At 62.7% G+C, this 114,129-nt stretch carries 106 protein-coding genes, 1 pseudogene and 1 riboswitch (1 of these 108 only partly in view); of the genes and pseudogenes, 44 read left to right on the top strand and 63 right to left on the bottom strand.

Annotated elements, in window-relative coordinates:
* The 3 genes from AC1DVN_RS03480 to AC1DVN_RS03470 form a co-directional block, all read right to left on the bottom strand.
* Positions 1-239, bottom strand: the 5' portion of a protein-coding gene (locus AC1DVN_RS03480; RefSeq protein WP_046378288.1) for a DEAD/DEAH box helicase. 1,540 nt of this gene lie to the left of the window's left edge; the window shows 239 of its 1,779 coding nt (coding positions 1-239); it begins with the start codon at positions 237-239; the stop codon falls past the left edge of the window.
* Positions 240-408: 169 nt separating this feature from the next.
* Positions 409-1,545, bottom strand: a complete 1,137-nt coding sequence (gene metX / locus AC1DVN_RS03475) for a homoserine O-acetyltransferase MetX (protein WP_021343641.1) — start codon at positions 1,543-1,545, stop codon at positions 409-411.
* Entirely contained in the window at positions 1,542-2,867 is a 1,326-nt protein-coding gene (locus tag AC1DVN_RS03470) for a bifunctional o-acetylhomoserine/o-acetylserine sulfhydrylase (protein WP_477993442.1), read from the bottom strand. Before AC1DVN_RS03470 ends, metX begins: the two co-directional genes overlap by 4 nt.
* A 143-nt stretch (positions 2,868-3,010) precedes the next feature.
* Positions 3,011-3,151: riboswitch (SAM riboswitch) on the bottom strand.
* A 305-nt stretch (positions 3,152-3,456) separates the two neighbouring features.
* Between AC1DVN_RS03470 and AC1DVN_RS03465 the strand changes: the two genes are divergently transcribed.
* The 7 genes from AC1DVN_RS03465 to yhjD all read left to right on the top strand — a co-directional run bounded on the left by AC1DVN_RS03465 (position 3,457) and on the right by yhjD (position 10,101).
* The gene (locus tag AC1DVN_RS03465; protein ID WP_019747659.1) at positions 3,457-4,680 is read left to right on the top strand and encodes an NADP-dependent isocitrate dehydrogenase; all 1,224 of its coding nucleotides are present in this window, start codon (positions 3,457-3,459) and stop codon (positions 4,678-4,680) included.
* Positions 4,681-4,809: 129 nt separating this feature from the next.
* Entirely contained in the window at positions 4,810-6,018 is a 1,209-nt protein-coding gene (locus AC1DVN_RS03460; protein WP_021332495.1) for an MFS transporter, read from the top strand.
* A 36-nt stretch (positions 6,019-6,054) separates the two neighbouring features.
* Positions 6,055-6,900 carry an exodeoxyribonuclease III gene (locus tag AC1DVN_RS03455; protein WP_020969128.1) on the top strand — a complete coding sequence of 282 codons (846 nt, stop codon included), beginning with the start codon at positions 6,055-6,057 and terminating at the stop codon, positions 6,898-6,900.
* 26 nt (positions 6,901-6,926) lie between these two features.
* Positions 6,927-7,460: a guanyl-specific ribonuclease gene (locus AC1DVN_RS03450; protein ID WP_477993512.1), complete on the top strand. Its 534-nt coding sequence runs from the start codon at positions 6,927-6,929 to the stop codon at positions 7,458-7,460.
* Complete coding sequence (locus AC1DVN_RS03445; protein WP_020969130.1) at positions 7,460-7,954, top strand: barstar family protein; 495 nt, start codon at positions 7,460-7,462, stop codon at positions 7,952-7,954. The genes AC1DVN_RS03450 and AC1DVN_RS03445 overlap by 1 nt, the downstream gene beginning before the upstream one ends.
* A gap of 26 nt (positions 7,955-7,980) precedes the next feature.
* On the top strand, positions 7,981-9,015 hold the full coding sequence (trpS, locus tag AC1DVN_RS03440; protein WP_003941025.1) for a tryptophan--tRNA ligase: 1,035 nt from the start codon (positions 7,981-7,983) through the stop codon (positions 9,013-9,015).
* Positions 9,016-9,066: 51 nt separating this feature from the next.
* Positions 9,067-10,101, top strand: coding sequence for an inner membrane protein YhjD (gene yhjD / locus AC1DVN_RS03435; protein ID WP_020969131.1), 1,035 nt, complete (start codon positions 9,067-9,069; stop codon positions 10,099-10,101).
* Here the strand turns inward: yhjD and AC1DVN_RS03430 are convergent.
* Positions 10,098-11,411: a D-alanyl-D-alanine carboxypeptidase family protein gene (locus tag AC1DVN_RS03430; RefSeq protein WP_029254980.1), complete on the bottom strand. Its 1,314-nt coding sequence runs from the start codon at positions 11,409-11,411 to the stop codon at positions 10,098-10,100. The genes yhjD and AC1DVN_RS03430 overlap by 4 nt on opposite strands.
* A gap of 198 nt (positions 11,412-11,609) precedes the next feature.
* On the opposite strand from AC1DVN_RS03430, the gene AC1DVN_RS03425 reads away from it, so the two are divergent.
* On the top strand, positions 11,610-12,182 hold the full coding sequence (locus AC1DVN_RS03425; protein WP_477993439.1) for a dihydrofolate reductase family protein: 573 nt from the start codon (positions 11,610-11,612) through the stop codon (positions 12,180-12,182).
* A 62-nt stretch (positions 12,183-12,244) separates the two neighbouring features.
* On the opposite strand, the gene AC1DVN_RS03420 is transcribed toward AC1DVN_RS03425, so the two are convergent.
* Genes AC1DVN_RS03420 through iolC form a run of 8 tightly spaced genes read right to left on the bottom strand, consistent with a single transcriptional unit; the run spans position 12,245 to position 21,447 of the window.
* Positions 12,245-13,750 (bottom strand): CoA-acylating methylmalonate-semialdehyde dehydrogenase, encoded by a 1,506-nt coding sequence (locus AC1DVN_RS03420; protein WP_338480437.1) that lies wholly within the window; start codon positions 13,748-13,750, stop codon positions 12,245-12,247.
* A 24-nt stretch (positions 13,751-13,774) separates the two neighbouring features.
* Positions 13,775-14,659, bottom strand: a complete 885-nt coding sequence (locus AC1DVN_RS03415) for a sugar phosphate isomerase/epimerase family protein (RefSeq protein ID WP_070796145.1) — start codon at positions 14,657-14,659, stop codon at positions 13,775-13,777.
* 2 nt (positions 14,660-14,661) lie between these two features.
* Positions 14,662-15,702 carry a Gfo/Idh/MocA family protein gene (locus AC1DVN_RS03410; RefSeq protein WP_019747669.1) on the bottom strand — a complete coding sequence of 347 codons (1,041 nt, stop codon included), beginning with the start codon at positions 15,700-15,702 and terminating at the stop codon, positions 14,662-14,664.
* 26 nt (positions 15,703-15,728) lie between these two features.
* Positions 15,729-16,634 carry a sugar phosphate isomerase/epimerase family protein gene (locus AC1DVN_RS03405; RefSeq protein ID WP_283384841.1) on the bottom strand — a complete coding sequence of 302 codons (906 nt, stop codon included), beginning with the start codon at positions 16,632-16,634 and terminating at the stop codon, positions 15,729-15,731.
* A gap of 52 nt (positions 16,635-16,686) precedes the next feature.
* The gene (gene iolD / locus AC1DVN_RS03400) at positions 16,687-18,642 is read right to left on the bottom strand and encodes a 3D-(3,5/4)-trihydroxycyclohexane-1,2-dione acylhydrolase (decyclizing) (RefSeq protein ID WP_408989315.1); all 1,956 of its coding nucleotides are present in this window, start codon (positions 18,640-18,642) and stop codon (positions 16,687-16,689) included.
* A gap of 14 nt (positions 18,643-18,656) precedes the next feature.
* Entirely contained in the window at positions 18,657-19,529 is an 873-nt protein-coding gene (iolB, locus tag AC1DVN_RS03395) for a 5-deoxy-glucuronate isomerase (RefSeq protein ID WP_134998745.1), read from the bottom strand.
* 21 nt (positions 19,530-19,550) lie between these two features.
* On the bottom strand, positions 19,551-20,450 hold the full coding sequence (locus AC1DVN_RS03390) for a Cgl0159 family (beta/alpha)8-fold protein (protein ID WP_133728409.1): 900 nt from the start codon (positions 20,448-20,450) through the stop codon (positions 19,551-19,553).
* The gene (gene iolC / locus AC1DVN_RS03385; RefSeq protein WP_020969140.1) at positions 20,443-21,447 is read right to left on the bottom strand and encodes a 5-dehydro-2-deoxygluconokinase; all 1,005 of its coding nucleotides are present in this window, start codon (positions 21,445-21,447) and stop codon (positions 20,443-20,445) included. The genes AC1DVN_RS03390 and iolC overlap by 8 nt, the downstream gene beginning before the upstream one ends.
* A gap of 199 nt (positions 21,448-21,646) precedes the next feature.
* Between iolC and AC1DVN_RS03380 the strand changes: the two genes are divergently transcribed.
* From AC1DVN_RS03380 to iri, 4 genes are all read left to right on the top strand, one after another.
* On the top strand, positions 21,647-22,384 hold the full coding sequence (locus tag AC1DVN_RS03380; RefSeq protein ID WP_003941006.1) for a GntR family transcriptional regulator: 738 nt from the start codon (positions 21,647-21,649) through the stop codon (positions 22,382-22,384).
* A 106-nt stretch (positions 22,385-22,490) separates the two neighbouring features.
* The gene (locus AC1DVN_RS03375; protein ID WP_134998746.1) at positions 22,491-23,639 is read left to right on the top strand and encodes a Gfo/Idh/MocA family protein; all 1,149 of its coding nucleotides are present in this window, start codon (positions 22,491-22,493) and stop codon (positions 23,637-23,639) included.
* 30 nt (positions 23,640-23,669) lie between these two features.
* Entirely contained in the window at positions 23,670-25,055 is a 1,386-nt protein-coding gene (locus AC1DVN_RS03370; protein WP_134998747.1) for an MFS transporter, read from the top strand.
* 121 nt (positions 25,056-25,176) lie between these two features.
* Complete coding sequence (gene iri / locus AC1DVN_RS03365) at positions 25,177-26,604, top strand: rifampin monooxygenase Iri (protein ID WP_172933432.1); 1,428 nt, start codon at positions 25,177-25,179, stop codon at positions 26,602-26,604.
* A 35-nt stretch (positions 26,605-26,639) separates the two neighbouring features.
* Here iri and AC1DVN_RS03360 read toward each other — a convergent pair whose 3' ends face one another.
* From AC1DVN_RS03360 to AC1DVN_RS03345, 4 genes are all read right to left on the bottom strand, one after another.
* Positions 26,640-27,119, bottom strand: a complete 480-nt coding sequence (locus AC1DVN_RS03360; RefSeq protein WP_235867779.1) for a peptide deformylase — start codon at positions 27,117-27,119, stop codon at positions 26,640-26,642.
* Between the two features lie 229 nt (positions 27,120-27,348).
* Positions 27,349-27,666 (bottom strand): hypothetical protein, encoded by a 318-nt coding sequence (locus AC1DVN_RS03355; protein ID WP_037119347.1) that lies wholly within the window; start codon positions 27,664-27,666, stop codon positions 27,349-27,351.
* A gap of 61 nt (positions 27,667-27,727) precedes the next feature.
* A complete protein-coding gene (locus tag AC1DVN_RS03350; RefSeq protein WP_477993432.1) occupies positions 27,728-28,912 on the bottom strand; it encodes a phytanoyl-CoA dioxygenase family protein in 1,185 nt (394 codons plus the stop codon).
* Positions 28,913-29,007: 95 nt separating this feature from the next.
* On the bottom strand, positions 29,008-30,003 hold the full coding sequence (locus AC1DVN_RS03345; protein ID WP_134998749.1) for a Gfo/Idh/MocA family oxidoreductase: 996 nt from the start codon (positions 30,001-30,003) through the stop codon (positions 29,008-29,010).
* Positions 30,004-30,083: 80 nt separating this feature from the next.
* On the opposite strand from AC1DVN_RS03345, the gene AC1DVN_RS03340 reads away from it, so the two are divergent.
* Positions 30,084-31,124 (top strand): Gfo/Idh/MocA family protein, encoded by a 1,041-nt coding sequence (locus AC1DVN_RS03340; protein ID WP_134998750.1) that lies wholly within the window; start codon positions 30,084-30,086, stop codon positions 31,122-31,124.
* On the opposite strand, the gene AC1DVN_RS03335 is transcribed toward AC1DVN_RS03340, so the two are convergent.
* Entirely contained in the window at positions 31,121-31,897 is a 777-nt protein-coding gene (locus AC1DVN_RS03335) for a TIM barrel protein (protein WP_081098366.1), read from the bottom strand. The genes AC1DVN_RS03340 and AC1DVN_RS03335 overlap by 4 nt on opposite strands.
* Complete coding sequence (locus AC1DVN_RS03330) at positions 31,894-32,919, bottom strand: Gfo/Idh/MocA family oxidoreductase (protein WP_019747685.1); 1,026 nt, start codon at positions 32,917-32,919, stop codon at positions 31,894-31,896. The genes AC1DVN_RS03335 and AC1DVN_RS03330 overlap by 4 nt, the downstream gene beginning before the upstream one ends.
* A gap of 116 nt (positions 32,920-33,035) precedes the next feature.
* On the opposite strand from AC1DVN_RS03330, the gene AC1DVN_RS03325 reads away from it, so the two are divergent.
* The 4 genes from AC1DVN_RS03325 to AC1DVN_RS03310 all read left to right on the top strand — a co-directional run bounded on the left by AC1DVN_RS03325 (position 33,036) and on the right by AC1DVN_RS03310 (position 37,137).
* Complete coding sequence (locus AC1DVN_RS03325) at positions 33,036-34,037, top strand: LacI family DNA-binding transcriptional regulator (RefSeq protein ID WP_182262722.1); 1,002 nt, start codon at positions 33,036-33,038, stop codon at positions 34,035-34,037.
* 160 nt (positions 34,038-34,197) lie between these two features.
* Entirely contained in the window at positions 34,198-35,199 is a 1,002-nt protein-coding gene (locus AC1DVN_RS03320; RefSeq protein WP_007727338.1) for a substrate-binding domain-containing protein, read from the top strand.
* A 63-nt stretch (positions 35,200-35,262) separates the two neighbouring features.
* On the top strand, positions 35,263-36,321 hold the full coding sequence (locus AC1DVN_RS03315) for an ABC transporter permease (protein WP_003940759.1): 1,059 nt from the start codon (positions 35,263-35,265) through the stop codon (positions 36,319-36,321).
* Positions 36,322-36,324: 3 nt separating this feature from the next.
* Complete coding sequence (locus tag AC1DVN_RS03310; protein WP_007727336.1) at positions 36,325-37,137, top strand: ATP-binding cassette domain-containing protein; 813 nt, start codon at positions 36,325-36,327, stop codon at positions 37,135-37,137.
* Between the two features lie 58 nt (positions 37,138-37,195).
* Here AC1DVN_RS03310 and AC1DVN_RS03305 read toward each other — a convergent pair whose 3' ends face one another.
* Genes AC1DVN_RS03305 through AC1DVN_RS03290 form a run of 4 tightly spaced genes read right to left on the bottom strand, consistent with a single transcriptional unit; the run spans position 37,196 to position 40,888 of the window.
* A complete protein-coding gene (locus AC1DVN_RS03305) occupies positions 37,196-38,197 on the bottom strand; it encodes a Gfo/Idh/MocA family protein (RefSeq protein ID WP_134998752.1) in 1,002 nt (333 codons plus the stop codon).
* Complete coding sequence (locus tag AC1DVN_RS03300) at positions 38,194-39,060, bottom strand: TIM barrel protein (protein ID WP_020969151.1); 867 nt, start codon at positions 39,058-39,060, stop codon at positions 38,194-38,196. Before AC1DVN_RS03300 ends, AC1DVN_RS03305 begins: the two co-directional genes overlap by 4 nt.
* A complete protein-coding gene (locus AC1DVN_RS03295; RefSeq protein WP_182262353.1) occupies positions 39,057-40,097 on the bottom strand; it encodes a Gfo/Idh/MocA family protein in 1,041 nt (346 codons plus the stop codon). The genes AC1DVN_RS03300 and AC1DVN_RS03295 overlap by 4 nt, the downstream gene beginning before the upstream one ends.
* A complete protein-coding gene (locus AC1DVN_RS03290) occupies positions 40,097-40,888 on the bottom strand; it encodes an SDR family oxidoreductase (RefSeq protein WP_047890271.1) in 792 nt (263 codons plus the stop codon). The genes AC1DVN_RS03295 and AC1DVN_RS03290 overlap by 1 nt, the downstream gene beginning before the upstream one ends.
* Positions 40,889-40,963: 75 nt before the next feature.
* On the opposite strand from AC1DVN_RS03290, the gene AC1DVN_RS03285 reads away from it, so the two are divergent.
* Complete coding sequence (locus AC1DVN_RS03285; protein ID WP_134998848.1) at positions 40,964-41,986, top strand: LacI family DNA-binding transcriptional regulator; 1,023 nt, start codon at positions 40,964-40,966, stop codon at positions 41,984-41,986.
* 58 nt (positions 41,987-42,044) lie between these two features.
* Here the strand turns inward: AC1DVN_RS03285 and AC1DVN_RS03280 are convergent, their stop codons facing one another.
* The 4 genes from AC1DVN_RS03280 to sdhC are packed head-to-tail and all read right to left on the bottom strand — an operon-like array spanning position 42,045 to position 45,440.
* On the bottom strand, positions 42,045-42,812 hold the full coding sequence (locus AC1DVN_RS03280) for a succinate dehydrogenase iron-sulfur subunit (protein ID WP_003940925.1): 768 nt from the start codon (positions 42,810-42,812) through the stop codon (positions 42,045-42,047).
* Positions 42,812-44,563: a succinate dehydrogenase flavoprotein subunit gene (sdhA, locus tag AC1DVN_RS03275; RefSeq protein ID WP_019747692.1), complete on the bottom strand. Its 1,752-nt coding sequence runs from the start codon at positions 44,561-44,563 to the stop codon at positions 42,812-42,814. Before sdhA ends, AC1DVN_RS03280 begins: the two co-directional genes overlap by 1 nt.
* Before the next feature lie 15 nt (positions 44,564-44,578).
* The gene (locus AC1DVN_RS03270) at positions 44,579-45,034 is read right to left on the bottom strand and encodes a succinate dehydrogenase hydrophobic membrane anchor subunit (RefSeq protein ID WP_003940699.1); all 456 of its coding nucleotides are present in this window, start codon (positions 45,032-45,034) and stop codon (positions 44,579-44,581) included.
* A 1-nt stretch (position 45,035) separates the two neighbouring features.
* Positions 45,036-45,440 (bottom strand): succinate dehydrogenase, cytochrome b556 subunit, encoded by a 405-nt coding sequence (sdhC, locus tag AC1DVN_RS03265; protein ID WP_020969155.1) that lies wholly within the window; start codon positions 45,438-45,440, stop codon positions 45,036-45,038.
* 253 nt (positions 45,441-45,693) lie between these two features.
* On the opposite strand from sdhC, the gene AC1DVN_RS03260 reads away from it, so the two are divergent.
* The 3 genes from AC1DVN_RS03260 to AC1DVN_RS03250 are packed head-to-tail and all read left to right on the top strand — an operon-like array spanning position 45,694 to position 48,481.
* Positions 45,694-46,098: a cytidine deaminase gene (locus AC1DVN_RS03260; RefSeq protein WP_019747693.1), complete on the top strand. Its 405-nt coding sequence runs from the start codon at positions 45,694-45,696 to the stop codon at positions 46,096-46,098.
* Positions 46,091-47,386 carry a thymidine phosphorylase gene (locus AC1DVN_RS03255; protein ID WP_019747694.1) on the top strand — a complete coding sequence of 432 codons (1,296 nt, stop codon included), beginning with the start codon at positions 46,091-46,093 and terminating at the stop codon, positions 47,384-47,386. Before AC1DVN_RS03260 ends, AC1DVN_RS03255 begins: the two co-directional genes overlap by 8 nt.
* Before the next feature lie 9 nt (positions 47,387-47,395).
* Positions 47,396-48,481 (top strand): adenosine deaminase, encoded by a 1,086-nt coding sequence (locus tag AC1DVN_RS03250; protein WP_133728418.1) that lies wholly within the window; start codon positions 47,396-47,398, stop codon positions 48,479-48,481.
* Between the two features lie 15 nt (positions 48,482-48,496).
* Here AC1DVN_RS03250 and AC1DVN_RS03245 read toward each other — a convergent pair whose 3' ends face one another.
* From AC1DVN_RS03245 to AC1DVN_RS03225, 5 genes are read right to left on the bottom strand one after another with little or no spacing between them, the layout of a single operon-like run.
* Positions 48,497-49,735 (bottom strand): hypothetical protein, encoded by a 1,239-nt coding sequence (locus AC1DVN_RS03245; RefSeq protein ID WP_020969158.1) that lies wholly within the window; start codon positions 49,733-49,735, stop codon positions 48,497-48,499.
* A gap of 47 nt (positions 49,736-49,782) precedes the next feature.
* Complete coding sequence (locus AC1DVN_RS03240) at positions 49,783-50,082, bottom strand: YbaB/EbfC family nucleoid-associated protein (RefSeq protein WP_020969159.1); 300 nt, start codon at positions 50,080-50,082, stop codon at positions 49,783-49,785.
* Positions 50,079-50,420, bottom strand: a complete 342-nt coding sequence (locus AC1DVN_RS03235; RefSeq protein WP_024487457.1) for a hypothetical protein — start codon at positions 50,418-50,420, stop codon at positions 50,079-50,081. The genes AC1DVN_RS03240 and AC1DVN_RS03235 overlap by 4 nt, the downstream gene beginning before the upstream one ends.
* Positions 50,421-50,428: 8 nt before the next feature.
* Positions 50,429-51,421 carry a C40 family peptidase gene (locus AC1DVN_RS03230; protein WP_477993426.1) on the bottom strand — a complete coding sequence of 331 codons (993 nt, stop codon included), beginning with the start codon at positions 51,419-51,421 and terminating at the stop codon, positions 50,429-50,431.
* Entirely contained in the window at positions 51,418-51,732 is a 315-nt protein-coding gene (locus AC1DVN_RS03225) for a type VII secretion target (protein WP_029255007.1), read from the bottom strand. The genes AC1DVN_RS03230 and AC1DVN_RS03225 overlap by 4 nt, the downstream gene beginning before the upstream one ends.
* A gap of 81 nt (positions 51,733-51,813) precedes the next feature.
* Here AC1DVN_RS03225 and upp point away from each other — a divergent pair, with 81 nt between their 5' ends.
* Positions 51,814-52,437 (top strand): uracil phosphoribosyltransferase, encoded by a 624-nt coding sequence (gene upp / locus AC1DVN_RS03220; RefSeq protein WP_007727319.1) that lies wholly within the window; start codon positions 51,814-51,816, stop codon positions 52,435-52,437.
* On the opposite strand, the gene AC1DVN_RS03215 is transcribed toward upp, so the two are convergent.
* Both AC1DVN_RS03215 and AC1DVN_RS03210 read right to left on the bottom strand, forming a co-directional pair.
* Positions 52,434-54,026, bottom strand: a complete 1,593-nt coding sequence (locus AC1DVN_RS03215; RefSeq protein ID WP_472796142.1) for a phospho-sugar mutase — start codon at positions 54,024-54,026, stop codon at positions 52,434-52,436. The genes upp and AC1DVN_RS03215 overlap by 4 nt on opposite strands.
* A complete protein-coding gene (locus AC1DVN_RS03210) occupies positions 54,023-54,820 on the bottom strand; it encodes a purine-nucleoside phosphorylase (RefSeq protein WP_134998756.1) in 798 nt (265 codons plus the stop codon). Before AC1DVN_RS03210 ends, AC1DVN_RS03215 begins: the two co-directional genes overlap by 4 nt.
* Positions 54,821-54,887: 67 nt before the next feature.
* On the opposite strand from AC1DVN_RS03210, the gene AC1DVN_RS03205 reads away from it, so the two are divergent.
* The 4 genes from AC1DVN_RS03205 to AC1DVN_RS03190 are packed head-to-tail and all read left to right on the top strand — an operon-like array spanning position 54,888 to position 59,036.
* Entirely contained in the window at positions 54,888-55,586 is a 699-nt protein-coding gene (locus tag AC1DVN_RS03205; RefSeq protein ID WP_019747702.1) for an enoyl-CoA hydratase-related protein, read from the top strand.
* A gap of 12 nt (positions 55,587-55,598) precedes the next feature.
* Entirely contained in the window at positions 55,599-56,759 is a 1,161-nt protein-coding gene (locus tag AC1DVN_RS03200) for a M20 family metallopeptidase (protein WP_020969164.1), read from the top strand.
* Positions 56,756-57,904 (top strand): M20 family metallopeptidase, encoded by a 1,149-nt coding sequence (locus AC1DVN_RS03195; RefSeq protein WP_003940741.1) that lies wholly within the window; start codon positions 56,756-56,758, stop codon positions 57,902-57,904. Before AC1DVN_RS03200 ends, AC1DVN_RS03195 begins: the two co-directional genes overlap by 4 nt.
* 55 nt (positions 57,905-57,959) lie before the next feature.
* Positions 57,960-59,036, top strand: coding sequence for a hypothetical protein (locus AC1DVN_RS03190; protein WP_019747704.1), 1,077 nt, complete (start codon positions 57,960-57,962; stop codon positions 59,034-59,036).
* Between the two features lie 13 nt (positions 59,037-59,049).
* Here the strand turns inward: AC1DVN_RS03190 and AC1DVN_RS03185 are convergent, their stop codons facing one another.
* Positions 59,050-59,520, bottom strand: coding sequence for a gamma-glutamylcyclotransferase family protein (locus AC1DVN_RS03185; protein ID WP_003940753.1), 471 nt, complete (start codon positions 59,518-59,520; stop codon positions 59,050-59,052).
* Between the two features lie 154 nt (positions 59,521-59,674).
* Between AC1DVN_RS03185 and AC1DVN_RS03180 the strand changes: the two genes are divergently transcribed.
* Both AC1DVN_RS03180 and AC1DVN_RS03175 read left to right on the top strand, forming a co-directional pair.
* Positions 59,675-61,078, top strand: a complete 1,404-nt coding sequence (locus AC1DVN_RS03180; protein ID WP_020969166.1) for an NAD(P)H-quinone dehydrogenase — start codon at positions 59,675-59,677, stop codon at positions 61,076-61,078.
* Positions 61,079-61,258: 180 nt separating this feature from the next.
* Complete coding sequence (locus AC1DVN_RS03175; protein ID WP_019747706.1) at positions 61,259-62,440, top strand: aminotransferase-like domain-containing protein; 1,182 nt, start codon at positions 61,259-61,261, stop codon at positions 62,438-62,440.
* On the opposite strand, the gene AC1DVN_RS03170 is transcribed toward AC1DVN_RS03175, so the two are convergent.
* Positions 62,421-63,206 (bottom strand): CoA-transferase subunit beta, encoded by a 786-nt coding sequence (locus AC1DVN_RS03170; protein ID WP_211917052.1) that lies wholly within the window; start codon positions 63,204-63,206, stop codon positions 62,421-62,423. The genes AC1DVN_RS03175 and AC1DVN_RS03170 overlap by 20 nt on opposite strands.
* The gene (locus AC1DVN_RS03165; protein ID WP_019747708.1) at positions 63,203-64,117 is read right to left on the bottom strand and encodes a CoA transferase subunit A; all 915 of its coding nucleotides are present in this window, start codon (positions 64,115-64,117) and stop codon (positions 63,203-63,205) included. Before AC1DVN_RS03165 ends, AC1DVN_RS03170 begins: the two co-directional genes overlap by 4 nt.
* 84 nt (positions 64,118-64,201) lie before the next feature.
* Between AC1DVN_RS03165 and AC1DVN_RS03160 the strand changes: the two genes are divergently transcribed.
* Positions 64,202-65,098 carry a LysR substrate-binding domain-containing protein gene (locus tag AC1DVN_RS03160; RefSeq protein ID WP_020907047.1) on the top strand — a complete coding sequence of 299 codons (897 nt, stop codon included), beginning with the start codon at positions 64,202-64,204 and terminating at the stop codon, positions 65,096-65,098.
* Here AC1DVN_RS03160 and AC1DVN_RS03155 read toward each other — a convergent pair.
* Together AC1DVN_RS03155 and glpK are read right to left on the bottom strand one after the other, a co-directional pair.
* The gene (locus AC1DVN_RS03155; protein ID WP_019747710.1) at positions 65,095-66,510 is read right to left on the bottom strand and encodes an MFS transporter; all 1,416 of its coding nucleotides are present in this window, start codon (positions 66,508-66,510) and stop codon (positions 65,095-65,097) included. The genes AC1DVN_RS03160 and AC1DVN_RS03155 overlap by 4 nt on opposite strands.
* Positions 66,511-66,681: 171 nt before the next feature.
* Positions 66,682-68,172: a glycerol kinase GlpK gene (gene glpK / locus AC1DVN_RS03150; RefSeq protein ID WP_019747711.1), complete on the bottom strand. Its 1,491-nt coding sequence runs from the start codon at positions 68,170-68,172 to the stop codon at positions 66,682-66,684.
* Positions 68,173-68,280: 108 nt separating this feature from the next.
* Here glpK and AC1DVN_RS03145 point away from each other — a divergent pair, with 108 nt between their 5' ends.
* The 3 genes from AC1DVN_RS03145 (at position 68,281) to AC1DVN_RS03135 (ending at position 71,432) form a co-directional block, all read left to right on the top strand.
* A complete protein-coding gene (locus tag AC1DVN_RS03145) occupies positions 68,281-70,023 on the top strand; it encodes a glycerol-3-phosphate dehydrogenase/oxidase (RefSeq protein ID WP_047890264.1) in 1,743 nt (580 codons plus the stop codon).
* Positions 70,024-70,122: 99 nt separating this feature from the next.
* On the top strand, positions 70,123-70,665 hold the full coding sequence (locus tag AC1DVN_RS03140) for a hypothetical protein (protein WP_019747713.1): 543 nt from the start codon (positions 70,123-70,125) through the stop codon (positions 70,663-70,665).
* A gap of 50 nt (positions 70,666-70,715) precedes the next feature.
* Positions 70,716-71,432, top strand: a complete 717-nt coding sequence (locus AC1DVN_RS03135) for a GAF and ANTAR domain-containing protein (RefSeq protein ID WP_019747714.1) — start codon at positions 70,716-70,718, stop codon at positions 71,430-71,432.
* Here AC1DVN_RS03135 and AC1DVN_RS03130 read toward each other — a convergent pair.
* Entirely contained in the window at positions 71,401-72,348 is a 948-nt protein-coding gene (locus AC1DVN_RS03130) for a LysR family transcriptional regulator (protein WP_477993421.1), read from the bottom strand. The two genes, AC1DVN_RS03135 and AC1DVN_RS03130, sit on opposite strands and share 32 nt — an antisense overlap.
* 153 nt (positions 72,349-72,501) lie before the next feature.
* On the opposite strand from AC1DVN_RS03130, the gene AC1DVN_RS03125 reads away from it, so the two are divergent.
* Both AC1DVN_RS03125 and AC1DVN_RS03120 read left to right on the top strand, forming a co-directional pair.
* Positions 72,502-73,878 carry an MFS transporter gene (locus AC1DVN_RS03125; protein ID WP_020969173.1) on the top strand — a complete coding sequence of 459 codons (1,377 nt, stop codon included), beginning with the start codon at positions 72,502-72,504 and terminating at the stop codon, positions 73,876-73,878.
* Positions 73,875-74,618: a 3-hydroxybutyrate dehydrogenase gene (locus AC1DVN_RS03120; protein WP_060938853.1), complete on the top strand. Its 744-nt coding sequence runs from the start codon at positions 73,875-73,877 to the stop codon at positions 74,616-74,618. The genes AC1DVN_RS03125 and AC1DVN_RS03120 overlap by 4 nt, the downstream gene beginning before the upstream one ends.
* A gap of 22 nt (positions 74,619-74,640) precedes the next feature.
* On the opposite strand, the gene AC1DVN_RS03115 is transcribed toward AC1DVN_RS03120, so the two are convergent.
* From AC1DVN_RS03115 to AC1DVN_RS03105, 3 genes are all read right to left on the bottom strand, one after another.
* A complete protein-coding gene (locus AC1DVN_RS03115) occupies positions 74,641-75,525 on the bottom strand; it encodes an aldo/keto reductase (RefSeq protein ID WP_099697419.1) in 885 nt (294 codons plus the stop codon).
* 100 nt (positions 75,526-75,625) lie between these two features.
* Positions 75,626-76,162 (bottom strand): hypothetical protein, encoded by a 537-nt coding sequence (locus tag AC1DVN_RS03110; protein ID WP_019747719.1) that lies wholly within the window; start codon positions 76,160-76,162, stop codon positions 75,626-75,628.
* 17 nt (positions 76,163-76,179) lie between these two features.
* Positions 76,180-77,121, bottom strand: coding sequence for an oxygenase MpaB family protein (locus AC1DVN_RS03105; RefSeq protein ID WP_113683025.1), 942 nt, complete (start codon positions 77,119-77,121; stop codon positions 76,180-76,182).
* 87 nt (positions 77,122-77,208) lie between these two features.
* Here AC1DVN_RS03105 and AC1DVN_RS03100 point away from each other — a divergent pair, with 87 nt between their 5' ends.
* Positions 77,209-77,778, top strand: a complete 570-nt coding sequence (locus AC1DVN_RS03100) for a TetR/AcrR family transcriptional regulator (protein WP_019747721.1) — start codon at positions 77,209-77,211, stop codon at positions 77,776-77,778.
* Here AC1DVN_RS03100 and AC1DVN_RS03095 read toward each other — a convergent pair.
* Both AC1DVN_RS03095 and AC1DVN_RS03090 read right to left on the bottom strand, forming a co-directional pair.
* Positions 77,765-78,556 (bottom strand): DNA-formamidopyrimidine glycosylase family protein, encoded by a 792-nt coding sequence (locus AC1DVN_RS03095; RefSeq protein ID WP_047890262.1) that lies wholly within the window; start codon positions 78,554-78,556, stop codon positions 77,765-77,767. The two genes, AC1DVN_RS03100 and AC1DVN_RS03095, sit on opposite strands and share 14 nt — an antisense overlap.
* Positions 78,557-78,604: 48 nt before the next feature.
* On the bottom strand, positions 78,605-83,152 hold the full coding sequence (locus tag AC1DVN_RS03090) for an ATP-dependent helicase (protein ID WP_047890287.1): 4,548 nt from the start codon (positions 83,150-83,152) through the stop codon (positions 78,605-78,607).
* A 106-nt stretch (positions 83,153-83,258) separates the two neighbouring features.
* On the opposite strand from AC1DVN_RS03090, the gene AC1DVN_RS03085 reads away from it, so the two are divergent.
* A complete protein-coding gene (locus AC1DVN_RS03085; protein ID WP_477993417.1) occupies positions 83,259-84,590 on the top strand; it encodes an anaerobic C4-dicarboxylate transporter family protein in 1,332 nt (443 codons plus the stop codon).
* Positions 84,591-84,627: 37 nt separating this feature from the next.
* Here AC1DVN_RS03085 and AC1DVN_RS03080 read toward each other — a convergent pair whose 3' ends face one another.
* The 3 genes from AC1DVN_RS03080 to AC1DVN_RS03070 are packed head-to-tail and all read right to left on the bottom strand — an operon-like array spanning position 84,628 to position 87,379.
* Positions 84,628-85,719 carry an N-formylglutamate amidohydrolase gene (locus AC1DVN_RS03080; RefSeq protein ID WP_477993415.1) on the bottom strand — a complete coding sequence of 364 codons (1,092 nt, stop codon included), beginning with the start codon at positions 85,717-85,719 and terminating at the stop codon, positions 84,628-84,630.
* A gap of 34 nt (positions 85,720-85,753) precedes the next feature.
* Positions 85,754-86,758: an acyl-CoA dehydrogenase family protein gene (locus AC1DVN_RS03075; RefSeq protein ID WP_477993413.1), complete on the bottom strand. Its 1,005-nt coding sequence runs from the start codon at positions 86,756-86,758 to the stop codon at positions 85,754-85,756.
* A gap of 57 nt (positions 86,759-86,815) precedes the next feature.
* Positions 86,816-87,379: a helix-turn-helix domain-containing protein gene (locus AC1DVN_RS03070; protein WP_003940980.1), complete on the bottom strand. Its 564-nt coding sequence runs from the start codon at positions 87,377-87,379 to the stop codon at positions 86,816-86,818.
* 134 nt (positions 87,380-87,513) lie between these two features.
* Here AC1DVN_RS03070 and AC1DVN_RS03065 point away from each other — a divergent pair, with 134 nt between their 5' ends.
* From AC1DVN_RS03065 to AC1DVN_RS03055, 3 genes are read left to right on the top strand one after another with little or no spacing between them, the layout of a single operon-like run.
* Entirely contained in the window at positions 87,514-88,905 is a 1,392-nt protein-coding gene (locus AC1DVN_RS03065; protein WP_477993411.1) for a uracil-xanthine permease family protein, read from the top strand.
* Positions 88,886-89,950: an isopenicillin N synthase family dioxygenase gene (locus AC1DVN_RS03060; RefSeq protein ID WP_269577718.1), complete on the top strand. Its 1,065-nt coding sequence runs from the start codon at positions 88,886-88,888 to the stop codon at positions 89,948-89,950. Before AC1DVN_RS03065 ends, AC1DVN_RS03060 begins: the two co-directional genes overlap by 20 nt.
* The gene (locus AC1DVN_RS03055; RefSeq protein WP_211917041.1) at positions 89,947-90,732 is read left to right on the top strand and encodes an alpha/beta fold hydrolase; all 786 of its coding nucleotides are present in this window, start codon (positions 89,947-89,949) and stop codon (positions 90,730-90,732) included. Before AC1DVN_RS03060 ends, AC1DVN_RS03055 begins: the two co-directional genes overlap by 4 nt.
* Here the strand turns inward: AC1DVN_RS03055 and amaB are convergent.
* Positions 90,683-93,517, bottom strand: coding sequence for an L-piperidine-6-carboxylate dehydrogenase (amaB, locus tag AC1DVN_RS03050; protein ID WP_477993408.1), 2,835 nt, complete (start codon positions 93,515-93,517; stop codon positions 90,683-90,685). The two genes, AC1DVN_RS03055 and amaB, sit on opposite strands and share 50 nt — an antisense overlap.
* A 30-nt stretch (positions 93,518-93,547) precedes the next feature.
* Here amaB and AC1DVN_RS03045 point away from each other — a divergent pair, with 30 nt between their 5' ends.
* Positions 93,548-94,012, top strand: a complete 465-nt coding sequence (locus AC1DVN_RS03045) for an Lrp/AsnC family transcriptional regulator (protein WP_019747732.1) — start codon at positions 93,548-93,550, stop codon at positions 94,010-94,012.
* Between the two features lie 66 nt (positions 94,013-94,078).
* On the top strand, positions 94,079-95,407 hold the full coding sequence (gene lat, locus AC1DVN_RS03040) for an L-lysine 6-transaminase (protein WP_029255024.1): 1,329 nt from the start codon (positions 94,079-94,081) through the stop codon (positions 95,405-95,407).
* Here lat and AC1DVN_RS03035 read toward each other — a convergent pair.
* From AC1DVN_RS03035 to uraD, 6 genes are all read right to left on the bottom strand, one after another.
* A complete protein-coding gene (locus AC1DVN_RS03035; protein ID WP_269577720.1) occupies positions 95,404-98,115 on the bottom strand; it encodes a molybdopterin-dependent oxidoreductase in 2,712 nt (903 codons plus the stop codon). The genes lat and AC1DVN_RS03035 overlap by 4 nt on opposite strands.
* The gene (locus AC1DVN_RS03030; protein ID WP_477993405.1) at positions 98,112-98,921 is read right to left on the bottom strand and encodes an FAD binding domain-containing protein; all 810 of its coding nucleotides are present in this window, start codon (positions 98,919-98,921) and stop codon (positions 98,112-98,114) included. The genes AC1DVN_RS03035 and AC1DVN_RS03030 overlap by 4 nt, the downstream gene beginning before the upstream one ends.
* Positions 98,922-98,928: 7 nt before the next feature.
* The gene (locus AC1DVN_RS03025; protein WP_230544079.1) at positions 98,929-100,242 is read right to left on the bottom strand and encodes an 8-oxoguanine deaminase; all 1,314 of its coding nucleotides are present in this window, start codon (positions 100,240-100,242) and stop codon (positions 98,929-98,931) included.
* A 53-nt stretch (positions 100,243-100,295) separates the two neighbouring features.
* A complete protein-coding gene (gene pucL / locus AC1DVN_RS03020; RefSeq protein ID WP_041815792.1) occupies positions 100,296-101,213 on the bottom strand; it encodes a factor-independent urate hydroxylase in 918 nt (305 codons plus the stop codon).
* A gap of 64 nt (positions 101,214-101,277) precedes the next feature.
* Positions 101,278-101,607, bottom strand: coding sequence for a hydroxyisourate hydrolase (gene uraH, locus AC1DVN_RS03015; RefSeq protein WP_020907070.1), 330 nt, complete (start codon positions 101,605-101,607; stop codon positions 101,278-101,280).
* Positions 101,604-102,122 (bottom strand): 2-oxo-4-hydroxy-4-carboxy-5-ureidoimidazoline decarboxylase, encoded by a 519-nt coding sequence (uraD, locus tag AC1DVN_RS03010; RefSeq protein WP_113683016.1) that lies wholly within the window; start codon positions 102,120-102,122, stop codon positions 101,604-101,606. The genes uraH and uraD overlap by 4 nt, the downstream gene beginning before the upstream one ends.
* Before the next feature lie 116 nt (positions 102,123-102,238).
* On the opposite strand from uraD, the gene AC1DVN_RS03005 reads away from it, so the two are divergent.
* A complete protein-coding gene (locus AC1DVN_RS03005; protein WP_477993402.1) occupies positions 102,239-103,039 on the top strand; it encodes a tyrosine-protein phosphatase in 801 nt (266 codons plus the stop codon).
* On the opposite strand, the gene AC1DVN_RS03000 is transcribed toward AC1DVN_RS03005, so the two are convergent.
* The 9 genes from AC1DVN_RS03000 to AC1DVN_RS02960 form a co-directional block, all read right to left on the bottom strand.
* Positions 103,040-103,402 carry a VanZ family protein gene (locus AC1DVN_RS03000; protein ID WP_020969195.1) on the bottom strand — a complete coding sequence of 121 codons (363 nt, stop codon included), beginning with the start codon at positions 103,400-103,402 and terminating at the stop codon, positions 103,040-103,042.
* Entirely contained in the window at positions 103,399-103,749 is a 351-nt protein-coding gene (locus tag AC1DVN_RS02995) for a hypothetical protein (RefSeq protein ID WP_003940792.1), read from the bottom strand. Before AC1DVN_RS02995 ends, AC1DVN_RS03000 begins: the two co-directional genes overlap by 4 nt.
* A complete protein-coding gene (locus tag AC1DVN_RS02990) occupies positions 103,749-104,174 on the bottom strand; it encodes a DUF1707 SHOCT-like domain-containing protein (protein ID WP_029255031.1) in 426 nt (141 codons plus the stop codon). Before AC1DVN_RS02990 ends, AC1DVN_RS02995 begins: the two co-directional genes overlap by 1 nt.
* Positions 104,175-104,250: 76 nt before the next feature.
* Complete coding sequence (locus AC1DVN_RS02985; RefSeq protein WP_019747743.1) at positions 104,251-106,047, bottom strand: acetyl/propionyl/methylcrotonyl-CoA carboxylase subunit alpha; 1,797 nt, start codon at positions 106,045-106,047, stop codon at positions 104,251-104,253.
* Between the two features lie 138 nt (positions 106,048-106,185).
* Positions 106,186-107,586 carry a condensation domain-containing protein gene (locus AC1DVN_RS02980; RefSeq protein ID WP_020969197.1) on the bottom strand — a complete coding sequence of 467 codons (1,401 nt, stop codon included), beginning with the start codon at positions 107,584-107,586 and terminating at the stop codon, positions 106,186-106,188.
* A gap of 4 nt (positions 107,587-107,590) precedes the next feature.
* On the bottom strand, positions 107,591-108,007 hold the full coding sequence (locus AC1DVN_RS02975) for a SufE family protein (protein WP_019747745.1): 417 nt from the start codon (positions 108,005-108,007) through the stop codon (positions 107,591-107,593).
* Entirely contained in the window at positions 108,004-108,909 is a 906-nt protein-coding gene (locus AC1DVN_RS02970; RefSeq protein WP_019747746.1) for a sulfurtransferase, read from the bottom strand. The genes AC1DVN_RS02975 and AC1DVN_RS02970 overlap by 4 nt, the downstream gene beginning before the upstream one ends.
* A 118-nt stretch (positions 108,910-109,027) precedes the next feature.
* Positions 109,028-110,491 carry a condensation domain-containing protein gene (locus tag AC1DVN_RS02965; protein ID WP_020907076.1) on the bottom strand — a complete coding sequence of 488 codons (1,464 nt, stop codon included), beginning with the start codon at positions 110,489-110,491 and terminating at the stop codon, positions 109,028-109,030.
* Positions 110,491-111,984 carry a condensation domain-containing protein gene (locus tag AC1DVN_RS02960; RefSeq protein WP_477993399.1) on the bottom strand — a complete coding sequence of 498 codons (1,494 nt, stop codon included), beginning with the start codon at positions 111,982-111,984 and terminating at the stop codon, positions 110,491-110,493. The genes AC1DVN_RS02965 and AC1DVN_RS02960 overlap by 1 nt, the downstream gene beginning before the upstream one ends.
* A 150-nt stretch (positions 111,985-112,134) precedes the next feature.
* Here AC1DVN_RS02960 and AC1DVN_RS02955 point away from each other — a divergent pair, with 150 nt between their 5' ends.
* Entirely contained in the window at positions 112,135-113,832 is a 1,698-nt protein-coding gene (locus AC1DVN_RS02955) for an MFS transporter (protein ID WP_387404142.1), read from the top strand.
* 63 nt (positions 113,833-113,895) lie between these two features.
* Positions 113,896-114,129, top strand: a pseudogene (locus AC1DVN_RS02950) (HNH endonuclease); the annotation flags it as partial.

Genomic DNA, 114,129 nt, shown 5'->3' with positions numbered 1-114,129 from the left:
GTGTCGATGACGCGCTTCCATGCGAGCAACGACGGTCCGAGGTCGTCGCGACGTGCATCGAGGGTGTGCAAGGCGTCGATCGCGGTGGCGAGGTCGAGCAGTTGCGCTGCGACGTCGGTCGCTGTGATCGACTCGTCGACCGGGATCGCCAGCCGGCAGGTGCCAGGCGACCCGGTCGGCATCCCCAGCACCGACAGTCGCGCTGCCGGGTCTGTATCACCCCAGAACGCAAAGGACATGTGCTCGGGAATGTACGTAGCCTGCAGGCGCGTCGAGCATGGCTGATTCACGTTCGCCGATGCTAGCCGCGCCGGCTCAGGGACGCCAATGAAAATGTCGAGAAAACCTGCAGATCAGCTGTGGTTTTCCCGACATTGACGGATCCTGAAATTGTGCCTCTGTGCGGGATCAGCGGGCCGTGCGTGCGAACTCCATCGTTCGGCGAAGCAGTCCGGCGACAGCGTCCGCCTCCGTCAGGAAGCCGTCATGGCCGTCTCTGGACTTGAGAATCTCGAGGCCCGTGCACGTCGAAATGCCGTCCGCGATCTCCTCCTGCAAACGAAGGGGATACAGCCGATCCGAGTCCACGCCGCCCACGACGACCGGCGCCGTGATCGATGCCAACGCCGCTGCAACGCCGCCGCGTCCACGACCGATGTCGTGCCGGTTCATGGCCTCGGTCAGGAGGACGTACGTGCTCGGGTCGAAGCGGTCGACCAGCTTGTCTGCCTGATGTTCCAGGTAACTCTGGACGGCGTATCGTCCACCGTTCCAAGGATTTTCGTCGTTCTGGGCGGAGTTCTCGAAGCGCGCATCGAGTTCGGACTCGGTGCGGTACGTCAGGTGCGCGATGCGACGGGCGATCCCGAGTCCGGCGCGAGGTGCCCGCCCCGTTCCGTGGTAGTCACCGCCCTGCCAATCCGGATCGGAGACGATGGCAGCGATCTGCGTCGTCTGGGTGCCGATCTGATCTGCAGTGGCCCGTGAACCGGTTGCGAGAACCAACGCGGAGCGAATGCTGTCCGGGTAGGAAACTGCCCATTCAAGGGTGCGCATCCCGCCCATGGATCCGCCGACTACCGAGGCCAACTGGTCGATCCCGAGGAGATCGACGAGCTTCTTCTCCGCCGCGATCTGATCCCGGATGGAGATCTCCGGGAACCTGCTGCCCCACGGCTTGCCGTCGTCGGCCAGCGAACTAGGACCGGTCGTGCCGCGACAACCACCGAGGACATTTGTTGCGATGACGCACCATTCGCCGGTGTCGATCGGTTCGCCCGGCCCAACCATCCCGTTCCACCAGCCGGGGGAGGGCTGATTTGCGGAGATCGGTCCGGTGACGTGTGAGTCTCCGGTCAGTGCGTGCTCGACGAGTACGACGTTGTCGCGGTTCGGGGACAGCTCACCCCACCGCTGAACGGCGAGCGAAACCGAGGGGAGTACCGCGCCGCTCTCGAGTTCCAGGGCGCCGATGTCGACGAACCCCACCTGGCCGTCGGGCGGGGGAAGGAGGTCGATCCTGGGCTCCAATTCGTTCACGGTCACGAGTTTGCCACCGCAGCCAGGCCGACGGTGATATCGGCGAGGATGTCGTCGATTCCTTCGATACCGACCGCGAGGCGGACGAGTCCGGGCGTGACACCGGAGGCGAACTGCTCTTCGGGGGTGAGCTGCGAGTGTGTCGTCGAGGCGGGGTGGATGACGAGTGAGCGAACGTCACCGATGTTGGCGACGTGGCTGTGCAGCGTCAGGGCGTTGACGAACGTCTTGCCCGCATCGATACCTCCGGGCAGCTCGAAGGTGACGATGGCGCCGGTTCCCTTGGGTGTCAGCTGCTTTCCGCGTTCGAACCATGGCGAGGTGGGGAGTCCCGCGTAGGAAACGGAGGCCACCTCGCCGTGGCCGTCGAGGAATTCGGCGACCTTCTGGGCATTGGACACGTGGCGCTCGATGCGCAGGCTCAAGGTTTCGATGCCCTGCGCGATGAGGAACGCGTTGAACGGCGCCACGGCGGAGCCGAGATCGCGCAGCAGTTGGACGCGCGCCTTGAGTGCAAATGCCGGCGCGCCGAGGTCTGCGAAGGTGACGCCGTGATAGCTGGGATCAGGCGTCGTGAAGTTCGTGTGGCGACCCTGCGTCCAGTCGAAGGTGCCGCCGTCGACGATCACGCCGGCGATCGCGGTGCCGTGTCCGCCAAGGTATTTGGTGGCGGAGTGAACGACGATGTCGGCGCCGTGTTCGAGTGGGCGGAGCAGGTACGGCGTCGCGACTGTGTTGTCCACGATCAACGGAAGACCGTTCTCGTGGGCCAGCGACGAGATGCCGGGGAGGTCGAGGATGTGGTTCTTGGGATTAGCGATCGTCTCGCCGTAGAACGCCTTCGTGTTCGGGCGAATGGCTTCGCGCCACTGCTCGAGATCGTCGGGATCCTCGACGAAGGTGACTTCGATGCCCAGCTTGCGAAGGGTGTAATGCAAGAGGTTGTACGTGCCGCCGTACAGGTACGGGCTCGAGACGATGTGGTCGCCGGCTTCGGCAATGTTGAGGATCGCGATGGTTTCGGCAGCCTGACCCGAGGAGAGGAGGAGTGCGGCGACTCCGCCTTCGAGGGCGGCGATGCGCTGCTCGACGGCGTCCTGTGTGGGATTCATGATCCGCGTGTAGATGTTGCCAGGCTCGGCGAGGCCGAACAGTGCCGCAGCGTGATCGGTGCTGTCGAAAACGTAGCTGGTGGTCTGGTAGATCGGCAGAGCGCGCGCATTGGTGGCGGTGTCCGCTGTCTGCCCGGCGTGCACCTGCTTGGTCTCGAACGACCAGTTCGCGGTCGGATCAGAAGTTGCTGCGCCGTCGGCTGTGTTGTCGGTCATGATTTGTTCACTCCAGTGGTCTGACGGATAGATGTCGGACGGGGGCGAAGGATCGCCGCCCCGTGCTGGGGTCTATCTACAAGTGCGACACATACTGAGTTACCTCCGTGGGGCTCGGCCCGGTCTGGGGTCCGTCCCTGTCGGACCCGCGCTTGTCACCCGAATTGCGGTGGAACTGCGTGAGCAGATCCACGTCGGGAAACCTGGTCATCACCCGGGGCACCCCACCGCGGTTGGAGGGTTGCCGTCCAGCGAGCCGGGGCTTGACGCTGGCACTCATGACCAAGTCGGATTCTACCGGGAAGTGAGCGCAGTCCTGACGCGGGGCGAATTGTGAGCCGCAACCGCACGCGAGACAGAGCGACGCAGCCCACTAGCAGGCAAAAGTTACTCGCGAGTAGAGACCGATGGGTGGACCTGCCGGTTGCGGCCTCACGGGTTAGCAGTACGCTTGTCTTGTTTGGGACTCATCTCCCGAGATCAGTCCACACCGTCTAGGTTTGATAATCGAACCGTTCGCGGACCCACTCACAAAGTGTGACCGCAACCGTGTAACCAGGGAAACTTCCTAGGAGGACGCGAAGCACCCATGTCCAAAATCAAGGTTGAGGGCACCGTCGTCGAACTCGACGGCGATGAGATGACGCGCATTATCTGGCAGTTCATCAAAGACAAGTTGATCCATCCGTATCTCGATGTGAACCTCGAGTACTACGACCTCGGTATCGAGTACCGCGACGAGACCGACGACCAGGTCACCATCGACGCAGCGCACGCGATCCAGAAGCACGGCGTCGGCGTCAAATGCGCCACGATCACGCCGGACGAGGCACGTGTCGAGGAATTCGGTCTCAAGAAGATGTGGCGTTCCCCGAACGGAACGATCCGCAACATTCTCGGCGGCACGATCTTCCGCGCACCGATCATCATCTCCAACGTTCCGCGACTCGTTCCGGGCTGGACCAAGCCGATCATCATCGGCCGTCACGCATTCGGCGACCAGTACCGCGCCACAGACTTCAAGGTCCCCGGCCCCGGCAAGGTGATGATCACCTACACGCCTGAGGACGGCAGCGCACCGATCGAGCACGAACTGGTCAACTTCCCCGAAGAGGGCGGCGTCGTCCAGGGGCAGTACAACTTCACCACGTCCATCCGTGACTTCGCTCGCGCGTCGCTCACCTACGGACTGCAGCAGAACTACCCGGTGTACCTGTCCACCAAGAACACCATTCTCAAGGCGTACGACGGTGCCTTCAAGGACATCTTCCAGCACGTCTACGAGACCGAGTTCAAGGCTGAGTTCGATGCCGCAGGTCTGACCTACGAGCACCGCCTCATCGACGACATGGTCGCTTCCGCACTCAAGTGGGAGGGTGGATACGTCTGGGCATGCAAGAACTACGACGGCGACGTCCAGTCCGACACCGTGGCCCAGGGCTTCGGCTCGCTCGGCCTCATGACGTCGGTTCTGCTGACACCGGACGGAAGGACCTGTGAGGCAGAGGCTGCTCACGGCACCGTGACGCGTCACTACCGTCAGCACCAGCAGGGCAAGCCCACCTCGACCAACCCGATCGCGTCCATCTTCGCGTGGACCCGCGGACTCGAGCATCGTGGCAAGCTCGACAGCACCCCTGAGGTCATCGGCTTCGCGCAGGCGCTCGAAGACGTTGTCATCAAGACCGTCGAAAGCGGCCAGATGACCAAGGACCTCTCGATGCTGGTCGGCGGCGATCAGGGCTACCTGACCACCGAGGAGTTCCTCGGTGCACTCGACGTGAACCTGCAGAAGGCCATGGCCGCGAAGTAGATTCACTGTTTCACCTTCTGATGGGACGTCCGGGAAACCGGGCGTCCCATTTGTGTTCGCGGTCTCACGTGAGTGAACTCACCCGCTCTCACTTGGAAGTTCAACCAGGTGTGAGACCACAATTGATCAGTGACTTCGTCTACCCTCTCCCGTTCTGACACCTCGACACCCGGGGTTCGTTCCGCCAGAGGTCCGGCGATGCTCGCTCTTGCCCTCGGCGGTTTCGGTATCGGCACAACCGAGTTCGTCGCCATGGGATTGCTCCCGGAAATGGCATCCGGGCTCGGCGTCTCGGAACCCATCGCGGGTCACGTGATCTCGGCGTACGCGCTCGGGGTTGTCGTCGGTGCTCCGCTGATCGCTGCTCTCACCGCACGGGTACCGCGCCGCACCCTGTTGATCGCACTCATGGTCGCATTCACCGTCGGCAATGCCGCTTCGGTCTTTGCGCCCTCGTACACGACGCTGATGATGGCTCGATTCGTCGCTGGATTGCCGCACGGCGCGTACTTCGGAGTCGCCGCACTGGTCGCCGCTCATTTGGCCGAACCAGGCAAACGCGCGAAGGCCGTGGCGATGGTGATGATGGGTCTGTCCGTGGCCAATGTGATCGGGGTGCCGGTCGCGGCCTGGATCGGCCAGGCACTCGGCTGGCGCAGCGCCTTCGCCTTGGTGGCTGTGATCGGGGTGGCAACGGTTGCTTCGCTGTTCGTCTGGATTCCGCGGTTGGACGGTATGCCGGTGACGAATCCGATCACCGAACTCGGGGCACTGGGCCGCGTTCAGGTGTGGATGACCCTGATCGTGGGAATGGTCGGATTCGGCGGGATGTTCGCCGTCTACACCTACATCAGTACGACGCTCACCGACGTGTCCGGTCTCGGTGCTTCGTTCATTCCTCTGGCGCTCATGCTGTACGGACTGGGCATGGTGGCCGGCAACTTCGTCGGTGGATACCTCGCGGATCGCGCACTGATGAAGGGTTTGTTCCTGTCGATGGGATCCCTCGTGGTGATCCTCGCGGTCTTCGTGATCGCCGTGCGCAATCCGTACACGGCGCTTGTCTTCGTCTTCCTCATCGGGCTTGCCGGGTCCTCGATGGTTCCTGGCCTTCAAACACGGTTGATGGATGTCGCCGAGGATGCTCAGACCTTGGCGGCGTCTCTCAATCACGCCGCGCTGAACATCGCCAATGCCTTCGGAGCGTGGATCGGCGGCGTCGTCATCGCTGCCGGTTACGGGTATACCGCACCGGCAGCGGTTGGGTCGTTGCTTGCCGTCGCGGGTCTCGTCGTGCTGGCGGTTGCGGTGATTCTGCAGCGTAGGGCCGTGCGCTGACCTGGGCGCCCATCCGCGTCGGTGGAATCGGCTACGGTGCTTGCCGTGCCACAAACTGCTGACTCCCACATTCTTGCGCCCCACACCATCACGTCCGTGAACGTTAACGGCGTTCGAGCAGCTGCCCGCAAGGGCATGCTCGACTGGCTGGAGAAGACGTCGGCGGATTTCATCTGCCTTCAGGAAACGCGTGCGTCGGACGATCAGCTTCGCGAGACTCTCGAACCAGCGCTCGGCAACGGATGGTTCCTCGTCTCCGCCGAGCCGTCCGCGAAGGGACGCAACGGAGTCGCTGTGCTTTCACGCACGGAACCTGACGCGGTGCGGATCGGTCACGGCGACGACGAGTTTCTCGACGCCGGTCGATACATCGAAGCCGACTTCGCGGATCTGACCGTCGCGAGCCTGTACCTGCCCTCCGGTGAGGCGCTCACGCCGAAGCAGGAGGAGAAGGAGCGGTTCATGGCGTCCTTCGCAGTTCACCTCGCCTCCACCGCTGCGGCGGCCGAGGCTGCCGATCGTCACGTGGTGGTCAGCGGCGATTGGAACATCGCGCACACCGAACTCGACCTCAAGAACTGGAAGACCAACAAGAAGTCTTCGGGATTCCTCCCCGAGGAGCGCGCCTGGATGGATCTGCTGTTCGCCGAAGATTCCGCGTGGGTCGATGTCTTCCGCACCCTCCATCCGGGTGTCGACGGTCCGTACTCGTGGTGGTCGTACCGCGGCAAGGCATTCGACAACGATTCGGGTTGGCGTATCGACTACCAGGTTGCCACCCGCGGATACGCCGAGCGGGCCAAGGTTGCGCTCGTGGAACGCGCTGAGTCCTACGACCTCCGTTGGTCGGATCACGCACCTGTCACTGTCTCGTACCGGTAGGAGCGCTCGTGTCTGAAGGTCTGAAAATGCCGAGCGCAAAGACGCGCAACGCCATCATCACCGTCGTGGTGGCTGTGGTGGCGCTCGTACTGGCGGTAACCCTTTCTTCACGTGACTCCGACAGTTCGGCGTCGTCGGTTACGAAGTCCTCGAGTTCCCAGTCCTCGACTGTTCAAGCCAAGCCGGGTGCTACCACCAAGGCCGCGCCGTCGAGTTCCGTGCCCTCGAGCTCCGCGCCCTCCAGCTCCGCCGTCAAGACAACGCAGCAGACGAACAGCGATGCGCCGGCGCGCGTTCTCGCCACGCTCGTGGAGATCGACGCCGGGCGGTGGCCGGATTCCGCCAATGCGCCGGGCACCAAGGGCGGCATCACCTTCCGCAACAGCGAAGGGCGTCTGCCCGCTGTCGGTGCCGGTGGCGGACGTGTCGTCTATCAGGAATGGGACGTCAACGCGAAGAAAAACGGCCAAGGTCGTGATGCCGAGCGAATCGTCACCGGTAACGACGGTTCGGCGTGGTACACCCTCGATCACTACGACACGTTTGTGAGGATTCGCTGATGTCGGACTCGTCTACGGTCAGCGTGGCGCAGTGGCTGGATCCGTCTTCCGATGTGGCTTCGGTGGCCCTGCAGGGCGACCCGGCCGTTGCGGATGATCTTGCACGTGAACTCCGTGGCGAGAATTTTGTCGTTCGGGTGGTTCGCGGAGAGAACATGCGAACAACGGCGCAGGTCTTCGACGAGTTCGCGGCAGCCTTCCAGTTTCCGTCCCACTTCGGGCGCAACAAAGACGCTTTCGACGATGTCATGCGCGATCTCGACGGCGTACTCGGACTTGGCGCCGGATATGTAGTTGTGATCCGAGGTGCGGGTTCTCTACTGTCCGAGCAACAGGATCAGTTGGAGTGGTTCCGCGAAACGATGGACTTCTACACCGAAGAATGGGAACCCGTCGTTTTCCGGACCGTCTACCAGTTCGGTGCGGAGGACCTCACCGCCCACGGTGAAGACCTCGTCGAACTCGACTACCCGGGCACCACGCCACTGCACTGATTTCCACTCGTGAAAAGATCGGAACCATGTCGACCCCTGCAGAACAGAAGCCCACCGCAAAGCCTCGCGTGCTTTCCGGAATCCAGCCGACGTCGGATTCTTTCCACCTCGGCAACTACCTGGGTGCGCTGCAGCAGTGGGTTCCGTTGCAGGACGATTTCGACGCTTTCTACTTCATTCCGGATCTTCATGCCATCACGGTGACGCAGGACCCGAAGGAATTGCGTCGTCGCACCAAGGTTGCGGTGGCTCAGCTCCTTGCGGTGGGTATCGATCCGGATCGGGCGACGCTGTTCGTACAGAGTCAGGTTCCCGAGCACGCACAGTTGGCGTGGGTCCTGAACTGCATCACCGGTTTCGGTGAAGCCAGCCGTATGACGCAGTTCAAGGACAAGTCCGCCAAGCAAGGCAGCGACAACGCCAGTGTCGGTTTGTTCACGTATCCGGTTCTGATGGCCGCGGACATCCTTCTGTACCGCCCGCAGCGAGTTCCGGTGGGTGAGGATCAGCGTCAGCACCTCGAACTCGCACGCGATCTGGCCGGCCGGTTCAACACCCGCTACGGCAAGGCGTTCGTCGTTCCCGAGCCGCAGATCATCAAGGGCACGGCAAAGATCTACGACCTGCAGGATCCGACCGCGAAGATGAGCAAGTCCGCCGCCAGTGCGGCCGGACTGATCAATCTGCTCGACGATCCGAAGGTGTCGGCAAAGAAGATCAAGTCGGCCGTCACCGACAACGAGCGCGAGATTCGTTTCGACCCGCAGGCCAAGCCGGGCGTCAGCAACCTGCTCACCATTCAGTCGGCTCTCTCGGGAGTACCGATCGAGACTCTGGTGGCCGGTTACGAGGGCAAGGGGTACGGCGACCTCAAGACCGATACCGCTGATGTGCTGACCGAGTTCGTCACCCCACTCAAGGCGAAGGTCGACGGTTACCTTGCCGACGAGGCAGAGCTGGATCGCATCATCGCGGCTGGAGCGCACCGCGCCCGTGAGGTGTCTTCACGCACTCTCGCCGCTGTCTATGACAAGGTCGGATTCCTGGCACCGAAGGGCTGACTTACGCGAATTCGGACTCACGACGCCTGACCGAACATGAGGGGGACGGCAATGGCTGACACGGACGACGACGCACCGAGCTTTCTCGAGAAGCAACGAGCAGCGCGACCCTGGCTCGATCATCTGGTTCGCGCCGCAGGACGTTTCCAAGAGCAAAAGGGCGATTACTACGCTGCGGGAATCACGTACTTCAGTGTTCTCGCATTGATTCCGATCATGATGGTCGCGTTTGCAGTGGCCGGTTTCGTATTGGCCGGGCATCCCGAGTACCTGGAGTCGATTCAGGAGCAGATCACCAAGAGCATTCCGGGCAGCTTGGGTGACACCATCAACACGCTGATCGATTCGGCTATCGACTCGCGCGCGAGCGTCGGAATCTTCGGTCTCCTGGGTGCCGCGTACGCGGGTCTCGGTTGGATGGCAAATGTTCGCGACGCGCTGACGGCGATGTGGGAGAGCAAGCGCGAGCCGAAGGGTTTCGTTCGTACCAAACTCGGTGACGCAGGGGCCCTCATCGGTCTGGCTCTCGCCATGGTCGTCTCACTGGGAATGTCGGCGCTGAGCAGCGGGCCGGTTGCGACTCAGATCGTGAAATGGCTCAACCTCGAGAACATCACCGGTGTCGGCGTGGGGCTCAGAGTCGTTTCACTGTTGCTCTCACTCCTGGCGACGTGGGCGGTGTTCCTGTGGGTGATTGCCCGGCTACCGCGCGAGCCTGTCACGCTGCGCAGCGCCGCGCAGGCAGCGCTTATCGCCGCGGTCGTGTTCGAAATCTTCAAGCAGGTAGGTGCGATCTACCTCGCGGCCGTCACCAGTGGCCCGGCGGGCGTGGCATTCGGCCCGATCATCGGTTTGCTCGTGTTCGTGTTCACTGCGTCGAGGATGCTGCTGTTCTGCACGGCGTGGGCGGCGACGACAAAGGAAAGTATGGCTCTCGCCTTCGTTCCGCCGCCGGATCCGGCCGTGATCTCGCCGCGAATCGTTGTCAGTGACGGAGCTTCACCGTCTCGCGTGGCTGCGTTGATCGCCACGGGTGCGGTTGCCGGCCTGGGTCTTTCGGGCTTCATGCGCCGTCGGCCGCGCTAGCGCCTTCGACGGTTCAGGGCAACGGCTCCCGCCACCAGCGCGATCACCACAACTCCGCCGACAGCACCGATGAGGATGCGGTCAGTGGTGTCCGACTCGGTGTCGGTAGCGGTGGGTGCTGCCGAAATCGAGCCTGGTGCAGCGGCAGACGGTGTGCGAGTGACATCGGGCGTGGCATCGTCGGTCGATCGGTCCGTCAACGAGCCGACGGTTGTGCTCGCGGGGAGTGCATATCCGTAGTCGAGTAGACGGGCAGCCTGCTCCCACGGACGGATCGGCTTGGCTTCGCCGCCCATCAATGTCACCAGTAGTTTCCGGCCGTTGCGCTCCGCAGCACCGACGTACGTGTGGCGGGCGTCGTCGGTGAAGCCGGTCTTGCCGCCCAATGCGCCGTCGTAGTTGTAGAGCAACTGATTGTCGTTCGCGAGAGTGAATCCGGGGCGGTCCTGATCGTCAGGAATCGTCGGATCTTTGGGGAAGCCGGGAAACTCGACGGTTTCGGTATGGATCAGTCCGGCAAACGTCGGATTCTGGAGGGCTGTATGGAAGATTACGGCCAGGTCGTACGGTGAGCTGCTCATCCCTGGGCCGTCGAGTCCGGATGGAGTTGCCGTGCGGGTGTCGAGGGCGCCGAGTTCGGCCGCGAGTGCGTTCATTTTCGACACGGCTGCGGCGTCACCGCCGAGTTGGCGGGCAAGAGCGTGCGCRGCATCGTTTCCCGATGCCATGACCAGACCCTGCATCAGTTGCCGGTTGGTGTACTTGCCGCCCTTGCCGATGCCGACAGCGCTACCTTCAGCGTCCGCGTCTTCGGCAGTTGCGGTGATTTCGGTGTCGAGATCGAGTTCGTCGAGCGCGACGAGAGCCAACAGCATCTTGATGGTGCTGGCCGGTCGGTAGCGACCGTGCGGATCTTTCGCGGCGAGGACCTCACCGGTTTCGGCGTCCGCGAGTACCCATCCGGATGCCGCGATGTCGGCCGGGAGCGGGGGAGCGCCGTCAGGAAGTACGACGCCACACTCGCCGAGCTTGTCTCCACCGACGGGGCTTTCCGGAATCGGGACGGCAGTCGGGGCCGTGGATCCGGGCGCGGGTGCTTCGGAGAGATCGATCGCCGGCGCCGGGCTACTCGTGAACGGGCAGCTGTCGGTGTTGGGTGTTGTGAACGGTGCCTCGGTGGTGGTGGTGGGCGGCGGCGGGGCCGGTTGGGCGCCGGCCACTCCCGAGGTCCCTACGACACCGGTAAACGCAATGCTCCCTGAGAGCACTGTTCCGGCCACTGCCACTGCACACTTTCGACGCCACATCATCGATATACGAGGGTATGCGAACCTGAGGGAACGTCCGAATCGCCACGCAAGCAGAGGGATCGAAAACAGGCGATTCGGTTTGTACATCGGTCATAGTGGACGATCGCCGCTGATGAGTTCCACCACCACGCAGAATCTGTAACAGTGGGGTAGTCGACTACTCGAATGGCGCACACGCACTGACGACAGGGGATCGGTATGGGCAAGATCGTGGTGACAGAATTCGTGTCTTTGGACATGGTCATGGAAGCGCCCGGTGGCGAACCGGGTTATGCGCACACTGGATGGGTCTTTCCGTACCAGGAGGGCGATCAGATGAAGTTCAAACTCGATGAAACCCTCGCCGCGGACGTGCTTCTACTCGGTCGACGGACCTACGAGAGCTTCGCCGGTGCCTGGCCTGAGCGCGAGGACGACCAAGGCTTTGCGGACAAGATGAACGAGATGCCCAAGTACGTCGTCACGAGTTCGACGGAGCCGCTCGAATGGAACAACTCGACGGCGCTCGACGGTCCCATCGAGGAATCCGTTCCGAAGCTTAAGGAACAGATCGACGGCGAAATCCTGGTCGCGGGAAGTCGGACGCTCGTCCACGCGTTGTTGCTGGCCGGTCTGGTCGACGAGCTACGACTGATGGTCTTCCCGGTCATTCTCGGGTCCGGCGGGAGAGTGTTCCCCGAATCGGCCGACAAGATCGACCTCGAGTTGAAGGACGATCGCCGGTACGAATCCGGAGTTCAGGTGCTGACGCACCACCCCACGGTCGCGTAGACCTCTCGAAAACATCTGTGGCCGAGCCTCTTCGAGAGTCTCGGTCACAGATGTTTTGCCGGCTAACTGTTCTCGGGGAAGCCGAGGTTGATGCCGCCGTGGCTGGGGTCGAGCCAGCGACTGGTGACGGCTTTACCTCGCGTGAAGAAATGAACACCTTCTGTCCCGTGAGCGTGGGTGTCACCGAAGAGGCTGTTCTTCCAGCCGCCGAAGCTGTAGTAGGCCATGGGAACCGGGATGGGGACGTTGATGCCGATCATGCCGACCTCCACCTCGTTCTGGAAGCGTCGGGCAGCGCCGCCGTCGTTGGTGAAGATGGCGGTGCCGTTTCCGTACGGGCTGTTGTTGATCAGTTCGAGGGCTTGGTCGTAGGTATCGACGCGCACGACGGAGAGAACAGGCCCGAAGATTTCGTCGGTGTAGATCGACATGTCGGTGGTGACGTGGTCGATGAGGGTGGGTCCAAGCCAGAAGCCGTCCGGTCCACCATCGGCCTGGACTGTACGTCCGTCGACCACGATGGTGGCGCCGTCCTTCTCGCCTGCATCGACGTATGAGGCGACCTTGTCGCGGTGGGCCTTGGTGACGAGCGGACCCATGTCGGAGTTCTTGGTGCCGTCACCGGTGACGAGGGGAGTGGTGCGCTCGACGATCTTGGCGACCAGTTCGTCGGCGATGTCGCCGACTGCGACCAGGGCGGAGATCGCCATGCATCGTTCGCCCGCGGAGCCGAATCCCGCGTTGACCATTGCGTCGGCGGCGAGGTCGAGGTCGGCGTCCGGCAGAACGATGGCGTGGTTCTTGGCGCCGCCGAGTGCTTGCACGCGTTTGCCGTTGGCGGTGCCGGTGGCATAGACGTACTGGGCGATGGGGGTGGATCCGACAAACGAAATCGCTTTGACTGCTTTGTTTTCCAGAAGTTCATCGACGGCGAGCTTGTCACCTTGGAGGACGTTGAAGACGCCGGGGGGCAGACCGGCTTCGGCCCAGAGTTCGGCGAGCCAGATCGCCGCGGTGGGGTCCTTCTCCGAGGGTTTGAGAATCACGGTGTTCCCGGCGGCGATGGCGACCGGGAAGAACCACATCGGGACCATCGCGGGAAAGTTGAAGGGGGAGATGATGCCTACGGGGCCGAGGGGTTGGCGGATGGAGTAGACGTCGACCTTGGTCGATGCATTCTCGGTGTATCCGCCCTTGAGGAGATGCGGTATTCCGCAGGCGAATTCGACTACTTCTTGTCCGCGGCTGATTTCGCCGAGGGCGTCGGAGAGAACCTTGCCGTGCTCGGCTGTGATGATCTCGGCGAGTTCACCTTTGCGAGCGTTGAGGAGTTCGCGGAAGCTGAACAGTATCTGTGTGCGCCGGGCCAGGGAGGTGTCACGCCAGGCGGGGAAGGCCGCCGCAGCAGCGTCGATGACGGTGCGGGCATCCTCGAGGTTCGCCAGGGCTAGTCGGCCGGTGATCTGTCCGGTGGCGGGGTTGGTGACGGGGGCGGTGTTCTCGGATGTTCCGGCGAACGACTTGCCGTCCAACCAGTGTGCGATGACACGAGTATCAGTGCTGGTCATGGTATTTCCTAGTGGTCTGGTGGCTCAGGAGTTCGGGGAGGTGTACTTGGCGACATAGTCGTTCATCGTCTCGCGCTGGTACCGGGAAACCTCGTGTGCGTTTTCGTTCTCGGCGAAGACGCTCGACACCATCACGGTGTTGTCACGATCGTAGAAGCCGAGTTTGCCGAGGCCGCCGAAGAATTCGTCCCAGTTGACGTCTCCGTCCCCGATTTTGAGGTGTTGATGCACTCGAACGGCATTGCCTGGCGGATTGGTGATGTAGCGAAGTCCGTGGGAACGGTGATGATCCATGGTGTCTGCCACATGTACGAGACGGACCATGTCGCCGGCGGCCTCCATGATGGCGGGAAGGTCCCCACCCATGTGGAATTGGTGGCACGCCACGATCACCATGCCGAGGTTCTTGGAGTTCACGCCACGGATCGTGCGGATCGCGGCAAGTCCGTCTTCGACAAAATCGTCCGGGTGCGGGTCGATCAGGACGTCGATCCCCTCGCGTTCGATGATCGGAAGCAGTTCCTCCATCGAACGATAGAACGCACGCTCGGACTCTTCGGCTTTCTCGGGGCGGCCGGAGAATTCGGTGTTCATGACGTTGACACCGAGATCGACCGTGATCTGGATGGCCCGCTTCCAGTAACGCACTGCTGCTTCGCGAGCGTCCTCGTCCGGGCCGGACCACCGAAGGACCGGGAGCACCGACGCGATGCCGACTCCCGCACTCGCGCAGGCCTTCCGGAACTCGGTGACGAGCGCGTCGTCGGCTTTCGGGTGATTGAAGAACGGGATCATGTCGACGTGCGGTGTGAGCTGCAGGTACTCGTACCCGAGATCGGCAACAACTCGGGGAAGCTCCAGCAGCGAGTAATCGTGATGGAACGGTGTGGGATCGAGAGCGACCTTCATCGCTACGCTCCGGCCACAGAGTCGCGCGCAACCATGTCCACGACGACGCGTTGACCCGTCTCCAGAGACTTCACGCCAGCGGCGCAGACAGCGGCCGCGGCGTACCCGTCCCAGGCACCAGGTCCGTCGATGTAGTTGCCGGTGCCGGCGCCCGTCTTCACTGCCTTGATCCACCGGGCGAACTCGGTGTCGTATGCCTGCCCGAAGCGTTCGCGGAATCCTGGGGTGATCTGCCCACCCCAGTTTCCGGGCTTGGTCTTTCGGATCAGTCCCACGTCGAGTCCGATCATCGCGCTTCCGAGTTCGCCGACAACTTCGGTGCGCACCTCGTAGGCAACTCCGGTGGTGACAAACACCTCGGCGTCGACGTGTCTACCGGACTCGGTCTCGAATATCGCGATCTGTGGGTCTTGAATGCCCTCGGGAGCAAGCGAATTCGCAGACGGCCGAATTATCTGCACCGAGGTGATCTCTTCGTCGAGCAGGAATCGCGTCACGTCGACCTCGTGGACGAGCGAGTCCTTGACGATCATCGCGCTGTCGAAGCCGTTCGGAACCGCAGGATTGCGGTGCGCGCAGTGCACAACGAGAGGGCGACCGAGATCGCCGCTGTCGATCAAATCCTTGAGCTGGGTGTATTCGTGGTCGAACCGGCGCATGAAACCGACCTGGATCAGTTTCTTTCCCAGCGCTGCTTCGGCTTTGACGATCGCCAGCGAACTGTCCGCGTCGGTGGTCAGCGGCTTCTCGCAGAGAACCGGCTTGCCTGCTTCGAGGCAGGCAAGTACCTGCTTCTCATGGGTCGGGCCCGGGGTTGCGAGCACAACGGCGTCGACGTCCTCGGCTGCGATGGCATCGAACGGATCGACGACGACGCGTGACCCCGGCGTCAATGCTGCGATTTCCTCGGCGCGGGCAAGAGAGTAGTCGTTGACGACGGTGACTCGGGCACCGCCGATTTTGTTGGTGATGCGGTCGACGTGATCGGCCCCCATGATGCCGACGCCGAGCACTGCGATCCGAAGATCCTGGTTGTCAGACATGCGGTGGTACTCCTCGATTGTGTTGCTCAGCTGAAACGGACGGCGGGGACGCCACAGGTGGACAGGTATTTCTGAGTGCGCTGTGCGATGGGCATCGGTGTGTCGGGATGGCAGGGATACATGTCCTGCTCGACGATCGCGAACACGTCGATGCCGAGCGTCTCGATGGCCTCCAGAAGCGGCGGCATGTCCGGGATTCCACGCGGTGGTTCGATCATCGCGCCGAGTTTGACGGCTTCGCCGAACGGCAGGTCCTCCGCCTCCACCTTGGCGACGATCGCCGGATCCACCTGCTTGAGGTGCAGGTACCCGATGCGCTCCGGATGCTTGTTGATGATGGCCAGGTTGTCGCCGCCGCAGTAGCTGATGTGGCCGGTATCGAGGCACAGGTTCACGAAACGCTCGTCTGTACCTTCGAGGAACTTGTAGACGTTGTCCTCGATGTCGACATGGCTGTCGGCATGAGGGTGGTACTGCGCCATGACGCCGTACTCCTCGAGCATCGCCTTGCCGAGAGCGTTCATGCCGTCGGTTTTCTTGCGCCACTGCTCGGGAGTCAGATTTCGATCTTCGAGTACTTCTCCGGTGGAAGGATCGCGCCACATCTCGGGGATGACGACTACGTGCTTGCCGCCGACGGCTGCGGTCAACTTGGCGACGTCCTTGATCTGATTCCAGACGGCATCCCAGGAATCGTCCTGGTGCAGGTGTTCGAAAACGGTACCGGCCGAAAGCTTGAGGCCGCGTGCTCCGAGTTCGTCAGTCAGCTTGGCTGGATCGGTCGGAAGGTATCCGAACGGACCGAGTTCGATCCATTCATATCCCGACGCGGACACCTCGTCGAGGAATCGCGTGTACGGGGTCTGCTGAGGGTCGTCCGGAAACCACACACCCCAGGAGTCGGGGGCTGATCCGACGCGAATCGCGCTCATGTCTAGATTCCTTTCGAGGGCAAGCTTCTTGGGGCGTGGTTGTGCGGAATTTTCATTCGGATGGACGGAGATACGGTCGCTGGATCTTCTTCCAGGACTCGTAGGTTGTCCGGGCGTTCTTGGTCGATTCCAGTTCGGAAGTAGCTGATACCGGTACGTCCCACCAGGATTCGCTGTCCGGGGCGCCGATCAGCGGATCGGTTTCGACGTGGATGACCGTGCTGGTGTCGCTTGCTTTGGCGACTTTGATCGCGTCGGCGAACTCGGCGGCGGTGTTGGCGCGGATGACGTCGACACCGAGGCTGGCGGCGTTCGCGGCCAGATCGACCGGGAGAACACCTCCGTCGAGACGCCCGTCATTCGAGCGGTAGCGGTACTGCGTGCCGAAGCGCTGGGAACCCAGCGACTCGGACAGCGAACCGATGGAAGCAAATCCGTGATTCTGCACCAGGACGACGATGACCTTGAGGCGTTCCTGTACGGCGGTGACCAATTCGGTGGCCATCATCAGATAGGAACCGTCGCCGACCATCACGAACACGTCGCGATCGGGGCACGCCATGCGGACGCCTAGACCGCCGGCAACTTCGTATCCCATGCACGAGTACCCGTATTCGACGTGATACCCCTTTGCATCACGGGTTCGCCACAGCTTGTGGAGGTCACCCGGCATGGACCCGGCAGCGCACACCACGACGTCACGTGCATCGGACAACGTGTTGACCAGGCCGATGACCTGATTCTGATTCAGTGAGCCGTCAGCCGCGGGTTCGGCTGGGTTGTAGACGGATTCGACGATCGCATCCCAATTGCGGGCGAGTTCACCGATCCTGGACGCGTATTCGTCGTCCACCCGGTAGTCGTTCAGTGCAAGTGCCAGCGCGTCGAGTGCCTCACGTGCGTCGGCGACAACACTGACTCCGCCCTGCTTCACGGAGTCCAGTGAAGCGACGTTGATGTTGACGAAGCGAACGTCGGGATTGGTGAATGCGGTGCGGGACGCGCTCGTGAAATCGCTGTACCGCGTGCCGATTCCGATGACGACGTCCGCCTCGGTGGCCAGTGCGTTTGCAGCCGTAGTGCCGGTGGACCCCACCGCCCCGACGGATTGTGGATGGTCGTAGACCAATGAACCCTTGCCGGCCTGGCTCTGCCCCACGGGGATTCCGGTCTGCGCGCAGAACGCTGCCAGAGAGTCGGTGGCCTGGCTGTAGATCACGCCGCCGCCGGCGACGATCAGTGGCTTGCGAGCCGAGCGGATGATCGCGGCGGCGCGTTCGATCACCGATCGCTCGGGGAGCGGGCGGGCCACGTGCCACACCCGTTCGGCGAAGAAAGACTCGGGCCAGTCGAATGCCTCGGCCTGCACGTCCTGCGGGATGGCGATGGTGACTGCGCCGGTCTCGACGGGATCAGTGAGAACGCGCATCCCGGCGAGCAGAGCGCTCGGCAACTGCTCCGGGCGCCATACCCGATCGAAGTATCGTGAGACCGGCTTGAAAGCGTCGTTGACTGTGACGTCGCCGCTCGACGGGAGTTCGAGTTCCTGCAAGACGGGGGCACTGGCGCGGGTCGCGAAAGTGTCTGCGGGAAGGAGTAATACAGGTAGACGGTTGATGGTGGCCAGCGCCGCGCCGGTGATCATATTGGTGGCACCGGGGCCGACGCTGGACGAGACTGCCCACGTCTGCAGGCGGTCCTTCATGCGGGCGTGCGCGACAGCCGAGTGCACCATCGCCTGTTCATTGCGGCCGAGCACGTAGGGGAGTGTCGGCTCACGGCCGGCGTCGAGATCCTGGATCTCGGCCTGCAAGAGTGCCTGCCCCAGTCCGGCGACGTTGCCGTGCCCGAAGATTCCGAAGCAGCCGGCGAACAGCTTGGTGCGCTGGCCATCGCGTTCGGTGTACTGGTTGGCGAGGAAGCGGACGACAGCTTGAGAAACGGTGAGGTGTACGGTCGGCTCGTCGCGAGGTAGACGATTGCCGGTTGCGTTGTTGGTGGGTGCCACAGCTTTCACTTCCGTCAGTTGTGGGACTGCAACGGCAGTCGAGGGTCGATGTCCTGGTGATCCCAGCTTCCACGTAGCCAGGTGTGTTGCGGATCGTCACAGATGTTCCACGCCCGGATCTCGCCCGAACCTGCCATGACATTGAGGTAGTACATGTGGTGGCCCGGCGCTGCGATGGACGGGCCGTGATAGCCGTGCGGCACGAGGACGACGTCGCCCGAGCGGACTTCCTCGAGCACCTCGATAGGTCTCTCGGCGGTTCCGTACACGCGGTGGTAGCCGAACCCTTCGGTCCCGGTGGGGCTGCGGTCGATCTCGAAGTAGTAGATCTCTTCCAGGGCCGATTCGACGTCGCTGTTCTCGTCGTGCTTGTGGCTGGGATACGACGACCAGTTCCCGCCGGGGGTGATGACCTCACACGCGATGATGGAGTCTGCCTCGAAAGTGTCTGCGGTGGCGAAGTTGTGAACCTGTCGGCTGCAGTTACCGGCACCGCGGAGTTCGACGGCAACTCCCGACACCGGGCCGTAGCGATGGGGGAGCTTTGCGCCGGCGCGCGCTCCGCACAGGGCGAAGCGGCCTCCGCCTGCGCTGGCCACTGTGTAGTCGGAATCCTTTCCTACGTAGGCGAAGTCGCTCGGTCCGTCGAAGACCGACGCGCGGCCGGTCAGGGCGATCTCCGTCCCCTCGGCAACGATCACGGCCGAACCCGACAGTGGAACGACGACTATCTCGTTCTCGCCGGACTGCAGGTGGACGTTAGCGCCGGGGGCGAGTTCGAGTGTCCACAAGCTGGATTCGGCCCACCCGGCGGACTCCGGCGTGACCACTGTCGTGAAATCACCGTCGGCGGACGATCCGGCGGGGACGTAGTACTTGCTGAACATCTTGCTCCTGCCAGGTCGGTTCTAGTGGACGAGCTTGACTGCGGTGTCGACGGCCGCGGTCACGTCGCCGTCCGGTGGGTAGAGCAGCGCGCGCCCGACGATCAGTCCGCGCACGGACGGCAGCTGAAGGGCAGCGCCCCACTTCGCGTACGTTTCTTCCGGCGCGATCTGCGGATCGCCGCCCAGGAGCAGCGTCGGGAGGGTGGTCGCATCCATGACGCGTTCCATCTCGTCGACGACCGGCAGTTTCATCCACGTATACGCCGAGGTGGAGCCGAGACCTTGGGAGATGTGGATGGACTTGATGACGGCGTCGGGGCTGAGATCGTTGACCACCTTGCCGTTGACGCGACTGGAGAGGAACGGCTCGAGCATCGCGATCAGTCCGGCCGCGGCCAGTTCGTCAACGGCCTCGGCACATGCCGTCATGGTGGGCAGGGTGCCCGCGTCGTCGAGGGCGATGCGCAGCAGCATCTTTCCGCCGTTCATTCCGAACTTCGCGGTGCCCGCCGCGGTATATCCGGTCATGCGGTCGTCGAGTTCGAAGCTCGCGCCCGCCAGGCCGCCGCGGTTCATCGACGAGAAGACGACCTTGTCCTCGAGGGCCCCGAGGAGGAGCAGATCGTCGAGAATGTCCGCGGTACCGAGAACGCCGTCGACTCCGGGATTGTCGAGCGCCGTGCGTAATCTGTCGAGCAGATCGGTACGACTGTTCATCGCTGTCGGCTTGCCGCCGACAGACAATGCCCCACGCGCTGGATGATCGGCAGCGACGATCATCAGTCGTCCGTTGCCTCGAACGGTGGCGCGAGGAGTTCTTGCTGCCCAGGACTTTTCGATGATCTGCGGATCGCTCGCACGCAGTTCCGTCACGTCGGCGTAGGTGGTGGCGAGGGGGCGGGCGGCGAGCTTGTCAGACATTGACTGCCTCCGTGGCTGTGGCTTCGGCGAGATCGTGGACTTCTTCAGCGGTTGGCATCGCAGTGGAGCATTCGAGCCGAGATGCGACTATCGCACCGGCCGCGTTGGCATAGCGCAGTACCTTCTCCAGTGGCCACCCGGCCAACAGTCCGTGGCACAGTGATCCGCCGAAGCTGTCGCCAGCACCCAGCCCGTTGACCACGTCGACGGCATTGGGCGGCACGGTGATCGATTGCTTTCGTGTTTTGCCGAGAACACCCTTCGGGCCCTGCTTCACGATCGCCAGTTCGACTCCGAGGTCGAGAAGCGCGTCAGCGGCCTTGTTCGGGTTGGTCTCACCGACCGCGATCTCGCACTCTTCGCGGTTTCCGACGGCTACCGTCACGTGCGCGAGAGCGCGCTGCACCTGAGTGGTCGCTTCTTGGGGTGTCGACCAGAACATCGGGCGGTAGTCCAGATCGAGGACCGTCAGCGGGCGTCGTTCGCGGGCTTCCCAAGCAGCGAAGTGTGCACTGCGACTCGGTTCTTCGGACAGTCCCGTCACAGTCGACCAGTAGAGGGACGCTCCTCGAACGGCGTCGAGGTCGATATCTTCCGGGGTGATCCGAAGATCGGGCGCATGCGGCTTGCGGTAGAAGTACAGCGGGAAGTCGTCAGGGGGGAAGATCTCGCAGAACGTCACCGGTGTCGGGTACTCGGAATTGGTGACGACAAACCTGTTGTCGACGCCCAGACGTGCCAACTCGCGTGTGACGAACTTTCCGAAGGGATCGCTGCCTACGCCGGAGATCAGTGCTGCTCGCCGGCCGAGGCGTGCAGCCGCCACCGAGACGTTTGCCGCGCTGCCGCCGAGAAACTTGCCGAAGGTCTCGACGTCTTCGAGTCCGACACCGGTTTGAAGTGGGTAGATGTCCACCCCCGATCGGCCGATGGCAAGCACGTCGAATGGTGCGTCAGGGATGTGTGACCCGCTCTGGTGAGTGTTGATGCTTGTCAAGACTGACTCCCGAGAGTTCGTGGTGGGCTGCCCGCGCAGGGCACCGTTGTATGACTGAAACTGTGCGCCGCGACACAGCAATTGTCAATAGTTTGTCTGGACATTATGACTTGCGGTCAAGTGAATGTTAGTGTTCGCATACACTGCCGAGAGAAGTAGCGTCGATACGGCGCCTTCCCAAGACAGATCGGAGTTGACCGTGGTCGCAGCACTCGCCGTCGAGTTGGACCGCTCGAGCCCGGTGCCGCTGTATTTTCAGCTGGCCCAGGCAATCGAGGGCGCTATTCTCGGTGGCGAACTTGCCCCAGGTGATCGCTTCGAGAACGAACTGGCGTTGGCCAAACGGCTCAATCTCTCACGTCCGACAACTCGACGTGCGATCCAGGAACTGGTGGACAAGGGCCTACTTGTTCGTAAGCGGGGAGTCGGAACTCAGGTGGTGCAAAGTCCGGTGCACCGCCCGGTCGAGCTCACCAGCCTGTTCGACGACCTTGCGAGGGCCGGCCAGGCGCCCACGACCAAGCTGCTCGAGTTCACGGTGGGAGTTCCCGCCGAGGACGTTGCCGCGGAACTCAACCTCGAACCTGACGCCGAAGTGGCCACCATCAGGCGTCTGCGAAGCACCAACGGCGAACCGCTGGCAGTGATGACCAACTACATTCCGGTGGACATCGCACCCGATCCCGAGGAGTTGGAGACGCAAGGGCTGTACCAAACCTTGCGAACTCGCGGCGTTCACATCCGTGTGGCGCGGCAGCGAATCGGCGCTCGGGCGGCGACTCGCGAAGAAGCAGGATTGCTCGACGAGAAAGTGGGTGCTGCCCTCTTGACCATGAGCCGCACTGCATTTGACGATTCAGGTAGTGCCGTCGAGTACGGCAGCCACTGCTACCGAGCGTCGCGTTACTACTTCGACACCACCGTGGTCGACCGCTAGATCTCGATCCCGGTGACACGAGTACCCGCCTGACCGAGTCAGTGGGGGTGATTTGTGATCCCAGCATTTCTGCGATCCTTCGATCATTTGACCCGAACGGAGCCTCATGACAGGCATTTCAGTAGCAGTTGCCGGATTCGGATGGATGGGCCGCGTACACACGCAGGCGTATCTGCGTCTGCGGCAGCACTATCCCCAGCTTCCCGTGATCCGCCTGGCCGCCGTCGCCGACGAGGTGCCGGGCCGAGGGGAGGAAGCGGCGGACCAATTCGGTTTCGAAGCTTTCACCCAGGACTGGCGCGATATCGCAGCCGATCCGGCCATCGACGCGGTGAGCATCACGGCCCCGAACTTCTTGCACCGTGAAATCGGCGTCGCAATGGCAGAGGCCGGCAAACACATCTGGATCGAGAAGCCCGTCGGGTTGTCCACGGAAGACGCCAAAGCTGTTGCCGCAGCAGTCTCGAAGGCCGGTGTGCAGTCGACCGTCGGCTTCAACTACCGAAACGCGCCGGCTGTGGCCCTGGCAAAAAGCCTGATCGACTCAGGGGAGTTGGGCACGATCACGCACTCGCGTTTTCGTTTCCTCAGCGACTATGCGGCCCACCCTGAAGGCGCTTTGAGTTGGCGATACGAGCGTGAGCGCGGCGGCGCCGGCGTCCTGGGCGACTTGGCTTCGCACGGCATCGATCTGATTCGTCATCTTCTCGGTGACGTCGACGCTCTCGTTGCTGATACTGCGATCTTCATCCCGGAGCGTGCGCGTCCGTCCGCCGCTACCAGTGGACATGCCCGAGCCAGCGGCGGGGAGATGGGAGCTGTCGAGAACGAAGACTTCGTCAGCGCACTGCTGCGGCTCGGCTCGGGCGGCCGCTGCACCCTCGAAGCGTGCCGAGTCGCCGTGGGAGAGCAGAACAACTACGGATTCGAGATTCACGGTACGAAGGGTGCCGTGTTCTGGGATTACCGCCGGATGGGTGAACTGGGCACCAGCCTCGGCTCGAAGTACCAGGACCAATCCGTCACGACGGTTTTGGTCGGCCCCGAGTCAGGTGAGTTCGGACGCTTCCAACCCGGCGCGGCCAACGCCATGGGTTATGACGACCTGAAGGTCATCGAGGCTCGCAATTTCGTCTCTTCGATCTTGGACGGAGCGCCGCAGGGCGCGACCATCGCTGATGCTGTCGCGTCGGCGCAGGCTCTGGACGCGATGGTTGCCTCGGTCTCCTCCGGTGGCTGGATTTCTCTCGGCTGATCGAGAATCGCTCCGAAAGGCTCTGGTGCAGTGACATTTCCCCGCGGACTGGCGTTGCTCGTGGCAGCAGCACTGTTCATGGAGATGCTCGACGCGACGATTCTCGCAACCGCACTGCCGTCGATCGCCCAATCCTTCGGAGTTGACGCCGTCGACGTCAATGTCGCCGTTTCTTCGTACCTCCTGGTGTTGGCCGTCCTGATCCCGGCGAGCGGATGGATGGCCGACAGGTTCGGAACGCGACGTGTCTTCATCTCTGCCATAGCCGTTTTCACGGCGGCGTCGGTGGGATGTGCACTGAGCACCTCCCTCCCGATGCTGGTGGGGATGCGCGCACTACAAGGGGTAGGCGGCGCCATGATGGTGCCGGTAGGGCGGCTCGCAGTATTGCGGGTGACGTCGAAGGCGGAACTCGTACGGGCTATCGCTTACTTGACGTGGCCGGCGCTCACAGCGCCGGTTCTTGCGCCCGCTGTGGGTGGAGCCATCGTGTCGATCGCTTCGTGGCGCTGGATCTTTCTGATCAACGTTCCGATCGGGATCGTCGGGTTTCTGCTGGCATTGCGCATGGTGCCCGACATTCGGCAAACACAGAAACGGAGCCTCGACTGGCTGGGATTGGTGGTGATCGGAGCAGGCGTGGCAGTGCTTGTCGTGGCGCTCGACAGCGTGCACAGTGCCGGAACCGACTGGCTACGAGTGGGCCTCGGGATCATTGCGGCTCTGATCTTGTTGAGCTTGGCCGTCATTCACCTCATCCGGTCGGATCACCCGCTCATCGCGCTCCGCGTCCTCCGACTTCGATCGTTTCGGCTCGTCGCGTCGAGCGGCTCGCTGTACCGGCTCGTGATCATGGGCGTGCCGTTTGTGCTGCCGTTGTTGTTCCAAGTGGGATTCGGAATGTCGGCGTTCAAGGCCGGTCTGCTGGTGATGGCTCTGTTCGCGGGGAATATCGCGATCAAACCGCTCACCACTCCGCTCATGCGCAGATTCGGGATCAGACGAGTTCTGGTGGGAAACGGAGTTCTGTCCGTGGTGTGCTTCGGTGCGCTGGTACTGATCTCGTCGACGACACCGGACGTCGTTATCGCTGTCGCACTGTTTGTCAGTGGCGCGTTGCGATCCATCGGGTTCACCGCGTACAACAGCTTGGCGTTCGCCGACGTCGACTCGGGTGAGCTGACCGATGCAAATACTCTGCATGCAACGCTGCAAGAGTTGGCATCCGGTCTGGGTATTGCACTGTCCGCGTTGGTGATCACGCTCTGCACACCGTTGGCGGAGTCGGAGGATCTGAGCGGCGGAGTGCCGTTTTCTCTGACGCTGGGTGTTCTCGGGGCCATGCTGGTGCCGACGGTGATCGAGAGTTGGCGGCTCCCACGCGATACGGGTGCTGTGGTGTTGGTGCGCCGATAATGAAGCGTCTTCCGCCACCTTCATCATAACGCGGGACCCGGGGCTTGCGGCAAGGCCCCGGTGATGGTGCACACTCGTCTGCTGCGAGCAAGCAAAAGCCTTGCCCGAAGGAGGGGATCGCATGAGTGACGTCATCATTGTCGGTGCTGGACCAACTGGATTGATGCTGGCAGGTGAGCTCCGGCTACAGGGCGTCGATGTCGTCGTCGTGGACAAGGACGAGGAGCCGACTCAGTTCGTCCGTGCCCTCGGCATCCATGTGCGCAGCATCGAAATCATGGAGCAGCGCGGGTTGCTGGACAAGTTCCTCGCGCACGGCCGCAAGTATCCGCTCGGTGGATTCTTCGCGGGGATCAGCAAACCGGCACCCGCGCACCTCGATACTGCGCACGGGTACGTACTGGGAATACCTCAGCCCGAGATCGACAGGATTCTTGCCGAACATGCCACCGAAGTCGGCGCGGACATTCAGCGAGGGAAGCGCGTCGTCGCGATCCGTCAAGATACCGACAACGTCACAGCGGAATTGTCCGACGGCACAACACTTCACGCGCGTTACCTCGTGGGCTGCGACGGCGGCCGCAGCACTGTTCGGAAGCTGATCGACGTCGGGTTTCCCGGCGAGCCGTCGAGCGCCGACACGTTGATCGGCGAAATGGACGTGACCATGCCCGCTGATGAACTGGCCGCCGTTGTCGCCGAAATCCGGGAAACGCACAAACGATTCGGAGTCGGTCCCGCCGGCAATGGTGCTTTTCGTGTCGTGGTTCCTGCGGCAGAAGTTGCCGACGGCCGCGCAACACCGACCACCCTCGACGACATCAAACAACAGCTACTGGCCATTGCCGGTACTGACTTCGGTGTGCACTCGCCGCGGTGGCTCTCGCGCTTCGGCGACGCCACTCGTCTGGCGGAGCACTACCGGCGCGACCGGGTGTTTCTCGCCGGCGACGCCGCACACATCCACCCACCGATGGGCGGTCAAGGTCTCAATCTCGGTGTGCAGGACGCCTTCAACCTCGGCTGGAAGCTCGCCGCCGAGATCAACGGCTGGGCACCGGAGGGCCTGCTCGACACGTACGAATCGGAACGGCGTCCGGTGGCTGCCGACGTGCTGGACAACACGCGCGCCCAGGCCGAGTTGATCTCCACCGCTGCCGGACCACAAGCGGTGCGGCGCTTGATCTCCGAGCTGATGGAATTCGAAGACGTCAAGCGCTATCTGACCGAGAAGATCACTGCGATCTCGATTCGCTACGATTTCGGCGAAGGCGACGACCTACTCGGTCGGCGGCTGCGGAACATCGCGTTGACGCGCGGCAACCTGTACGACCTGATGCGATCCGGCCGCGGACTTCTGCTCGACCAGGGTGGCCAACTGTCCGTCGACGGTTGGAGCGATCGCGCCGACCATATCGTCGACACAAGCACTGAATTGGAAGCTCCGGCCGTCCTGCTTCGGCCAGACGGTCATGTGGCATGGGTCGGGGATACACAGGCGGAGTTGGATACTCAGCTGTCTAAGTGGTTTGGTCGGCCAACGGCGTAGGGCTATCTGGTTCCACCTCTAAGCCGACTGGCCGCTTAACACGCCGGCCAATGGGCTGTGTATTGATCCGATACTTCGTCGTGGTCGCGATAGAGCTGTTTGCGTTTGCGCGTTGGAAGTCGGTCGCCGAAGACAATGCCGTTGATGTGGTCGGTCTCGTGTTGGAAGCAGCGCCCGAGGGTGCCACCTGCAGTGATTTCGATCGGGTTGCCGTATTGATCGTTTCCGCGACAGGTGGAGAAGTCGGGTCGCGCGAGGTCTGTGTAGGCACCGGGTAGGGACAGACAGCCTTCGCAGTAGTCGACTAGCTGCCGGTCGACTCCTTCAGGAAGGTCAACGACCGGATTGCAGACGACGCCGGTGCGTTGCGTCCCTACCTCGTCGGTGCAGTCGTAGATGAACACTGCGAGGTCGACGCCGATCTGTTGAGCAGCGAGTCCTGCGCCGTGTGCGGCGGTGTTGGTAGCGAACATGTCTGCCAGCAGATCTTGGAGATCGCTGCCGAATTCAGTCACTGGCCGAGCTGGCGCATGAAGGACAGGGGTGCCCCAGCGAATTATCGGTTGCGCGGTACCTAGGCGGAGAAGTTCGGAGACAGGCATGAGGTTCATGTTCCGCTCTGCTCCTGCCCAACGCAACGAGAGTGTTCGCGTTCGCCCGCTACGCTCCTCACCGCCGTGCAGCGCCGGTTTACTCTCCCTCGTCGCGCGGACCGCTGTCTGAACATTGGATCTGGTGCAACTTTCAGTCAGCGTGCTTGGCGGTCCCTTCGCCTCCACGCTGTCGAGCCCTACCGGGATTGATGTGGAGCCGAACACCCTCATAGGTGACTGTGTACGGCACATCGTCATCGTTGTCCGGGTCGCCGGAGTCCGCAGGATCCGGCAGTTCCGCGATCTGTTCGATGACCGTCTGTGCTCGCGCCGCACCAGGATCGAACATTTCCTGAAACGGCCCCACGAACGAGCCACCGAGTCCGCGGCGCTTCGCCCGAACAGCCGCCCACCCGAACGTCGCCAACGGGCCGATCATGGCGAACAGCACTAACAAGTCCCACCCCATACTTCGAGCGTACCGACCGATCGGCATTAAGCGGCCCAAGTCTCTTCAGTGCTGCCGTCCCTCAGCTCATTCGTCTCTCGGACTGTGCCTTCAGTAGATCGGCCAGTCGACCAGGTGAGATCCGCTCGCGAACCGCCTCCGTCACGAGTTCGGCCTGCGTCTGAGGCGCGAGGCCGTCGATCGGTTGGTCTCGGTCCAGATTGGTCGGGAAGGCGTAGCCCTCGGCCGAGGCGGCGACGGCACACCGAACTGCCTCGTCGGACCCCGCCTCGCTGAGAGCGAGCAGTGCCGGATAGATCGCGTTGACGAGTGCCTCCCGGTCGATGGTTCCGAGGGCTCGACCGAAGGCCGACGACACCTGTAGGAGATTTGCCATACGCAGGACGTCGGCGGACTTGTTGTGGCCTGCCGCGTGGAACAGGGCTGGGTTGAAGAAGACGGCATCTCCCTTCTTCAAAGGTAATTGGACGTAGTTGGCTTCGAAGAACTCCTTGAACTCGGGACGCTCGAACGCGAGGTATCCGGATTCGAATTGCTGCGAGTACGGCAGATACTTGGTCGGGCCCGTCTCGGCCGGCATATCCACGTGGGCGACTGCACCTTGCAAGGTGAGGGCAGGGGTCAAGTGGTGAACATGCGCCCGAAACTTCGCGGCTACGTCGCTCGACATGAAACCGAGGTGGTAGTCGCGATGTGGATTCTGTGCGGCGCCACCGGGATTGACGACGTTGACGTCCGACGTCACCTGATACATGGGGCCGAGCCACGCTTCCGAAGCCAAAGCGACAATGCTGTTTGCGAAGTAGTCGACGTAAGCCTTGGGATCTTCGAGCGCCAACTTCAGTTGTGCGCCCCAGATTCGGTCATTGGCACCAGGTTTGGCGAAGTGATCTCCGGACGCTGCACCGGATTCGTGTTGGCGTGCAATGAGTTCACGGAAGACCGCGCTGGCGCGATCCAGTATCTCCGCGTCGAACGCGCCTTGAAAGACTGTGATGCCGGGGCCGGTGAGTAACGCCCGGGCGATCTCGTCTTGGATCTCGGCCCGGGTTTCAGGATTCGACGATTGCTCTACCAATGCTTCGGAGCGGTACAGAAGAACCCCGTCGGCCACTGAATCGGCGTACGGGTAATCGGCAAGGTCGGTGTCGTGCGCGACCAAAGCGGCGAAGTCGTCGATGTTGCAGTCTTCTCGGTGCAACCTACCTGCGGACGGCACGGTGTGGTTGGTCAGTGATGGAGTCATTCGGGGCCTTTCCTGCGGTGTTCAAGATGCGCTGTACCTCAAAGACTGCCAAGGAGAACCCATCGAAACTACCCCTGAAATCCATCAAAAAGACCTCAGAAACTTTCCCCCACGGGCTCGACCGAGACAGTTGTCCCCGCGGAGTGCATCGACTTGATCACGGCAGCTGCCACGAGATTTGCCCGCAGGCCGTCCGCGGCTGTGGCCAAGGTCGACGGTCTTCCGGTGCTCAATGCGTCGATCCACTCTTGAAATTGGCGCCGATACGACTCGGCAAAACGCGGAATCCAATCCGCCGCATAGCCGTACGAGTGGGATCGATCCGCGTCGGTGTGGATGACCACCGGTTCGGCGAGACGAGCGGCGCCGATTTCGCCCACGACCTCGCACCGAGTGTCGTAGCCGTACCGCGCGTTGAGAAAGACCTCGACCGTGGTGAGAACGCCGTCGGCGGTGCGCAGCATGATTATCTGCGGATCCTGGCGATCGTTCACCAGCGAACTCGAGCGCCCGCAGTGCCAGCTGGCTGCGACGACGGGGGAGTTCAAGATCCACGGCACGATGTCGAGTTCGTGAATCGCGGAGTTGGTCACCGTGGATTCCGAGCTGCCACCCGGGTAGGCGCTGACAGTGCGACTCGAGCAGTGCACGATCAGTGGGTCACCGATACGGCCGGAATGTGTTTCGGCCTTCAGCGCCACGTATCCCGGATCGAAGCGGCGCATGAATCCGACGCTCACAAGGGGGCTTTCGGGGTTCTCGGCCGCAGCGACGAGTCGGCAGTCCTCTGCTGTCACTGCGAGGGGCTTTTCACACAGAACCGGTTTTCCGGCTTCGACAGCAGCAAGCGTGAGGTCGGCATGCGTTGAATCATGGGAAGCGATGACTACGGCGTCCACACCGGCGTCGTTGATCAGTTTCAACGGATCGGTCACCCACCGTGCGCCGACTGCTGATGCTACGGACTTTGCTCGCTCTTGATCGAGGTCTGCAACCACAGAGACCCTTGCCCCGGAGACCGTGGAGTGGAGATTGCGGACGTGGTCGGCGCCCATGACGCCGGTTCCGATCACACCGACACGAATCGACATGAGGTTCCTACTTCCAGAGGATTGAAATGGACAACCTAATGTCCTTACATAATTCGAGGTTCGACTCTACAGTTCGAGGCATGACATCTTCTACAGTTCTGGAACTCCCTCGCACCCGGGTCCCTGATCCGGTCGACGCTCCGACTTTGCGCTGGGGGATCCTCGGGCCTGGCTGGATCGCACAGCGCTTCGTGGAGTCACTCCAGAGAAATACAGCGCAGGAAGTCACGGCCGTCGCTTCGCGCGGACTCACCCGCGCTCAGGCCTTCGCGGACAATTGGGGGATCCGACGCGCTCACGGTAGCTACGACGCTTTGCTTGCCTCCGAGGATGTGGACGTCGTCTATGTCGCAACACCGCACACTGCTCATTTCGATTGCGCGATGGCGGCATTGGATCACGGCAAGCATGTCGTGATCGAAAAGCCGCTGGCTTTGAACGGAGCGCAGGGACGGGCGATTCAGGAGCGGGCGGCTGCGCTCGGACTGTTTTGCATGGAGGCGATGTGGACGTCGTTCCTGCCCAAGTTCGACGTGATCGACCAGATCCTCGAGGCTGGACTGCTGGGAACCATACGCACGGTTCTGGCCGATCACGGCGAACGGTTCGAGACCGATCATCGTATCTACGATCCAGCGCTTGCGGGTGGTCCACTTCTCGACCTCGGGACCTATCCGGTCAGTCTCGCGTATCGGGTATTGGGTGTTCCTACTGCGGTTGCTGCCCTGGGCGAGCCGGCGAATGACATGGTGAACGGCCAGATCTCAGCGGTTCTGTCCTGGGCAGGCATTGCTCAGGCCAGTCTGAACACCACGATCCTTGCTGACACGCCCAACACGGCCTCGATCTGCGGCGACAAGGGGATGATCGTTCTGGACTCGACGTTCTACCGGCCCGGGGCCTTCACTGTTCGGCTAGGTGACGGAAGATCTGCGCGCTACGACGATCCGGTCGACGGATACGTCGGAGGTCTCGCATTCGAGGCGGCCGAGGCGGCGCGGCGGATCACCGCCGGGGATATCGAGTCGCCGGTCCATCCGCTCGACGCGGCCATTGCGACGCTCGACATCCTCGACGAGATCCGCCGTCACGTGGGGATCACGTTCCCGGGTGAGGGCTAGAGCGTAAAGGCCTTCCGGAAAGCAGTGAGTGCGGTGTCACTGTCTCCGGATGCCCAGCCCTCCAAACCGATCGTGCCGGTGTAACCCTGGTCGGCGAGCACGCGTGCGATGGCGGGGTAGTTGATCTCGCCGGTTCCGGGTTCGCATCGGCCGGGTACGTCGGCCACCTGAATCTCGCCGATGTTGTCACCACAACGCCGCACGAGTTCGATGAGGTTTCCTTCGCCGATCTGTGCGTGGTAGAGGTCGAGCATCATCTTGAGGTTGGGGTGTGAGACGGATTCCACCAGTGCCAGAGTGTCTTTGGCGCGGGCCATCGGTACGCCGGGGTGATCGACGATCGTATTGAGATTCTCGAGGCAGAAGACGACTCCGGCTTCTTCGCCCAGTCTCGCGATCTTCTCGAGAGCGCGTTGGGCGGTCAGCCACATCGCTCCCGTAGTTCGATACTGCGGGCGCGCAGCCTGTCCGTCGATCAGCTCGCCGGTATGGAAGTTCAGCCGGGGAACGCCGAGTTTCGCTGCCGGAGCGAGGCATAGCGCCGCTGTGCGTACCAGTTCGGCGCTGCCGGCTTCGTCGAACAAATCGCCGTGGAGATAGCCGGTCATCGAGGAGAACCGAGCTCCGGTGGCGACCAGAGCATCGAGGTCCTTGTCTTGCCAACTCCAGATCTCAGCTGCGAACCCCGCCTCCGAGATCCGCCGAACACGCTCGACGACAGGGAGTTCGGTGAACGTCATCTCGGCAGAGACCGCCAAATCGAAGGGGCTCACTGCGGCACCGCCAGCAATGATACGGGCAGTCCGGTTTCCACGGATTCCTTTGCGGCCAATGCAATTTCCAGCGCATTGCGGGCATCCAGACCGTCGACCGACGGCGCGCTGCCGGAGCGGATGCAGTCTGCGAAGTGCGCCAACTGGGCGACATAGGCGTCGTGAAACAGTTCGATGTTCACCCGAGGTGTGTCGGCCAGAACGCCCGGTGAGCTGTAATGACGCATCGCGGTCCGCGTGACCTCGCCTGCACTCACCATTCCACCGGAACCGAAAACTTCGCCGCGAACGTCGTAACCGTAGGTGGCTTGGAAGTTGGCCTCGGCCGACGCGAGGGCGCCGTTGTCGAAGCGCAACTGAACCATCGACGTGTCGAGGTACCCCTGCTCCTTGTACTGCGGATGGATGAGAGCATCGGCCTGCGCGAACACCTCGACGACGCGTGCCCCGGGGTTGAGCCAGAGCAGAGCGTCGAAGTCGTGAATCAGTGTCTCGTTGAAGATCGTCCACGGCTTGACTCGGGAGGCGACGTCGGCGGTGATTCCTGGGTCGCGGGTCAGAGAACGAAGTAGCTGTGGGGTTCCGATCCCGCCGGCGGTGATCACGTCGTGGGCCGCGGTGAAGTCGGCGGCGAAGCGCCGGTTGAAACCGACTTGCAGCGCAACGTTGTTCGCGGCACACGCGCCGATCGCGCGATCGGCGTCCTCGAGTGTCAAGGCCATCGGCTTTTCGCAAAAGACATGTTTGCCGGCCTCCGCTGCGGCCACCACGAGATCGGTGTGAGTTGATGCGGGCGTACTGATGAGCACCGCTTCGACGGTCGGATCGGCAATCAGCTCAAGGGCGTCGGTGTACGCGCGGGCGTCGGGACTGACACGTTCGATCAACGACGCCGCAGCGCCGGGCGCAGGATCGGCGACGGCGACGAGACGGGTGCCGGGGATACGCAGCGCGACGGACTCGCCGTGGAAGCGGCCGATCCATCCGGCGCCAATGAGACCGACTGCAACAGAGGCAGACATGGGGGCTCCGTTCGGAGTGAGAATGAGGAACTAGATCGTTCTAGTCCATGCCAGTAAAGCGCCGGATGCGGCGCGCGTCAATGCTTCGGTGCTTATTCGCTGGAACGATCTAGTCTGTGGAGGTGAACAGTCGACGCCCCACCTTGCAAGACGTAGCAGACCTGGCCGGTGTGTCACGCGCTCTGGTGTCCATCGTCATTCGTGATGTCCCAGGTGCCAGCGATGCGACGCGGGTACGGGTCAAGGCGGCCGCGGACGAACTCGGCTATCGACCCGACAACGCGGCGCGACTGCTGCGCCAACATCGCAGCCGCCTGATCGGTGTCAGTTACGTTGCGGCGCAAACATTTCACGCGGAGCTGCTAGACGAAATCTATGTGGCCGCCGAACGGTCGCGCTACGACGTCGTCCTCAGTGCGGTCTCGGAGCGACGGCCGGATTCTCGTGCAACGCGGACCCTGCTCGACGACCGGTGTGAGGCGATCTTGCTGTTGGGTTCACAGGCGCCGGAAGCAGAGATCGTCGACCTGGCCGACAAGGTTCCCGTTGTCGTAATCGCGCGGAAGATGTCGTCAGTGCACGTGGATGTTGTCCGAACAGATGACGAGGCGGGCGCGGTGATGGCCGTGAATCACCTTGTCGAACTCGGGCACCGCTCGATCGCCCACGTCGACGGCGGGCGAGGCCCGGGCGCCCAGGAACGGTGTCAGGGCTACCGCAAGGCCATGCGAGCGGCAGGTCTGGAGCCGAGAATTCTTCCTGGCGGTCTCACGGAGGAGTTCGGCGCAGCTGCCGCCAGGTCGATGGTCGAGGGTGGGTTACCCGGGGCGGTCTTCGCTTTCAACGATCGCTGCGCGCTCGGAGTTCTCGACGTCTTCCTGCGTGCCGGGATCTCAGTGCCTGGCGACGTTTCCGTGATCGGATTCGACAACAGTGCATTGGCAGGTTTGGCGCACATCGATCTGACCAGTGTCGGGCAGGACACGGCGTTTCTGGGCGGCGCCGCGGTGGAGCGGATCTCCGAACGCCTCGACGGCGGAAGTGGGCCATTGGGCAAGGACATTGTCGCGCAGCCACAACTGGTGGTTCGAGGTTCAGCTGGACCCGCAGGGCATTGACCTGCAGTTTCGACTTCAACCAGTTTGTTCGGTCTTTGATAAGCAGTCCTAATGTCAGAACAAACTATTGACATTCGACTGTGACGGGTATTACATCTTTCACATACAACCGAGCACCATCCGTTCGCGGGCCGTTGGTTGATGTCGAGAGGGAGTTCACATGTCGTTTCTCACGGGACGCAAGAGCGTTGCCGTACTGGCCGGAGCCTCAGTCGTGGTCTTGGGTCTGGCCGCCTGTTCAAGCACCGGCGGAAAGCCGGATTCTTCCGGATCCGGAATGGGCGCGGGTACGGCGGACACGCCCCGCGCCACCATTGCGATGATCACTCACGAAGTTCCCGGTGACACGTTCTGGGATCTGGTGCGCAAGGGAGCCGAAACCGCAGCGGCCAAGGACAACATCGAGCTTCGGTACTCCGCCGATCCCGAGGCGCCGAATCAGGCCAACTTGGTTCAGAGTGCGATCGACAGCAAGGTCGACGGGATTGCCGTGACCCTCGCGAAGCCCGACGCCATGGTTGCCGCGGTCCAAAGTGCCACCGCTGCGGGCATTCCGGTGGTCGCCCTCAACTCGGGCCTCGAAACCTGGAAGGACATGGGTGTCAAGGAGTACTTCGGTCAGGACGAGTCGATTGCCGGTGAAGCTGCCGGCGAGCGACTCAACACCGAAGGTGCCACCAAGGTGTTGTGCGTCATTCAGGAGCAGGGCAACGTGAGCCTCGAATCACGTTGTGCCGGAGTGAAGAAGTCGTTCAAGGGAACGACGGAGATTCTCAACGTCAACGGCAAGGACATGCCGTCGGTGGAATCGACCATCACCGCGAAACTTCAACAGGACCCGGCAATCGATCGAGTTCTCGCACTCGGTGCTCCATTTGCTTTGACGTCCGTGACGTCGGTCGGCAATGCGGGCAGCAAGGCGAAGGTCGTCACTTTCGACACCAACGCGGCGCTCGTCGACGCCATCAAATCCGGTGACGTGCAGTGGGCAGTGGACCAGCAACCCTTCCTGCAGGGCTACCTCGCTATCGATTCGCTGTGGCTCTACCTCAACAACGGCAACGTGATCGGTGGCGGCTTGCCGACCCTGACCGGACCCGCGTTCATCGACAACACCAACATCGACTCGGTCGCCGAGTACGCCAAGAACGGAACTCGCTGATCCAGGCGCACGGAGGGCTGAGAGTCCGCCCTCCGTGCGCCTGTCCAGCACGGAAGGGAAATCATGTCCACTCAGGCAGATCTCGACCTTGCCGCCCACAAAGTCGTGACCGATGAACGGGTGAAGGAGCAAAAGCGCATTCAGCGCCTACTGCTCCGCCCGGAGATGGGTTCACTTGTCGGCGCCATCGCCATCTTCATCTTCTTCTGTATCGTCGCGGCACCGTTCCGTACGCCGGAAGCGCTTGCGACAGTGCTCTACTCCAGCTCCACGATCGGCATCATGGCTTGTGCGGTCGCCCTGCTCATGATCGGCGGCGAATTCGACCTTTCCGCCGGCGTCGCAGTCACCACGTCCTCGCTCGCCGCGTCGATGATCGCCTACAACCTGCACCTCAATCTGTGGGTGGGTGCGATTCTGGCGCTGGTCGTTTCGCTCGCGGTCGGATTCTTCAACGGCTACCTCGTCATGAAGACGAAGATTCCCAGCTTCCTCATCACCCTGAGCTCGTTCCTGATGTTGACCGGAATCAACCTGGCCGTCACCAAGCTCGTGAGTGGTCAGGTTGCCACACCCAGCGTCTCCGACATGGCCGGATTCGATTCCGCGAAAAAGGTATTCGCGTCGTCGTTCTCGGTCTTCGGGGTGTCCGTCAAGATCACGGTCGTGTGGTGGCTGCTGTTCACCGCGATTGCAACATTTGTTTTGTTCAAGACCAAGATCGGCAACTGGATCTTCGCGGTCGGCGGCAATCAGGACAGTGCCCGCGCGATCGGTGTGCCGGTGACCGCAGTCAAGATCGGTTTGTTCATGACCGTCGGCTTTGCTGCCTGGTTCGTGGGCATGCATCTGCTGTTCTCGTTCAATACCGTTCAGTCCGGTCAGGGTGTCGGTAACGAGTTCCTGTACATCATCGCCGCAGTCATCGGCGGTTGTTTGCTCACCGGTGGTTACGGAACCGCGATCGGCGCTGCGATCGGCGCATTCATCTTCGGTATGACCAACCAGGGCATCGTCTACGCAGGCTGGAACCCGGACTGGTTCAAGTTCTTCCTCGGCGCCATGCTGCTGTTCGCGGTCATCGCCAACAACGCATTCCGCAACTACGCTGCGAAAAGGTGACACATGAGTACCACAGCTGAAGTTCCCGCTCTCTCGAACTCGGGCGGCAACGTGCCACTGATCGAGCTCAAGGACGTCGGTAAGCAATACGGAAACATCATCGCGCTCAAGGGAATCAACCTGCGCGTCGGTGCGGGTGAAGTGACCGGTGTGCTCGGTGACAACGGTGCAGGCAAGTCCACGCTGATCAAGATCATCGCCGGTCTGCACCAGCAGAGCGAAGGTGAACTACTCGTCGACGGCGAACCGACAACGTTCCACTCGCCTAAAGAAGCGCTTGGCAAAGGCATCGCCACGGTCTATCAGGACCTCGCCGTTGTTGCGTTGATGCCGGTGTGGCGCAACTTCTTCCTCGGGCAGGAACTGCGCAAGGGTGGTCTGATCAAGTCGCTCGACGCCAACGCCATGCGCGCGACGACTCTTTCGGAACTGTCGAAGATGGGCATCGAACTGCCTGACGTCGACGCACCGATTGGTAGTCTCTCCGGCGGTCAGCGTCAGTGTGTTGCCATCGCCCGCGCCATCTTCTTCGGTGCCCGCGTGCTGATTCTCGACGAGCCGACAGCAGCGCTCGGCGTCAAGCAGTCGGGAATGGTGTTGCGCTACATCACCGCTGCCAAGGAACAGGGATTCGGCGTCATCTTCATCACGCACAATCCGCACCACGCGTACATGGTCGGCGATCACTTCGTGCTCCTCAACCGAGGCAGGCAGAAGCTCGACGCCAAGTACGACGACATCTCACTCGAAGAACTGACCAAGGAGATGGCGGGCGGTGACGAGCTCGAGACACTGACCCACGAGCTTCGCCGTTAGATCAAAACCTCGCGACTACAGCCTCGGTTCGAATCGAACCGAGGCTGTAGTCGTTTCGTCAGAGGATGGTCGTCGGCCGAACCCCGAGGCCGGAATGCATGTACGCCTCGTCGATCATCGTCATGTTGGCTACCGCGTCGCCCGGTCCGATCGGCAGCGCCGAGACCCCGGACAGATGATCGGCGAACGCTTCGAGTTGCCAGGTGTACGACGACTTCGTGCCCAGATGCTCGATACTCGTGCGCCCATCGACAGTGACGGAGACACGGTCGTCGACGTCCGGCTGGAGGAAGTTGTGCACCAGGACGTCTCCGTTGGTTCCGAAGACCCGGAAGGTGAAGTGGTACTGCTCGTCCAACATCGTTGTCACAACGGATGCCCGCGCTCCGCCGGGATACTCGAGTTCGATGTCGAACCACGAATCGACCCCCGGAGCGTATTCCTCGTGGCGGGTCTCGGTCACCACCGGCGCACCACCACAGACGTCACTCAGCATCCGGGAAGCATGTAACCCGTAGCAGCCCAGGTCCATCAGTGACCCGCCTGCCAAGGCGAGCTCCCACCGCGGGTCGTTCTCGGATGGTTTGGGCATCCGCAGTACGGTTTCCACTCGAGTGACCGCGCCGACTGTGCCGCTCCGAACCACATCCAGCAGGCGCCGGTTCACCGGATGAAAGAGGTAGTGGAACCCCTCGAGAAGCGTCACTCCGCTCACGCGTGCTGCTTCGGCTACAGCACGCGCTTCCACCGCGTTGCTCGAAAACGGTTTCTCCGTCAGCACGTGCTTGCCGGCCTGAACGGCGGCGAGATTCCACGGTCCGTGCAGGCTGTTGGGCAGCGCGTTGTAGACGACGTCCACCTCCGGATCCGAGATCAGCTCGGCGTACGAACCGACCACCCGTTCGATCCCATGCTGGGCTGCATAGGCTCTGGCCCGCTCGGGGCTGCGTGCGGCAACGGCCACCAGGCGGTGCCCGGTGGCCGTTGCAGGTTTGATCATCGCGTTCTCGGCGATGCGTGAGGCTCCCAGAATGCCTATCCGCAGCGGGGCAGGTGTCACAGAACCGACCGCAGATACTCGACGCTCGCTCGCACATCGCGCACCGGTCCCTCGTCGGACGGAGCCTCGGCCAGAATGGTGTCCTGCTCGAGCACGTACCACCCGTCGAAACCGTGGCGCTGCAATATGGCTGTGACACCGGCGATGTCGACGTCGCCGCCACCGAGCGGACGGTACATTCCCGCCTTCACGCCGTCGGTGTAGGTGAGCTCACCACTGCGAACGCGTGATGCGAGGGCATCGTCGACGTCCTTGAGATGCACGTGGGTGATGCGCTCGGGAGCTTGACGCGCCAGGTCGACCGGATCGGTGCCGCCGATCAACAGGTGGCCGGTGTCCAGGCACAGTGGGATGGCCGAGCCGTCGAGCACTCGCAGGACCTCGTCGCGCTGCTCGATCATCGTTCCGACGTGAGGGTGGACAACTGCCCTGATTCCACGCTCGGCCGCGGCGTCAGTGAGGCGATCGAGATTGTGTAGCAGGGTTTTCCAACTCTGCTCGTCCAGTTCTGGGCGTGAATCGTAGCCGTCGGAACCCGTCGCGGCGGCCAGAACCAAAACCTCGGCACCTGAGGCGACAAAACCGTCGAGGATGGGGGAGATGCCGGGCACCGGATCATGATCGTCATCGTGCAGCAGTACTGGTGCAAACCCGCCGACTGCGCTCAGGTCGTGATCCGCGAGCACCTTGGCCATCTCGGCAGGTGCTGTCGGCAGAAAGCCCTCCGGTCCGATTTCCGTTGCCGCCAGACCGACTTCGCGCATTTCCCGGAGGACTTGCGCAGGGTCGAGTTGGTAGCCCCAGCCCGGGACTTCGCACACGCCCCAGGAGATCGGTGCGCCGGCGATGCGAGGAGTGCTCATGTGTGTGCCTCATTCTTGTCGTGAAGGAACAGATCTTTGACTTCGGTGATCGTGACGGGCCGACCCTCGCGCAGAGAGTGCGTTGCAGCTTCGGAGATCCAGGCCGACTCGACCGCATCTGTGGGCGTACACGGTGATTCCCGACGCCCGGCGACAACGCCGAGGAATGCTTCGAGTTCCGCACGGTAGGCGGACGTGAAGCGGTCCATGAAGAACGTGTACGGCTCCTGCGAGGGGAACGATGTTCCGGGGTCGAGCGAGCGGAGTGGCAAGCGGTCGTCCAGCCCGGCAACGACGGAGTCCGCCGAGCCGAGTACCTCGAGTCGGCAGTCGTAGCCGCGGCCGTTGTAGCGGGTATTTGACACGACCGCGATGGTTCCGCCTTCGAAAGTGAGAACCGTTGCGGCGGTGTCGACGTCACCGGCATCGGCGATCCCGCGATCACCCTGATTCGAGCCGGTGGCAAAAACCGTGGTGACTTCGCGGCCGCTGACCCACCTGACGATGTCGAAATCGTGGATCGAGCAGTCGCGGAAGATGCCGCCGGAGTGTTCGATGTACGAGATCGGCGGGGGAGCGGGGTCGAGGGTGGTCGATCGGAGAGTGTGTATCCAACCGAGTTCTCCAGATCGAACTGCGTTGTACGCCGCCACAAATGACGGGTCGAATCGGCGCTGAAATCCGATCTGGACTGGTACCGACGTCTGCTCGGCAGTCGCGAGGACACGAACCGAGGATTCGATCGAGTCGGCTACCGGCTTTTCGCAGAACGTCGGGATGTCTCGGCGGACAGCGGCTTCGATCAGGTCGGCGTGCGAACTCGACGACGCGGCGATCAGAACGCCGTCGATGCCTGACGCTAAAAGCGCGTCGGGATCGGCAGCGGACTCCACGTCGAGTTCGCTTGCCACGTCCGAGGTTCGACGTGCGTCGACGTCGGTGACAACCAGTGCGTCGACGCCGTCCGTCGTCAGCAGGTTTCGGGCGTGGTGGCTGCCGATTCGTCCGAGGCCGATGACTCCGATACGAGCGCCCATCAGTCCAGCCCTCCGAAGACGTTCTGGTCCCAGTCGATGATCGAACCTGTCACGACTCCGCTGCGATCGGAGAGCAGGAAGACGACGAAGTCGGCGATTTCGTCGACCTGTCCGAGCTTGCCCATGGGGAGGGTGCTGCCCGCACGTTCCTGCCAATCGTCACCAGCGTCGTGAAAAGCTCTCTGCGTGAGGTCTTCTCCCTCGGTCTGTGTCCACCCGATGTCGAGACCGTTGATCCGGATACGATCCCAGCGATGCGCATGGGCGGCGTTGCGGGTCAGCCCCGCCAGCCCGGCCTTCGCTGCCACGTACGGCGCGAGATACGGTTGCCCGCCGAGTTCGGACGTGGAGATGATGTTGACGATGGACCCGGGGACCGCACGCTCGCGCATGTCCTTGACCGCTGCCTGCATCGTGAAGAACGGACCGCGAAGGTTCACCGCGATGTGCTGGTCGAAGAGTTCCTCGGTGGTGTCGAGCAGCGTGCCGCGCGAGGTGAGTCCGGCAGAATTGACGAGGGCATCCACGCGGCCGAAATGTGAGATCGTCTCGGCCACGCTGGCGAGCGCGGAATCGGTCTGCGCCACATCGGCTTCGATGAAGTGGGTTCCCGGAAGTTCTGCCTCGAGAGCTTTTCCGACGTCCGGGCGTCTGCCGGTGAAAGCCACCTGAGCGCCCTCACGGACTGCGGCGCGAACGACGCCGGCGCCGACGCCTTGCGAGCCGCCACTGACCAGTACGACGGTGTCTGCTAGGAGTGCGGGCCTGGTTACGCCCGGCGGAGAAGTCATGGGTTTAGTCTGGCTGTGACGAAGACCTCGAGCAACAGCGAAAAACCATCAAATATCCATCATCGTGAGGTAGTTGTGGCGCATCGATTCAAAGTACGGGAGATCGCTCAGCAGTCGGGCCTGAGTGAGGCCACCGTCGACCGGGTGCTCAACGACCGTCCTGGAGTTCGTGAGGGCACACGATCGGAGGTTCGCCAGGCGATCACGGACCTGGAACGTCAACGCTCGCAACTGAAACTGGTCGGGCGTACGTTCATCGTCGACGTCGTGTTGCAAACCCCCGCAAGGTTTTCCGACGCCGTCCGTGACGCGCTCGAGGCTGAACTGCCGACCCTTGCGCCTGCTGTCGTTCGTTCCCGGTTCCACTTTCGTGAAACCGGTTCGGTCGAAGCGATGACGTCGACGCTCGACAAGATTCGCCGACGCGGATCCCACGGAGTCATCGTCAAGGCTCCCGACACTCCGGAAGTCGTGGCGGCGATCGACCGGTTGGTGGCGGCCAAGATTCCGGTCGTCACGTTGGTGACCGATGTTCCCGGTAGCAGGCGAGCCGCCTACATCGGCATCGACAACCGAGCCGCCGGAGCCACCGCCGCGTACTTGATAGATCAGTGGCTGGGGGATCGGGACGGCAACGTGCTGGTCAGCATGAGTAGCGGCTTCTTCCGTGGGGAGGAAGAACGGGAGATGGGATTTCGCTCCGCTATGCGCGTCTCGGCTCCGCATCGCCGTTTGATCGACATTCCGAACAGTGACGGTCTGGATCAGACGAGTAGGAAATTGGTGCGAGCGGCACTCGAATCCGATCCGCAGATCCGTGCCGTGTATTCGATCGGTGGTGGCAACCTGGCCACTGTCGACGCGTTCGAAGAACTGAACCGGGAGTGCAGTGTCTTCATCGCTCACGATCTCGACGGTGACAATCGAAAGTTGCTAGGGGAGAGGCGAATATCAGCGGTGCTCCACCACGATCTGCGGGCGGATGTTCGCACTGCCTGTCAGGTGGTCATGAAAGAACACGGCGCCATGGGCGCTCACTTCGGCTTTACGACGTCACCGGTTCAAGTCGTGACACCGCCCAACATGCCCCCGACATAGCTGTGCGCGGTTAAGGAGTCCGGAGACTCCCTAACCGCGCACAGGGCCGAAGGCCTGACTATCGAGCGAAGAGCAGAGCTCGCTTGACTTCCTGAATAGCCTTTGTCACCTGGATGCCGCGGGGGCATGCGTCGGTGCAGTTGAACGTGGTGCGGCAACGCCACACGCCGTCCTTGTCGTTCAGGATGTCGAGACGCTCGGAAGCGGCCTCGTCACGGCTGTCGAAGATGAACCGGTGTGCGTTGACGATGGCAGCGGGACCGAAGTAGCTGCCGTCGCTCCAGTACACGGGGCACGACGTGGTGCAGCATGCGCACAGGATGCACTTGGTGGTGTCGTCGAAACGAGCACGGTCGTGCTGGCTCTGGATGCGCTCACGAGTGGGCTCGTTGCCACTGGTGATGAGGAACGGCTTCACGGCGCGGAATGCGTCGAAGAAGGGTTCCATGTCGACAACCAGGTCCTTCTCGACGGGCAGGCCCTTGATGGGCTCGACCGTGATGGTGACCGGCTTGCCGTCCTTGGGCAGCATGTCCTTCATCAGCAGCTTGCAGGCCAGACGGTTCACACCGTTGATCCGCATGGCGTCCGATCCACAGACACCGTGTGCGCAGCTGCGACGGAACGTGAGGGTGCCGTCGAGGTAACCCTTCACGTACAGCAGCAGGTTGAGCAGACGGTCGGTGGGCAGTGCCGGGACCTGGAAACTGTCCCAGTGCTGGCCCTCGCCCGATTCGGGGTTCATCCGCGCGATCTTGAGAGTGACCATGACGGCCCCCTCGGGAACAGCGGGGAGTTTGGGTGCATCTACAGCAGGCGCAGACATCAGTACTTACGCTCCATCGGCTCGTAGCGGGTCTGGATCACCGGCTTGTAGTCCAGACGGATGTCGGAGAGCAGGCCGTCACCCTCCTTGTACGCCATCGTGTGCTTCATGTACTCGGCGTCGTTGCGATCCGGGAAGTCCTCACGAGCGTGGCCGCCGCGCGATTCCTTGCGGTTGAGGGCGCCGACGACGGTGACCTCTGCCATTTCGAGGAGGAAGCCCAGCTCGATGGCCTCGAGCAGGTCGCTGTTGTAGCGCTTGCCCTTGTCCTGGACCGTGATGTGGTTGTAGCGCTCCTTGAGAGCACGCACATCCTTGAGTGCCTGGGTGAGGCGCTCTTCGGTGCGGAAGACGGAGGCGTTGTTGTCCATCGACTGCTGCAGCTCGGTGCGGATGTCCGCAACGCGCTCGTGGCCGTGATCGGACAGGATGACGCCGACCCAGTCTTCGACCATCGCAGCCGGGGTTTCCGGCAGGTCGACGAACTCGGTGGAGTTCGCGTACTCGGCGGCAGCGATGCCGGCGCGGCGGCCGAACACGTTGATGTCGAGGAGCGAGTTGGTGCCGAGGCGGTTTGCACCGTGCACGGAAACGCAGGCACATTCGCCGGCGGCGTACAGGCCCTTGACGACCTCGTCGTTGTTGCGCAGAACCTCACCGTTGATCTTGGTGGGGATACCGCCCATGACGTAGTGGCACGTCGGGTAGACGGGCACGGGCTCCTTGACGGGGTCCACGCCAAGGTAGGTGCGCGAGAACTCCATGATGTCGGGGAGCTTCTCGTCGAGAACTTCCTCGGGGATGTGCGTCACGTCGATGTAGACGTAGTCCTTGTTCGGGCCGGCGCCGCGGCCTTCCAGAACCTCGAGGACCATCGAACGGGCCACGATGTCACGCGGAGCGAGGTCCTTGATGGTGGGGGCGTAGCGCTCCATGAAGCGCTCGCCGTCGGCATTACGGAGAATGCCACCTTCACCACGGACGGCTTCCGAGATCAGGATGCCGAGACCGGCGAGTCCTGTCGGGTGGAACTGGTGGAACTCCATGTCCTCGAGGGGCAGGCCCTTGCGGAAGATGATGCCCATGCCGTCACCGGTGAGGGTGTGCGCGTTGGACGTCGTCTTGTACATACGTCCCGAGCCGCCGGTCGCGAAGATGATCGACTTGGCGTGGAAGATGTGCAGCTCGCCGGTCGAGAGCTCATAGCAGATGACACCGGTGGCAACCGGGCCGTCCTCGGTCTCGGTGATGGCGATGTCGAGCGCGTAGAACTCGTTGAAGAACTCGACGTCGTGCTTGACGCAGTTCTGGTACAGCGTCTGCAGGATCATGTGACCGGTGCGGTCGGCTGCGTAACACGCACGGCGGACGGGTGCCTTGCCGTGGTCACGCGTGTGGCCACCGAATCGACGCTGGTCGATCTTGCCTTCGGGCGTGCGGTTGAACGGCAGACCCATCTTCTCGAGGTCGAGCACCGCGTCGATGGCCTCTTTGGCCATGATCTCGACGGCGTCCTGGTCGGCGAGGTAGTCGCCGCCCTTGACGGTGTCGAAGGTGTGCCACTCCCAGTTGTCTTCCTCCACGTTCGCCAGTGCGGCGCACATGCCGCCCTGGGCCGCGCCGGTGTGGCTGCGGGTGGGGTAGAGCTTGGTCAGTACGGCCGTGCGGGCACGGGGGCCAGCTTCGATTGCCGCACGCATGCCTGCGCCGCCGGCGCCGACGATGACCACGTCATAACGATGTTCCTGCATGAAGTCTGTGCTCCCCTAGCTCGCCGAGATATTGGGGTCGAAGGTGAAGATGACGTACGTGCCCAGGCCCATGATCAGGATCATCGAGAGAACGAGGATCGTGGTCAGCCAGAAGCGCGTGGAGTCCTTGCGGGAGTAGTCCGCGATGACCGTGCGCAGGCCGTTACCGCCGTGCAGCTGTGCCAGCCACAACATCGTCAGATCCCAGAACTGCCAGAACGGGCTGGACCAGCGACCTGCGACGAATGCGAAGTTCAGACGGTGAACGCCACCGTCGAGCATCAGCATGATGAACATGTGGCCCAGGACCAGAACGATCAGGGCGACGCCGGAGAAGCGCATGAACAGCCATGCGTACAACTCGAAGTTGTTCCGAGCCTTCGCGCGCGGGGACCGCGGGTTGTCCAGGCTTGCGGGACGGTCGTATGAGGTGCCCAGGCTCTTGGCTTCGGGTCCGTGAGTAGTCGCCATGTCAGTGCTCCGCAAACATGTTGATGAGGATGCGTCCGGCGCCTGGGATCATCACCAGGAACCAGATCGTCAGAATGGTCCAGAGCATGACGCGCTGGTACTTCGGGCCCTTCGACCAGAAGTCCACCAACATCACGCGCACGCCGTTGAGGGCGTGGTAGAGGACTACGCCGACGAGGCCGATCTCCATGAGGCCGACGAGGGGGTTCTTGTACGTGTCGATGACGGCGTCGTACGTATCGGGATTGACCCGAACGAGTGCCGTATCGAGAACGTGTACGAATAGGAAGAAGAAAGTAGCGACGCCTGTGATCCGGTGTAGAACCCAGGACCACATTCCGGGGTCGCCCCGGTAAAGCGACCTCGTGCGCTCCTTCTGAGGAGCGGCTTCAGTCGTAGTACTCATCGAGTGCTGTGCCTCCAACGTCATTGGTGGACGCGTCGAGCCTGCAGAGAGCTTCGATGTACCTCAGCCCGGGCTCGACGGGATCCTGAACCGACTTGACTCAGACTCTAAACCTATGTGAAACCGGGAACTAATCAGATGCGGGATTCGTACGCGTACCAAACTCTTTGTAAGGTTTGCCTTTCCAATCTCACCTAGCCGGTTTCGGCGTGGTTTCTGCATCCATTCAGTCGGCGTGATTGGATAACGAACCATGGGTGACATCGACTGGAAGTTGTTGCGGCACAACGCGCAAGTGGTCATGCGGCAGGCTTATGCACCGTACTCGGGCTATGCAGTGGGTGCAGCTGCCCTGGTAGACGATGGTCGGATCGTCTCAGGATGCAATGTGGAAAATGTCTCATACGGTTTGAGCCTGTGTGCCGAATGTGGACTCGTCGGTAACTTAGCCGCCACCGGGGGCGGGCGGCTGGTTGCCTTCACGTGCTGCGACGCGAAGGGCTCGATTCTGATGCCATGCGGCAGGTGCAGACAGCTTCTTCTCGAGCATGGCGGGGGTGAGATGCTTGTCGACACGAGCAGTGGGTTCAAGCCGCTGAGCGAGCTGTTGCCTGATGCTTTCGGGCCGGAACAAGCAGAGGGGCTCCGCCATGTTTGACGCAGTTTCCATCATCGGCGCCAAGCGTGACGGCCGCGAGTTGTCGGGAACCGAGATCGACTGGATAGTTCAGGCGTTCACTGAGGGGGTCGTCGGCGACGAGCAGATGTCGGCGCTCGCGATGGCGATCTATTTCCGAGGAATGTCACGAGCAGAGACCGGCCGATGGACCGAGGCAATGATCGAATCCGGCGGGAGGATGGACTTTTCGGACTTGCCGCTGCCCACCGTCGACAAGCATTCGACCGGTGGTGTTGGGGACAAGATCACCCTTCCGCTCGCGCCCCTCGTCGCGGCATGTGGTCTTGCAGTCCCGCAGTTGTCGGGACGCGGACTCGGCCACACCGGCGGAACTCTCGACAAGCTCGAGGCCATTCCAGGTTGGCGAGCCGAGCTCACGGCGACGGAGATGGTCGACATTCTCGCGGACCCGAAAATCGGCGCGGTGATCTGCGCTGCCGGAGCGAACCTGGCCCCCGCCGACAAGAAGCTCTACGCGCTGCGCGACGTGACCGGAACGGTGGAATCCATTCCGCTGATCGCAAGTTCGATCATGAGCAAGAAGATTGCCGAGGGAACCGGCGCCCTGGTGCTCGACGTCAAAGTCGGTTCCGGAGCGTTCATGAAGGACCTCGGCGACGCGCGAGAGTTGGCACGCACGATGGTCGAGTTGGGCAACGACGCCGGCGTGCGTACAAGTGCTCTCATCACCGGGATGGACACCCCGCTGGGATTGACGGCTGGCAACGCTCTCGAGGTGCGTGAATCCGTCGAGGTGCTGGCAGGCGGCGGGCCGTCCGACGTCGTCGAGCTGACCCTGGTCCTGGCTCGGGAGATGCTGTCCGCGGCTGGGATCGACGGTATCGACCCCGCAGACAGACTGGCCGACGGCACGGCCATGGACCGGTGGCGCGCGATGATCGCCGCACAAGGTGGGGACCCACACGCGACGCTGCCGGTGGCCCGGCACAGCGACGTCGTCACCGCGGACCGAGACGGCGTGCTGACCCGACTCGACGCCATGGCGGTGGGCATCGCGGCCTGGAAGCTCGGAGCCGGACGCGAACGACAGGGCGAAGCCGTTCAGGCCGGTGCCGGCATCGAGATGCACGCGAAGCCCGGCGACGTGGTCCGCGCCGGACAGAAGCTGATGACACTGCACACCGACACTCCCGAGAGATTTGATGCTGCGCGGCGGAGCCTCGGCGGAGGCTGGTCGATCGGGGCCGATTCCGACACCGTTTCGCGACCGTTGCTCATCGAGCGAATTGTGGGTGATTCGCGTTAGCGTTGGCGAATGAACGCACCGGAGTTGACCACGATCCGCAGCGCACCCAAAGTTCTTCTCCACGATCATCTCGACGGAGGACTCAGACCCGAGACTGTCCTCGAACTGGCCGAGCAGTGTGGCTACGACGAGCTGCCGGCGAATACGGCATCCGAACTCGCGCAATGGTTCCGAACTGCCGCTGACAGTGGATCGCTCGAGCTCTACCTCGAAACGTTCGCGCACACGGTCGCGGTGATGCAGACCCCGGAAGGGCTTGCACGGGTAGCGCGTGAATGCGCCGAGGATCTGGCCGACGACAACGTCGTCTATGCCGAAATCCGTTTTGCGCCCGAGCAGCACCTGGAACAAGGCCTGAGTTTGGACGAGGTCGTCGAGCACGTTCTCGAAGGTTTCCGGGCCGGCGAATCCGCTGCCAGGGTCGCGGGACGGGAGATCCGAATCGGGTGTCTTCTCACGGCGATGAGGCATGCCGCCCGGTCACGGGAGATCGCCGAACTCGCTGTGCGATTCCGGGACCGCGGCGTCGTCGGTTTCGACATCGCCGGTGCCGAGGCCGGTAACCCGCCGAGCCGGCACCTCGACGCCTTCGAATACATGCGTGATGCGAACGCCCACTTCACGATTCACGCGGGTGAGGCGTTCGGGTTGCCGTCGATCCACGAAGCCATCGCCTTCTGCGGAGCGGATCGGTTGGGTCACGGCGTGCGGATCGTGGACGACATCGACGTAGCCGGCCAAGGTGGGGCAGAGCTGGGTCGACTCGCGAACTACGTCCGTGACATGCGCATTCCCCTGGAACTGTGCCCGAGTTCGAACGTGCAGACCGGAGCCGTAGCGGCCCTGTCGGACCATCCGTTCGGACTGTTGGCGGACTTGCGCTTCCGCGTGACCGTCAACACTGACAACAGGCTGATGAGCGACACGAGCATGAGCCGGGAAATGGCCGCGTTGGTCGAGACCTTCGGTTACGGCTGGACCGATCTGGAACGCTTCACCATCAACGCGATGAAGTCGGCCTTCATCCCGTTCGACGAGCGCCTCGCGTTGATCGACGACGTCATCAAGCCGGGTTACGCCGTGCTCATCGGCTAGCTGACGTGCACCCGACTACTCAGATCGCAGCCGGGCCTCGAACTCACGCTCGAGTTCGCGCCAGGCCTCGGATTCCTTGGTGAACGGCGCACTCGGAGCCATCCGCGACGGATCGGGGTTGAGGAGGTACGAGACGTACCAACCCAGCTCGTTCGACGCGGACAGAGCCTCCTCGGTGGAGTCGTCGTCGGCGAAATCCGCTGCATCGGTGAACAATTCGACGGCAAGTTCCAGTTGCTCGGCGTCGACGACGTCCGGGCCCTGGGCGAGGTCGTCGGCGATGCCGGGCAGAACGTAGACGTTCTCGTCCGTGACCTCGATTTCGAGTGAACCGTCGACGGCAGCATTCTGAATTTCGCCGTACGTGCTGACCTGCGAGAGATCGTGTTCGTGGTTGTCGGCGAGGTAGCGAGCGAGTGCGCGCTCGCTACGGAAAACGGTGATCAGTCCGTCCTTGCCGAGGAAGATCGCCTGATCGCCCATGTAGCAGCGCAGAGTGTAGAACGTCTCGGCTGAGGTGATGATGCGGATCGGGTCGACACCGACCTCGCCCCAGAAGGTCTCGACTTCGTCTTCCTCCTCGTCGAGGTCGTCTTCGTCGAATTCCTCGTCCTCGCCCTCCTCAGCGACATCGTCGGCGTCGACGGTGTTCTCGGCGGCAGCGAGCAGTTCAGCTTCGGCGACCGCGACGGCAGCTGCATCGACCTTCGGGGAGGTGACCACCTTGTCGATGGCGTCGAGAACGGCGTCCCAGTCCTTGACGATCGCAGCGCCGACCTGGTCCCACAGCTCCAGGCCTTCGCGACCTTCGAAGGTGCCGGCGCCGGTCGCAAGCGCGCCGAGAACCGGATGGCCGCTGAAGAAGCGGATGACCGCGTCCAGTTCGCACACCTCGCCGATGTTGCGAGCCATGTTCAAGGTGTCTTCGAGTTCCGAGACCGCCAGTGCCTCAGGATCACCTGCGGCCAGTTCCGGCACGCCGACGAAGTCGAAGGTGAAGTTCTCTTCCGGTTCGAGCTCGGCTGCCGACAGTCCGGAGACGACGGCCCACGCCGGATGCTCGACCAGGTCGTTGTCGGAGTCCGTTCGGATGAAGGCCGCGAGTTCTGCGACGGAGGAGAACCCGTACAGGTCTTCCTCATGGCCGAGGAACGCTTCCCACTCGTCGTCGCCCTCGCGCCAGCGGGGTGCCCACAAAGTGACGAGGTCTCCGTCGGTGAGTCCGATTTCGATAGGGACGATGTCTCCAGCCATGGGCGGAAGCCTATCCACCGCAGAGCGAAAGGCATAGCGGGGGTTCGTCACGTTTGTTTCAGTGCCACTCGGAGCTCACTGACCAGTCGCTCTCGTTCGTCGTTGGACTGTCGAACTGCCTGGTGAATTGTTGCGACAGTCAATGCAGCCACAGAGCGAGAATTCATCGCGGTGATTGAGTCGGTAATCCGTAGGTCGACCAGAGCGCCCAGCCCGTCGACAGTCGCCGTGACTATCCCACCCTCGCTCGAGACGACTGCCCGCAGAGCGCCGACCCCGTCGACGGCGTCCTGCAAGAGTCCGGTCCGGTGTTTCGCCAGCTCCATGATTCGATCAATCTCGCTCATATCGAACGCATCCAGCTCGACGGAAGGTTCTGGCCCTCGGCGGCGTCGACATCGGCCAGTTCGTCTCGGGTCGCGAGACCGAGCCGATCGAGGATCGCTGCCGGGACTCCGGTCTCTTCGAGCTCCACACGATGGCGGGCGCCGGCCTCGATTGCTGCTTTCGAGCACAGCGTGAGTATCTGTTGCGCCAACCGTTCCCCGCCGTACCGCAGTTCCTCCTGGCTGATCCGCAGGTCCACGGGAATGGCGTGTTCCGTGGCGCGGACCGCGATGGTTTCGGCGCGGTTGACGGCGACGGCTGTGATGATCGGCGGTGATTCCCGCATGTTCTCGTTCATGTTTCCTGTCATTCCGTCGGACGGTAGAAACCGTGAAAGCCCATGCCGCTGTTCGTGGTTCGGATGGCGCTGATTTCGACTGGGTCGCCGGCTTCGATCATCTGGCCGCCGCCAATCACCATCGCGACGTGGCCGTCCCAGACCGCGAGGTCGCCCGGCATCAGATTGTTCTGATCGACCTGGTTCCCGATTCCCTGTTCCTGAGCCAACCTCGGAATATCGACTCCGGCCTGGCCGTACGCCCATTGCGTCAGACCACTGCAGTCCAGACCGACTCCGGGTGTCGTGCCTCCCCAGGCGTACGGGACACCCTGTTGAGTAAGCGCGTTGCGTACGGCAGCAGCGGCCTCGGCGTTCGGTGCGGTGGCAATCGAGCCGTCGGGAAGTTCGACCTCTACTCCACCGACGGAACCAGAACCACCGACGGAACCGGAACCGCCGACGGAACCGGAACCACCCGCCGAACCGGATACTCCAGGTGCGGGATCGGGTATCGGGACGGACGGGACGAGTGCGGACATCTTGTCGGTCGACCCCGCCAGCTCACCGCGTACCCGCTCGATAACCGATACCGCGCGTCCGAGGTGCTCCAACGCGGCCGACAACAACATCAATTGGCCCGTCGGTGTCATCAGCGTCGGCCCGGCCTTGATCGCGAGTGTCAGAAACGACTGGAGAATCTCACCGAGTTCGGTCATTCCCGCGTACACGGACGTTGTTGCTTCGTCCACGACGCCGGCGATGTCGGTCCCACGATCGGCGAGGTTTCGCGTCGACGTCTGCGTCTGCTCGGTTTTGGTCACCGCAGCGGTGAGTGCCGTGGACGAGCTCTGAGAGGACGCCAGTTCGCTCAGAGCAGCGCTTCCCAATTGGTATGCGATCTCGAGGGCGTCCGTAGCGATTCGGATGCCGACGTCGGGTCCACTTGCGCTGGTGACGCCAGTCCCGACAATGTCGACCAGATCGATGATCGGTCGTGCGAGTGCGTCGACGTCGATCATGAGCGTGCGGCTTCAGCGAGAGTCGTTCGTACCGATTCCTCGGAGTCGAGATAGACGGCGTGAGCGTCGCGGGTGGCTGACTGGACGCTGGAGATCACAGCGGACAGTCGATCGATGTCGTCGATGTGCGCTTGCTGTGCTCGGCTCGCGACATCGACGAAGTCGCCGCCGATCAGCCCCAGCACAGCGGACAGAGCCAAGTGATCGCCACCCGCCGCGTCCTGTCGAGCTTGGGCGACGTTGTCGGCAACAGTGCCCAACCGCGTGGCGAACTCCGCGATGCTTTCAGTGTCCAGATCCAGATTTGTCAACTTGTCTTCCCCCCGTTGCGCTTACTCCTTCTTGGACGCCGCGCGGGGTGCTCCGGTTCCCGAGGAACTATTCTGATGGTCATGCAAACGCACGTAGTCGACCATCCGCTCGCGGCGGCCCTCTTGACGACAATGCGTGATGCACGCAGTGAGAACGCAACTTTTCGTTCCGCACTTCGCAGGCTCACGCACATGCTGGTCTACGAGGCCATGCGTGACGCGGAGGTCGAGGAGTTTCCGGTCGACACCCCGGTAGCAGCGACGACGGGCATCCGGCTCGCGAAGCCGCCGTTGTTGGTACCCGTGCTGCGGGCCGGTCTGGGCATGGTCGAACAGGCGAGTGCGCTGATTCCGTCGGCCGGCGTCGGCTTTGTCGGAATGGCACGTGACGAAGAGACTCATCAGCCGGTTCCGTACCTCGAATCCCTGCCTGCGGATCTGTCCGGTATCCCGGTGTTCGTGCTCGATCCGATGCTCGCCACCGGTGGCTCGATGGTGCACACCATCGACTTGCTGGTCGCGCGTGGCGCGACGGATGTCACGGCAGTGTGCGTCGTGGCCGCTCCGGCCGGCGTCGACGCGCTGGCAGCGTCCGGCCACCCGGTTCGTCTGGTCATCGCGAGCATTGATGACGGACTCGACGAGAACGCTTTCATCGTCCCCGGTCTCGGTGACGCCGGCGATCGGCAGTTCGGGCCCCGCTAAAGCGAAAGGGCGAAGGTTCGGAGTTCGGCCAGCCGGGCCTTCGCCTGCTCTAGTGCCTTCGCGAGGTCGTCGCGGTTCGCCACCGGGACGACAACTTCGAGATAGCACTTGAGCTTGGGCTCGGTTCCGGACGGTCGGACAACCACGCGGATCGACGGCCCGTCGAATATCACTGCGTCGGTGCGCATACCGCCGCGAACCAGGGACAAGTCCTCGGTCGTGACCGGCTCACCCGCGAGTTGGCCAGGAGGATCGGCGCGTAGTCGTTTCATCATTTCGGCGATGTCGCTCAAATCCTCGACGCGGCGGGATACTTGGTCCCCACGATGCAGTCCGAATTCGACGGCATAGTCGCCTAGAACGTCCAACAGGGTTCTGTTGCTGCCCGCGAGGGTGGCAGCCAAGTCGGCCACCAGGACGGCAGCTGAGATTCCGTCCTTGTCCCGCACCACATCCGGATCGACGCAGTGCCCGATCGCTTCCTCGTAGGCGTAGACGAGTCCGTCGCCGGCGCGCGTGAGCCACTTGAATCCGGTGAGTGTCTGCGCAAACCTGGCTCCGCGAGCTTTCGCCAACTTCGAGAGCAGAGTCGAGGAGACGATCGTCGTCGCCACCAACGAATCTTCGGGCGCCGAGTGCAGTACGTGGTCGGCCAAGAGCACCCCGGTTTCGTCGCCGCGCAACATGCGCCACTGATCACCGTCGCGAACTCCGACGGCGCAGCGGTCGGCATCCGGGTCGAGTGCGATCGCCAGGTCAGCGTCGACACTTCGGGCAAGTGCGAGCAGGCGGTCTGCGGCGCCAGGCTCTTCGGGATTGGGGAACTCGACGGTCGGAAACGTGGGGTCGGGATCGAACTGCTCCGCCACGACGTGCACGTCCTCGAATCCTGCTGCTCGCAGAGCCGCGGTCGCAGTCTCCCCGCCGACGCCGTGCATTGCCGTGAGCGCAATCCGGATCGAGCGGGCGTCGCCGTGCGGGAGGGTCGCGATGCGGGCGATGTACTCCTCGACCAGAGAATCGTCGGCCGGAATCACCGATGCTCGCGCGACGTCGGCGGCACCACCGATGCGGGCGATCTCGCTCTCGATTTCACGATCGGCGGGGGAGACGAGTTGCGCTCCGCCCGAGAGATACACCTTGTAACCGTTGTCGGCGGCAGGATTGTGGGAGGCGGTGATCTGGATACCTGCCGCCGCCCCGAGCCTGCGCACCGCGAACGCCACCAGCGGTGTCGGCAGTGGGCGGGGGAGCAGGGTCAACTCGAACCCGGCCGCTGCCATGACCTCGGCGGCGGCGAGAGCAAATGCCTCTGAACCGAGCCGGGCGTCGCGGCCGACCACAACGCGGGACCCGCCCTGGCAGCGAGCTGTCAGCCAGGCCGCCAGACCGGCCGTGGTCCGGATGACGACCGCGAGGTTCATGCCGTTGGGCCCGCCGCGCACCGGCCCGCGAAGCCCAGCAGTGCCGAACGTCAGTGGTGCGGAAAAGCGTTCGGTCAGTTCATGTTCGGAAAGGGCTGCTAATTCTGCGCGGGTAACTGGGTCCGGATCGGCGTCGATCCACTCGGTGACGTTCAGTGGTGTCACAGCTGCTCGACCAGTTGACGCAGCAGCACTCCCATCCGGGCCGCCGAGGCTTTGCCTGCCGCCAGCACTTCCTGATGGTCGAGCGGGGCGCCCGTGATTCCGGCGGCCAGATTGGTGACCATGGAGATGCCGAGAACGCGGGCGCCGAGCGCGCGAGCCGCGATGGTCTCGTGAACCGTCGACATGCCGACCAGATCGGCGCCGAGTGTACGAAGCATTCGAATCTCGGCCGGAGTCTCGTAGTGAGGACCGGGAAGCCCGGCGTAAACACCCTCGGCAAGGTCCGGGTCGATCGAGCGAGCCAGCGCACGCAGTTCCGGCGAGTATGCGTCGACCAGGTCGACGAACTCTGCGCCGACGAGGGGAGAGCGGGCCGTCAGGTTCAGGTGGTCACTGATCAGCACCGGTTGCCCCACTGCGTAGTCCTCGCTGATACCGCCGGCCGCATTGGTGAGGATGACCGTGTCGGCGCCGGCAGCAATGGCTGTCCGGACCGGGTGGACGACGGTACCGAGATCGTGGCCCTCGTATGCGTGCGCGCGCCCGAGCAGCAGCAGAACTTCGGTGTTTCCGACGCGCACCGAACGAATGGTGCCCGCATGGCCGAGAGCGGACGGTGGGGCGAAGCCAGGAAGATCCGCCATCGAGACTTCGGCTGTCACGTCCGCACCGGCGTCGCCGAACACGTCTGCGGCATCGGTCCACCCCGACCCGAGCACGATGGCGACTGACGGTGACGAAGAGCCAGTCATGGCGGACAGAGCAGCGGCGGCGGCCTCGGCGATCGTTCCCATGTGAGCAACCCTACTGAGGAGTCGGGTCGGTTCGCCGGGTGAGTTGGCGGGCGTTACTCTCCCATCCATGCCTTATCTCGAACGCGACGGCGACGTATTCATCCTGTACCTCGGCAACGAGGGCGAAACGGACAACGAGAACCGCTTCGGCCCTGAGTGGATCGACGCTGTTCACAGCAAGTTGGACGAGGTCGAAGCGCACGAGGGGCCCGCAGCCCTGGTGACCACCGCGACGGGCAAGTTCTACACGAACGGCCTGGACACGACGTGGATCTTCGGCAATCTCGACGGTCTGCCCGGCTACCTGGACAAGGTCCACACCATCTACAGCCGTTTGTTGACCTTCCCGATGGCCACGGTCGCGGCCGTGCAGGGGCACGCGTTCGGCGCCGGCGCCATGCTCGCGTCCTCACACGATTTCCAGATCATGCGCGCGGACCGCGGCTTCTACTGCCTCCCCGAGGTCGGACTGAACATGCCGTTCACTGTCGGCATGTCAGCACTGTTGAACAGTCGTCTGCCCAAGCAGACGGCAGTCGACGCGATGACGACGGGGCGTCGATTCGGCGGCGCCGACGCGCTTGCTGCCGGCATCGTGCAGGAAACGGTCGACGGCGACGGAGTACTCGCCGCAGCAGTGACCAAGGCGTCGGCACTGACGTCGACTCACGGCAAGAACTTGGCGGGAATCAAGGCAGGCATCCACCGCGATGCGCTTGCGGACCTCGCTCAGGTGACTGACAAGAGCAACTTCTCCTTCGGGTGAGACAATGATCGCGTGAACCAGAATGTCGACAGCGCAGTCAGGTCCGTAGAGGCCGATCTGATTGCGCTGTCGCATTCGATTCACAGCGATCCGGAACTTGCCTTCGAGGAGTTCCGCAGCGCTGCCAAAGTGTCGGACCTGCTGGCGCAGCACGGTTTCGCGGTCACTCACGGGATCGTCGATCTGCCGACGGCATTCGATGCCACCTACGGCAGCGGAGAGTTGGTCATCGCGATCTGCGCCGAGTACGACGCGCTGCCCGAGATCGGTCATGCCTGTGGGCACAACATCATTGCCGCCGCCGCGGTCGGGGCCGGCATCGCGTTGGCTACCGTGGCCGACGAACTGGGGATCACAGTCCGAGTGATCGGTACTCCCGCGGAGGAAACCGGTGGCGGCAAAGTTCTGATGCTCGAGCGTGGTGCATTCGACGGCGTCGGCGCGGCCATGATGGTTCATCCAGGACCGATCGACATCATCGGTGCCACCTCGCTGGCCCTGGCGGACATCGCCGTCAGCTATCACGGTCGCGAAGCGCACGCCTCTGCTGCGCCGGAATTCGGTCGTAATGCCGCCGATGCCGCGACGCTCGCGCAGGTGGCGGTCGGACTGTTGCGCCAGCACCTCCAGCCAGGGCAACAGATTCACGGAATCGTCAGTGATGGCGGCACTGCTCCCAACATCGTTCCGGCTCGGTCAGAACTGCTGTACTACCTGCGTGCCGAGACGGCCGCGTCGTTGGCCAATCTGTCCGAGCGTGCCGACGCCTGCTTCGCCTCGGGCGCACTCGGCACCGGATGCACCCACGAAATCCGCACGGTATCGCCCACTTACACCGAGTTGACCCCCGATCCGTGGCTGGCGGCGGCGTACCGTGAACAGATCGTCGACCTCGGGCGGGTGCCACTGGCAGCGGAATGGGAGCGCTCCCGTCCACTGGGTAGTACGGATATGGGTAATGTGACCAATGTGATTCCGGGAATTCACCCGGTCATAGGCTTGGATTCATCGGGGGCAGTGACACATCAGCCGGAGTTCGCGGCCGCGTGTATCACCACCTCCGCAGATCGAGCGGTAGTCGACGGTGCAATTGCGTTGGCCCGCACTGCTGTCCGGGTAGCGTCCGATCCAGAACAACGCACCCGTCTGTTGGAAGGGGTAGATCGCCGGTGAACGCGGCAATCGACACGTGGATTCACGCGCACACCGACGACCTCGTCGCGTGGCGTCGACACATCCATGCCAACCCGGAGTTGGCTCGCCGCGAATACGCGACCACCGAATTCGTCGCGACCCGCCTCACCGCCGCTGGGCTGTCGCCGAAGATCCTTCCCGGTGGCACCGGGCTCACGTGCGACATCGGACCTGAGGGGCCGCGAATCGCACTTCGCGCCGACATGGACGCTTTGCCGATGCAGGAGGCGACCGGGGCGACGTATTCGTCCACGGTCCCCGGTGTGTCTCATGCATGCGGGCACGACGCCCACACCACCATCCTGCTCGGCGCCGGATTGGCTCTGGCCACGCTGCCCGAACTTCCCGTCGGGGTTCGGCTGATCTTCCAGCCCGCCGAGGAAGTCATGCCTGGTGGTGCACTCGACGTCATCGCTGCCGGCGCGCTCGACGGCGTGTCCAGAATCTTTGCTCTGCACTGCGATCCGCGACTCGAGGCGGGCCAGGTCGGAATGCGTCTGGGCGCGATCACCTCTGCTGCAGACACGATCGAGGTCGTTCTCGACTCTCCGGGTGGGCACACGTCGAGGCCGCACCTGACCACGGACCTCATCTACGCACTCGGCACAGTCGTGACCGGGCTGCCGGGAATGCTCAGCCGTCGTATCGATCCGCGTACCGGCACCGTGATGGTGTGGGGTGCGGTCAGTGCAGGTCAGGCGCCCAACGCGATTCCGCAGACCGGCATGATGACGGGCACGGTACGTACCGGCGATCACGACACGTGGGAGTTGCTCGAACCGCTCGTGGAAGAAATCGTCCACGGACTGCTCGCGCCCACCGGAGTTCGCTACCAACTCAACTATCGTCGCGGAGTGCCACCGGTCGTCAACGACGAGGTGTCCACTCGGATGTTCGAGGACGCCATCGCGACCGTCGGACAAGATGCTTTGGCGGACACCCCGCAATCCGGTGGTGGCGAAGACTTTTCGTGGTACCTCGAAACCGTGCCGGGTGCCATGGCGCGGCTCGGCGTGTGGTCGGGTGAAGGCGATCAGCTCGACATCCACCAACCCACTTTCGATCTCGACGAGCGTGCACTCGGCGTCGGTGTGAAGGTTCTGACGAGCCTGGTTCTGGGATAGTTCCGGTTCCCGTCGGGGGTACCGTTTTTCGTGTCGTTCGAGTGAAGGTACGGGCATGTCCATAGGTGTGGGAGTGCGAATCGGCACATTGGTGTCGACGGCTGTAGTTGCGTCCAACGATCCGGGTTCGGCCGATCCGGTGGTGTTGGTCAGGGACACGATTCTCAATCAACGCAAGGACGGAACGACCGTGCTCGGCGGTACCGAGCAATTGGGTGCCGGCCGTGAATTCTCGGAATCATGGTCAGGTTTTGTCGGCCGTGTGGGGGACCCGAGTGGCGTCTCCGGAACGGCCGATACCCGTTACCGCGCCGAGGATTTGGTGGCGACGTCGATTCGCTGCCTGTTGCAGGAATGCGAGCCGCTGCCCGATCGTGGTGGTCGAAGTGGGGGAGCGCCCGACATCGTCGCGACCTACCCGTCGCGCTGGGACTCGTCCACAGCGGCCCTCATGCAGGATTCACTGGTCTATGCAGGCCTCGAGCGGGTCACTCTCGTCTCGGACGCCGAGGCGGTCTCGGCGTGGTTCGAGTCGGAAATCGCGGCACTCGCCGGCACGCTCATCGGCATCTATCACGTCGACGACACCGGGGCAGCGGTCACGCTGGTGCGTTCGGGCGTCGCCGCCGGCCGCGCATTCGGCTTCGCCGGCGACGGGAGTTCACCGAGTTCACGCCTCGCGACGGCACTGGGTGCGTTCGGTTGGATGCCGGAGAACCTGGACGCCGTAGTCGTCACCGGTGACGGAGAACCGGCGACAGACAAAGCAGCCATGATGTCCATAGCGGCCGGAATCGCCGAAAAGCTCGGTGTCAGATGTGAACTCGGGCCCGGACCGGAGCAGTCGGCCGCGCTGGGAGCCGCAATTCTGGCTGCCGGTTTCACCTCGACGTCGCACACGATCGTTCCGATCGGTTTGCCGCCTTCACACGACGTGACGGAGGTGTTCGACACTCTCGGACGTGAGAAGGTGGCGGCTGAAACTGCAACCGGGGTGGCAACAGTCGAGCCGGAAACTGCAGTTGTCGCAGGCGAATCGGAGTCACGCGGTTCCAAGCGTGTGCTCATCGGCCTGACGATTGTGGTGGTACTCGCAGCACTTGCAGTGCTCGCGTATTTCCTGCTGCTTTGAGCAGGACAGCTATCTAATCGGTAACACCGTTACCGGGACCCACGTTGCGGCTGTTTCTCGTCCGCAACTCTCGCACGTACTCGGCCGGCGCTCCGGCAATCTCGGCGGCGTCGGCCATCACGCCGATGTAGCGGGCCGACGGCAGTCCGCCTTCGTACGCATCCATGACGTAGAGCCAAGCGAGCACCGCATCGCCTGCGGTGTCGACCCGCACGCGGATCTTGCGGTGCAGACCGAGTTCGGCACCTTCCCAGCGGTCCAGACTCACTTCGTCCTCTTCCGGGACGTCGTAGAGGACCACGAAAACACTGGAATCGGGGTCTTCGACCACGGTGGCGAGAGCCCCCTCCCAGCCGAGGTCCTCGCCGCTGAAGGTCAGGCGCCAGCCTCGCAGCCACCCTGTCCCGGACATGGGCGAGTGTGGGCAGCGCAACAACATCTGCTCGGGATGCATGTTGGAACCGTAGGCGGCATAAATCGACACGGGCGCAAGCCTAAACCGTGGTCCGAGGGTGTGGCGAAGCGGACCACCGGACGCAAGTAATCTGGTACAAGCACTGCGCGACACGTGGTGCTCGAATAGCGTGACACTGGTCGACGGGAGACCCCTGCCGGCCACGCGAGGACTTGGAGGACACATGACCCGGATCGTGATCATCGGTGGCGGACCCGCCGGCTACGAGGCGGCACTGGTAGCCGCGCAGCACGGGGCCACGGTCACCCTGGTCGATTCGGACGGCGTCGGCGGCGCGTGTGTGCTGTTCGACTGTGTCCCGTCGAAGACGTTCATCGCGTCCACCGGAATCCGCACCGACATGCGTCGTGCATCCGACCTCGGCATCACTCTGGATCCGGAGCAGGCTTCGGTGTCACTGCCGAAGATCCACTCCCGAGTCAAGAGTCTCGCGTTGTCCCAGTCCTCGGACATTCGCGCACGGTTGCAGACGGTTGGCGTCGAGGTTCTCTCCGGCACCGCCGAACTGACCGATCCGCTCCTCGGTATGGCAGCACACCAGGTTCGCGCGACGCTCGGAAGCGGCGAGCAGAAGACCATCGACGCAGACGTCGTGTTGATCGCCACCGGAGCCAGCCCCCGCATCATCCCGGGAGCCGAGCCCGACGGTGAGCGAATCATGACGTGGCGTCAGCTCTACGACTTGGACGAGCTGCCCGAGCACCTGGTCGTGGTCGGTTCCGGTGTCACCGGTGCCGAGTTCGTCTCCGCCTACACCGAGATGGGCGTCAAGGTCACACTCGTGTCCAGTCGTGACCGTGTTCTGCCCGGCGAGGATGCCGATGCGGCGCTCGTGCTCGAGGACGCCCTCGCCGAGCGCGGTGTCACCCTCGTCAAGCACGCCCGCGCAGACGCCGTCGAGCGCACCGAGAAGGGCATCATCGTCAAGCTCTCCGACGGCCGCACGGTCGAAGGAAGTCACGCTTTGATGACCGTCGGTTCCGTCCCCAACACCAACGGTCTCGGCCTGGAGCGGGTCGGCATCGAGTTGGACAAGGGTGGATACCTGCGTGTCGACCGGGTCTCGCGCACCACGGTTTCCGGTATCTACGCTGCCGGTGACTGCACCGGACTGCTCCCGCTCGCGTCGGTGGCTGCGATGCAGGGACGTATCGCGATGTACCACGCACTCGGTGAAGGCGTCAGCCCGATCAAGTTGAAGACCGTCGCATCGGCCGTCTTCACGCGCCCCGAAATTGCAACGGTGGGTGTTTCGCAGGCCGCGATCGACAACGGAGAGGTGCCTGCTCGCACCGTCATGTTGCCGCTCAACACCAACCCGCGCGCCAAGATGTCCGGTTTGCGCCGCGGCTTCGTGAAAATCTTCTGCCGCCCGGCTACCGGCGTGGTCATCGGCGGTGTTGTGGTCGCGCCCACCGCTTCGGAACTCATCCTGCCGATTGCGATCGCCGTGCAGAACAACCTGACGGTCAACGACCTGGCTCAGACGTTCTCGGTGTACCCGTCGTTGACCGGATCGATCACCGAGGCAGCTCGTCAGCTCATGCGTCACGACGACCTGGACTGAGAACGGACCAGAGTCTTCTTACAATGTGAGAAGTCTGTTTCACATACTGAAGTATTGGTGAGATAGTCGAGATACCGACCGAATCAAGGGTCGGTATCTCGGCGCTCTCCCGCCCCGTTGACCCAGGACGGCTCAGGGTGTTTTCCTCTGACCTTCATTCTGCGTGCCTGGGAGCTTCACATGACACACGCCGCGCTGTCCGCTCGTATGGACGGACTCCGTAGTTCTGCAATTCGCGATCTGCTCACCTTGACTGCCCGACCCGACGTCATCAGCTTGGCCGGCGGACTACCCGATCCTGATTTCATTCCGCGGGAACGAATCTCGAAGGCAGCCCACGACGCACTCGGTGACCCCTCGTCCGTTCAATACGGCGAGACGTCAGGCCTGCGGCGCCTCCGTGAGGTGATTGCCGAGCGCGAATCCTCCAAGATCGGGCGGGCACTCGACGTGTCCGAAGTTGTGATCACACACGGTTCTCAGCAAGGTTTGAGCCTGCTCGCGCAGGTCCTCCTCGACGCCGGTGACGTTGTGGTCGTGGAGGAACCGGCATATACCGGTGCGCTGCAGGTCTTTCGGACGGCGCAGGCTCGTCTCGTTCCCGTCCAGTTGGACGAGGACGGAATGGACACCGACGCGCTCGAGGCGAAACTCGCCGCCGGTCTTCGGCCCAAAGTTGTTCACACCGTGAGCAATTTCCACAACCCGCGGGGCGCGGTGCTTTCGGCGCAGCGGCGAGCGCACTTGGCGGCGCTGGCGGACCGATACGGGTTCTGGGTTCTCGAGGACGACCCGTACGGCGAACTGTACTTCGGCGAGAAACCGCCCGCACCGCTGGCGGCGTTGTCGGACAGGGTGATTCGGCTGTCCAGTGCTTCCAAAGTGTTGGCACCGGCGCTGCGCGTCGGCTGGCTGCACGGCGACCGAAAGGTCTGCGAGGCGGTCGAACTGATCAAGCAAGGCGCTGACCTGTGCGGGTCTTCGCTCACCCAGCAGATCGCCGCAGACCTCTTCTCCGACGTCGAATGGTTCGAAACGCACCTCGACAAGCTCCGGGAGGGTTACGGCGCCAGAGCGAAGGCGTTGGTCACGGCCGCCGAGACGGAATTGAGTGGGCGTGCACGCTTTTCCGAGGTCCGCGGCGGGATGTTCTGTTGGATGGATTTCGTCGACGACGTCGACACCACCGAACTCCTGGGTGCCGCGCTCGAGCATGGCGTGGCATTTGTCCCAGGTTCGGCCTTCGCGGTCGAAGCTGACCTCGGTCGAAGCGCTCGATTGTGTTTCGCGACGTATCCCGAAGCCGTGCTGGTCGATGCCGTCGGCAGGCTCCGGAAGAGTGTTACCGCAGGTACAGCCTGACCTTGTCGATAGTGTTGCGGAGCAGATCGATCTCCGTGCTCGATGGTGGGGTGGTGATGGTGACGTGCTCGGCGACGGCGAGGTCCCATCCCGTCGACTCTCGGACTTGATCGACGGAGATTCCCTCGTGGACGCTGGTCAACTCCAATTCGCCGCCGGGGCCCTGGTGTGTCAGGACGCCGAGGTTGGTGAATACCTTGGTCACTCCTGCACCTGCCGGCATGATGCCCTTACCGCTGGCGTGGGCGCGGGCGGGGCTGGGTGAGGTGCAGAAGTCGAGCTCGGCCGGAAAGGAACTGAGGTCGTGGCGACGCATCACGACGAAGATCTCGGCGGCGTTCGCGATGATCTCGACGGCCCCGCCCGCTCCGGGCAGTCTGACCGTCGGGTTCTTCCAGTCACCGATGAAACTTGTGTTCAGACTGCCCGTTCGATCGATTTGGGCGGCCCCGAGAAATCCGACGTCGACGTTGCCACCTTGCAGGACGTAACCGAAGAGCGCGGCCATGCTCAGCACGGATTCGGCACCGGAGACAACCACGGAGTCCGCGATACCCTCGGCCATTGCCGACGGATGTGCACCGCACACTCCGGATTCGTAGATCAGCTCGACGTCCGGATTCGACGTGTGCCGCGCGAGATCGACTGCGAGCGTGGGTAGCCCAACTCCGGCGAAGACCCGGCGCTTACCCGCCAATTCGCGTGCCGCGACGGCGACGATCGTTTCGGTGGAGGTGGTGTTACCGGTGTCGATCGTGGTGGTCATAGTCTGCTCCCGTAGTCGACTGGTGTGGAGAGTTTTGGTCCGACCTCGAGATCCGACCAGTAGTCGGCTCCGAGTTTGGCGAGATACTCGCCGTGACTGTCGAGTGCGTACACCCATTCGTCGAGCCAATTTCTCAGCCGTGAAGGGTCTTTGGAGATTTCGGTCCAGCGCCGGTAGAAGCCGCAATCGCGGTCGTAGTATCCCTGCGCGTACGACGGGTGTGCGCCGCGCGGGCAGACGACAACCGCGTCGACTGCATGCGAGGGAATCAGAGTTCGGCTCGGGTCTGACCTGATGACCTCGTCGTCGACCAGTTCTTCGACAACGACGATTGCCTTCTTCGCGGCGTACACGGCCTCTTGCTGCACCCCGGCGATGCCCCAGATCTGCGCGTTCCCGGACGAGTCCGCTCGCTGTGCGCCGATGATCGTGACATCCGGATTCAATGGCGGCACAACGTAGACGCTCCCGCCGCCGTACGGGTCCTCGACGAGTCTCAGTTGTGGGTTGAGTGCGGGTAGATCACTACCGGCGTACGACCGTAGCGGGAAGAAGGGAAGCCTGGCGGCTCCCGCCTGATACCGGCACACCATGCCGTAATGGCTGTATTCCTCGACTTCGAGGGGGAGCGGGTCCTGGTTCTCGATGCGTCTGCGTAACTCGTACAGAGAACCTGCGGAGCCGCTGGCGAAGAACGAAGCGACCAGCTTTCGGACGCAGCCGGCGGCGACGAGTTGATCGGAAACGATGTCCGGCGTCATCCGGCACAGCGTGAGGTCCTTCCTGCCCTGCCGGATGATCTCGTGTGCCGCGGCAAATGGAATGAGATGCGAAAAGCCCTCCAACGCAACAGTCATTCCGTCGCCGACGTATCGACCGATGGCCTCTTTCATCGAGAGCGTCTTGTCCACGTGTGTACCTCTTCTTACGTTCTCGCGCACTTGGTCGGTTTCGGAAACTTGACATGGTCGGCCGGTGTGGCGCAACAATGTCGGGTGGAAATTCATCAGATCAACGCATTTCTCGCGGTGGCTGAGGAGCTACATTTCGGCCGTGCGGCTCAGCGCCTTCGGATTGCGCAACCGCCGCTGAGTCGAACGATCAGGCAATTCGAGAAACAGCTCGGTTCGCCGTTGTTCGATCGAAGTACTCGAACTGTGCGGTTGACTGCTGCCGGTGAAGCACTGCTGCTTCCGGCGCGCGAAATTCTGGACGCGTGCCGGATGGCCGAGATCGCGGTATCCGCGGCAGGCCAGGGAACGACAGGTCGCGTTCGCCTGGGCTTCGCGGGAACCTCGTCGCACCTACTCGTCGGGCGGTGGGCGAAATTGGTGAGAAAGACGAATCCCGGTATCGAATTTGTGCTCGACAGTTCCGCTTTCGCGAACGAGGCGTTGTTGATGTTGCTCGATCGACGCCTCGACATCGGGATGGTCCGGTGGACCGTCCCGCCGCTCGGGATCACGTCGAGATTGATCGCCGAGGAGAACTTTCTGGTTGCCATGTCGAAAGACCATCCGTTGGCGTCGAGGGAATCGGTTCGGTTGATCGAATTGGAGTCCGAGAATTGGGTGACGCTTCCGGCGGAGCCGGGTTCGATTCTGCGGGAGTCTCTGCTCACTGCATCGAAGAACGCAGGGTTCCTGGCTCGAATCGTGCAGACGGCACCGGATTCGATGTCGTTGATCGCGCTGGTGTCCGCGGAAATCGGATGCTCGTTGACTATTTCGTCGGTGGCCCAAAGCATCGTGAACCCTGATGTTGTCTTTGTTCCCGTCATGGATCCACCTCCTCCCCTTCAACTGCGTATCGCCTGGCGAGATGGAGACGACAGACCTGCTCTTCTCGAAGTGTTGAAATTGTCCGAGCAGGCGCTGCCGTCCCTGGCTTAGACGGTTGCCCTCCCGGTAGGAATTTCACCCGCTTCGGACTTCGGCGAGTTTGCAGTATCGGCAAGAGCGTTCTCGAGTTCGAGCTCGTCGTAATCCGCTTGCTCGGCCGTCGAGAGTTCGCTTGCGTTGTAGCCGGTACGTCGGAGCAAGAGAAGGGTGCAGATCAGCGAGACAAGTGCGTACAGTCCGGACACGATCGCGACCCCGACGATGTTGCCTGACGTGTTGAGCATCCACTGCGCCAGTACCGGAGTGCCGCCGCCGACGACAAGGGAACACAGTTGATACGCCGTCGACAGACCCGTGTAACGGATGTTCGCAGGGAAGGCGCGAGCGAGAACGCCGGCGATGGCGCCGTAGAACATCGAGTGCGGGATCGTGGCGAGACACATCGCAACGACTGCGATGGTGAAGTTCCCGGTTCTGATGGCAAAGAACATCGCGGGCATGAGAACGAACTCCGGTATCACCATCAGGCACATGGCCTTCCGCATGTCTATCTTGGAAACCAGAACGGCCCCGAACGGTTGGACGATGAACTGCACGACAAGTGCGATCGCGATAGCGGCGAGGAATGTGCCGCGGTCGTATCCGAGTTCTTTTGTAGCCCAGGACAATGCGAAGGTGTTCTTGAAATAGGTGACCTGGGCGAGGGGGAGTGCGCCGGCGCCGAGGAGAACCAGCACCCAGTGCTTGCGTAATACTTCGGCGAGCGGAAGTTTGACGACCTTCTTGCGGGCGAGAACGGCCTTCATCTCGTCGGACTCTTCGAGTTTCAGGCGAATGATCATGCCGAGGATGACCAGGCCTGCCGAAACGAGAAAAGGGATTCGCCAGCCGTAGAGAAGGAATGACGGCGTCGGCATCGAGGACAGCAGGAAGAATGCGATGGTAGCCAACAGATTTCCCGCGGGCGAGCCCTGCTGAGCGAACGCGGAGTAGAGGATGCTCTTGCCCTTCGGTGCGTTCTCGCTGGCGATGAGTACCGCGCCACCCCACTCACCACCGACCGCAATTCCTTGGATCACGCGAAGGGTGACCAGACCGATCGGGGCCCACATGCCGACCTGCGCGTAGGTGGGGAGGAGTCCGATCCCGACAGTGGCGACGCCCATCATCATCAAGGTGATGACCAGGGTGTTCTTGCGCCCGATCCGGTCGCCGAGATGGCCGAAGATGATCCCGCCGATCGGCCTGGCGAGGAAGCCTGCCCACAGGGTGATGAAGGCGAGGAGCGTGCCGACTCCGTTCGGCAGTGTGTCGGAGAAGAAGATCTCGCCGAATACCAGGGCAGCCGCGGTGCCGTAGATATAGAAGTCGTACCACTCGATGGTGGTTCCGATGAATGAAGCGATACCGGCTCTTCGTGCCTTGGCGTTGATCTCCTCGGAACTGCGAGTGGGTGAACTCATGCGTGGCGACCTTTCTCTGCAACATTCGCGGCGCCGAAACGTGGCGCGCCTGAATGAGATTCGCAGAGTGGTGTAGGTCACGTCCAATACCAACTTGGTCGCCTATTGATACCTCAGGAGTATCAATAGGCGACCATGATCAGCTCTTCCGGTATGGAAGGATCGGGGTGATTACTCGGACCAGTTGTACGTCCGCTCGACGGCCTTGTTCCACTCCGCGTACAGCCGTGACCTTTCGGACTCGTCCATCGCCGGTTCCCAGGTTTGGCCGACGGCCCAGTTGTTGCGGATGTCTTCGGTGTCGGCCCAGTAACCGATGGCGAGGCCCGCTGCATATGCAGCGCCGAGTGCTGTCGTTTCGTTGACCACCGGACGGATGACGGGAACTCCGAGGATGTCCGACTGGAACTGCATCAGGGTTTCGTTGACCACCATGCCGCCGTCGACCTTCAGCGCGGACAGTTCGACTCCCGAATCCGCACGCATGGCGTCGATGACCTCACGGGTTTGGTATGCCGTCGCCTCGAGCGCCGCGCGAGCCAGGTGTCCCTTGTTGACGAACCGCGTCAGGCCGACGATGACACCCCGTGCATCCGGTCGCCACCGGGGTGCGAACAGTCCGGAGAACGCGGGTACGAAGTAGGCGCCGCCGTTGTCGTCGACACTTGCGGCGAGTGGCTCGATGTCCTTGGCGTTCTGAATGATTCCGAGATTGTCCCGAAGCCACTGGACCAAGGAGCCGGTCACCGCGACGGAACCTTCGAGTGCGTAGACGGCGGGGGCTTCGCCGAGTTTGTAGCAGACGGTCGTCAGCAGTCCGTGCTTGCTGTGCACCGGCTTCGTTCCGGTGTTGAGAAGCATGAAATTGCCGGTGCCGTAGGTGTTCTTGGCTTCACCCTCGGAGAGGCAGGCCTGGCCGAATGTGGCTGCCTGCTGGTCACCGAGGATTCCGGCGACCGGCACACCGGCGAGATTGCCGCGAGGACGGCCGGTGCCGTAGACCTCGGACGAACTCCGGATTTCCGGGAGCATCGACATCGGGATTCCGAAGTCCGCGCAGATCGATTCGTCCCACTGAAGGGTCTCGAGATCCATCAGCATCGTGCGTGACGCATTGGTGACATCTGTCACGTGAACACCGTCGGTCAGGTTCCACACGATCCACGTGTCGACGGTGCCGAAGCACAATTCTCCGGCCTCCGCTTTGGCTCTCGCGCCGTCCACGTTGTCGAGAATCCACCGGATCTTCGGCCCGGCGAAGTAGGTCGAGAGCGGCAGTCCGGTCTTGTCTCGGTACTTGTCCGGACCCTCGTCGCCGCCCAGTTCGACACACAGTTGATCCGTGCGCGTGTCCTGCCACACGATCGCGTTGTAGATCGGCTTGCCCGTCGAACGCTCCCAAACGACGGTCGTCTCACGCTGATTCGTGATTCCGACGGCCGCGATGTCGGCCCGCGTGAGGTCGACCTTCGCGAGAGCGCCGGCCACCACCTCCCGGGTGTTGATCCACAGCGCAACCGGGTCGTGCTCGACCCAACCGGCACGCGGGAAAATCTGCTCGTGTTCTTTCTGCGCAACGCTCACCACGGCGCCGTCGTGATCGAAGATCATGCAGCGGCTCGACGTCGTGCCTTGGTCGATGGCGGCGATGTATTGATTCACTGTGCTCCTATGTTCGGGCGCGTTCGCAGTTATCCGTGCGCTGTCGCAGTATGTGGATCAAGCTACTAGCCTGTAAACGGATTCGTCGTCGACTTACAGGAGACCGGGTTGAGTAAGCAGCAAGGTGCGCAGTTTCTCGGCCCGCAGCAGCGTGAAGCTGCTTGGGAACAGCTTCAGACCGAGCAATTCGACGTCGTCGTTGTCGGCGGCGGTGTTGTCGGTGTCGGAGCTGCGCTCGATGCGGCCACCCGCGGACTCAAGGTTGCGTTGGTCGAGGCCCGTGACTACGCATCCGGCACGTCCAGTCGCTCGTCGAAGATGTTCCACGGCGGTCTCCGCTATCTAGAGCAACTCGAATTCGGCCTCGTTCGTGAAGCATTGCGTGAGCGCGAACTCTCGCTGACCACGCTCGCTCCGCACCTGGTCAAGCCGCTGAAGTTCCTGTTCCCTCTGGCTCACCGAGTGTGGGAGCGCCCGTACATGGCGGCGGGAATCTTCCTCTACGACCGAATGGGCGGCGCAAAGTCGGTCCCCTCCCAGAAGCACTTGACGCGGGCGGGCGCACTACGCATGTCGCCGAGCCTCAAGCGCAGTTCGCTGACCGGTGGCATCCAGTACTACGACACCGTCGTCGACGACGCTCGGCACACCATGACCGTCGCACGGACCGCTGCACACTACGGCGCGGTCGTCCGAACGTCGACGCAGGTCGTCGGCTTTCTGCGGGAAGCGGATCGGGTCTCGGGAGTTCGTGTTCGGGACTGCGAAGACGGCCGTACCGCCGAGGTCAAGGGTCACGTCGTCATCAATGCGACCGGTGTCTGGACGGACGAGATCCAAGCGCTCTCACGTCAGCGTGGACGGTTCCGGGTGCGAGCGTCGAAGGGCGTACACATCGTCGTCCCGCGCGATCGCATCGTCAGTGAAGCCGCCATCATCCTGCGTACCGAGAAGTCGGTGCTGTTCGTCATTCCGTGGGGTAGTCACTGGATCATCGGCACCACTGATACCGACTGGAACCTGGATCTCGCACATCCGGCGGCAACCAAAGCAGATATCGACTACATCCTCGGCCACGTGAACTCCGTCCTGGTCACGCCGTTGACGCACGCCGACATCGACGGTGTGTACGCCGGCCTGCGCCCGCTGCTTGCCGGTGAAAGCGACGAGACGTCGAAGCTCTCGCGCGAGCACGCCGTTGCCCGTGTGGCTCCAGGTCTGGTCGCCATCGCCGGCGGAAAGTACACGACGTATCGGGTCATGGCGGAAGACGCCGTCGACGTCGCAGCAGAAGACATTCCGGCGCGGGTTGCGTCGTCGATCACGGAGAAGGTACCGCTCGTCGGCGCCGACGGATACTTCGCGTTGATCAACCAGACCGTGCAACTGGGCGAGCAGTACGGCTTGCATCCGTATCGCGTCAAGCACCTGCTCGACCGCTACGGTTCGCTCATCACCGAGGTCCTCGAACTCGGCCGGCAGACACCGGAGTTGTTGCAGCCCATCACGGACGCGCCCGATTACCTTCAGGTCGAAGCTGTGTACGCCGCCGCGGCCGAGGGGGCACTGCACCTCGACGACATTCTGGCCCGCCGTACGCGTATCGCAATCGAATATCCGCATCGTGGTGTCAACTGCGCACAGCAGGTCGCCGGATTGGTTGCCCCGATTCTCGGTTGGGATGCCGCCACCGTCGAACGCGAAGTCGACACGTACCGAGCGCGTGTCGAAGCCGAAATCGAGTCTCAGACCCAGCCGGACGACGAGTCGGCGGACGCATTGCGCGCCGCAGCGCCGGAGTCGCGGGCCGAGATCCTCGAGCCCGTCGTCGTGGTGCCGGATCGGGTCTGAGTCGCCTGTCGTTTGTTCTCGGTCTGTCGCGGGTAGGCGGATGGCGAATCACCACCCGTGTCAGCACAGACCGGTCGAGCGTCGCCCAGGAGGATCTCAATGTTCGGTAATCGGTCGCGATCTGCTGAGGAACACATAGCTACCGGCTATCTGGTCACTCACCTGTGCGGAGCGATGGTGGGGCTGCAACTCTCGCGGTCACTCTCGGACTCGTACGGCGTCTGGGCCGACGGTGAGCTGGACTCGTTGCCGGGTGAGCTCGAGTACGAGATCGAGCAGCTGCTGCAACTTATCGAGGACACCCAGGGCATATCTCTGCCCCGGTACTCCAAGATCGACGCGACGGTCAATCGGATCAGACGTCTCGTCCATGTCGACGCCATCTGGCGTAATCGCCTCGTGAAGTTGGCAACGCTCGAGATCATGCGGACCGCGCTGTGCGGCAAGAGTGCGATGTGGGAGGTCCTGCGAGACATTCCGGCCGGGGAGACCGAGGAGCAGTATCGCGAACTCAACGACCTGGTGTCCAAGCAGATCACCACGGTCACTGCGCTGCATCACCGCGCAGCTACGGAGGCTTTTCAGGGGACGGACGGGCGGGAATCGGCGAGCGGCGGCGACCCCATCAGGTCGAGTAAGTAAGGTTTGTACCGTTCGATGAAGAATTCGATGAACGGTAGACCCCGAGGTGTATGGAGATGGCTGAGCGCGACCAAGCACTGACAGAACCCAAGGCAGTGTTCGCGGCGTTGGCGGAGATCCTCTACTCCGCGGCAGACAGCGCCGAGGTGTACTCCGCGATCTGTTCGGCGGCTGTCGAGTTGATTCCCGGTTGCGACCACGCAAGTCTGATGCTGCGACGTGGAAACACCAACGTCACCGTAGCGGCGAGCGACGAGATCGCCGATTATGCAGACGATCTCGAGCGTGCCACCGGTGAGGGGCCGTGCATCGACGCCCTCGATACGGAGGCGCCGCAACTCGAGTCGGACCTTCGCACCCCGAATCAGTGGCCCGAGTTCGCTCGGAAAGTAGTGGCAGAGACACCCATTCGCGGATCGATGGGGTTCCGGCTGATGGTCGATCGTCAGAAGTTCGGTGCCCTCAACCTCTTCTCGGACACTCCGGGGGCTTTCACCGAAACCGTTGCCGACCACGCGATCATGTTGGCGTCATTTGCATCCGTGGCCGTCACTGCGCTGACGCGAGGCGAGGACGCCGACTCGCTGCGACGTGGTCTGGCAAGCAGCCGCGAAATCGGTCAGGCCGTCGGTCTGCTGATGGCACTGCATCGTGTGTCCGACGACGAGGCCTTCGACATTCTGGTGCGAACCTCACAGAACATGAACGTCAAGATCGCCGAATTGGCGCGCAAGGTCATCGTCCAGCATCGTTCGACTCTGGACTGAGCGCTTCGTTCGTTCCGGGAGCGCCGAGGAGTTGAGATCGCTTGCGATCCACCGCCTCTCGAAGAGCTGTCACCACCGCTGCGACCTCCGGGCGTCGCAAGGATTCCGAACGGGCCACCAACCAGTACGAAAGTCTGACTTCGATGTGAGCCGGTAGAACTCGAATCAAATCGTCGTGCTGCTCGGCCATGAAACAGGGGAGAAGGCCGATGCCGGCACCCGCGCGCGTTGCCTCGATGTGGACGAACACGTTGGTGGACGTGACGGCCTCGCGCATGGAAACCGTGAGCTTGCGAGCCAGATCGAGTTCGTCGACCTGCAGCATCGAGTCGATGAAATACACGAGCGAGTGTTCGGCCAGATCTGCGGCACTCTCGGGAACAGCATTCTGACGTAGATAGTCTCGGGACGCGTACAAACCCAGCGCGTAGTCGGCCAGATGGACTGCTTCGGCGCGGTGAACGTGAGGCTTGCCGACCACAACCTCGATGTCGAGGCCCGAGCGTATCTGCGACGCCTTTCTGGTTGCGACAACAATCTCGACGCTGACGCGGGGATGGCGTCTGCGAACCGCGGCGCCGGCGGGCGCCGCGATGTATGCGCTGAATCCGTCGGTCGCCGAGACTCGCACGACGCCGTCGAGTTGCTGCTGACCGGTGGAGTCGAGCGCCAGTTCGTTCACCGCGGCCTCGATGCGCTCGGCCGCGCTGAGGGCTTGTCTGCCCAGGTCGGTCAGCTCCCAGCCGCCGGACGAGCGGACCAGGACACGGCCGCCGAGACACTTCTCGAGCGAGGAAATGCGGCGCGAGATGGTGGTGTGATTGAGGCCGAGGTCGTCGGCGGCGGTGTTGAAGCGACCGGTGCGACCGACCGCGAGAAGCACCAGTAGGTCGTCCGGGCTCAGTCCGAGAGTCATATCTGCATTTTTGCACCTATATGGTGCGAGATTTGTCATTGTCGTGCCATCAATCTGCACTGATACTCATCGAGTCACAAAAAGTGTGCGAGCGGTCACATTCCTGATCGTGAAGAGCAGGCGAATCGCGAACTGAAGACGAGGGAGTCCACGATGAGCGTCGACAACATGCCGAAGCCCGAGAGCCAAGCCCCACCATCGGGGCTGAAGAAGGTGGTCGGCGCCTCGATGGCGGGCACCGTGGTCGAGTGGTACGAGTTCTTTCTGTACGGCACGGCGGCCACGCTGGTCTTCAGCAAGGTCTTCTTCCCCGGCGGCGGCAACGAGCTGGATGCGATCATCGCGGCTTTCATCACCTACGCCGTCGGATTCGCCGCGCGGCCACTCGGCGGAATCGTCTTCGGATACTTCGGAGACAAATTCGGCCGAAAGCAGTTGCTGCAGTTCAGTTTGCTGTTGGTCGGCGCCGCAACGTTCTTGATGGGCTGCCTGCCTACCTACGGTCAGATCGGCTACTGGGCGCCGGCAATGCTGGTCACGCTGCGCTTCATCCAAGGATTCGCGGTCGGCGGCGAATGGGGTGGGGCGGTACTCCTGGTCGCCGAGCACAGCCCGAATCGATCGCGCGGATTCTGGTCGTCGTGGCCTCAGGCCGGCGTGCCGATGGGCAACCTGGTGGCGACGGTCGTGCTGTTGATCCTGACGTCGACGCTCTCGGACGAATCCTTCATGAGTTGGGGCTGGCGCGTTGCCTTCTGGCTCTCCGCGGTGATCGTTCTGGTCGGGTACTACGTTCGGACCAAGGTCACCGATGCTCCCATTTTCATTGCGGCGCAGAAGGAAGCAGAACTGGTCAAGGCAACCTCGTACAGCGTTTTCGAGGTCGTCAAGCGTTACCCGCGCGGAGTGTTGACCGCGATGGGGCTGCGTTTCGCCGAAAACGTCATGTACTACCTCGTGGTGACCTTCTCGATCACTTACCTCAAGGTCGTCGTTCATGCGGACACGGCGCACATCCTCTGGTGGATGCTGATGGCACATGCCGTGCACTTCGCAGTGATTCCGTTGGTAGGCAAACTGTCCGACACGATCGGTCGACGCCCGGTGTACATGATCGGCGCCGTCACCGCCGGAACGTGGGGATTCTTCGCCTTCCCGATGATGAACAGCGGGCACAATGCAGTCATCTTGTCGGCAATCATCATCGGGCTCGTGTTCCACGCGTTCATGTACGCAGGCCAACCCGCGATCATGGCCGAGATGTTCCCGACTCGGATGCGCTACTCCGGTGTCTCCCTGGGTTATCAGGTCACGTCCATCGTGGCGGGTTCACTGGCTCCGATCATCGCGACCGGATTGCTGAGCAAGTTCGACTCCTCGGTCCCCATCGCGATCTATCTCCTGCTGGCATCCCTGGTCACCATCGTTGCAGTCATTTTCGCGCGGGAGACCAAGGGAATCTCGCTCGAGTCCGTCGACGCCGCTGACGCCCGTGTTCTCGCCGACGAGCGGGCCGGTGTGTCTGTATGACGCTGACCGGAAAGTCTGCTCTGGTCACCGGTGGTGCCAGCGGGATCGGCGAGGCGTGTGCTCGACTCCTCGCCGCCCGCGGCGCGCACGTGACCGTCGCCGATCTCGACGACGTCGCCGCGAAGTCGCTGGCCGAGGAGATCGACGGCACTGCATGGGCCGTCGATCTCCTCGACACCGACCAACTCGTGGATCTGTCACTCGAGACGGACATACTCGTCAACAACGCCGGCATACAACGGGTCAGTCCTATCGAGGATTTCGACGTCGAGGACTTCCGGAAGATTCAGCGCCTCATGGTCGAAGCGCCATTCCTCCTCGCTCGGGCCGCCCTGCCGTACATGTACCGCAACAGTTTCGGTCGCATCGTGAACATTTCCTCGGTCCACGGGCTCCGCGCTTCGGCATTCAAGAGTGCATACGTCACGGCTAAGCACGGACTCGAAGGACTGTCGAAAGTTGTTGCGCTCGAAGGCGCCTCACACGGTGTCACCAGCAACTGCGTCAATCCGGGCTATGTCCTGACGCCACTGGTGCGATCCCAGATCTCCGACCAGGCAAAGGTTCACGGAATCAGTGAATCCGAGGTTGTCGAAAAGGTGATGCTCACCGAGAGCGCAATCAAACGGATGGTCGAGCCTGCGGAGGTGGCATCGCTGGTGGGCTGGTTGGCATCGACCGATGCGTCGATGGTGACGGGGGCGTCGTACACCATCGACGGAGGGTGGAGCGCCAGCTAGACCACGCGAGCTGCTGGGTTTTTCACGCTTCGGGGATCTCGATTCCGAACTTCTCGCGAGTGATGACCTCGGGTTCGGGACCACCGCGAACTCCGGTGTCGAGTGCGTCGATTGCGGAGAGTTCTTCGGCGGTGAGTTCGAAGTCGAACACGTCGAAGTTCTCCGCAATGCGTGAGGGAGTCACCGACTTGGGGATCACCTGGCGGCCCTGCTGGAGGTGCCAGCGGAGCATCACCTGTGCGGGAGACTTGCCGTGAGAGGAAGCGATAGCACCGATGGTGGCGTCCTCGAGGGTTGAGCCGTGAGAGCCGTCGCGATAGAACGTGATTCCACCGATCGGTGACCATGCCTGAGACAGAATGCCGTGATCGGCGTCGGCCTCGAGCAAGGTCGACTGCCTGAAGTATGGATGGACCTCGATCTGGTTGACCGCCGGCACTACGGACGTTGCGTCCAATAGTCGGGTGAGGTGATCCGGCATGAAGTTACTGACTCCGATGGCACGAACCTTGCCGTCTGCGAGAAGTGTTTCCAGGGCCTTGTATGCGTCGATGGTGCGCTCGAACTCGCTCGGCAACGCCTGGTGAAGGATGAGGAGGTCAAGTTGCTCGACTCCGAGTTTGCCTGCGCTCTTGTCGAAGGCGTGCAAGGTCTCGTCGTATCCGTAGTCGGTGATCCAGACTTTCGTTTCGACGAAGATCTCACCGCGATCGAGACCGGATCGCCGGATCGCCTCGCCGACGCCCTTCTCGTTGCCGTAGGCCGCAGCCGTATCGATATGGCGATAACCCACCGAAAGCGCGGACTCGACTGCGGCGAGAGTTTCGTCCGGCGGGGTCTGGTAGACGCCGAAGCCCAGCGCGGGGATGTCGACGCCGTTGTTCAGTTTCAGGCTCGGGATGCTCATGTCGTCCACGGTAGCGGCGGCCACTGGTTCGGTGGGAGTGACTGCTCAGCCGGGTAACGGCAGTACCCCTTCAGGCCTGGCAATTTGCACTTGTGGCTCGTCAATGAGTGAGCACTATCTTCAAGCCGACTATGAGGGTGGCGACGGCAGCGAGGCCGAAGGCTGCCAGATGTGTGTTCGTGCTGACTTTCTCGCCGTGAAGACGGCTGATCACGTAACTGGTGGATCCGATGCGCAGGATCAAGACGATTTCCGCGATCAACTGCGCCGTCCGTGGTTCCAGGAAGTTGAACCACGCCGTCGCGAGAATGGCGACAGGCACAACCGCGGAGGTGAGGATCGGGACAGAATCGCGCAGCGAGTCGATTCTCTCCGCGGTGGTGAGACGGCGGTCGTTGCGAATGCTCTCGCCGACGCTCTCGGCAAATGTGTGGGCGATGTACGTCGACAATGCCGTGCCGACCACAATCGCGGCACCCAGTGATTCCTGAGATTTTGTCACCGGGACGAGTGCGGCGAGGACAAGAATGTTGCCGTAGATGTACGCGGTGGTTCTCGCCGCCACACGTTCTTGTCCCAGCGGCGCACCGTGAGACGTGATCGGCCGGTTCAGCAGTGTTCGCAGGTCCCACTCCATGTTCAGAGCATGGCAGATCAGACCCTCGGGCTGTAGTGCATCGGATTATCTCGCTGCTCGAGCGGCGGTAGATTGCGCGCCGGTGTGTGGACCAGTGGTGCCCCGTCGGGAATTCTGCCGCTGGCTCGGTCCCACCCCGCGCGAGCGCGCGGTTGATACCGGTATCGCCACGGCACCAGGCGGAAGACGGCGTTGACGGTGCGGCCGACAGCGTTGTGAATTTTCTGATCGCGACTGGTCCACGAGTAGCCGAGAAGGTCGCGAACCGGTTGGTCATACATGCCCACTGTCAGCCACACGAATCCGCGGGCGAGGGGAATCCGCGTGAGCCGCCACAACGGATCGGGTAGCCACGTCATGTACGGGGGCTTTCCCAGCCCCGACAAATCCAAGACGTCGCGGGTCGCTTTGTTGTCTTCGAGTACGTTGCGGCACATGTGGTCCCAATACTCCTGAAATGCCTCCCAAGTTTCGGGAACCGGGCGCATGCTCATCCCGTACAGGCGGTACCACTGAATGTGCTCGGTGAAGAGTTGTCGTTTCTGGGCCTCGGTCAGGCCACCGGAGAAGTTCTCGGCGGTGACGATGGTGCCCATGAAGAATGTCGCGTGCGCCCAGTAGAAGGTGTCGGGATCAAGTGCGTGGTACCGGCGTCCCAGCTTGTCGATGCCCTTGATCCGTGTGTGATAGCCACGGACTTCTTCGGCTGTCTGCTGCGCGCGATCGCCGTCGAAGACCACGCCGGCAATGGGATACAGCGAGCGGTACAGCCGTTCCCAGCGCTCGTCGAAGAACTGCGAGTGCTCCTCGACCCCGGCGCCGAGACCAGGGTGCATGTTTTGCATCGAACCTGCCCAGACACCTTGGAGCATCCCGCGCCAGTCGCCGAAATACTTCCAGGTCAGGGAATCCGGACCGAGGGGAACCGGGGTGCTGCTGTCGCCAAGTTGACTACGCATGTTGTCAGATTAGGATCGACAACAGCGGTAGTCAAGGATCGAATACCGGGCGCATTGAAGAACAAGTGTCGGCGAAGTGGGGAAGTTGTGAGCATCGAAGAACGCAGGGCCACTCGAAAGGCGACGTTGTTCGACGTCGGAGTGACACTGCTCGGTGCGGTCGACGGTCCGGCCGTCAACGTGCGAGCGGTCTGCAAGGCCGCTGGTCTGACCGAGCGGTACTTCTACGAGAGCTTCACCGATCGCGATCAGTACGTTGTCGCGGTCCACACGTTTGTCGCCGAGCGCGCGCAGTCGGCGCTCGCCACGGCAGTGGAGTCCGAGACGACATCCGAGGCAGTCGCCACCGCTGCGGTCGACGCTTTCGTCAAGCTGATGGTCGACGACCCGGCAATGGGGCGAGTGCTTCTGATCGCTCCGCTCTCGGAGCCGGTGCTGAGCGGACGCGGTATCGAATCGATGCCGGCGTTCGTGGACCTGGTGTACGACCAGTTGTCCGAGATTGCCGATCCGGTGGACAAGCAGCTGGTGGCAGTCGGGCTGGTCGGGGCGTTGTTCACACTGTTCATCGGTTATCTGGACGGCTCGATCGTCGTCGAGCGCGAGCGATTTGTGCGCCATTGCGTCCGGCTGCTGATCAACGCTAACCAGGCGTGAACGGCTGGCACACGGGGCAGAAGAAGATATTTCGCTCGGTGAGCTGATCCGGTCCGAGGGTGTCTTCTCTGATGCGGCTTCCGCATCGGCGGCAAGGTTTTCCGCGTCTGCCGTACACCCACGTTTGCCTACCTGGGCGGGTGTCGCCGGTGGTGACCCGGATGCGACGCGACTTGTTGACGTTGATGGTGCGGAATGACAGATCCACAATCGCGTCGAGGTTCCCGGCGCGGTGTGTCGGCGTCTTCGGGTGAATGCCTCGTAGGAAGCAGATCTCGTTGCGGTACACGTTGCCCAGTCCGGCCATCACGCGCTGATCCAGGAGCGCGATTCCGATCGGTACGGAGTCTGCAGCGCGAAGATTCTCGACGGCCACGAAACTGTCCCAATCGGTCCCGAGCAGGTCCGGTCCGAGGTGCCCGACGGCCTCCTGTTCCTGCCCCAGTTCGAGGATCTCGGTGATTCCCAGTGAAAAGCCCACTGCTACAGAGTCTTCGGTGGCCAAGATTATGCGCGCTTGGTGGGCGGGTCTGCGCCAGCGCTCGCCGGGGAGATAAATCTGCCACTGACCCTCCATCTTCAGATGCGTGTGAATGGACGCTTCGCCCACGCGGATCAGCAGATGCTTTCCGCGGCTGGCGACGGAATCCACACGATGTCCCGATAAATCGACGGTGGCATAGCGAGGAACGCGGACATCGCAGGTGGTGAGTACCTTCTCGGCCAGGGCAGCGCGCAGATCGTTGGCGGCCCGCCACACGGTATCGCCCTCAGGCATGGTCGCCGCTCCAGCACTTCACGATCGCAACCATCATGACCTCAATCCTCATGACCTCAACCGGAATCCGCGAGGAGTGGCGGCGAAGCCGGCTTCGACCAGGACGGGAGCAAAATCGTTGCCGTGGATGGTCTCTCCGTCGACCTTCTCCACTACCAACTTGTCGACAGCACGAGAAGTCACCTTCTGGGCAAGCGACAGCGCTGCCAGGCGCAAAGTTCCGCCGTCGTCGGTGAATGTCAGGATGGTGCGACCGCCGCGCTCGACGAACAGAACCAACTCGCCCTCCACCAGAACGACCAGTGCTCCCGCCTTACGTCCGGGTCGGTGTCCGGGTGACTCTTCGCCCCCCGACGCCGGCCACGGCAGTGCTGCGCCGTATGGATTGGCCGGGTCGCACGCCGCGAGAGTGACTGCAGCCGAGGAGGTGTGGCGCCCCTCGATGGAATCACCGAACGTGCGCAAGCGGTCGACCACGGGAGGCGTCGAGAATTGAGCGCCGCCCAGGGTGTCCACGAAGTATCCGCGTCGAGCGCGCCCGTTGTCCTCGAACGTGCTCAGTACCTTGTAGATCAACGCGAAACCGCCCGGCACGTTCTCGCTCATCACAGAACCGCGGGTGACTACGCCGTACCGTTCGAGCAGCAGATCAGCCGTGGCGTGCGCCCGGATAGTGGGGTCAGGTTCGATACCTGGCAGCTGGAACCACCGACCGGAGGCGGTTGCCGGTCCCGTGCGCGCCGGGGTGGAAGCGCGCGCCATTCCGCGGTACGGACGGGCACGAGGAACACGTCGAGGCGATCGGTGACTTGTGGTGGTTCTGGTGGTGTCCGAGAGAAGTGCGCGCAGCGGTGCCACGGTGTCGTTACCGATGTGTCCGAGCCACACCAACTCCCACAGTGCCGTCGTCACCGCACTGTCGACCGTGTCCGCAGCCGACTCCGTAGTTTGCAACGCGTCGACCAACTGGCGGAAGAAGTAGGCACCGCCGCCGGACAGCAGGTCGAGGATGCGTTTCTGCAACTCCGAGACGTCGGTGTCGGCGGGCGAATTGAGCGTGATCGGTGCCAGGTCGGCGGGGTGCAGCACTACCCACCCGTCTTTGCCGGAGATTGCTCCGGATCCGGACCACAGGACTTCGCCCGTCGAGGTGAGTTCGTCCAACATCGCGGGGGAGTAGTCGGCGACTCGGCTCGGCAGGATCAACGATTCGAGGGCGGACGCCGGAATCGGTACGCCCGCAAGTTGATCGACTACCGTTGCAACACCGTCGATTCCGCGCAGCGTGCCGCCCACATGCTGCCAACCGGGAAGGAAACGTCCGAGCGTTGCGGTACTGACCGGCTCGACCTCCTGCCGTGCCGCGGCGAGCGAGCGACGCCGCAAGCGGCGCAGGACTTCGGCGTCGCACCATTCGCTCCCAGTTGCAGACGGGCGGAATTCTCCTTCGAGAACACGCTTTTCGAGCGCGAGCCGACCGAGAACGTCACGCGCGACGGATACTCCGATACCGAAGCGTGCAGCCGCATCCGTGAGAGTGAATGGTCCGTGGGTGCGTGCGTATCGGCTCAGGAGGTCGTCGAGTGGCTGATCGACCGGCTCGATGAACGCGGCCGGAACCCCGATGGGTAGGGGAACGCCGAGTCCATCGCGAAGGCGCGCTGCATCTTCGACGACGGTCCACCAGCTCTCGCCCGCATAGGAGACGTGGAGGGCACGTTTGTCTGCGACCAACTTGTCGAGCCACGAGACCGGGTCTTCGAGACAGCGTTCGGTGACTTCTTCGGTGGTCAGCGGGCCGAGCATACGGAGGAGGTCGGCGACGCCCTCGAGGTCCTTGGCCTTGCGGTCCGGAGCGAGCCGTTGCAGTTCACGTTCTGCCTGCTCGATCACTCCGGCGTCGAGCAGCTCGCGCAGTTCGACGCGGCCGAGGAGTTCGGCCAACAGCGTGGAGTCCAACGACAGTGCGGCGGCGCGTCGCTCGGCCAGGGGGCTGTCGCCCTCGTACATGAACGCGCCCACGTAGTTGAACAGGAGCGCACTTGCGAACGGTGAAGGCGAGGGCGTCTCCACTTCGACTATTCGAATCTGGCGCCGTTCGATCTTGCCGAACAATTCCTTCAGTGCCGGCAGGTCGTAGACGTCCTGCAAGCACTCACGCACGGTCTCGAGCAGGATCGGGAATGTCGGGAACTTGCGAGCGACGTCCAGCAGTTGCGCCGACCGCTGACGTTGCTGCCACAGTGGAGCACGCTTGCCGGGATTGCGGCGTGGGAGAAGCAGTGCGCGGGCGGCACATTCGCGGAATCTGGAGGCGAACAATGCCGAGCCACCCACCTCCTGGGTGACCAGATCTTCGATGTCCTCGACGTCGAAGGTGAACAGTTCGGCGCCGGGAGGTTCGTTCTCGGTGTCGGGGAGACGGATGATGATGCCGTCGTCGGAGGCCGTCGGACTGGAATCGACGCCGTATCGTTCCTGCAAGCGGGCCCCGATGGCGAGGGCCCACGGTGCGTGAACCCGTTGGCCGTACGGGGAATGCAGCACCAGACGCCAATCGCCGAGTTCGTCGCGGAAGCGCTCGACAACCAATGTTCGATCCGACGGGACCTGCCCGGTGGCATTCTTCTGCTCACCGACGAGTTGGATCAGATTGGTTGTGGCGTTGTGATCGAGCCCGCCCACGCGACAACGCTCGACGACGTCGGCTTCATTACCCAGCGCGGTCTCTCGAACGAATTGTCCCAACGCCTGTCCGAGTTCGGCAGGGCGACCGAGTCCGTCGCCATGCCAGAAGGGCAAACGACCCGGCATGCCGTAGGCGGGGCTGACCAGAACCCGATCGAAGGTGATCTCCTCGATCCGCCAACTGGTGGCGCCGAGCGCAAAGACGTCGCCTACCCGGGATTCGTAGACCATTTCTTCGTCGAGTTCGCCGACTCTTGATGCTTTCTCACCGACCATGTAGACCGTGAAGAGGCCGCGGTCGGGGATGGCGCCGCCGGAAGTGACTGCCAAGCGCTGCGAACCCGGGCGGCCCGTCAGAGTGTTGGACTCGCGATCCCAGACCAGGCGCGGACGTAATTCGGCGAACTCGTCCGAGGGGTACCGCCCGGCGAGCAGATCCAGAGTCGACTCGTAGGCCGAACGGGGAAGCGTTGCAAAGGAACCGCTTCGGCGCACCGTCTCGAACCAGTCGTCGACGTCGATCGGTTCCAGAGCGGTGGCCGCAACAGTTTGCTGGGCAAGGATGTCGAGGGGATTGGCGGGAACGGCCATCGCCTCGATCTTGCCTTCGACCATGCGCTCGACGGTCACCGCGCAGTGAATCAGGTCGGTGCGATGTTTGGGGAAGACGACGCCTCGTGAGATCTCGCCGACCTGGTGGCCGGCGCGACCGACACGTTGCAGGCCGCTGGCAACCGAAGGCGGCGCCTCCACCTGGATGACCAAGTCGACGGCGCCCATGTCGATTCCGAGTTCGAGACTGCTGGTGGCGACGACGCATCGCAATCGACCCGATTTGAGGTCGTCTTCGATGAGGGCTCGCTGGTCTTTGCTGACCGATCCGTGGTGGGCGCGAGCAAGGAGGGGTTCTGCGCCGTAGTTGACCTCGGCGGGAGCTCCGATCTGCGCGGGCGGGCGAGGTGTTTTCTCGACGGCCAGACCGATGCGTTCTGCATGAATCTCGTTGAGCCTGGCTGTCAATCGTTCGGCGAGGCGACGAGAGTTGGCGAACACGATGGACGATCGGTGATCGAGCACGAGGTCGACAATCTGTTCCTCGACGTGGGGCCAGATCGAACCGGCTTGCGGGGTGGGGGATTCGGAACCGTCGGCGGGCGTCGCGATACCCAATTCGGTCATGTCCTCGACGGGGACACGGACCGTGAGATCGAAGGTCTTGGCGGCAGGCGGTGCCACGATTCGGATCGGTGCCGAACCTGCGAGGAACCGCCCGATCTCCTCGTGGGGACGGACAGTGGCCGACAATCCGATGCGTTGCGCCGGACGCTCGAGCAAGCCGTCCAGACGTTCCAGAGAGAGCGCAAGGTGCGAGCCGCGCTTGGTACCCGCCACCGCGTGAACCTCGTCGACGATCACGGTGTCGACGCCGACCAGTGTTTCCCGGGCAGCGGAGGTGAGCATGAGGAACAACGACTCCGGCGTCGTGATCAGGATGTCCGGAGGACGCTTGATCAACGAGCGCCGATCGGCCTGTGACGTATCGCCGGAACGAACACCGACGGTGATCTCGGGCGGGGTGAGGCCCAGACGTTTCGCAGTCTGTGTGATGCCGACCAGCGGCGCGCGAAGGTTCCGTTCGACGTCCACGCCCAGCGCTTTGAGTGGCGAAATGTAGAGGACTTTGGTGGCGCGTTCGCCTTCGTCCTTCGCGGCGAGTTGATCGAGAGCCCACAGGAACGCCGACAATGTCTTGCCGGAGCCGGTTGGTGCGACGACAAGTGTGTGAGAGCCACTTGCGATGGATTCCCAGGCACCGAGCTGCGCAGCAGTCGGAGCGCTGAACGCGCCACCGAACCACTCGCGTGTGGCGGGCGAGAACCTACCGAGGACATTGGTCACGACCACCATATTGCCCCTTCCCACCGACAGCGTGTTCGTGCCCGCAGCCGAAGTGCAGAGCATACTATTTGCCCTGTTATAGCGATTCTCTTGTTATCGAGAAGGCGAGTGCCTGATGGAAGCAGTCAAGATTGTCCTCGAGCTGGCGGTAGTGCTCGGGGCGATTGTCATGGGTACCAGATCGAGCGGTGTCGCTCTCGGTCTGTGGGGCGGCGCAGGTGTTGCCGTCCTCGTGTTCGTCTTCGGAGAGGACGTCGGCAGTCCGCCGGTCGACGCTCTCCTCATCGTCCTGTCCGTTGTCCTCGCGTCGTCGATGATGCAGGCGGCCGGTGGTATCGACTGGATGGTCACCATCGCGGCCAAGTTGATCGAATCTCGCCCGAAACAGATCACGCTGATCGCGCCGTTGGTGTCATTCCTGTTCTCGGTCGGTGCCGGTACGGCCAACATCCTCTACCCGCTGCTCCCCGTCATCTACGACGTCTCGTACAAGAACGGTGTGCGGCCGTCACGGCCGCTGTCGCTGTCGGTTGTCTCGACCGGTGTGGCGCTGGCGTGTAGTCCGGTGTCCGCGGCGATGGCGGCGATGGTCACGCTGACCGACGTGCCGCCTTACGATTTCGAACTCATCGACATCATCAAGATCACCTTCCCGGCCGCTGTCGTCGGCATCGTCCTCTCCTCCATCGCGGTCAACAGGCTCGGTAAGGATCTCGACGACGACCCGGACATACAGGCGAAGATGAAGTCGGGCGAATTGGCCGGACCTGGTGCAGCGTCCAAGACCGAACTCGTCTCGACGAAGACCGGACGAAACGCGGCACTGATCTTCCTGGCCGGCGTTCTGGCCATCGTGATCTTCGGCCTGTTCAAGGGAATTCGCCCCGAAGCCGCCGACGGTTCCCCGATGGGGATGACACCGATCATCGAAATGCTGATGTTCGTCGTGGGTACGTTGATCCTGCTGGTGTGCCGCCCGAACGTTGCCGACGTGCCCTCGTCGACGGTGTTCCGTGCCGGCATGGTCTCGGCCATCGCGCTGTTCGGTCTGGCATGGCTGACGGACACGTTCATCAGTGCACATTCGGAGCTGATCACGAGCACCGTCGGCGACTGGGTCAACGCCGCGCCATGGATCTTCGCGCTCGGTGTCTTCCTGGTCTGTGTCCTGACGACCAGCCAGTCGACCGCGACGAGGACCATCGTGCCGATCGGTCTCGCTGCCGGGATTGCACCCGGCCTGGTGAGCGGCATGTGGGCCGGAGCCTTTGCCGGTGTCTATCTGTTGCCGACAAACGGTTCACAGATCGCAGCTGCGAACTTCGACCTCTCGGGCAGCACGAAGCTCGGCTCCAAGCTCGTCGACCACTCGTTCTTCCTGCCGACCATCATCTTGGCCGTCACGACGATTGCGGCCGGCGCGGTGTTCGGAGTGGTACTCGGTTGAGTGATACCGCTGAGTCAGCCTGAGTGATATCGCTGAGTCAGCTGTTGCGGTAGTGGTCCCAGCTCGCCTTGCACGCGTGGGCGAGCTGGTCCACCCGTTCGGCGTCGGGTGTAGGCCAGTCGAGGCCGGGTTTCATGATGTATGCGGCCAGTTCGTTCCCCAGTAGGAATTCTCGTTTGAATTCGGCCTGAACCGCACTAAACGTGATCCCGGCTTCGGCGGCGCGGGCGCTCAATTCGGCGAATCTGGCTCCGGCTCGGATGATTTCGAAACTGCCGAGGTACGGCTGATTGAGAGCGACGGCATCTGGATCGTCGACCTGAAATCCCTTGCGATGTGAGACCGCAAGTGTGCGAATGAGCTCCGGATCCATCGTCACGGGATTGTCGCCGCGTCGATTGCCGTGGTGGTCGCCACGATTGGAGAGTGCGACGACGTCGGGGAGTCGATCTGCTTCCGGCCGTTCGACATTGACGGCGCCGTCCCGCCGGGTGGTGTGGTTCATCGTGTCGTGGAACGACAACGTCGTGAACGATCGACCGAGTTCGAAGCTCTTCTCCACCATGGCTTCGATCAGTGCGTCGCGAGTTCTTTCGTAGACACCCAAACCGTGTTCGGCTGTCTCGGTGAAGGTCTCGGCGAGGTTCTTCCAGCCCGCGTCGTCGGTCGGCTCGAGCAACAGGGGGTAGAACGAGAAGGTGACAGGGCGAACTGCGTCGACGCCGGTGAGGTCCGCCTTGTTGCCTGCACCGGCCTGATGGACGCGGGCGAAGGCTTCGCGCAGTGACGCTTCCAGGTTTTCGGGCTTCGCACGGTTGGGATCGCGAATCATGCGAGGGTGCGGATTCTCCACGTACACGATGCGCGAATCTATTTCGGCCCAACGGCGCACGATGGGACTGGTGGACATGTCGGTGAAGTCGAATTGCAGCCGCTGTGTGAACTCGGGTGCGAGAAAACGTGAGAGTTCTGCTGGAATCGCGGAACCCGAGTGTGGGCAACTGACAAGAAGGTCGGCTTCGGCGATGGCGTCGTCGAGACTGCGGGAGTCGCGATCGGCATAGAACGTCAGGTCCTCCGGCGTGAACACGGTTCCGGCCGGGATGAGTACTGGTTCTCCACTGGTCATGAGCCCCAGCGTAATCGAGTGCAACCGTGCAGACTCAGTATCCGCTGAGTCGTTCCACGAGAGCTGTCTTGATCTCCGGTCGACCAGCCGCGACAAGAGTGAAGGTGGCTTCTCGCATGAGCCGCTCGGGGGTGTTGCTGCCGACGAGGGCGCGGCTTCCGGTCGCAGTGACGAGCGCGGCCGATGCTCGTATCGCAAGTTCCGATGCGCGGGCGCGTGCGGCCGACATGTCGCCGCCGCCGCGCAGTGCTGCATCGAGATCGGCGCGCGCCCGGGCGGCTTGTTCTTCGAACGCGTCGGCGTCGACTCCCAGATCCGCGAGTTCGGTCACGGCGCGGCGGGTGATGCCCATGGCCATCGCGCCATTGAGCCACAAGCCGGGGAGTTGGGTGCTCTGGAACTGTTCGTCGCTGACGACAGCACAGACGTCGGTATTGGGAATTTCGAAAGCGTCGAACACGATTCGGACGGTGTTGCTCCCGCGCGCCGCGATCAGTGGAAGCTCCTCGATCGTCAGACCCGGGGCCTCGCCCACCGGTACGACGGAATGAACGATGGAATTGTCGAACTCGTCGCGCGCCGACACCAAGAGAACATCGACGATGCCCCAACCGGTGACGAAGGGTGCGATCCCGTCGAGGACGTAGCCGTCGTTCACCCGCTTGGCCCACAGGAGCGGTGGGCGGGGGATGGCGCCGGCATAGGCAACCCCACCGCGAATCGTGCCGGAAACCAGACCGTCCCAGTATTGTTCGCGCAGAGACGTATTGGTACTCGCTGCCAGGGCCCCGACGACGCCGTGATGCTGCATCCAGGTGAACGTCGTCGCGAGGCAACCGCCGCACAAGGTTTCGAGGACCTCGACCAGTTCTTCGCTGCTGGGGCCACCGTCACCGAGGGCGGCGATGCCGTAGAAGCCGTCGGCGGCGAGCGCGTCGAAATGGCTGCTGGGGATTTCTCCGTCGGCGTCGACGCTGTCGGCGACGGGAAACAGAACGGTATCGGCGATCTCACGCGCAAGTTCCGGCCACTTGGTCACGCTGTCAGGGTAAGCCGCGAGCCGGGGTTGTGGTGTGGAACTGCAGCGGTGGCGTATCTAGAAGGACGGCGGTGAACTCACGATGAGGAATCTCGCAACTGCAGCGGTGCGATTGAACCACCGATGCGGGATGGTCGAGGTGTAGAGGAGGGTATCGCCGACATGAAGAACGTGATGCTCGTCCAGCCCGACCTCGACCTCGACAGATCCTTCGAGAACATGAATGAATTCTTCGCCGGCATGTTCGGTGTGCTCACCTGCCTCGGAGTGAGGTGCTGCCGTGATCTCGTTGGGTTCCATGGTCCGTGAGCCGGTCGAGCAGAATCGGATCACCGAATCGTGTGCCAGTTCGAAGGTTCGCCCCTCGCCGGCGCGGACGAGGCTGGACGGAGTTCGCTCGCCCTGTGCCAAGAGTGAGTGCGCCGTGGTGCCGAGCGATTGCGCGAGGCGGTGAAGGTTCATGACGCTGGGTACTGCGTGCCCGTTTTCGGTTTGGCTCAGGAATGGCTGCGACAACCCTGACTTCACGGCAACCTCACGCAACGTCAAACCGGCTTCTTTTCTCGCTGTCCGCACGGCTGCCCCGATTGCGGTCGCTATCGCTCTCTGGTCGTCGTCCATGTGCCGAAGATAGCAGTGCTCTGGTGAAAGTTTTGATTACACAGACGAAACAAATTCGACCACGGTAAGAAATTATCGACGTGCTGAATAGTCCCGTACACGAAACACTTCCAGCTTCGGACGGAGATCGGCGCATGGCCATCCATCCAGTCGACCAGCGGCTCCCCATTGCCCGCCAGTCTGCTTTTGCTCTTCAGCACGTCCTCATCATGTACACCGGTTGCATCACGGTTCCGCTGGTTTTCGGTGCCGCAGTCGGGCTGGACCGCAGCACGGTCGCGATGCTGATCAGTGCGGACTTGCTCGTTGCAGGCATCATCACGATCATTCAGAGCCTGGGCGTCGGCAAGGTTGCCGGTGTCCGCCTGCCGATCGTCTGCGGTGCGACGTTCGCCGGGCTGACGCCGATGATTCTGATCGCCAAGGAGTACGGCCTGCAGGCCGTGTACGGGTCCATGCTGGTCGGTGGCGTGGTCGGCATAGCCTTGGCCGTCCCGTTCGCCAAAATCGTCCGATACTTCCCACCCCTGGTCACCGGCGTCGTCCTCACAGTCATCGGCATCTCGTTGATCGGTGTCGCGGGAGGACTGATCGTCGGAAACGACCCGACCTCCCCGTCGTTCGCCGATCCGAAGAATCTGGCGCTGGCTGCCGCAGTCGTTGTGATCGCGGTGGCGTTCATCTGCCTCGGTCGCGGGATGTGGACGCAACTCGGTGTACTTATGGCACTGGTGATCGGTACCGTGATCGCCATCCCGATGGGTCTGATCGATCTGAGTGGCGTCGGCGGCTCGGCCTGGGTGGGCTTCCCGATGCCGTTCCACTTCGGCGCTCCGGAGTTTCCCGTCACCGCCGTGGTGGCGATGAGTATCGTCATGGCAATCGTCTTCGCAGAATCGACGGCGAGCATGCTGGCGGTCAGCGAGATCACCGGAAAGCCTTTGAAAAAAGCAGATCTCGCACGCGGGCTGGTGGCCGACGGCATGTCGGGAGTTCTGGGCGGAATCTTCAATGCCTTTGTCGACACCGTTTTCTCGCAGAATGTCGGCGCCGTTGCCACGACCCGGGTGTACAGCCGGTACGTGACCGCTACCAGCGGTGCCATTCTGATCGTCCTCGGCCTCATCCCGCGAATGGGTGAAGTAGTTGCAGCCCTGCCTGATCCGGTGGTCGGCGGCGTCGGAATCATCTTGTTCTCCACTGTCGCCGTGGTCGGAATCAACACACTGCGCAAGGTCGATCTCAGTGACCCGATCAACACCACGATCGCTGCTGTGTCCGTCGGAATCGGTATTCTGCCGGAATTTGCGGAGGGGATGTTCGAGCGATTCCCCTCCTCGGCTCAGATCCTCCTCGGTAGCGGCATCACCTTGGCTGCGGCCTCTGCCTTTTCACTCAATCTGCTGTTCAATCACACCCGACTCGGTGAACTCGCGAGGCGATCGCGAGAGAGCCTCCACCCCACTGCACAAACTGAACCCGCTACCAGCTCTGCAGGAGACGCCAGTGTCATCGTCCCAGTCTGATCCCTTCGAAGTTCCCGTCATCGACATCTCGCCCTACGTGCTCGGTGGTGCCGACCAGGACAAGGCGCGAGTGGCCGCCGAAGTCGACCATGCCTGTCGGACTGTCGGTTTCATGCAGATTCGGGGCCACGGCGTTCCGGTCGATGTTTCTTCCGGCCTCGCCGAAGCCATGGACGACTTCTTCGGGCTGCCGATGGAGACGAAAACGGGCTACCGAATCGAGGGCGCGAATCGTGGATACAGCCCGCCCAAGAGCGAGTCGCTGAGCTTGAGCCTCGGCGTCGAATCCGCGACTCGGATGAATGACTTCTTCGAGGCCTTCAACGTCGGAACCGAAGCCAGATCATTCACCGAACTCGAACTGTCGGAGGAGGATTACGGAATCAATCTGTGGCCCGCAGTGCCAGGTTTCACGGAACGAGTGGAGAACTACTACGCCCATGGCGAGCGGGTGGCACGCACACTGACAACCATTTTCGAAGATGCGCTCGGTCTGACCCCAGGATTCTTCGAGTCGATCACCGACCATTCCATCGACGTACTGCGGATGAACAACTACGCATTACCCGAAGGGACGGTGACATTGGACGGTGAGTTGAAGGGTATGGGCGAACATACCGATTTCGGGCTGGTCACCGTGCTGTGGGCGGATCAGGTCGAAGGTTTGCAAGTACTCGGGAGCGACCGACGCTGGCACGATGTCTGGCCGGTCGACGGCGCGCTACTGGTCAATCTCGGGGATCTCACCGCGCGACTGACTAACGACAGGTGGATGTCCACGCTGCACCGAGTTGCGCCTCCGGTGGTGAACGGCACCATCAAGCGTCGGCGATCGGCGGCCTTCTTCCACGACGGAAACGTCGACGCGGTGATTGCGACTCTGCCGAGTTTTCAGGACGACTCCGGCTTGGAGTACGAATCCATTACCGTTCGCGATCACATCAAGGCCAAATTGGCCGGGTCGAGGCAGGGAAAGTCCAACGCCGCCGCAGGTCGTGAGGCGGCTCGGGTACTTTCGGCTGCAGAGCTCGAGATCAAGCAGTGAGTGCACGGAACATCGTCCTCATCCACGGAGCGTGGGCCGGCGGTTGGGTCTGGGATCGTGTGTGTGGCCCACTGAAATCGGCCGGCTTCAATCCCGTTGTGGTGGAGCTTCCAGGCTCGGGAAGTTGGAACCCCGACGACGTGATCGATCTCGACGTAGTTGCCGAACATGTTGTGGCAGTGGTCGAGTCCCTGGACGGGCAGTGCACCCTCGTCGGTCACTCCGGCGGTGGCATCGTGGCCTCACAGGTGGCTGAGTTGCTGCCTTTGCGGGTAACGGGTCTTGTGTACGTCGCAGGGATGATGCTTCCATCTCAGATGGACTTCGGGATGCTCTGCATCGAAGTCGGTCTGGCAAGTCCGGTCGGGATCTCACGTTGGTTGGTCCCCGTGGACGACGGGAATGCGACGGTGGTTCCGCCCGAAGCCGGTGCCGCTGTGTTCTTCCACGAAGCGCCGGTGGCTGATGCGATCTTCGCCGCCCGCATGCTCGTTCCACAGCTGGAGTCGGCCCGCCTGATGGCACCCGTCTGGACGGAAGAACGATTCGGAACCGTCCCGCGTTTGTATGTCGAATGCACGCTCGATCGAACCGTGCCGATCGAAGCTCAACGTGCCATGCAAAAACTTGTTCCCGGTGCCCAGGTGGTCAGCCTGGACACCGACCACGCCCCGCAGTTGTCGACGCTCCCGGAGTTGATCGAAGCGATCGCCGATTTTGCCCAGAACGCGTTCAGCCGAACTCGACGCCTTGAGCCAGCGGCAACTGGTCCGAGTAGTTGACGGTATTGGTGGCTCGGCGCATGTAGGCCTTCCATGAATCCGAACCCGATTCGCGTCCGCCGCCCGTCTCCTTCTCGCCGCCGAATGCGCCGCCGATCTCCGCACCGGACGTTCCGATGTTCACGTTCGCGATGCCGCAATCGGACCCGTCGGCGGCGAGGAAGCGCTCTGCTTCTCGCTGATCGAGTGTGAAGATCGAGGATGAAAGTCCTTGAGGTACACCGTTGTGCAGCGCAATAGCGTCGTCGAAGTCGGTGTAGGTCAAGACATAGAGGATGGGTGCAAATGTTTCCGCCCGTACCACCTCGGTCTGTGCGGGCATGCGAACGAGAGCAGGTGTCACGTAGAACCCGGATTCGCCGACGCGATCACCGCCACACACCACGGTTCCGCCGTCGCCGCGCGCGGCCGAGAGGGACTTCTGCATTGCCTCGTACGCGGCTTCGTTGATCAGCGGTCCGACCAGAACACCGGAATCGAAGGGACTACCGACCTGGAGTTGCGCGTACGCGGACGCAATGCGATCGACGACGTTGTCGGCGATCGACTCGTGAACGATGAGTCGGCGCAGTGAGGTGCAGCGCTGCCCGGCAGTTCCCGCGGCGGAGAAGACAATTCCGCGCACGGCAAGCTCGAGATCCGCCGACGGCGTGACGACTGCGGCGTTGTTCCCACCCAGCTCCAGAAGACTTCGTCCGAAGCGCTCGGCGACCCGCGGAGCCACGGCGCGGCCCATCCGCACGGAACCCGTCGCGCTGACCAAGGCCACGAGTGGGTTGTCCACCAGCGCCTCACCGACGTCACGTCCGCCGACGACCAACTGGTGCACGTCGATCGGTGCTTCACAATCCGCGAGCGCACGTCGCAGGAGCGCATGACATGCCAGAGCGGTCAACGGAGTGGTTTCCGAAGGCTTCCAGACGACGGAGTCGCCGCAGACCAGAGCAATGGCGGTATTCCACGACCACACCGCTACCGGAAAGTTGAACGCAGAGATGACCCCGACAACGCCGAGCGGGTGCCACGTTTCCGACAACCGGTGGCCGGGACGTTCGGACGGCATGGTGCGCCCGTAGAGCTGCCTGGAGAGACCGACCGCGAACTCGCAGATGTCGATCATCTCCTGTACCTCGCCGAGAGCTTCCGAGGTGACCTTGCCTGCCTCCAGCGTCACGATCTCCGCGAGATCCTCCTTGTGCTCGGTCAGTAGGCTGCCCAGCCGCCGCACGACCGCGCCGCGCGCCGGAGCGGGGACGGTGCGCCAGGTGAGGAACGCTCGATGAGCCGCCTCGACGGCGTCGTCGACCTCTCGGCCGGAGTGCTGCCGGACCGTACGCAGCTGTGTGCCGGTGATCGGCGTGTGTGCGCTCAGATCACCGGCGGGCCACTCGACACCGCAGGCAGCGAGGGCTCTCTCGGCGCGATCGGCGAGGCTCGAAGGATCAGGCAGGTTCACGGGGAGTCCTCTGTGTTTGAAGGCGGGAGTGTTAGAAGGCGGGAGTGTTTGTAGGCGGGAGTGGTTGTTGGCGGGAGAAAGCAGGGCACGTGATGCCTCTTGTTGTGCGCGGTACAGCTCGAACGGATCTTCGATGGTGCGGTCGACGGCGCCCTCCAATCGATCCTGCCCGTATTCGGCGCCGGGCGCATCGGAAACGAATCCGGTCACGGAATCGAGATTGGACGCGAAGATCCCGGCCGCGGATGCCGGTAGGAAGTCCTCGTAGACGATCGGGTCGCGGACGACAACAGTTCCTTCGTTTCGGTACGTGAAGTACGCCAACCCCGCGTCGTCGAGTCCGTCCTCGCTGTGCGGAAATTCGCTGTCCCAGTCGGCGTCCGCGGGCCTTGCGATCAGTCGGTCGTAGATTGCACGCCCGCTGCGGGTCAACGCGATTCCGCGTGCCTCGACCTCGCCGAATCTGACGCGGACAGGTTCTGTGGTGACCGATCCGTCCGGCCGGCGAAAACGTCTGTCTTCGGCGAGTGCGCGAAACGACGTCTGCCGCAGAAGCAGTGGCGGTCCATTCCATCTCGGTGGGCCTTGGATGCGGTCGATCATGGTGATGCCGCGCTCGGTCATTCGGCGGTACAACTCGTCGATGTCGAGCACTCGCGGGGTGAGGTGGTTGACATGTGTCGAGCCCTGGCCGGCGATGTCTGCGGCGACAGGTGAGATCGCGGCAAGTTCGCGATACCAACCGGCGTCGATGGGATCGGTGCCGAGCCGAAACGCCGAGGTCGCCGCTTCGACGAATTGTGTCGCCTCGGGCTCCGGTAGGCCGCACTCGCGGTTCGCTTGCCGTGCCCACTGCAGAAGTTCTGGAGAGAACAGGGTGCGGCGACGCAGGAACCCGGTGATCCGACGCTCGAGGTCGGTGTCGAAGAACCTGGAATCGGAGCCGGTCAGTACCGAAGTGAAAACACGGAACGGGTTCCGGGCGAGTTCGGCAGGTTCGGTGGGGCGAAACGCCGTCGAGACAACGGGAATGGGGGAGTCGGTGAGCCGGAGGTCGTAGTAGCCGACCGGAAACATACCGAATCCGCCGAAGACGGTGGCTACGTCACGTAGTTCGTCGAGAGTCCCCAGTCTGATGGCGCCGTGACGCTCGGCGCTGACTCTCGCCAGGCTGCCCAGGCGCTCCGCCGAATCCGGATGTTCGGCGGCAAAATCACGGTTCACCTGCATCGTTACATCTACCAAGGTGTTGTAAGCGGGGACCTCGTCGCCATACATCTTGGCGAGGGCCGCTGCGAACCGTGCACGTAGCTCCCAGGTTTCAACCATACGAATGTCCGATTGCGTTAGCCTGCGCAGGTGCGAGAAACAGAAACCAGTGACGCTGCCGGGGTTCCGGTCGACGAAACCGATCGACTTTTGATGCGTGAATTGGTCTTGGACGGCCGTGCCACTCTCGCGAGTCTTGCTGAGAAGGCAGGACTCTCGATCTCTGCAGTCCAGTCGAGAGTGCGTCGATTGGAGTCTCGCAAGGTGATCCGTGGCTACTCGGCGAAGATCGATCCGGAGGCACTCGGTCATAATCTGTCCGCATTTGTCGCCATCACTCCTCTCGATCCTTCGCAGCCCGACGATGCGCCTGCTCGCTTGCGTCATCTACCGGCCGTCGTCTCGTGTCACTCCGTGGCCGGGAGCGAAAGCTACGTCCTCCTGGTCCGGGTGGCGTCACCTCGCGCGTTGGAACGATTGCTGCAGGAGATCCGTACGGCAGCCAACGTCAACACGCGAAGCACCATCATCCTACAAACTTTTTACGACGAATGACGGGTGTTCCGTAACTTTTACGGCTTCCTATCGACACTTTCGTAAAATTGACATAATCTTCGCAGTATGAGTACTGCGATGCGAGACTTCGGTGACAGTGCGCTCTTTCCGGTCTACGAGGTGCTGAAGGCCAGCATTCTCGTGGACGGATTCGATCTGATTCTCGATGTGCAAAGGTCGCAAGGTTCGTATCTGCGCGACCTGCGAGACGGCACCGAGTTTCTGGACATGTTCGGTTTCTTCGGCTCTTCCGCCCTGGGGATGAATCACCCGGCGATCGCCGACGACGAGGAATTCCAGCAGGAATTGGCCGTTGTCGCCTCCAACAAGCCGAGTAATTCCGACATCTACACCGAGCCTATGGCGCGCTTCGTTGCGGCTTTCGCTCGGGTCCTGGGGGATTCGGCGCTCCCACACTTGTTCTTCGTGGACGGCGGGGCACTTGCGGTGGAAAATGCGCTCAAGGTTGCCTTCGACTGGAAGAGTCGGTTGAACGAAAGCCGTGGATTGTCAAGCGATCTGGGGACAAAGGTCCTGCATTTGACCGAGGCCTTCCACGGTCGGAGCGGATACACGATGTCGCTCACCAATACCGAACCGGGCAAGGTCGCGAGATTCCCCAAGTTCGACTGGCCACGGATCGACTCGCCGTATCTCGCAGACGGTCGCGATGTCGAAGCTGCGGAGAGGAAAGCTCTCGACCAAGCGCGCCGAGCGTTTTCCGACAACCCCGACGATATAGCCTGTTTCATCGCCGAGCCGATCCAAGGCGAAGGCGGTGACCATCACCTCAGGCCGGAATTCCTGCAGGCGATGCAAGAGCTGTGTCGTGAGAATGACGCCCTCTTCATTCTCGACGAGGTGCAAACGGGATGCGGAATCACCGGAACCGCTTGGGCCTATCAGCAATTGGGATTGCATCCGGATGTGGTTGCCTTCGGTAAGAAAACGCAGGTCTGCGGCATCATGGCCGGCGGTCGAGTGGATGAAGTGCGCGACAATGTGTTTCACGTCAGTTCCCGGATCAATTCGACGTGGGGTGGCAACCTCACCGATATGGTGCGCGCCCGGCGGATACTCGAAGTCATCGAGCAGGACCGACTGATCGACCGCGCGCGATTCACGGGTGCGCATCTCCTTGCCCGGTTGACCGAAGTCTGCGGGCGCTACGCGGCGGCGACCGAGCCGCGCGGTCGTGGTCTGATGTGCGCGATTACGTTGGCGGACAGTGACCTTCGTGATCGCGTCGTCCAGCGACTGCGAGAAGACGAGCATGTGATGATACTGCCAACCGGGAAGAGAGGAATCAGATTCCGTCCCGCGCTGACGGTGACCACCGGTGAGTTGGACGACGCGGTCGACGCAGTCGAGCGAGTACTCGAACGCGAAGTCTAGGCTCTGGCCTGGAGTTCGCTCCACACTCGATCCGGGGTCATCGGTGTGGAGTACATACGCACTCCACACGCGTTGGCTATCGCGTTTGCCAACGCCGGTGCTACCGGATTGAAGGGGGCCTCACTCATCGATTTTGCGCCGAAAGGCCCGAGTTTGTCGTACGTGTCGGCAAACAGTACTTCGGTGATCGGCAAATCTCCGATCTGTGGAACGTGGTAATTGCGTAGCTGAGGATTGATCACTCGGCCTTCTTCGATGACGATTTCCTCCGACAGTGCAGCGCCGAGGGCCTGTCCCACACCGCCTTCCACCTGCCCTCGCAGTTGTGCCGGGTTCATGACGGTGCCGGCATCGGCGGCCTGAACCGACTGCAGGATCTTCACCCGTCCGGTATCCGTGTCGACGGCAACGCGAAAACCGTGAACGTTGAACGAGACCGAGCGCGGTGTTCCGTCGTGGCGACCGTCAGCGGCGAGCGGGCCACCTTCGAGTAACGTCGCGAAATCGAGGCGACCGTGGGACGTTTCGACCCCGTCCGGCGAAAGATCGTCGATCTGCGCGCCGCGGCCACTCAATCGCACCGCACGGGTCAGTATTCGCTCGCGAAGGCGCTCGCAGGCGATCAGGAGCGCCTTGCCGGCGACCACCGTTCCCGTCGACCCGAATGCTCCGGTGTCGTATCCGCCGGCATCGGTGTCGGATTGAACAATCGTGATGCGATCGACTGTCGTCCGCAATTCGGTGGCCGCGATCTGTTGGTGAATCGTGGTGGTTCCGTTGCCGAACTCAGCGGTGCCGATGTTCACGACGTACCGACCGTCGGCCTCGAGTGCGACGGTGGTGTCGGAGAAGTGACCACGCGGCGGGATCGTCGCGATCATGGCAATTGCCATGCCCCGACCGATCTGCCAACGCGACCCTGCCGGTGCAGCCTCGCCGCGTCCGCTCGACAGTGCACTGTCGACGAGGTCGATGCACTGGTCCAGTCCGTAGCTGCCGAATTCGAGATCACCGTCCTCGACGTGCCAGTCGACAAAATCGTCTCCGGGTACGACGACGTTTCGCCGCCGAAACTCGAAGGGGTCCATGCCGAGACGATCAGCGAGCTGATCCATGGCCGACTCGACGGCGAAGATGATCTGGCCGAGCCCGTAACCACGGAAGGCGCCGGACGGAACGTTGTTCGTGTAGACCGCTTCGGCGTCGACGCGTTTGGTTGCAGCGCGATAGACCGCCATGGATTCGGCGCAACCGTGGAACATGACTCCGATCGAATGGTTCCCGTACGCCCCGGCGTCGGAAAGGACGTCGATGGCCAGTGCAGTGAGAGTTCCGTCGGCATCGGCGCCGGCGCGAACCGAAACTCGCATCGGGTGCCGTGACGGTGCGATGGTGAACTGATCGCTGCGGCTGAACTCGTAAGCAACGGGCTTACCCGTTCGCAGGACGGCGAGTGCGACGAGATCTTCGGTGAGTAGTTCCTGCTTCCCGCCGAAGCCTCCACCTACCCGCTTGGCGAACACCCGGATTCGGCTGCGATCGAGATCGAAGATGTGCGCCAATTCGTCCCGAACCAGAAACGGCACCTGTGTGCTGCTTCTGATGACGAGACGGCCGTCCTCGTCGAGCCACCCCGCTGCGCCGTGAGTTTCCAAGGCCACGTGCTGGACTCGCGCAGTTTTCCACGTACCTTCGACGACTGCGGTGGCATCCGCGAGCGCACGGTCCAGATCGCCGACACCATCGTGAAGCGCGGCAACCACGTTGCGAGGGACTTCTGCGATCCGCGAGCTCTCGTCTTTGTCGCCGTGCAGGAGCGGAGCGCCGGGGGAACGCGCCAGATCTGGTTCGAATACCGCGTCGAGTACCTCGTAGTCGACTTCGATCAGCGAGAGTGCACGTTCCGCCTGCGTCGGGGTTTCGGCGATGACCGCGGCGACGCGCTGGCCGCGGAAACGGACGGTCCTGTCGAACACCCGCGTATCGTCCGGATCGTCGTTGCGGTCCTCGTGCCGGGCGGTCGAGAACAGCACGTCCGGACTGTCCTGAAAGGTGAGGACCGCGGCGACGCCCGGCGCCGCTTCCGCTGCTGCCGTGTCTATCCGGGTTATGTGTGCGTGTGCGTGCGGACTGCCGAGTACTGCGACGTGAAGCAGGCCGATCGGCTTCTCACCCGGGGAGAAGTCCATGGTGTACTGCTCGGTCCCCGTGACGATGCGTGCGGACGCCGGGGCTGCGATGGAACGCCCTTGTGCCCCGCCTGTTTTGGCGGTCTCGGTATTGGATGTACCCGCGAGGGCGTCACGAATGGACCGATAACCGGTGCAACGGCACAGGTTACCTTTCATCGAGCACGCGAGATCGGATTTTTGTTCGACCGACAGCGCTGATGCGGTGACTACCATTCCCGCTGTACAGAAACCACATTGGAATCCACCGGCGTCCACGAATGCCTGTTGAATGGGGTGAAGTTTCTCCGGTGTTCCGAGGCCGGCGGCGGTGACGACGTCGCGGCCGCCGAGGCGGTGGGCGGGAAATATGCACGAATGGGTGGGGTGTCCGTCGACCAGAACCGAGCAGGCGCCGCAGTCTCCGGCATCGCACCCCTTCTTGACGGAGTTCGCTCCGTGCTCGCGGAGGAAGGTTCGCAGGCACTGTCCTGGGCGGGGCTGGTCGTCGCGGGGAACTCCGTCCACCGAGTACTTCATTCCAGTTCACCTCGGATTTCTTCGGCGAGAAGGTCAGTCATCGCCTTCCGCCACGGCGCAGTTCCATGGACATCGGTGAAGTAGGCGTCTTCCGGAATCCTGCTGTGCAACGCATCCGCAAGCGCAGCGGCGTCGGGGAGTTCGTCGAATTTCAGAGCGTACGGACGGCGGGTCGCGGCGGTGATCGCCAGTGTGAAACCGTCGGCACCGCAGCGTCCGGCAACGGCTACGGCCGATCGCCCGAGTGACGTCTGTGCCAGCTTTCGCATCGCGGTACGTGCGGTCAGTGCATGCACGGGAATCCGGATACTGCGGATGATCTCGCCGGGGCCGAGCACGTTGCGAGAATCGTCGATGACGAAATCGACTACGGGGACTGAGTATTCGGTACCGTCCGGACGCCAGATCGTCAGTTCGGCATCGAGAGCGGTGCACAGAGTCGTCATCGCCCCGGCCGGGAAGGAGAGCGCGATGTTGCCGCCGACGGTCGCGTATCGCAACACCTTCCACGATGCGAGCAGTGCGTCGGCGCAGTGTTGGAACAGCGCTGCGGCGGACCATGAGGTGGGAAGTTCGGCGCGGCACAGTTCCTCGATGGTGCAGGTGGCCGCGATTTCGAGACCGAGATCGCCGACCGCGACAGCTTTCCAGTCGAAGCCCGCAAGGTCGACAAGAGTGGTCAGGTGCGGCTGCGGTTCCGAGTACAGCCAGGTGCCGCCGCCGATGAACCCGATACCGGGTGAGGCACAGGGGAGCTCGGCGCGGGTCCGCGGCACCAGAACTTCGTCGACGCTGTGCAGATCCATCGCTGCCTCAAGCCTTTCCGAGTAGGTCGCGGTGTGCGCGTGCGACATCCGAGGCCACGACGTCCTCGTCGACGGTGGTGACTCGTCCGTCGGCAACTACGATTCGCCCGTTGACGAGTAGTAACTTCAGCGGGGGCGTCGAGCCGAGTACGAGCGCCGCCACCGGATCGGTGATGCCGGCATGCGCGATGGTGTCGAGTTTCCACACCGCCAGGTCGGCAAGTTTTCCGACCTCGATCGATCCGATTTCGCCCTCGCGGCCCAGAACTCGTGCGCCGCCGATCGTTCCCAATTCCAAGGCTTTTCGCACCGTCATCGTCTGCGGTCCGCCCTTGGCGCGAGCAAACAGAAGCGCATGACGAGACTCCTCGATCAGACTGCATGCTTCGTTGCTCGCCGCGCCGTCCACACCGAGCCCCACGGTGACCCCGCCCTTCACCAGATCGGCGGCACGGGCGATACCGGCCCCCAGGCGCGCATTGGAGGTCGGACAGTGTGCCGCGGCAGTTCCGGTTCGCGCCATCGTCTCGATACCGGCGTCGTCGAGATGGACTGCGTGTGCGTACCAGACGTCCGGACCCACCCAACCGACGCGTTCCATGTATTCGACCGGCGTGCAACCGAAAAGCTCTCGGCAGAAGCTTTCCTCGTCCAGGGTCTCGGCGAGATGCGTGTGCATTCGCACGCCGTTTTCGCGGGCCAGCGTCGCGGACTCTCGGAGCAGTGACTCCGTCACCGAGAAGGGTGAGCAGGGAGCTACCGCGATCTGCAGCATCGACCCCGCATTCGGATCGTGCCAGCGGTCGATCACCGACTGCGTGCCGGTCAGGATGTCGTCGAGTTTTTCCACGACGTGATCCGGTGGCAGGCCGCCGGAACTCTGACCGAGGTCCATCGACCCACGACACGGGTGGAATCGAAGGCCAACCTGCGCAGCGGCGGTGATCTCGGCTTCGAAAACGTCGCCGGCGTCGCGGGGAACGACGTAGTGGTGGTCGGTGGTGGTCGTACATCCGGTTTTTGCCAACCAGGTGAGTCCGCCGGTGGCCGCCGCGTGGACGGCGTCGGCGTCGATACCCGCCCAGACGGGGTACAGCGTGGTCAGCCACTCGAAGAGCGTCGAGTCTGCTGCCAGGCCACGGGTGATCCATTGGTAGAGATGATGATGTGTGTTCACCAGACCGGGCGTGATCAGGCAACCGTTGCCGTCGATCACGTGCGCATTCGGGTACACGGGAGCCTTTCCGGCCCCCACGTCGACAATCTTGTTGCCCGAGATCACGACGTAGCCGTCGGGGTGCTCGGAACGCTCGCTGTCCATCGTGACCACATGGGCATTGGCGACGACGAGAGTGGTCCCGAGGGCCGGGTCGGTCACGACAACCAGCCTGAATAGGGTGTCCACGACGGCCCCGCGTCTGGTGCGTCGGATCGGCTGACCGCAGCTTGGATCAGCCCGTACGGACGATCGGCGGCGTGGAACACCTCGTTGTCGTTCTCGACTCCGAAGCGGCCGAGTGCATATTCGAAATGATGCTTGTTGGGTGCCGACAGTCGAACCTCGGCAATGATCGGAAACTCTTCGAGAATTGCTTTGCCGATGTGGAAGAGCGTCTGCTGCAAGGCAAGTGAATGCACCTGCGCGAACTGTTTGACGATTTGTGCCTTGATACCCACGTAGACCGATTCCCAGTCGACGTCGGTGGTGACGAATCGCCACTGGGCGACCAACGTCGTCGCCATGACGCGGTCGTCTGTCGGCTCGAGGATCGTGTACGGGTCTTCGAGGAAACCCGAGAACTCACTACCGGTCGATTTGAGGATCACCAGGTCCTTCAAGCCGCCGATCACCCACGTCCCGGCATCGGCTGTCCCAGTATCGGAGACTGTGATCGACGCCGTCCGAACTTCCTGACCCTTCCGAATCCAGGTGTAGTCGTGCTCGCTGCCGTCGACAATTGCACGCTCCCAAGCGTATTCCTCGATCTCGATCCGCGCGCCACTGACCGGTTCGATGTCGTCGACGAAATGACGGGCGAGTTCGAGTCCGTACGTCTCGATCGAGATCAGACCCTTTTCCTTGGCGTAGGAATAGGCCGTTTGTTTCTGCGTGTCGGTCGGCAGAACCTTCGACTGATCGCCGGTGAGGTACGCGTCGGCGAAATCTCCACGCAGGCAGGTGGAGACGTTGATGTCGTGGATCTCGTGACGAGGAGTGTCGCGGTAGATTCGGACTACCCTGTTCTCAGCTTTGCCGTACTGGTGACCGGTAAGTTCGATGGATCCGCTCAACCGGTCGGTGCTTGTAACACCGGTCGTGATGTTGCCGGTTGTGATGTTTTCGGTAGTCACGTGTTCAGCTCCCGCGATAGGTGGAATAAGCAAAGGGCGACAGCAACAGTGGGACGTGATAGCCCCGCGCCGTGTCGTCCACCCGGAAGGTCACTGTCACTTCCGGGTAGAAGTTCTCTTGTCCGTTGGTCTCGAAATACGTTCCCGTGTCGAAAGTCAGGGTGTAGTGACCGGTGACCAGACCACCGGGAGCAAGTTCGGGGATGCGGCCGTCGGAGTCGGTCTCGGCACTGGTGATCGTGACGCCGTCTCGATCACGAAGTTCGACGCGAATCCCCGCCGCGGGAATGCCCGTCGTCGCGTCGAGAACGTGCGTGCTCAGGGTCTTGCTCATGCTGCGCCTCCGGCGAGTGAATCGATCAGACGGGCAAGCCTGATTCGATTGATGGCGGCCAATTCGGTTCGAAGCACGGAACGCTCGGTCGCCGGGTCGTTTCGGAGACGGCCTCGAAGGATGTCGAGGAGCTCCGTTCCAGATTTCCCCGACGCGCAGACCAGGTAAACATGGCCGAATGTCTCTTCGTACTCGGCGTTCTTCTGTCGAAGTTCCGCGAGGACGTCTTCTGTCGCGGACGAGACTTCCGACTGTTCACGGGTCGAGGCCGCGCTTTCGCTTCGCTCACCGATTCGTGGGTGGCCGGACAGAGCGTCGTCGATCTCGGACTCGGGAAGCTCGGCCAGCACCGCATCTGCTTTGTCGAACAGAGCTTCCAGATCGGTGAACGGGCGAGACGCGGCGATTTCCTGTGCCCACACGGCGGAATGGCAACACTCGAGCAGCGCCGCGACTGCCTGGTGGTCACCGAGCGCATCGAAGGCTCCGAGACCACTGGAATTCGTTGTAGGCATGTCCACAGGATTACTTGAGCATGTTACGGATCTGTAGCGCAGCAATTACGGGAGATGATGTGTCTCGATCTTATTTCTCCGGCCGCCCTTTTCCGGTGACAGATACATTCTTAGGTATGACCGATACTCCGAAGCTGTCTTCCGTCGTACCGTCCCTGGCGAACCTCCGAGACATCGGTGGCCCCGAATCGAGCTTCGGTGGCACCGTCCGCACCGGGAGTGTGTTTCGTTCCACCGATCTGGCATCGCTCAGTGCGGAGGGCGCACAGACCCTCGCCGATCTGGGCATCGTCACGATCTACGACCTGCGCACCGAGTCCGAACGCGAGACGGCGCCGGATCTGACGCCGGACGGAATACGAGAACTCGGCCTGGACGTATTGGCGGACAAGCAGTATCGCGCCATTCCGGCTCAGATGCAGCAGATGATCGCCGACCCGGCGTTTGCTGCCGAAGCGTTGGGCGGCGGCCAGGCGCTCGAGTACTTTCAGGGAAGTTACCGCGATTTCGTGACCTTGCCGAGTGCGGTCGCGTCGTACCGGCAACTGTTCGTCGACTTGGCGCAGCCGCCCAGCTCGCCGGCACTCATTCACTGCACCACGGGCAAGGACCGCACGGGCTGGGCCGCAGCCGCGCTACTGCTGTTCCTGGGTGCCTCCGAGGACGCGGTCTTCGCGGACTACCTCGAAACCAACAAGGTTCTGTTGCCGATGTTCGCGCCGCTCCTCGAGCGATTCGAGGCCAAGGGTATCGATCCGACCCTGCTCGAAGGTGTCCTCGGTGTCAGGCGCGAGTACCTGGAGGCGTCGATGGCAGAGCTTGCGCAGGTCCACGGATCGATCGAGGCCTACTTCACCGACGGCCTGAAGATCGACGCGTCGACCCAGGAACAATTGCGGAGCAAGCTGCTCAGCTGATCAGGACCTGCTCGGCTCGTCGTCGCGGGCCGTTCGACGCCGCATCACGAGGCTGACGATACCGATCCCGATGGCGATGCCGAGCAGGTCGGCGGTGCCGTCCCAGATCGAACCGGAACGCGAAATGGGCAGCGCTGCTTGAAGAACCTCGGACGTCGCAGCAAAAATCACGAGCCACACCGCGGTGAGCCACGCCGGGATCCGGGCGTGCAACGAGGTGATCGCCAGCACCGCGAACATCAACGTGTGAGTGATCTTGTCGGTGTTCTCCGGGCTCGACGGGACGGTGGAGCCCGGGGAGAAGAGCATGATCAGGGCAATGACCACGGCGATCGCCAGCGGCCAGTATCGGTTGTTCTTCAATTCGTCTGCCCCTCGACGACGACGAGTCCGAGTGCACCTTCGGCGAATCTGGTGACGGCGTCGGCGGCTGTCGTGAGCGCCTCGGTGTGCCCGTCGCGGGCCCAGCCGGTCAGCAGGGCGGTGGAGTCGAGAGGCGTCAGAACGACCTCGGCGAGAAGCTCACCGGTGTTGGGCTGGCACACGGCCCAGGAGTAGACGCTGTTTTCGTGCCACTGAGCGCTCCGCTGACTCACGTAATCGGGGTCGGTGATACCGCCGTCGGCAAGGGCAGGGCGGTCGTCCACACGCTCGTCTGCGCGCAGTGCTCGCAGATACCATCCGCCTGCGTTGATCTCGATCGGCTCCATCAGTCGGAGCCCCGCTCGCGGCGACGCTTGGCTTTGCGTTCCCTGTCGGTACCGAACAGCAGTGCACCGGCGAGGGGAATCGCGAGGAACCACAACCAGGTGCCGGTGACGAAGAACAGGATCACCGCGAGAATCGGGATGACGGCCATGACGCGTCCGGACCAGTCGGGGTTGAATCGTCGCTCCGCCGGTGCGGCGGGAGGTGTCACCATCGACAGGGGAGCGGTGCCTGGAGCTTGATAGTTGCCCGGTAGATCGGCGAACACCGGAACGAGTTCACTGCGAGTTGTTGCGGCACTGACGATTCCGCTTCTCTCGTCGAACTCCGTGACGGTGAGGCGGCCTGCGGCGAAGTGCTCGCTCAGGAGATCGAGTGCCTGCTCGCGTTCTGCAGTGCCGATGCGAATGTCGGGGACGTCAGCCATCGTTACAGCCTACTCAAACGACTGTGCGCCTTTCCGGTAGTGGGGACTACCGGAAAGGCGCACGGGGCCGGAGGCCTTACTTCAGTTCTGCGAGAACCGTTCCCTGCGTGATTGCTGCACCCGGCTCGACGGACAGTCCGGTGACGACACCGGCCTTGTGCGCGTTGACGGGGTTTTCCATCTTCATGGCTTCGAGAACCGCGATCAGGTCGCCTTCTGCGACTTCCTGGCCTTCGGTCACTGCGACCTTGACGACGGTGCCCTGCATCGGAGCGGTGACGGCGTCACCGGATGCTGCGCCGCCGCCGGCGCCGCCGCGCTTGCGTGCCTTCGGCTTCTTGCGGATGGCACCGGATGCTGCGCCGCCGCCGTTGCCGAGCGAGAACTGGCCCGGGAGGGAAACCTCGACGCGACGTCCACCGACCTCGACAACAACGTTCTGACGCGGCAGAGCCTCGTCCTCGTCGTCGACCGGTGCACCGGAACCGGCGTACGGCTCGATGGTGTTTTCCCAGTCGGTTTCGATCCACTTGGTGTAGATGTCGAACTTCTCGCCGTCACCGACGAATGCCGGGTTCTCGACGATGTGGCGGTGGAACGGGAGGACGGTCGCGAGGCCGTCGATCTCGAACTCGGCCAGAGCGCGCGATGCCCGCTGGAGGGCTTCTTCGCGGGTGGCGCCGGTGACGATGAGCTTGGCGAGCATGGAGTCGAACTGTCCGCCGATGACGTCGCCGGCAACGACACCGGAATCGACGCGGACGCCGGGGCCCGTGGGCTCACGGTAGACGGAGACCGGGCCGGGGGCGGGCATGAAGCCGCGGCCGGCGTCTTCACCGTTGATGCGGAACTCGAAGGAGTGTCCACGCGGGGTGGGATCTTCCTTGATGGAGAGTTCTTCGCCGTTGGCGATGAGGAACTGCTGACGCACCAGGTCGATGCCCGCGGTCTCTTCCGTGACGGGATGCTCGACCTGCAGGCGGGTGTTGACCTCGAGGAAGGAGATGGTGTCGCCCTGAACCAGGTACTCGACCGTTCCGGCGCCGTAGTAGCCGGCTTCCTTGCAGATGGCCTTGGCGGACGCGTGGATGCGTGCGCGCTGGTCGTCCGTCAGGAACGGAGCCGGAGCCTCTTCGACGAGCTTCTGGAAGCGACGCTGCAGTGAGCAGTCGCGGGTACCGGCGACGACGACGTTGCCGTGCTGGTCGGCGATGACCTGAGCCTCGACGTGGCGGGCCTTGTCCAGGTACTGCTCGACGAAGCACTCGCCGCGACCGAAGGCTGCGATGGCCTCACGGGTGGCCGACTCGAACAGCTCGGGGATTTCCTCGATGGTCTGGGCGACCTTCATGCCGCGTCCACCACCGCCGAAGGCAGCCTTGATCGCAACCGGTACGCCGTATTCCTTGGCGAATGCGACGACCTCGTCTGCGCCCTTGACGGGGTCCTTGGTGCCGGCAGCCATCGGAGCCTTCGCGCGTTCTGCGATGTGGCGTGCCGTGACCTTGTCGCCGAGGTCGCGGATGGACTGCGGTGACGGACCGATCCAGATGAGGTTCGCGTCGATGACGGCCTGGGCGAAGTCGGCGTTCTCGGAGAGGAAGCCGTAGCCGGGGTGGATGGCGTCGGCGCCGGACTTCTTGGCGGCATCGAGGATCTTGTCGAACACGAGGTAGGACTCGGCGGACGTCTGTCCGCCGAGGGCAAATGCCTCGTCTGCGAGCTTCACGAACTGCGCTTCTGCGTCGGGCTCGGCGTAAACGGCAACGCTGCCGTAGCCGGCATCCTTGGCCGCCCGGATGACCCGTACCGCGATTTCACCGCGGTTCGCGACAAGCACCTTCGTAATGTGCGCGCTGGCATGACTGGGCACTGAGCCTCCTGTGGTTCGCATAGTCTGTCTCCGCGGTGTATTCCTCTGGGATTTCACCATCGGGGGATTGGCATCACTTCGGAGTGTATGCATCGCTTCGGCGCTGGCTGTAACCGGATCGCTAAAGCCCACTCCGGCTTAGGAAACGGTTTCGAAAACTACCGATGAGTAGCTGCCGGAGGTGCCGGTGTCCGGTTCGGCGACGATTTCTTCGACGGTCCGGCGCAGTGCGGCCACGTAGGCGTGAACCGCGGCGTTCGCCGTCTCGTTGCCTGGATACCTGACTGCGAGATTGAGGCCTTGGGGTGTGCGGTTGATCCAGATGTAGACGTCGTGCGTGTATGCCTTGCTTCGAAGTGCTCTGGCGTTCCATTCGGGCCACTGTGCGGCCTCGGGTACAAAGCGAACGTCCATGTAGGACACCACGAATCGCGGTCGAATCGGGGTTTCGAGGTGCTCACCGATCCGATCGAACGGGACCGCGGCGGCAGGCTTGACCGAAGCGATCGATTCGGCGGCGCGTGTCGCGAGGTCGCCGAACGAACAGTCCGATCCAACGGCGAACTCGACCGGGCACAGTCCGACGAACCAGCCGAGCGCACCCGCCCACTCCTGAGCGCTGCGGGTGTGAACCGGCGTCACGACCTCGAATTGATCGGATCCCGCGACTTCGCGACCTACGGCCGCAAGTCCGCCGAGTAGTCCGGCGAAATACCCCACGCCGGCGGCTGCACACGTCGAACTGAAGGCCTTGGACTGCTCGGCGTCGAGTAGCCAGGTCGACAGGCCGTTCTGAGAATCGGTTCCGCGTTCACCGATCGGTAGCGGGAACTGGGGTAACCCGTCCGTTCCGAGAGCCTTACGCCAGATCTCCACCGCAGCCTTCTCGGCTTCCATGTCGGCCATCTGCTCGCGTTCGACGGCACCGAAATCGACGTAGCTGCCCACCGGGAACAGATTTGCAGCGCTGCCGGTCGAGGCCTCGCGGTACAGCGCTGCGATCTCGTGAGCGACCAGCACGATCGAGAAACCGTCGATGATCGAGTGGTCCGCCGCGAAGAACACGGTGAACGGACCGTCGCCACCGCGGGGCGTCAACGTCGCGAAGACGTACGACGGCCAACTGTGCGGGGACGCGTAATCGTCGAACAGGCGGTGAAGGTGGTCGAAGTTGTCCTGGCTGGACGCGTCGTAGCCGTGGCTGACGACCCCGATGTCGATTCCGCCGATCGGGACGGTGTGCCGGGTGATCTCGCCACTCGAGGGCTCGAGGACGGTATGCGAGCGCAGAACTTCATGACGGTCGATCCAGCGGCCGAGGGCGACTCGGAACGCATCGACGTCGAGCGGGCCGGAAATCTCGAAAGCTGTTCCCAGCCAAGACTTGTCGCCCGCGCCTGCAGCGGAACGGTTGAGATGTGCCTCGTGAATGTAGGAGACGGGCCGCGGATCCGGAACCCAAGGCCCGGTTGCGCACGGCAACCATTCGACGAGTGCGCCGGCCGGAATCGCATAGTCGGCCAGTTCGGTGAACTCCATGTTTTCAGCCCCGCAAGTGCCGCTTGATGCGCGCGAGCATGGCCGACATTCCGCGCAGACGGAGCGGGCTCACAGCTTCTGCGAGACCGAGCGCCGAATAGAAGTCGTCGGGTACACCGAGGATCTCGTCCGCGCTGTGACCGTCGAGCCCCTGCGCGAGGATCGATGCGAAACCACGCGTCGTGGGAGCCTCGGGGGGCGCGCTGAAGTACAGACGGACGTTGTCGCGATCCGAATCGTCGACCGAGAGGAACAGCGGCGACTGACATTCGGGGACCGGCTCCATCGCGCTCTGCTCGAGCTCCGCCGGCAACGGCGGTAGCTCTCGGCTGAACTCGAGAAGAAGGGTGAGCTTGTCCGAGGCGCCGACGGCTGCGAAGTCGTCGACGATCTCGGCCAGAGCCGAAGGAAGAGTGCTCATGACGCCGATACGGAGGAAGGAACTGCGCCGGGCTCTTCGCCCTGGACGATCGGGACGCGCACTGCATTGCCCCACTCTGTCCAGGAACCGTCGTAGTTACGAACGTTCGGGTAGCCGAGAAGATGGGTCAACACGAACCAGGTGTGGCTGGAACGCTCACCGATGCGGCAGTACGCGACGATGTTGTCGTCGGCCGACAGACCGCCGTAGATCTCGCCGAGTTCGGTGCGGGTGCGGAAGCGGCTGTCCGGTGCCGCTGCCTTCGCCCACGGGATGCTGAGAGCGCTGGGAATGTGTCCACCGCGCAACGCACCCTCTTCGGGGTAGTCGGGCATGTGGGTGCGCTCGCCGGTGTACTCCTGCGGAGATCGCACGTCGATGAGCGGCCCGTCGCCCAAGTGCGCAAGTACGTCGTCCTTGAATGCGCGGATGGGAGCGTCGTTGCGCTTGACGACCGGGTAATCCGTTGACGTGATGTCGGGAACGTCGAATGCGGTGTCACGGTTCTCGGCGATCCACGCATCGCGGCCACCGTCGAGAAGACGGACGTCCTCGTGGCCGAACAGAGTGAAGACCCAGAGTGCGTAGGCGGCCCACCAGTTGCTCTTGTCGCCGTAGATGACGACGGTGTCGTCGCGGCTGATGCCCTTGCGGTTCATCAACTCTGCGAACTTCGCACCGTCGATGTAATCGCGGGTGACCGGATCGTTGAGGTCGAGATGCCAGTCGATCTTCACTGCGCCGGGAATGTGGCCGACGTCGTACAACAACACGTCTTCATCGGATTCGACGACCTTGAGGCCCGGCGTACCGAGATTCGCCGAGAGCCATTCCGTCGAGACCAACCGGTCGGGATGCGCGAACTCGGCAAACGCGGTTGAGGGATCGGGGGCAACGGGCACGGGCGTACTCCTGAAGACGAATCGTTCGGTTCGAACACGGACTTGATCGATTCTATGCGCTGCGCGCAAGGGGAGACGCCCGGAAGCAGGTTCTGCCTGCTCGTACCCGTTGCCGACACTAAATCCTCGGTGTTCCTGCCCCGACGCTCGAATCTCTCAATTGTTCGGTGACACTTCCGATCGGCGTCACGCCCCGGGCGCAGACTTCCCTCAGAATCCGGTCGAGATCGGTGAGGAAATTCACCATGGTTTCGTTTGCCGTGTCGGTGTCCGGGAAGCGCGAACGCAGCGAGAGACCACGGTTCGTTCGCGAAATCCAGAACTGGGCATCGTCGGCGACAGTCACATTGCTGATGTGATGAGCGTTGAGGAGATCATGATCGTCGGTGCCGGGTAGTTTGCGGTAATCGATGTACGACACCATGAAGACGTCAGTGCGCGTGCGTCGAATCTTGTCGCCCAAAGCATCTCGAACCTGGGCCATGGTGACGCCCTCGAGCGTCAACGCAACTCGGAACGACGCGTGCGTATGTGCAAGGGATGCACCGAAATCCGCATCGGGAGTGATCTGGACCGTGATCGGCGCGCTCGTGGTGAGCCAGCCGATGGCGTCGGCCCAGCGTGGATCTTTGCGGATGTGCAGCGGGAATTGCAGTGGAAGCGTCGCCTGTCCGGTGAACGAGTGGACGGAAAGTCCCATCGCAGTGAGGATTCCGGTGAACACGCTGCCGCCGGCGGATAGGCAGATCTCGTCGAACGTCGCGGTCAGTTCCTCGTCGAGCAGCACGCGCACATCGGCGCCCTGAGGCGCGGGCTTTCCTGCCTCGACGCCGAGATCCAAGGGGAAACTCGGCGATGTGCCACCACAAATCTCGTAGAACCTTGCCCACTCTCGGATTCGAGGGTCGTTGTCGACGGGAAGCAGAGCGTCGGCCTCCAGTTCGCAGTACCGCACGAAACTTCCCGGGTCACCCAGTCGGCTCATCACTGCGTCGACGGCCTCGTGGTCGGTCAGTTCGGGTATGGCGATCAGTCCCTCGTAGATCTGTCGCAGTTCCCCGAGAGCGATGACCAACGAGTAGCCGTCGACGAGTGTGTGATCGAAGGCGCTCAGGACCGTGTAGTGCTCTTCGCGTTCGACCGTGGCAAACGTGTAGGCGGGGAAGGTCAGTGGATCGCATACCGTCGTGAATCGCTTCTTGAGGTGCGCTCGGAGGTCTTCGGTCGAATCGAACTTCACAGGTTCCGAAGTCTCGATGTGTGTGCCGTCGGGATCGAGTCCCATTCGGGTGGTGGTGAACTCGCCCACCTCGAATCCTGTGTGCAGAGTGTCATGGCGACTGATGAACAGGCGCAGCGCGAGATCGAGTGCGGGCCGATTCAGTTCTCCGGGAAGGTCGAATGCGGCTGCCATCCACACACTCCGGCCCATGCCGTGTGTTCGCGCAGTCTCGAGATGGAAATGTTGGTTGTACGACGGTGGTACTTCCGACTCGGTGACGGCGCCGTCCGCGGGCTGGAGCGACCATTCGGTGACGATTCCGGGCTCGAGTCCGTATCGATCGATCGAGGTGACATGCATCAGGACGCTCCCTCTGGTGCCGTGAACGAGTAGTCGCCCTGAGCTGCAACAGTTTTGATGATCTTGGAGACGTGCTCGGCGAAGCGGGTGGCCGATTCGTGGGCAATGGGGGTGTCAGGGTGGGACACGGCGATCCAGGTGCCGGTGTGCATCCGGTTGATCCACATCGACGCGATCTGCGTCTCTTTGCCGCCGACGATTCCCGTTGCCTTCGTCTCGGCGTAACTGTATGGATCCGGCATGCGGCGGCCGTCGATGTACGAGACGATCGGCGGTGGGGTGAGCGTCTTCGACAATCCGCCGGGTGCGGAATCCGACTCGGCCAAGCTCGACAGAACCAGATCGATGACTTGCTGCACAGAGACATCGAGGAGTGCCTTGCCGTCGTGGTACCCCTGCTGCCCGAGCTTTGCCAACTCGGTGAAGCGTCGCTTGTCGTCGACGTCGATGCCGACCGGGATCAGGTTGATGTACCAGCCCTGTGCAAACGAGTCGGCCTCGGTTCGTGTGCTGACCGGCGAGAGGGCGATGTACTTGTCGCGTCCGGCCAGTTCGAATTCCGCAATCGCGAGGGCGGTGAATATTCCACCGATGAAGTTGGCGCCGTTGGCTTTACAGACCGCACCGAACCTTTCGCACTCATTGTCGTCGGCCAGGTCGAAGCGTGAACCGATAGCCGGTTTGGGCGCGTCTTCCGCCCCGAGCGGGAGCGGAAATCCGGGGAACGAGCCGCCGCTGCGCATGAGGTAACCGAGCCACTGGTGCACTTCGGGGGACTGCATAGTCAGTTCGGTTGTTCGCTCGCGTTCGACGCGACCGAACTGTGCGTAACTTCCCGCGGGGCCTAGTTCGGGATGTGACCCGGTCGTTTCCGCGGCGTAGAGCTGACGCAATTCTGCGTACATCAGCACCATCGAGTTCATGTCCGAATGGGCGTGGTCGACTGCGTGGAACAGGGTGAAGCTCGGATCGGCTTCGAGGTCGGCATGGTGGTGCTCGACGGCGCCGAACACGAAGGCCGGCCACTGAAGGGCACTGGTTTCCGTTGCGAACTTGGTTGCGACGAGTGCGCGGATCGCCTCGGATTCGGAGACGTCGTCGCCGACGCGGTACTCGAGTTCGATGCTCTCGACCGGCACCACGTGTCGACGGACCTCGAACGCGGTGTCCGCAGCGTCGGTGGTTGCTTCGTCGAAGGAGAACCAGCTGTGCAGCGTGTCGTGGCGACGGACGTAGCGCTGCAGGGCTCGCGTCATGGCGTCGCGGTCGAGTGTTCCTGCGAAATCGAAGGCGATACCGATCCACGGAGACTGCGGATCGCCTTTCTCTGCGGTGACGCGGGCGCGTCGCAGGTGGCGATCCTGCATCGTGGTCGGGGGTAGTTCTCGGTCGATCTCGGCTTCGGCGGCTCGTTGAGCGGAAGCATGCGTGACGCCCCATTCGATTACCCGTCCAGGAAGCGGGTGCCAATGGGTGATCAAGTTCAGATCCATCGAGTAGAACTCCTGCGTGTGTCGTCGAGAAGCCTGCTCTGAAAATGGGCAGACGACGAACTATCCCATCTGGGGGACTGAATTGTCCGAAATACTACAATCTAAACAAGAACAGGTTCTAGAAGCGTCGTGTTCGATTAGGATCATTCGGTGCTTCCGGACCCTTTAGGTGACGCTGTCGGCGCCGACCACAAGGGCGGACGGCGAGCTGGTTCTCTGACGCCCTGGCTCGGGTTGGCGACGAGTCTGGCGGCGGCGTTCATGCAGTTGCTCGACGCGACGATCGTCAACGTCGCGCTTCCGAGTATCGCCGTCGATCTTCAAGCAGGCGTATCGGCGCAGTTGCTCATGGTCAGCGTGTACATCCTGGCTTTTGCGTGTTCGTTGATCACCGCGGCCAGGTTGGGGGACCTGTTCGGTCGTAGGGTTGTTTTTCTGACCGCCCTGTTCGTATTCGTCGCGGCCTCGTTGCTGTGCGGGCTCGCTCAGAGCGCGACGATGTTGATCGTCTTCCGGGGTTTGCAAGGGTTGGCGGCCGGTTCGATGTCCGCCCAGACGTTTGCCATCATCTCGGGTCTGTTTCCGAAGGCCAGGCATCCGCGAGTGTTCGGGATCTACGGTGCGACCATCGGGCTCGCAACGGTCAGTGGGCCTCTGATCGGCGGGCTGCTGATCGAGTGGAATCTCTTCGACTGGGGCTGGCGCCTGATCTTCTTCGTCAACATTCCGATCGGCATCGCCGCCTTGATTCTCGGGTATTTCCATCTCGTCGATGCTCGCGCTGAGCATGTGCGCTCACTGGACCTCATCGGCGCCGCACTGTCATCGCTGGCGCTGTTCCTGCTGATCCTTCCCCTGGCCGAGGGAAGGGCGCGTGGATGGCCCACAGGTCTTGTTGTCATGCTCGCGATGTCGGTGCCGGTGGCATTGGCGTTTGTGCTCTACGAATCGCGTCTGGCGAAACGAGGCGGCGATCCGGTCCTTCGTCTGGAGCTTTTCCGCGACCGAGCCTTCGCGATCGGCGCGGTTCTTGCGTTCGTATTCTTCGGAACCCTGACTTCGTTGATCTTCACCATCAGTCTCACGCTTCAGTTCGGGTTCGGGTTCTCCGCATTGCGAGCGGGCGTGATGACGCTCCCGTGGGCCGTCGGCATGGGCGTGGCTGCGGTTCTCTCATCCGCGGTGTACCGGATGCTTGGAAACCGCGTCCTGATCTTGGGGATGGTCGTCTTTGCCGGCTCGCTGATCGCGTTGTCGGTCATCCTCGAACACGAAGGAACTGATCCACGCTGGCTCGCGCTCGCCGGTCCTCTCCTCCTCGGGGGCGCAGGGCTCGGACTGTTCGTGGCGCCACTGCAGACCGCGATCCTCGCGACGGTCGAACCCGCGCACGCGGGTTCGGTGTCGGGGCTGCTACCGACCGTTCAGCAGGTTGGCAGCTCGATCGGACTGGCCTTGATCGGAGTGGTGTTCTTCTCGCTCGTCGCGGGGCAAGCTCCGCAAGCAGTGCAGGGGGAGCGGCCCGAGTACGTTGCGAATCTTGAAGCTGCCGGCGTGAATCCCGGCCTGGTCGACATCGCCGAAAAGGCATTTGTCGATTGCGCGACAAGTCAATTGGCATCCGGAACACCGATGGAGGTGGCGCCGGAATGTCGCCGCGAAGGAACTGCCGGCGCCGGGGGCCAAGCCGTTCAAGTGGCAGTCGATGCCGCGTACGCATCTACTCGCGCGGCGGCCGGCGAAGCGTTTCTCGAAGCCCAACGCCGCGTGCTCGCGATCATCGCAGCAATTGCGCTCGGCATCGGATTGGCCTCGACTGCCCTGCCGCGGGTCAATTCCCCAGTCTGAAAAAATACCCTTGACTCGAACGGGTGTTCGAGTATTCTCCTGAGTAGAGGATCGGGGGATTCAATGAGCGTGCTGTTGTCGGATGTGGTGTCCGGTTCTGCAGTGGGGTTGCGCGGACGACTGTGGCGGTTGACGGCTTCTGAGTTGAGTGCTGCTGCGGTGTCGGCGAGTGTGGAGATTCTTCGTCTCGAGGCTGTGCGTGTGGCGGTGGTGGACGAGTTGTCGTTGCGGCCGGATGATCAGGTAATCGCGAGCCGCGGGGTGGGTTGCTGGTTGGCGGCAAACACGATGCTGCAG

The organism is Rhodococcus sp. P4_E4, from assembly GCF_056401575.1.
The sequence above is the reverse complement of the archived record's forward strand: the minus strand, read 5'-3'. Positions and strand labels throughout refer to the sequence as shown.

Excerpts from the sequence above, each read along its gene's own strand:
- AC1DVN_RS03300 (WP_020969151.1), bottom strand. The coding sequence starts at position 39,060 with ATGAGCACTCCTCGCATCGCCGGCGCACCGATCTCCTGGGGCGTGTGC.
- AC1DVN_RS03240 (WP_020969159.1), bottom strand. The coding sequence starts at position 50,082 with ATGAGCGAGATTGATCGAATCATGGAGCTGGCGAAACACCGGACCGGA.
- AC1DVN_RS02965 (WP_020907076.1), bottom strand. The coding sequence starts at position 110,491 with ATGCATGTCACCTCGATCGATCGATACGGACTCGAGCCCGGAATCGTC.
- AC1DVN_RS03110 (WP_019747719.1), bottom strand. The coding sequence starts at position 76,162 with ATGGAGTGGGACCTGCGAACACTGCTGAACCGGCCGATCACGTCTCAC.
- yhjD (WP_020969131.1), top strand. The coding sequence starts at position 9,067 with ATGGCTGACACGGACGACGACGCACCGAGCTTTCTCGAGAAGCAACGA.
- AC1DVN_RS03135 (WP_019747714.1), top strand. The coding sequence starts at position 70,716 with ATGGAGATGGCTGAGCGCGACCAAGCACTGACAGAACCCAAGGCAGTG.
- AC1DVN_RS03255 (WP_019747694.1), top strand. The coding sequence starts at position 46,091 with ATGTTTGACGCAGTTTCCATCATCGGCGCCAAGCGTGACGGCCGCGAG.
- AC1DVN_RS03345 (WP_134998749.1), bottom strand. The coding sequence starts at position 30,003 with ATGTCGATTCGTGTCGGTGTGATCGGAACCGGCGTCATGGGCGCCGAC.
- AC1DVN_RS02980 (WP_020969197.1), bottom strand. The coding sequence starts at position 107,586 with ATGGAGTTCACCGAACTGGCCGACTATGCGATTCCGGCCGGCGCACTC.
- AC1DVN_RS03245 (WP_020969158.1), bottom strand. The coding sequence starts at position 49,735 with ATGGCTGGAGACATCGTCCCTATCGAAATCGGACTCACCGACGGAGAC.
- AC1DVN_RS03415 (WP_070796145.1), bottom strand. The coding sequence starts at position 14,659 with ATGAAGGTCGCTCTCGATCCCACACCGTTCCATCACGATTACTCGCTG.
- AC1DVN_RS03410 (WP_019747669.1), bottom strand. The coding sequence starts at position 15,702 with ATGTCTGACAACCAGGATCTTCGGATCGCAGTGCTCGGCGTCGGCATC.
- AC1DVN_RS03320 (WP_007727338.1), top strand. The coding sequence starts at position 34,198 with ATGTCGTTTCTCACGGGACGCAAGAGCGTTGCCGTACTGGCCGGAGCC.
- AC1DVN_RS03405 (WP_283384841.1), bottom strand. The coding sequence starts at position 16,634 with ATGAGCGCGATTCGCGTCGGATCAGCCCCCGACTCCTGGGGTGTGTGG.
- AC1DVN_RS03375 (WP_134998746.1), top strand. The coding sequence starts at position 22,491 with ATGACAGGCATTTCAGTAGCAGTTGCCGGATTCGGATGGATGGGCCGC.
- AC1DVN_RS03080 (WP_477993415.1), bottom strand. The coding sequence starts at position 85,719 with ATGACCAGTGGAGAACCAGTACTCATCCCGGCCGGAACCGTGTTCACG.
- AC1DVN_RS03085 (WP_477993417.1), top strand. The coding sequence starts at position 83,259 with ATGGAAGCAGTCAAGATTGTCCTCGAGCTGGCGGTAGTGCTCGGGGCG.
- AC1DVN_RS03025 (WP_230544079.1), bottom strand. The coding sequence starts at position 100,242 with ATGGACAGCGAGCGTTCCGAGCACCCCGACGGCTACGTCGTGATCTCG.
- AC1DVN_RS03445 (WP_020969130.1), top strand. The coding sequence starts at position 7,460 with ATGTCGGACTCGTCTACGGTCAGCGTGGCGCAGTGGCTGGATCCGTCT.
- iolB (WP_134998745.1), bottom strand. The coding sequence starts at position 19,529 with ATGTTCAGCAAGTACTACGTCCCCGCCGGATCGTCCGCCGACGGTGAT.
- AC1DVN_RS03465 (WP_019747659.1), top strand. The coding sequence starts at position 3,457 with ATGTCCAAAATCAAGGTTGAGGGCACCGTCGTCGAACTCGACGGCGAT.
- AC1DVN_RS03180 (WP_020969166.1), top strand. The coding sequence starts at position 59,675 with ATGACCCGGATCGTGATCATCGGTGGCGGACCCGCCGGCTACGAGGCG.
- AC1DVN_RS03090 (WP_047890287.1), bottom strand. The coding sequence starts at position 83,152 with ATGGTGGTCGTGACCAATGTCCTCGGTAGGTTCTCGCCCGCCACACGC.
- AC1DVN_RS03095 (WP_047890262.1), bottom strand. The coding sequence starts at position 78,556 with ATGCCTGAGGGCGATACCGTGTGGCGGGCCGCCAACGATCTGCGCGCT.
- AC1DVN_RS03280 (WP_003940925.1), bottom strand. The coding sequence starts at position 42,812 with ATGTCTGCGCCTGCTGTAGATGCACCCAAACTCCCCGCTGTTCCCGAG.
- sdhA (WP_019747692.1), bottom strand. The coding sequence starts at position 44,563 with ATGCAGGAACATCGTTATGACGTGGTCATCGTCGGCGCCGGCGGCGCA.
- AC1DVN_RS03030 (WP_477993405.1), bottom strand. The coding sequence starts at position 98,921 with ATGGATCTGCACAGCGTCGACGAAGTTCTGGTGCCGCGGACCCGCGCC.
- AC1DVN_RS03425 (WP_477993439.1), top strand. The coding sequence starts at position 11,610 with ATGGGCAAGATCGTGGTGACAGAATTCGTGTCTTTGGACATGGTCATG.
- AC1DVN_RS03470 (WP_477993442.1), bottom strand. The coding sequence starts at position 2,867 with ATGACCGACAACACAGCCGACGGCGCAGCAACTTCTGATCCGACCGCG.
- AC1DVN_RS03230 (WP_477993426.1), bottom strand. The coding sequence starts at position 51,421 with ATGATCGACGTCGACGCACTCGCACGACCGATCATCGATCTGGTCGAC.
- AC1DVN_RS03355 (WP_037119347.1), bottom strand. The coding sequence starts at position 27,666 with ATGGGGTGGGACTTGTTAGTGCTGTTCGCCATGATCGGCCCGTTGGCG.
- AC1DVN_RS03105 (WP_113683025.1), bottom strand. The coding sequence starts at position 77,121 with ATGCGTAGTCAACTTGGCGACAGCAGCACCCCGGTTCCCCTCGGTCCG.
- uraD (WP_113683016.1), bottom strand. The coding sequence starts at position 102,122 with ATGCCTACAACGAATTCCAGTGGTCTCGGAGCCTTCGATGCGCTCGGT.
- AC1DVN_RS02975 (WP_019747745.1), bottom strand. The coding sequence starts at position 108,007 with ATGAGCACTCTTCCTTCGGCTCTGGCCGAGATCGTCGACGACTTCGCA.
- AC1DVN_RS03270 (WP_003940699.1), bottom strand. The coding sequence starts at position 45,034 with ATGGCGACTACTCACGGACCCGAAGCCAAGAGCCTGGGCACCTCATAC.
- AC1DVN_RS03125 (WP_020969173.1), top strand. The coding sequence starts at position 72,502 with ATGAGCGTCGACAACATGCCGAAGCCCGAGAGCCAAGCCCCACCATCG.
- lat (WP_029255024.1), top strand. The coding sequence starts at position 94,079 with ATGAGTACTGCGATGCGAGACTTCGGTGACAGTGCGCTCTTTCCGGTC.
- AC1DVN_RS03290 (WP_047890271.1), bottom strand. The coding sequence starts at position 40,888 with ATGACTTCTCCGCCGGGCGTAACCAGGCCCGCACTCCTAGCAGACACC.
- AC1DVN_RS03340 (WP_134998750.1), top strand. The coding sequence starts at position 30,084 with ATGACATCTTCTACAGTTCTGGAACTCCCTCGCACCCGGGTCCCTGAT.
- AC1DVN_RS03330 (WP_019747685.1), bottom strand. The coding sequence starts at position 32,919 with ATGTCTGCCTCTGTTGCAGTCGGTCTCATTGGCGCCGGATGGATCGGC.
- AC1DVN_RS03120 (WP_060938853.1), top strand. The coding sequence starts at position 73,875 with ATGACGCTGACCGGAAAGTCTGCTCTGGTCACCGGTGGTGCCAGCGGG.
- AC1DVN_RS03295 (WP_182262353.1), bottom strand. The coding sequence starts at position 40,097 with ATGGGCGCTCGTATCGGAGTCATCGGCCTCGGACGAATCGGCAGCCAC.
- AC1DVN_RS03350 (WP_477993432.1), bottom strand. The coding sequence starts at position 28,912 with ATGACTCCATCACTGACCAACCACACCGTGCCGTCCGCAGGTAGGTTG.
- AC1DVN_RS02960 (WP_477993399.1), bottom strand. The coding sequence starts at position 111,984 with ATGGATCTGAACTTGATCACCCATTGGCACCCGCTTCCTGGACGGGTA.
- AC1DVN_RS03260 (WP_019747693.1), top strand. The coding sequence starts at position 45,694 with ATGGGTGACATCGACTGGAAGTTGTTGCGGCACAACGCGCAAGTGGTC.
- AC1DVN_RS03175 (WP_019747706.1), top strand. The coding sequence starts at position 61,259 with ATGACACACGCCGCGCTGTCCGCTCGTATGGACGGACTCCGTAGTTCT.
- AC1DVN_RS03070 (WP_003940980.1), bottom strand. The coding sequence starts at position 87,379 with ATGGACGACGACCAGAGAGCGATAGCGACCGCAATCGGGGCAGCCGTG.
- AC1DVN_RS03065 (WP_477993411.1), top strand. The coding sequence starts at position 87,514 with ATGGCCATCCATCCAGTCGACCAGCGGCTCCCCATTGCCCGCCAGTCT.
- upp (WP_007727319.1), top strand. The coding sequence starts at position 51,814 with ATGCAAACGCACGTAGTCGACCATCCGCTCGCGGCGGCCCTCTTGACG.
- sdhC (WP_020969155.1), bottom strand. The coding sequence starts at position 45,440 with ATGAGTACTACGACTGAAGCCGCTCCTCAGAAGGAGCGCACGAGGTCG.
- AC1DVN_RS03310 (WP_007727336.1), top strand. The coding sequence starts at position 36,325 with ATGAGTACCACAGCTGAAGTTCCCGCTCTCTCGAACTCGGGCGGCAAC.
- AC1DVN_RS03155 (WP_019747710.1), bottom strand. The coding sequence starts at position 66,510 with ATGAGTTCACCCACTCGCAGTTCCGAGGAGATCAACGCCAAGGCACGA.
- AC1DVN_RS03170 (WP_211917052.1), bottom strand. The coding sequence starts at position 63,206 with ATGACCACCACGATCGACACCGGTAACACCACCTCCACCGAAACGATC.
- AC1DVN_RS03035 (WP_269577720.1), bottom strand. The coding sequence starts at position 98,115 with ATGAAGTACTCGGTGGACGGAGTTCCCCGCGACGACCAGCCCCGCCCA.
- AC1DVN_RS03450 (WP_477993512.1), top strand. The coding sequence starts at position 6,927 with ATGCCGAGCGCAAAGACGCGCAACGCCATCATCACCGTCGTGGTGGCT.
- AC1DVN_RS03205 (WP_019747702.1), top strand. The coding sequence starts at position 54,888 with ATGCCTTATCTCGAACGCGACGGCGACGTATTCATCCTGTACCTCGGC.
- AC1DVN_RS03140 (WP_019747713.1), top strand. The coding sequence starts at position 70,123 with ATGTTCGGTAATCGGTCGCGATCTGCTGAGGAACACATAGCTACCGGC.
- AC1DVN_RS03190 (WP_019747704.1), top strand. The coding sequence starts at position 57,960 with ATGTCCATAGGTGTGGGAGTGCGAATCGGCACATTGGTGTCGACGGCT.
- AC1DVN_RS03130 (WP_477993421.1), bottom strand. The coding sequence starts at position 72,348 with ATGACTCTCGGACTGAGCCCGGACGACCTACTGGTGCTTCTCGCGGTC.
- AC1DVN_RS03315 (WP_003940759.1), top strand. The coding sequence starts at position 35,263 with ATGTCCACTCAGGCAGATCTCGACCTTGCCGCCCACAAAGTCGTGACC.
- AC1DVN_RS03250 (WP_133728418.1), top strand. The coding sequence starts at position 47,396 with ATGAACGCACCGGAGTTGACCACGATCCGCAGCGCACCCAAAGTTCTT.
- iri (WP_172933432.1), top strand. The coding sequence starts at position 25,177 with ATGAGTGACGTCATCATTGTCGGTGCTGGACCAACTGGATTGATGCTG.
- AC1DVN_RS03390 (WP_133728409.1), bottom strand. The coding sequence starts at position 20,450 with ATGTCTGACAAGCTCGCCGCCCGCCCCCTCGCCACCACCTACGCCGAC.
- uraH (WP_020907070.1), bottom strand. The coding sequence starts at position 101,607 with ATGAGCAAGACCCTGAGCACGCACGTTCTCGACGCGACGACGGGCATT.
- AC1DVN_RS02990 (WP_029255031.1), bottom strand. The coding sequence starts at position 104,174 with ATGGCTGACGTCCCCGACATTCGCATCGGCACTGCAGAACGCGAGCAG.
- AC1DVN_RS03005 (WP_477993402.1), top strand. The coding sequence starts at position 102,239 with ATGACCGATACTCCGAAGCTGTCTTCCGTCGTACCGTCCCTGGCGAAC.
- AC1DVN_RS02995 (WP_003940792.1), bottom strand. The coding sequence starts at position 103,749 with ATGGAGCCGATCGAGATCAACGCAGGCGGATGGTATCTGCGAGCACTG.
- AC1DVN_RS03420 (WP_338480437.1), bottom strand. The coding sequence starts at position 13,750 with ATGACCAGCACTGATACTCGTGTCATCGCACACTGGTTGGACGGCAAG.
- trpS (WP_003941025.1), top strand. The coding sequence starts at position 7,981 with ATGTCGACCCCTGCAGAACAGAAGCCCACCGCAAAGCCTCGCGTGCTT.
- AC1DVN_RS03210 (WP_134998756.1), bottom strand. The coding sequence starts at position 54,820 with ATGGGAACGATCGCCGAGGCCGCCGCCGCTGCTCTGTCCGCCATGACT.
- AC1DVN_RS03115 (WP_099697419.1), bottom strand. The coding sequence starts at position 75,525 with ATGAGCATCCCGAGCCTGAAACTGAACAACGGCGTCGACATCCCCGCG.
- AC1DVN_RS03235 (WP_024487457.1), bottom strand. The coding sequence starts at position 50,420 with ATGAACGAGAACATGCGGGAATCACCGCCGATCATCACAGCCGTCGCC.
- amaB (WP_477993408.1), bottom strand. The coding sequence starts at position 93,517 with ATGGTTGAAACCTGGGAGCTACGTGCACGGTTCGCAGCGGCCCTCGCC.